Origin of the sequence: Algoriphagus sp., assembly GCF_024305035.1 — a bacterium.
Lineage (GTDB): Bacteria > Bacteroidota > Bacteroidia > Cytophagales > Cyclobacteriaceae > Algoriphagus.
Genome location: NZ_JAMWZB010000021.1, coordinates 1 through 95,142, shown reverse-complemented (window position 1 = coordinate 95,142; position 95,142 = coordinate 1). Strand labels below are relative to the sequence as shown.

The 95,142-nt window shown below is 42.2% G+C and carries 78 protein-coding genes, 1 tRNA gene and 2 pseudogenes; 46 read left to right on the top strand and 35 right to left on the bottom strand.

What is annotated here, in order from left to right; genetic code table 11:
• Positions 1-369 precede the first annotated feature (369 nt).
• From Q0L00_RS13245 to Q0L00_RS13205, 9 genes are all read left to right on the top strand, one after another.
• Positions 370-888, top strand: a complete 519-nt coding sequence (locus Q0L00_RS13245) for a hypothetical protein (RefSeq protein WP_297337360.1) — start codon at positions 370-372, stop codon at positions 886-888.
• A complete protein-coding gene (locus Q0L00_RS13240) occupies positions 809-1,615 on the top strand; it encodes a hypothetical protein (protein ID WP_297337359.1) in 807 nt (268 codons plus the stop codon). Before Q0L00_RS13245 ends, Q0L00_RS13240 begins: the two co-directional genes overlap by 80 nt.
• A 535-nt stretch (positions 1,616-2,150) precedes the next feature.
• Positions 2,151-2,366 carry a helix-turn-helix domain-containing protein gene (locus Q0L00_RS13235; protein WP_297337358.1) on the top strand — a complete coding sequence of 72 codons (216 nt, stop codon included), beginning with the start codon at positions 2,151-2,153 and terminating at the stop codon, positions 2,364-2,366.
• Positions 2,356-4,116: a restriction endonuclease subunit S gene (locus Q0L00_RS13230; RefSeq protein ID WP_297337357.1), complete on the top strand. Its 1,761-nt coding sequence runs from the start codon at positions 2,356-2,358 to the stop codon at positions 4,114-4,116. Before Q0L00_RS13235 ends, Q0L00_RS13230 begins: the two co-directional genes overlap by 11 nt.
• Positions 4,113-5,699, top strand: coding sequence for an ATP-binding protein (locus Q0L00_RS13225; RefSeq protein WP_297337356.1), 1,587 nt, complete (start codon positions 4,113-4,115; stop codon positions 5,697-5,699). Before Q0L00_RS13230 ends, Q0L00_RS13225 begins: the two co-directional genes overlap by 4 nt.
• Entirely contained in the window at positions 5,696-6,577 is an 882-nt protein-coding gene (locus Q0L00_RS13220; protein ID WP_297337355.1) for a hypothetical protein, read from the top strand. The genes Q0L00_RS13225 and Q0L00_RS13220 overlap by 4 nt, the downstream gene beginning before the upstream one ends.
• 4 nt (positions 6,578-6,581) lie before the next feature.
• The gene (locus Q0L00_RS13215) at positions 6,582-8,033 is read left to right on the top strand and encodes a class I SAM-dependent DNA methyltransferase (RefSeq protein WP_297337354.1); all 1,452 of its coding nucleotides are present in this window, start codon (positions 6,582-6,584) and stop codon (positions 8,031-8,033) included.
• Positions 8,034-8,677: 644 nt separating this feature from the next.
• Positions 8,678-9,766: a protein kinase gene (locus Q0L00_RS13210; protein WP_297337353.1), complete on the top strand. Its 1,089-nt coding sequence runs from the start codon at positions 8,678-8,680 to the stop codon at positions 9,764-9,766.
• Between the two features lie 5 nt (positions 9,767-9,771).
• Positions 9,772-11,334, top strand: a complete 1,563-nt coding sequence (locus Q0L00_RS13205) for a hypothetical protein (protein WP_297337352.1) — start codon at positions 9,772-9,774, stop codon at positions 11,332-11,334.
• A 472-nt stretch (positions 11,335-11,806) separates the two neighbouring features.
• On the opposite strand, the gene Q0L00_RS13200 is transcribed toward Q0L00_RS13205, so the two are convergent.
• The gene (locus tag Q0L00_RS13200) at positions 11,807-11,968 is read right to left on the bottom strand and encodes a hypothetical protein (protein ID WP_297337351.1); all 162 of its coding nucleotides are present in this window, start codon (positions 11,966-11,968) and stop codon (positions 11,807-11,809) included.
• A 193-nt stretch (positions 11,969-12,161) separates the two neighbouring features.
• On the opposite strand from Q0L00_RS13200, the gene Q0L00_RS13195 reads away from it, so the two are divergent.
• Positions 12,162-13,046, top strand: coding sequence for a HEPN domain-containing protein (locus tag Q0L00_RS13195; RefSeq protein WP_297337350.1), 885 nt, complete (start codon positions 12,162-12,164; stop codon positions 13,044-13,046).
• Here Q0L00_RS13195 and Q0L00_RS13190 read toward each other — a convergent pair.
• Both Q0L00_RS13190 and Q0L00_RS13185 read right to left on the bottom strand, forming a co-directional pair.
• Positions 13,029-13,250 carry a helix-turn-helix transcriptional regulator gene (locus tag Q0L00_RS13190; RefSeq protein ID WP_297337349.1) on the bottom strand — a complete coding sequence of 74 codons (222 nt, stop codon included), beginning with the start codon at positions 13,248-13,250 and terminating at the stop codon, positions 13,029-13,031. The two genes, Q0L00_RS13195 and Q0L00_RS13190, sit on opposite strands and share 18 nt — an antisense overlap.
• Before the next feature lie 636 nt (positions 13,251-13,886).
• A complete protein-coding gene (locus tag Q0L00_RS13185; RefSeq protein WP_297337348.1) occupies positions 13,887-14,096 on the bottom strand; it encodes a hypothetical protein in 210 nt (69 codons plus the stop codon).
• Between the two features lie 499 nt (positions 14,097-14,595).
• On the opposite strand from Q0L00_RS13185, the gene Q0L00_RS13180 reads away from it, so the two are divergent.
• From Q0L00_RS13180 to Q0L00_RS13170, 3 genes are all read left to right on the top strand, one after another.
• Positions 14,596-16,203: a hypothetical protein gene (locus tag Q0L00_RS13180; protein ID WP_297337347.1), complete on the top strand. Its 1,608-nt coding sequence runs from the start codon at positions 14,596-14,598 to the stop codon at positions 16,201-16,203.
• Positions 16,200-19,394, top strand: coding sequence for a SusC/RagA family TonB-linked outer membrane protein (locus Q0L00_RS13175; RefSeq protein WP_297337346.1), 3,195 nt, complete (start codon positions 16,200-16,202; stop codon positions 19,392-19,394). The genes Q0L00_RS13180 and Q0L00_RS13175 overlap by 4 nt, the downstream gene beginning before the upstream one ends.
• Before the next feature lie 122 nt (positions 19,395-19,516).
• Positions 19,517-20,845, top strand: a complete 1,329-nt coding sequence (locus Q0L00_RS13170) for a RagB/SusD family nutrient uptake outer membrane protein (protein WP_297337345.1) — start codon at positions 19,517-19,519, stop codon at positions 20,843-20,845.
• 47 nt (positions 20,846-20,892) lie between these two features.
• Here the strand turns inward: Q0L00_RS13170 and Q0L00_RS13165 are convergent, their stop codons facing one another.
• A complete protein-coding gene (locus tag Q0L00_RS13165; protein WP_297337344.1) occupies positions 20,893-21,174 on the bottom strand; it encodes a hypothetical protein in 282 nt (93 codons plus the stop codon).
• A 472-nt stretch (positions 21,175-21,646) separates the two neighbouring features.
• Here Q0L00_RS13165 and Q0L00_RS13160 point away from each other — a divergent pair, with 472 nt between their 5' ends.
• The gene (locus Q0L00_RS13160; RefSeq protein WP_297337343.1) at positions 21,647-22,252 is read left to right on the top strand and encodes a hypothetical protein; all 606 of its coding nucleotides are present in this window, start codon (positions 21,647-21,649) and stop codon (positions 22,250-22,252) included.
• A gap of 1,047 nt (positions 22,253-23,299) precedes the next feature.
• Here the strand turns inward: Q0L00_RS13160 and Q0L00_RS13155 are convergent.
• Positions 23,300-24,517, bottom strand: coding sequence for a voltage-gated chloride channel family protein (locus Q0L00_RS13155; protein WP_297337342.1), 1,218 nt, complete (start codon positions 24,515-24,517; stop codon positions 23,300-23,302).
• A 128-nt stretch (positions 24,518-24,645) separates the two neighbouring features.
• Between Q0L00_RS13155 and Q0L00_RS13150 the strand changes: the two genes are divergently transcribed.
• Positions 24,646-25,536 (top strand): TIGR01777 family oxidoreductase, encoded by an 891-nt coding sequence (locus Q0L00_RS13150; protein ID WP_297337341.1) that lies wholly within the window; start codon positions 24,646-24,648, stop codon positions 25,534-25,536.
• Between the two features lie 176 nt (positions 25,537-25,712).
• On the opposite strand, the gene Q0L00_RS13145 is transcribed toward Q0L00_RS13150, so the two are convergent.
• Genes Q0L00_RS13145 through Q0L00_RS13135 form a run of 3 tightly spaced genes read right to left on the bottom strand, consistent with a single transcriptional unit; the run spans position 25,713 to position 26,369 of the window.
• On the bottom strand, positions 25,713-25,886 hold the full coding sequence (locus Q0L00_RS13145; protein WP_297337340.1) for a PLDc N-terminal domain-containing protein: 174 nt from the start codon (positions 25,884-25,886) through the stop codon (positions 25,713-25,715).
• A 1-nt stretch (position 25,887) separates the two neighbouring features.
• The gene (locus tag Q0L00_RS13140; RefSeq protein ID WP_297337339.1) at positions 25,888-26,106 is read right to left on the bottom strand and encodes a PLD nuclease N-terminal domain-containing protein; all 219 of its coding nucleotides are present in this window, start codon (positions 26,104-26,106) and stop codon (positions 25,888-25,890) included.
• Positions 26,107-26,111: 5 nt separating this feature from the next.
• A complete protein-coding gene (locus Q0L00_RS13135) occupies positions 26,112-26,369 on the bottom strand; it encodes a PLDc N-terminal domain-containing protein (protein ID WP_297337338.1) in 258 nt (85 codons plus the stop codon).
• Positions 26,370-26,464: 95 nt separating this feature from the next.
• Here Q0L00_RS13135 and Q0L00_RS13130 point away from each other — a divergent pair, with 95 nt between their 5' ends.
• The 7 genes from Q0L00_RS13130 (at position 26,465) to Q0L00_RS13100 (ending at position 36,291) form a co-directional block, all read left to right on the top strand.
• A complete protein-coding gene (locus tag Q0L00_RS13130; RefSeq protein ID WP_297337337.1) occupies positions 26,465-29,020 on the top strand; it encodes a M14 family metallopeptidase in 2,556 nt (851 codons plus the stop codon).
• A gap of 76 nt (positions 29,021-29,096) precedes the next feature.
• Positions 29,097-30,218: an amidohydrolase family protein gene (locus tag Q0L00_RS13125; RefSeq protein WP_297337336.1), complete on the top strand. Its 1,122-nt coding sequence runs from the start codon at positions 29,097-29,099 to the stop codon at positions 30,216-30,218.
• Positions 30,219-30,335: 117 nt separating this feature from the next.
• Positions 30,336-32,495 (top strand): carboxypeptidase-like regulatory domain-containing protein, encoded by a 2,160-nt coding sequence (locus Q0L00_RS13120; RefSeq protein WP_297337335.1) that lies wholly within the window; start codon positions 30,336-30,338, stop codon positions 32,493-32,495.
• An 11-nt stretch (positions 32,496-32,506) separates the two neighbouring features.
• On the top strand, positions 32,507-33,151 hold the full coding sequence (locus Q0L00_RS13115; protein WP_297337334.1) for a hypothetical protein: 645 nt from the start codon (positions 32,507-32,509) through the stop codon (positions 33,149-33,151).
• Between the two features lie 107 nt (positions 33,152-33,258).
• Positions 33,259-34,329, top strand: coding sequence for a sensor histidine kinase (locus Q0L00_RS13110; protein ID WP_297337333.1), 1,071 nt, complete (start codon positions 33,259-33,261; stop codon positions 34,327-34,329).
• A complete protein-coding gene (locus Q0L00_RS13105) occupies positions 34,326-35,087 on the top strand; it encodes a LytTR family DNA-binding domain-containing protein (RefSeq protein ID WP_363318548.1) in 762 nt (253 codons plus the stop codon). Before Q0L00_RS13110 ends, Q0L00_RS13105 begins: the two co-directional genes overlap by 4 nt.
• A 94-nt stretch (positions 35,088-35,181) precedes the next feature.
• A complete protein-coding gene (locus tag Q0L00_RS13100) occupies positions 35,182-36,291 on the top strand; it encodes a DUF4221 family protein (RefSeq protein WP_297337332.1) in 1,110 nt (369 codons plus the stop codon).
• 12 nt (positions 36,292-36,303) lie between these two features.
• Here the strand turns inward: Q0L00_RS13100 and Q0L00_RS13095 are convergent, their stop codons facing one another.
• The 3 genes from Q0L00_RS13095 to Q0L00_RS13085 all read right to left on the bottom strand — a co-directional run bounded on the left by Q0L00_RS13095 (position 36,304) and on the right by Q0L00_RS13085 (position 39,201).
• Positions 36,304-37,875, bottom strand: a complete 1,572-nt coding sequence (locus tag Q0L00_RS13095) for an Rne/Rng family ribonuclease (RefSeq protein ID WP_297337331.1) — start codon at positions 37,873-37,875, stop codon at positions 36,304-36,306.
• A gap of 183 nt (positions 37,876-38,058) precedes the next feature.
• Positions 38,059-38,874 carry a tetratricopeptide repeat protein gene (locus tag Q0L00_RS13090; protein ID WP_297337330.1) on the bottom strand — a complete coding sequence of 272 codons (816 nt, stop codon included), beginning with the start codon at positions 38,872-38,874 and terminating at the stop codon, positions 38,059-38,061.
• Between the two features lie 18 nt (positions 38,875-38,892).
• Positions 38,893-39,201, bottom strand: a complete 309-nt coding sequence (locus Q0L00_RS13085) for an HU family DNA-binding protein (RefSeq protein WP_092788917.1) — start codon at positions 39,199-39,201, stop codon at positions 38,893-38,895.
• A 145-nt stretch (positions 39,202-39,346) separates the two neighbouring features.
• On the opposite strand from Q0L00_RS13085, the gene mutY reads away from it, so the two are divergent.
• The 6 genes from mutY (at position 39,347) to Q0L00_RS13055 (ending at position 49,405) form a co-directional block, all read left to right on the top strand.
• A complete protein-coding gene (mutY, locus tag Q0L00_RS13080; protein WP_297337329.1) occupies positions 39,347-40,417 on the top strand; it encodes an A/G-specific adenine glycosylase in 1,071 nt (356 codons plus the stop codon).
• A gap of 44 nt (positions 40,418-40,461) precedes the next feature.
• The gene (locus tag Q0L00_RS13075) at positions 40,462-40,929 is read left to right on the top strand and encodes a single-stranded DNA-binding protein (RefSeq protein ID WP_297337328.1); all 468 of its coding nucleotides are present in this window, start codon (positions 40,462-40,464) and stop codon (positions 40,927-40,929) included.
• 67 nt (positions 40,930-40,996) lie between these two features.
• On the top strand, positions 40,997-42,346 hold the full coding sequence (gldE, locus tag Q0L00_RS13070) for a gliding motility-associated protein GldE (RefSeq protein WP_297337327.1): 1,350 nt from the start codon (positions 40,997-40,999) through the stop codon (positions 42,344-42,346).
• 391 nt (positions 42,347-42,737) lie between these two features.
• The gene (gene gltB / locus Q0L00_RS13065) at positions 42,738-47,228 is read left to right on the top strand and encodes a glutamate synthase large subunit (protein WP_297337326.1); all 4,491 of its coding nucleotides are present in this window, start codon (positions 42,738-42,740) and stop codon (positions 47,226-47,228) included.
• Position 47,229: 1 nt separating this feature from the next.
• On the top strand, positions 47,230-48,708 hold the full coding sequence (locus Q0L00_RS13060) for a glutamate synthase subunit beta (RefSeq protein WP_297337325.1): 1,479 nt from the start codon (positions 47,230-47,232) through the stop codon (positions 48,706-48,708).
• A gap of 130 nt (positions 48,709-48,838) precedes the next feature.
• Positions 48,839-49,405 (top strand): sugar O-acetyltransferase, encoded by a 567-nt coding sequence (locus tag Q0L00_RS13055; protein WP_297337324.1) that lies wholly within the window; start codon positions 48,839-48,841, stop codon positions 49,403-49,405.
• Between the two features lie 42 nt (positions 49,406-49,447).
• Here the strand turns inward: Q0L00_RS13055 and Q0L00_RS13050 are convergent, their stop codons facing one another.
• The gene (locus Q0L00_RS13050) at positions 49,448-49,771 is read right to left on the bottom strand and encodes a hypothetical protein (protein ID WP_297337323.1); all 324 of its coding nucleotides are present in this window, start codon (positions 49,769-49,771) and stop codon (positions 49,448-49,450) included.
• Positions 49,772-49,855: 84 nt separating this feature from the next.
• Between Q0L00_RS13050 and Q0L00_RS13045 the strand changes: the two genes are divergently transcribed.
• The 5 genes and pseudogenes from Q0L00_RS13045 to Q0L00_RS13025 all read left to right on the top strand — a co-directional run bounded on the left by Q0L00_RS13045 (position 49,856) and on the right by Q0L00_RS13025 (position 53,907).
• Positions 49,856-50,026: a hypothetical protein gene (locus tag Q0L00_RS13045; RefSeq protein WP_297337322.1), complete on the top strand. Its 171-nt coding sequence runs from the start codon at positions 49,856-49,858 to the stop codon at positions 50,024-50,026.
• Positions 50,027-50,784: 758 nt separating this feature from the next.
• A pseudogene (locus tag Q0L00_RS13040) lies at positions 50,785-50,970 on the top strand (transposase); the annotation flags it as partial.
• 176 nt (positions 50,971-51,146) lie between these two features.
• On the top strand, positions 51,147-51,347 hold the full coding sequence (locus tag Q0L00_RS13035; protein WP_297337321.1) for a hypothetical protein: 201 nt from the start codon (positions 51,147-51,149) through the stop codon (positions 51,345-51,347).
• Between the two features lie 49 nt (positions 51,348-51,396).
• Positions 51,397-52,584 (top strand): 6-bladed beta-propeller, encoded by a 1,188-nt coding sequence (locus Q0L00_RS13030; protein ID WP_363318547.1) that lies wholly within the window; start codon positions 51,397-51,399, stop codon positions 52,582-52,584.
• A gap of 111 nt (positions 52,585-52,695) precedes the next feature.
• The gene (locus Q0L00_RS13025) at positions 52,696-53,907 is read left to right on the top strand and encodes an ISL3 family transposase (RefSeq protein WP_297337319.1); all 1,212 of its coding nucleotides are present in this window, start codon (positions 52,696-52,698) and stop codon (positions 53,905-53,907) included.
• A gap of 118 nt (positions 53,908-54,025) precedes the next feature.
• Here the strand turns inward: Q0L00_RS13025 and Q0L00_RS13020 are convergent, their stop codons facing one another.
• Both Q0L00_RS13020 and Q0L00_RS13015 read right to left on the bottom strand, forming a co-directional pair.
• Positions 54,026-54,436, bottom strand: a complete 411-nt coding sequence (locus Q0L00_RS13020; protein ID WP_297337318.1) for a DUF4890 domain-containing protein — start codon at positions 54,434-54,436, stop codon at positions 54,026-54,028.
• A gap of 93 nt (positions 54,437-54,529) precedes the next feature.
• The gene (locus tag Q0L00_RS13015; protein WP_297337317.1) at positions 54,530-55,861 is read right to left on the bottom strand and encodes an NAD(P)/FAD-dependent oxidoreductase; all 1,332 of its coding nucleotides are present in this window, start codon (positions 55,859-55,861) and stop codon (positions 54,530-54,532) included.
• A 144-nt stretch (positions 55,862-56,005) separates the two neighbouring features.
• Between Q0L00_RS13015 and Q0L00_RS13010 the strand changes: the two genes are divergently transcribed.
• Together Q0L00_RS13010 and yjjX are read left to right on the top strand one after the other, a co-directional pair.
• Complete coding sequence (locus Q0L00_RS13010) at positions 56,006-56,716, top strand: YebC/PmpR family DNA-binding transcriptional regulator (RefSeq protein ID WP_297337316.1); 711 nt, start codon at positions 56,006-56,008, stop codon at positions 56,714-56,716.
• A gap of 21 nt (positions 56,717-56,737) precedes the next feature.
• Positions 56,738-57,304, top strand: a complete 567-nt coding sequence (yjjX, locus tag Q0L00_RS13005; protein WP_297337315.1) for an inosine/xanthosine triphosphatase — start codon at positions 56,738-56,740, stop codon at positions 57,302-57,304.
• Between the two features lie 200 nt (positions 57,305-57,504).
• Here the strand turns inward: yjjX and Q0L00_RS13000 are convergent, their stop codons facing one another.
• Positions 57,505-58,491, bottom strand: coding sequence for an NTPase (locus Q0L00_RS13000; protein ID WP_297337314.1), 987 nt, complete (start codon positions 58,489-58,491; stop codon positions 57,505-57,507).
• Positions 58,492-58,561: 70 nt separating this feature from the next.
• Here Q0L00_RS13000 and Q0L00_RS12995 point away from each other — a divergent pair, with 70 nt between their 5' ends.
• Positions 58,562-59,491 (top strand): M28 family peptidase, encoded by a 930-nt coding sequence (locus Q0L00_RS12995; protein WP_297337313.1) that lies wholly within the window; start codon positions 58,562-58,564, stop codon positions 59,489-59,491.
• A gap of 116 nt (positions 59,492-59,607) precedes the next feature.
• On the top strand, positions 59,608-61,335 hold the full coding sequence (locus Q0L00_RS12990) for a chloride channel protein (protein ID WP_297337312.1): 1,728 nt from the start codon (positions 59,608-59,610) through the stop codon (positions 61,333-61,335).
• Positions 61,336-61,763: 428 nt separating this feature from the next.
• On the opposite strand, the gene mtgA is transcribed toward Q0L00_RS12990, so the two are convergent.
• From mtgA to Q0L00_RS12970, 4 genes are all read right to left on the bottom strand, one after another.
• Complete coding sequence (mtgA, locus tag Q0L00_RS12985) at positions 61,764-62,459, bottom strand: monofunctional biosynthetic peptidoglycan transglycosylase (protein ID WP_297337311.1); 696 nt, start codon at positions 62,457-62,459, stop codon at positions 61,764-61,766.
• 2 nt (positions 62,460-62,461) lie between these two features.
• Positions 62,462-63,259 (bottom strand): class I SAM-dependent methyltransferase, encoded by a 798-nt coding sequence (locus Q0L00_RS12980; protein ID WP_297337310.1) that lies wholly within the window; start codon positions 63,257-63,259, stop codon positions 62,462-62,464.
• Between the two features lie 97 nt (positions 63,260-63,356).
• Positions 63,357-65,285, bottom strand: coding sequence for a DUF3857 domain-containing protein (locus tag Q0L00_RS12975; protein ID WP_297337309.1), 1,929 nt, complete (start codon positions 65,283-65,285; stop codon positions 63,357-63,359).
• Between the two features lie 4 nt (positions 65,286-65,289).
• Entirely contained in the window at positions 65,290-67,143 is a 1,854-nt protein-coding gene (locus Q0L00_RS12970; protein ID WP_297337308.1) for a DUF3857 domain-containing protein, read from the bottom strand.
• 196 nt (positions 67,144-67,339) lie between these two features.
• Here Q0L00_RS12970 and Q0L00_RS12965 point away from each other — a divergent pair, with 196 nt between their 5' ends.
• The gene (locus Q0L00_RS12965; RefSeq protein WP_297337307.1) at positions 67,340-67,822 is read left to right on the top strand and encodes a MaoC family dehydratase; all 483 of its coding nucleotides are present in this window, start codon (positions 67,340-67,342) and stop codon (positions 67,820-67,822) included.
• On the opposite strand, the gene Q0L00_RS12960 is transcribed toward Q0L00_RS12965, so the two are convergent.
• Positions 67,811-68,536 (bottom strand): tRNA threonylcarbamoyladenosine dehydratase, encoded by a 726-nt coding sequence (locus Q0L00_RS12960; protein ID WP_297337306.1) that lies wholly within the window; start codon positions 68,534-68,536, stop codon positions 67,811-67,813. The genes Q0L00_RS12965 and Q0L00_RS12960 overlap by 12 nt on opposite strands.
• The gene (locus Q0L00_RS12955; protein ID WP_297337305.1) at positions 68,533-69,183 is read right to left on the bottom strand and encodes a TatD family hydrolase; all 651 of its coding nucleotides are present in this window, start codon (positions 69,181-69,183) and stop codon (positions 68,533-68,535) included. Before Q0L00_RS12955 ends, Q0L00_RS12960 begins: the two co-directional genes overlap by 4 nt.
• A gap of 49 nt (positions 69,184-69,232) precedes the next feature.
• Here Q0L00_RS12955 and Q0L00_RS12950 point away from each other — a divergent pair, with 49 nt between their 5' ends.
• Entirely contained in the window at positions 69,233-70,405 is a 1,173-nt protein-coding gene (locus tag Q0L00_RS12950) for a hypothetical protein (RefSeq protein WP_297337304.1), read from the top strand.
• Between the two features lie 14 nt (positions 70,406-70,419).
• Here the strand turns inward: Q0L00_RS12950 and Q0L00_RS12945 are convergent, their stop codons facing one another.
• The 4 genes from Q0L00_RS12945 to Q0L00_RS12930 all read right to left on the bottom strand — a co-directional run bounded on the left by Q0L00_RS12945 (position 70,420) and on the right by Q0L00_RS12930 (position 78,974).
• Positions 70,420-71,745, bottom strand: a complete 1,326-nt coding sequence (locus Q0L00_RS12945; RefSeq protein ID WP_297337303.1) for a serine hydrolase domain-containing protein — start codon at positions 71,743-71,745, stop codon at positions 70,420-70,422.
• Positions 71,746-71,805: 60 nt separating this feature from the next.
• Entirely contained in the window at positions 71,806-74,238 is a 2,433-nt protein-coding gene (locus Q0L00_RS12940; protein WP_297337302.1) for an outer membrane beta-barrel protein, read from the bottom strand.
• Positions 74,239-74,466: 228 nt separating this feature from the next.
• Positions 74,467-76,116: a carboxylesterase family protein gene (locus tag Q0L00_RS12935; protein ID WP_297337301.1), complete on the bottom strand. Its 1,650-nt coding sequence runs from the start codon at positions 76,114-76,116 to the stop codon at positions 74,467-74,469.
• A gap of 326 nt (positions 76,117-76,442) precedes the next feature.
• Positions 76,443-78,974 carry a M14 family metallopeptidase gene (locus Q0L00_RS12930; RefSeq protein ID WP_297337300.1) on the bottom strand — a complete coding sequence of 844 codons (2,532 nt, stop codon included), beginning with the start codon at positions 78,972-78,974 and terminating at the stop codon, positions 76,443-76,445.
• Positions 78,975-79,344: 370 nt separating this feature from the next.
• Here Q0L00_RS12930 and Q0L00_RS12925 point away from each other — a divergent pair, with 370 nt between their 5' ends.
• Complete coding sequence (locus Q0L00_RS12925; RefSeq protein WP_297337299.1) at positions 79,345-80,487, top strand: ATP-binding protein; 1,143 nt, start codon at positions 79,345-79,347, stop codon at positions 80,485-80,487.
• A 78-nt stretch (positions 80,488-80,565) separates the two neighbouring features.
• Here the strand turns inward: Q0L00_RS12925 and Q0L00_RS12920 are convergent, their stop codons facing one another.
• From Q0L00_RS12920 to Q0L00_RS12885, 8 genes and pseudogenes are all read right to left on the bottom strand, one after another.
• Complete coding sequence (locus tag Q0L00_RS12920; RefSeq protein ID WP_297337298.1) at positions 80,566-81,345, bottom strand: hypothetical protein; 780 nt, start codon at positions 81,343-81,345, stop codon at positions 80,566-80,568.
• Between the two features lie 208 nt (positions 81,346-81,553).
• A tRNA-Val gene (locus tag Q0L00_RS12915) sits at positions 81,554-81,628 on the bottom strand.
• 323 nt (positions 81,629-81,951) lie between these two features.
• Entirely contained in the window at positions 81,952-82,092 is a 141-nt protein-coding gene (locus tag Q0L00_RS12910; protein WP_297337297.1) for a nucleotidyltransferase domain-containing protein, read from the bottom strand.
• Positions 82,082-82,453, bottom strand: a pseudogene (locus tag Q0L00_RS12905) (HI0074 family nucleotidyltransferase substrate-binding subunit); the annotation flags it as partial. The gene Q0L00_RS12910 and the pseudogene Q0L00_RS12905, both read right to left, overlap by 11 nt.
• A 143-nt stretch (positions 82,454-82,596) precedes the next feature.
• On the bottom strand, positions 82,597-84,042 hold the full coding sequence (locus tag Q0L00_RS12900) for a hypothetical protein (RefSeq protein ID WP_297337296.1): 1,446 nt from the start codon (positions 84,040-84,042) through the stop codon (positions 82,597-82,599).
• A complete protein-coding gene (locus Q0L00_RS12895; protein WP_297337295.1) occupies positions 84,039-85,235 on the bottom strand; it encodes a hypothetical protein in 1,197 nt (398 codons plus the stop codon). Before Q0L00_RS12895 ends, Q0L00_RS12900 begins: the two co-directional genes overlap by 4 nt.
• Before the next feature lie 194 nt (positions 85,236-85,429).
• Positions 85,430-88,246 carry an excinuclease ABC subunit UvrA gene (gene uvrA, locus Q0L00_RS12890; RefSeq protein ID WP_297337294.1) on the bottom strand — a complete coding sequence of 939 codons (2,817 nt, stop codon included), beginning with the start codon at positions 88,244-88,246 and terminating at the stop codon, positions 85,430-85,432.
• Between the two features lie 80 nt (positions 88,247-88,326).
• A complete protein-coding gene (locus Q0L00_RS12885; RefSeq protein ID WP_297337293.1) occupies positions 88,327-88,776 on the bottom strand; it encodes a hypothetical protein in 450 nt (149 codons plus the stop codon).
• Between the two features lie 413 nt (positions 88,777-89,189).
• On the opposite strand from Q0L00_RS12885, the gene pnuC reads away from it, so the two are divergent.
• Together pnuC and Q0L00_RS12875 are read left to right on the top strand one after the other, a co-directional pair.
• Positions 89,190-89,807, top strand: coding sequence for a nicotinamide riboside transporter PnuC (gene pnuC / locus Q0L00_RS12880; RefSeq protein WP_297337292.1), 618 nt, complete (start codon positions 89,190-89,192; stop codon positions 89,805-89,807).
• Positions 89,794-90,321: an ATP-binding protein gene (locus Q0L00_RS12875; RefSeq protein ID WP_297337291.1), complete on the top strand. Its 528-nt coding sequence runs from the start codon at positions 89,794-89,796 to the stop codon at positions 90,319-90,321. Before pnuC ends, Q0L00_RS12875 begins: the two co-directional genes overlap by 14 nt.
• A gap of 15 nt (positions 90,322-90,336) precedes the next feature.
• Here Q0L00_RS12875 and Q0L00_RS12870 read toward each other — a convergent pair whose 3' ends face one another.
• Both Q0L00_RS12870 and Q0L00_RS12865 read right to left on the bottom strand, forming a co-directional pair.
• Positions 90,337-91,416, bottom strand: a complete 1,080-nt coding sequence (locus Q0L00_RS12870) for a serine hydrolase domain-containing protein (protein WP_297337290.1) — start codon at positions 91,414-91,416, stop codon at positions 90,337-90,339.
• A 346-nt stretch (positions 91,417-91,762) separates the two neighbouring features.
• The gene (locus Q0L00_RS12865) at positions 91,763-92,590 is read right to left on the bottom strand and encodes a DUF5602 domain-containing protein (RefSeq protein ID WP_297337289.1); all 828 of its coding nucleotides are present in this window, start codon (positions 92,588-92,590) and stop codon (positions 91,763-91,765) included.
• A gap of 283 nt (positions 92,591-92,873) precedes the next feature.
• Here Q0L00_RS12865 and Q0L00_RS12860 point away from each other — a divergent pair, with 283 nt between their 5' ends.
• Genes Q0L00_RS12860 through Q0L00_RS12845 form a run of 4 tightly spaced genes read left to right on the top strand, consistent with a single transcriptional unit; the run spans position 92,874 to position 95,116 of the window.
• Complete coding sequence (locus Q0L00_RS12860; protein WP_297337288.1) at positions 92,874-93,482, top strand: c-type cytochrome; 609 nt, start codon at positions 92,874-92,876, stop codon at positions 93,480-93,482.
• 20 nt (positions 93,483-93,502) lie between these two features.
• On the top strand, positions 93,503-94,198 hold the full coding sequence (locus Q0L00_RS12855) for a hypothetical protein (protein WP_297337287.1): 696 nt from the start codon (positions 93,503-93,505) through the stop codon (positions 94,196-94,198).
• Between the two features lie 7 nt (positions 94,199-94,205).
• Positions 94,206-94,640: a DUF4345 domain-containing protein gene (locus Q0L00_RS12850; protein ID WP_297337286.1), complete on the top strand. Its 435-nt coding sequence runs from the start codon at positions 94,206-94,208 to the stop codon at positions 94,638-94,640.
• Between the two features lie 44 nt (positions 94,641-94,684).
• Complete coding sequence (locus Q0L00_RS12845; RefSeq protein WP_297337285.1) at positions 94,685-95,116, top strand: hypothetical protein; 432 nt, start codon at positions 94,685-94,687, stop codon at positions 95,114-95,116.
• The last annotated feature ends 26 nt before the right edge of the window (positions 95,117-95,142 follow it).

The window sequence follows — 95,142 nt, the reverse complement described above, 5'->3', positions numbered from 1 at the left end:
CAAACCTAGCGGGGCAAAATAATTCAAAAAATATGGGGTTGCTCGGGGGGATACACTTTTCTTGCATGTAGTAAAAACTAGTTCAAAACCATAAGACAAAATTTAATGCTGTTTTAGCGGTGCAACATTCCAAGGATAAAAGCATAGAAACAGCTTTCTGGGTCAAAAGATCCAGATTTACCAGACAGAAGCATTGTAGGGCTTGATTCGGAGCTGGCAATGTAAAATTTGATAGATTTTAGCAAAAGATAGAAAATAATTAGAAGGAACCTTTATTATGTTTATCCCTCCAAATCAGGAGGATGAACGACATAAACTTACGTTAAAAAGTAAGTTAGCTGCAACTAAAAAAAGACGATTAGACATAAAATGAGTAACGAAACTCCAATGATAAACATTCTGACTTACCAACTTCCTTACAAGTTGACAAATCAGATATATAATGAATATCAAAGTCGACTCAAAGAAGCTACCTATCTAATCGAGAATTACAAAACTTACAGCGCTTTAAGTCAGCATATTGAAACTGTCGAGCTATTTCTTTCTCTATCAATTTTCCATAAAAGAGTAATAACTAACCTAGATGGAGCAGTTAAATTTTATGGGACAGTGACTAAAAAGGGACAAACGGACACAATTCAGATTGGTGGATATAAAATGACAGGAGATGAAAAGAATAAAATTCTAGCAGTTGTAATGAACTACAATCAACTACTTGAGAAATTTTCAATACCGCCAGTAGTTATGGAATATTTCGAAACACGAGAGTTCTTGAAAAAATTGATTGTATATAAATCTGAAATTGAAAATGACAACAACAACCAAAAACCAAAAAGGGAAAAAGGCAACCAAGACAACCAAGAAGATGACTTCGACATCCCCTTTTAAAAGTCATACACAGTTTGAGAAGGAAATTAGAGAATTTGCAAATAAGTATAAAACTATTGTTGTCAATCAAGCAAAAAGAACAAGTGACTATTTCGAAATGACCTGCTACAATTATATCATAAGATTTTACGAAAGCAACGGATATGACGTGTCAGTTGAAAATCTACAATCAGGTAAGTACAGGTATAAATGCTCTCCTTCAGGAATACAATCAAATTTTTCTCATTTTCTAGTTAGTAAAAAGGTAAAGAACAGAAGAAAGAATTTTGAAATACAACATAACGTTGCTATTCAAAGCTCACAAGATGATAAAATATTTACTACTCCTGACATAGCAATTATCAAAAAAGGGAAAGTAAAATATACTAAAGACTATTACGATACCAAAACAACATTCTCATATGTTGAAAACAAGAACCTAATTTCATTCTGTGAAGTAAAGCAGTTTAATCCATTCCCTGAATTATTGTTCAATTTTATTGGAGTAGTAAATGAGCTAAAAAAGGAATATATGACTGACGAAGGTAAAGTTGAATCACCGCCTCATATTGCTCCAAGCTTGATGATATCAGGAAAGCCAAATAAACAAACTAAAAGAATTAGAGAATCACTCGAAAACAGGTACTGTATCAATATATTTTATGATTTGTTTTATAGTGCAACTTATACCTTTTCAAAGGGAAATATAAGTCAAATACGAAACACAGGAAAAAAACCCAGCAGCTAACAATGTAAAAAATAGGCGAAATAGTGCTGAATTCAAGAGTTTAGGTACGTGTCAAACTTTTTGCTTAACCGAAATTGTAGTGTTTCGTAATCGCCTACTTTTCATATACTAAACGTTGTATTTAATAGTTGTCTGGACATAGTAGTGCTTCTATCCGGGTGACGGAAGAATTAAGAAATAAAAAGAAGAAAGTGATGAACTTCGTTGACAAGATCGGTGCTGACAGAAACGGAAAGGATTCTTTGAAAATTTCGGTGGACTGAAAAAATTGCCGACCCGCAAGAGGTTTTTATTAGATTTTCTGCCAACGTACAGCAAGCACATTTGCAAAGCCCCACATCTCCGACAGAAACAATTCGCTCCAAATCTGCTTTGGTGTATCTTCTCATTATTCGTTTTAATTGATTGATTAAATGCTTACAGAAAATCAATACACATTTACAGAATTGATTTCAAATTACCAATTTTTTTTTCTGAAAGTATGTACAGTTTTTAATTTTATCCGATATTGCTTACAGAAAATCTTTAAAACACGATGACAGAGTTAGGAGAATATTTAACTAAAAGATCCATTAATAAATCGGAGGTTTCACGAAAAACGGGCATTAGTAAACCACGGTTGAGCGAACTCACATTGAAAGAATCAGCACATTTAAGAGCAAAGGAACTCTATCTTATTTCATTGGCTATTGGAGCTGACCCTTGTGAAGTATTGAAAGAAATTTATTCAAAGGTCAAACTTGAAAGCTAATTCTGTGAATAAAGCATGTTCAAAATACACTATGCCTAGTGGCTGGGAATTCGCAGATTTGGGTTCTTTAGCACTTTTCGTTAATGGAAAAGCTTTTAAGTCTTCTGATTGGAAAGGTTCAGGAATTCCAATCATCAGAATTCAGAACCTTAATAATAAGGATGCTAAATTTAACTACATTCCAGAAGGTCATACGGTTGAAGATAAATATATTGTAGAACCTGGCGACTTATTATTCACTTGGTCTGGTTCTTTTGGCGCATATATTTGGAACAGGCAGCAAGCTTATCTCAATCAGCATATCTACAAAGTAATCTGCTTTTCAGGAATGACTAATAAGTTTCTTTTCTACCTTTTAAATCAGCAGATACAGAAGTTTACCGAAAAATCAAGAGGAACAGGTCTTATTCATATTACAAAGAGAGAGTTACAATCCACTAAATGCCTTATCCCTCCTTTAAAGGAACAATATAGAATTGTAGATAAGTTAGAGGAATTACTGAGTGAATTAGATCATAGCAGATCAACTTTAATTCATGCTCAAAAGCAACTAGAAGTCTATTATCAAGCATTGCTTAAAAATGCATTTGATGGAACACTAACTTTTGATTGGCGAGAGTTGAACAAACCGATTGGAACAAGTGAGACTCTAAACGAAATAAAAAAGGATCGAGAGGACTGGATTGCCAAGCAGTTGCAAGAATGGGAAAAACAGTTGGGTGAGTGGAATGAAAAAGGTAAGCATGGAAAACGGCCTATAAAACCTAGAATTCGAGAAAAGGTTTCTCAATTGAACGAAACGACCTTATCTAACCTCCCGGACTTACCGAATGGGTGGTCATGGATTACATTAGATTCTTTTGCTGTTATCGTTTCAGGAGTTACAAAAGGGAAAAAATACTATAATCAAGATACCGTTCAGCTTCCCTTCCTAAGAGTAGCTAATGTACAAGATGGGTTTCTTGACCTTAATGAGGTTAAGTCTATAAATGTTCCCCCTGATGAATTCGATAAATACAGATTGGAATATGGAGATGTGCTTTATACTGAAGGTGGGGATAAGGATAAAGTTGGAAGAGGTGCAATGTGGCGAAATGAAATTCCCAATTGTATTCATCAAAACCATGTATTCAGGGCTCGAATAATATCGGACAAAGTAAATTCAGTTTACTGCTCTATGTTTTCCAGAACTCGAATTGCTAAAAACTATTTCTTTAAAAATTCGAAGCAAACTACAAACCTTGCTTCGATTAATTTGGGAGTACTCTCTGGCATGCCTTTTCCCTTGCCTTCGATAGAAGAACAAGAAGCTATTGTTGAGCTTTTGGAATCAAAATTTTCAATTATCGAAAATCTTGAAAAGTCAGTTTTAGAAAGCTTGGCACAAACAGAGGTCCTCAAACAAAGTATATTGAAGAAAGCTTTTGAGGGCAAACTGGTAGAACAAAACTCGAAGGATGAACCAGCGTCCGAATTATTGAAGCGTATTAACGCAGAGAAAAGGGAATATTTAAATAATCAACAGGAACTGAGACAGAAGCAACCAAAAAGAACGAAAAAGATGAGCAAGACCCGAAACATTAAAGAAGTGCTTCAATCCTCTGATGAGCCAATTTTGGCCAAGGATGTTTGGCAACAAAGTGAGCATAATGGCGATATTGAAAAATTCTATTCGGAGCTCAAAAAGATTAAGGCCAGTATAAAACAGGTTAAGGAAGGTACGCAATCATTATTGTCGCTCAGATCATGAGGATTGACAAGGTACATATTAAGTCTCCATTCAAAAACTTAAGTGATTTTGTCATAGACATTGATGAGAATGCCTGGGAAACCGTATTGCTAGGGCTCAATGCCACTGGAAAATCTAATTTTCTGGAAGCACTGGTAGTCATTTTCAGAGATCTTGATTTGGTCTATAATCATAAACGGAAGGTTAAGAAGCATGAGTTTGACTATTACGTCAAATATGAGTGTAGAGGTAATAACATTGAAATTGATTTGAATAGCGGCAAATACTCTTTTAAGGTAAATGGCAAGTCTGAAACAACCAAAGTGACTCAGAACATTGAGTACTACCTACCGAAGCATGTATTCATTTATTATTCAGGCATTAGCGACCGATTAGCAGACTTATACATCCCCCATCAGAAGCTCTATTACGATGAGATAATTAAGTCGGAAGCCAGGATTACTCAGTTCGATACTATTCGCAGAATTTTTCTTGCTCAGAATATCCATGCCAGCTTTGCCTTGATCGCTTTTTATATGTTCCAGGAAGATCATAGCGATGAAACATTGGAATTCCTTCGCGAAGAGTTAAAAATCAATGATTTTGGTTCTGCTCTGTTTATGCTAAAACAGCCGAAGTGGGTAAGAGCTAAAAACAAAAAGGCTGTATTGTGGGGTTCTGAAGGTTTGGTTAGGAACTTTCTGGATGACTTGTTGGAGTACTCTTTTGCTCCAATACAGCATAAAGCAAGAGTTGAAGTATCTTACAAAAGAGCAGAAACACAAGATAGGTTGTACCTCTTCATTCCCGATGGAGAAACCTTTTCTCGGTTAGTCGAATCAAAGTATACCAATAAGATATCCCTATTTAATGCCTTAGAGAGTATCCATATATCGGACATGCTTCATGATGTAAAGATTAAGGTACAAAAGGAAGGTGTGGAGGGTGAATTGGCAATGACTGAGTTAAGCGAGGGAGAAAAGCAGCTCCTGACCGTGCTTGGCTTGTTGAAATTTACTAAAGATGAAGAATCCCTGATCTTATTAGACGAGCCTGACACCCACTTGAATCCAATGTGGAAATGGAAATTTCTGGATTACTTGGATAGGGTTGTCAAGCGAAAAGAAAACACTCAAATCATCTTTTGCTCTCATGATCCTTTGGTGATTGGAAACTTAAAAAAGAACCAGGTTCAGATCTTCAAGAAGAACGAAGAAGGTAAAACGGAAGCTTTCAACCCATACATGAGCCCACGAGAGATGAGTGTTTCAAAAATCCTTACTAGCGAGCTTTTTGGAATTCCTTCGCTGATGAGTAAAAAACTGGAAGACTTGCTCAATCAAAAGCGGTTTTTACAAGCTAAATTGATACAAGGTGAACTGGATGAAACTGAGCAGAAGGAGTTTGAAAGACTAAAGACCTACTTCGATAGAATAGGATTCAACGATGAAACGTCAGACAGCCGATATAATCAATTTTTGAGGCTAACAAGCGAAAAAGAGGCATTCACGAAAAGGAAATATACCAAAGAGGAGGCGGAAGAGCTAGACCGAATAGCCAGAGAGGTTTTGAATGAGATCTTAAAGGAAGAAAAGAAGAAATGAGGTATATCGACCTTAATAGAATTCAGGATGAGGTTGAACAACTAGGATGGGAAGCCACCAAACAAGCTCATGCAGTTGCTATGCAAGGGCTGGATTTTGCTGCTAGAAAACAGTATATAACAAATAATCCGGACTGGAATCAGCTTCAGCCTGCTATGTTAAGAGTTTCTCATAATAAGTGCTGGTATTCGGAAGCTCCTATTGGGAACGGTGATTTTGAAGTAGACCATTTTCGCCCAAAGAACAAATCAAGACAGAAAGTTGATTATAGCGATCCAAAAAGTAAATCGGTTACTCATAAACAGAATGGATATTGGTGGCTGGCTTATGAGTGGACAAACTACCGATTAACAGGTGCCCTGGCAAATAAACGCAGGCGTGATAGATTAGGAGAAACGGACGAGGTAAAAGGCAAAGGGGACTATTTCCCTTTAAACCTGGTAGATGGTCGAGTGGCTAATGATGAAGAAGATACGGCCTGCGAAATGCCTATTCTTTTGGATCCGATTGACCCGGCTGATGTTTGTCTTTTAACCTTCGATAAAGGTGTGCCCATACCGGCAACCAATGATGACGAAGAAATTGATAGGGTAAAGCAATCTATCTTTTACTATCACTTAGACCTGGATCAGTTAAATAGAGATAGGAAAATCGTTTGGGACGACTGTGTGGAGCAATTAAAGGATGCTAAGAAATGTATTGATAACTCCAACACTCGTGCAGAGAAAAAAGTAATGATGGCAAAATGCTTTCGGGAGATAAGAAAACTTGTGGATTCAGAACGGAGGCCATATACCAGCACTGCCAAGGCGTGCCTGATGGTATACTCAGAACTGAGTGAGTTTTCATGGTTAAAGGATTTAGTAAGAACACTTTGAGGATATGTCAACCAATAATCTAGTACAAAAAATATGGTCATTCTGTGATACTCTAAGAGATGATGGACTTGGGTATAATGACTATTTAGAACAGCTTACTTATTTGCTATTTCTAAAAATGGCAGATGAAAATCAAAGCAAGTATAACCTACCCGATATATGTCAATGGAAAGGTCTAAAGGCCGTATCGGGAGGAGAACTTCAAGATAAGTATGAGCGTGTTTTGAAAACCTTGGCTGATTCCGGTGGAATGCTTGAAAAGATTTTTTCAGGAGCTCAAAATAAAATCCATGATTCAGCTAAGCTCAAGAAGTTGATTAACCTCATTGATGACGAAGACTGGACTTCTACAGAAGCTGATATTAAAGGTGAAATCTACGAATCTCTATTACAGAAAAACGCAGAAAACAGTGGAGCCGGGCAGTACTTTACTCCACGGCCTGTAATTAGAGCTATGGTGGAATGCATCCATCCGAAACCAAATGAAACTATTGCTGATCCCTCATGTGGTACGGGTGGATTCTTTTTAGGAGCACTGGAATACCTTGAGAAATCGCCCAAACTTTCAGAGAAACAGAGAGAGCATATTAAGTTTAAAATGTTTCATGGATGGGAGATTGAAAAAGCAACTGCCCGACTGTGCTTGATGAATCTCTACTTACATGGAATAGGGGATTTGGAAGAAACGCCAGACATACACGTTACAGATAGTTTGAAAACCAAGCCAGATCAAGTTGACATAGTACTAGCCAATCCGCCTTTTGGTAAGAGCAGCAGCGATATTCCAACAACGGGTAAAGAACAAGCCCAAAAGGAAGGGTATTTTCTGCGAGATGATTTTTGGGTAACTACAAGTAACAAGCAGCTTTCTTTTTTGCAGCACATAGTTACTATGTTGAACGAAAAAGGGCGAGCTGCTGTAGTACTTCCCGATAATGTTTTGTTTGAAGGAGGAGCCGGAGAAGTGGTTAGAAAGGAGCTATTGAAAGTGGTAAATGTGCATACCATACTCAGATTACCAACAGGTATTTTTTATGCCCAGGGAGTTAAGTCAAATGTTCTGTTCTTTGAGAAAAAGGATAGCTCAGAAGAAACTGTAACCAAGGAGGTTTGGTTTTATGACTACCGGACTAACGTGCATCACACACCTAAAAAAAACCCATTAACCTTTGAGCATCTTCGGGATTTCATTGATTGCTATAAGGTGGGCAACTTAAGCAAGCGCGTAGAAACTTGGAGTGAATCTAATCCTGAAGGGCGATGGAGGAAATACAACTACGCTGATATTGTTGCGAGGGATAAAACCAATATGGATATATTCTGGCTCAGAGATGCCAGCCTTATTGATTTGGATAATCTTCCTGAACCTGATGTAATTGCAAATGACATCATTGAAAATTTAAGGGCTGGATTGGAAAGTTTCGAGAATGTAGCAAATATGTTAAAAGATGAATGATACAACGCTGTTTGCACATTGCCATCCTCATTCCTGAGGTGGCAAAGAGCAAAAGGCCAACGCACAGTACCTGCTAACAAGAAAATGACGAAAGAAAATCAAATGCGCAGCATTCACGACCACCTTTGAAAATCAATAATAAAGTGAGTAAATAAAAACCTCACCTTCCCTGACAAAAAAGAAGGACAAAGTGCTTCCAAGAAACATTTGGGGAATGGGGGCTACAGTAGCTAACAACTAAGCTATCTTTGTGTGCAGAGCACAGCCCGTCACGATGAATATCGGGAAATATTGAAATCGCTTTGTGTGCCTTGAATGTGGAGCTCATTCAGTTGGCCGTTACGGGTGAAAGTCCCCAGGCGCGGAGGTAACGCTCCGAATCCAAGCAAGTGATAGGCTTAGATTTCGATAGCAATCTTTTGCATTTCCAGTACATGCTTTTAAGAGCATTGGAAATTGGTCCAATCTTAAGTACTTTTAGTACTAAGCGATTTATAAACATGAAGAGCCTCCGATAGGAATCGGGGCAGGCTCTGTTAGGTGAGAGTCTTACGTACGTCCTGTCCCGGATTTCGGGAGTTCTGTAGGAAGGTAAGGTTGAAATTCCCGTTCCTGACCCGATTAGTCAATATAAAAAAAAGAATATGAGTACAAATCAGGATAACGCTGCACATTCATTAGTTGGAAAAGAACTAAAAAACGGTTGGACGGTTTTAAAAAAAATTGAACCTAAAGAAGGATCAACAGGAGGTTTCTTTAGTGTTTGCTATGTAGTTACTCGTGGTGAGGAAGAAGCATTTCTTAAAGCTCTAAATTTTCAGGCATTCTTTCAAATGTTTAGAGGTCGACCAATTGTAGAGATAATAAATGAGCAAACCAATGCCTACCAATTTGAAAGGGATTTACTTCTGAGATGTAAAAACAATAAGCTATCTAAAGTTTCCATGATTGTTGATGAAGGAGAAGAAGTTCTAGAGGGATTTACAATACCAAATGTTCCTTACCTCGTTTTTGAGATGTCGGATGGCGATGTTAGATCACATATGAATTTTAGTAAGGATGTAGAAATTGCTTGGAAATTGCAATCGCTTCATAATGTAGCTGTTGGTCTAAAACAACTGCATAGTATTGAAATTGGGCATCAGGATTTGAAGCCATCAAATGTTCTTCTTTATCAAGATGGTATCGTTTCAAAAGTCGGTGACTTGGGCAGGTCACTTTGTGCTGAAATAGAAGCTCCACATGAAAATGGAGGAGATTTCCCAGGTGATTTAAATTATGCACCAACAGAGTTTCTTTATAGATATATCGACCCTGATTGGAACTTTAGAGTACGATCTACCGACATGTATTTATTTGGAAGCCTTATAGTCTTCTATTTCTCAGGAGCTAATATGACTGCTTTAATTGGTAAAAATCTCGATCCACAATTCAAATGGACACATTGGCGAGGGAAATTCGAAGGAGTCCATGATTATTTAGTTGATGCATTTTACAAAGCAATTAAAGAATTCAAATCATCAATAAGCGACAAAGAACTTGGTGACGAGCTTTCTAAAATCATAGAATATTGTTGTTTTCCTATACCTGAAAGAAGAGGTCATCCAAAAGCAATTACACTATCATTAAATAGGGATGGGAGCAGGAACCTAAACTCAAATCAATTTGATTTTCACCGAATTGTCTCAAAGTTTGATATTTTATATAGAATGGCTAATTACAAGTTCAAATAAATTATATGGCAGTTATCTATGAAATAAAAGAAAGGAGAGTTATTCCAAATTGGAGAGACTTCAAACGAACTCTTCAATTAGGTGAATTAAGCCAGTCAAATAAATCGGCTGAGCCAATAATTTTGAACATTGATCGCTCAATTGAAGATTGGAAACAGGGTAAAAATATTGGAACTGCTGCAGATTTAATCAATTCAGCTTTTGTTTCAGGCATCCAAAGTTCCGAGGTAAAACAAGCCATTGAATTCATAAAATCTGATCAACAAAAAGCTTCATCTAGTCTTTTGGATTTAATTAAACTTATTGAATTAGACTCGCCAACGCCTCCTGTTATATCCAACAACTCACTTTTAGAAATTGATGTTGACACTGTAAATGAATTTCAATCATTTATTAATAACAAGTCATTTCATAAAGTAATAAATAAGACTAAAAATCGCACAAAAAATGAACTTAGAAACCCTATAATTTGGGTTGAATTAGCAAGGCTATATACAATGAGAGGGCACGAACATAAAGCTGAAAACGCCATTCTTACTGCTCTTCATATCGCTCCTAATAATAGGTTCGTTCTTAGGTCAGCTACAAGATTTTTTATTCATAAAGAAAAATTTGATAAAGCCCTTTTTTATCTTAGAAAAGCTGAAGGATTAAAAGATGACCCTTGGCTAATTTCTGCACACATTGCAACTTCCTCTATAATGGGAAGGTTTTCTCCATTAATTAAAGAAGGTAAAAGATTGCTTGATTCTAACAATTTCTCAGATTACGAGCTTACCGAACTTTCAAGTTCGCTTGGCACACTAGAGTTTAAAGATGGTTCATTCAAAAAGGCAAAAGGTTTTTTTGAGAAATCTATGAAAATGCCGAATGATAATAGCTTAGCTCAACTCGAATGGGTTTCAAAAGATGAGCAAAGATTCCAAATTAATCCTTTTCAGTTTGATAAGGTGATCAACCCCTTCGAAGCTAGGGCTCTCGAATTATATGAAAGAGGTAATTGGAAAGATGCATTTTACAATTCTATAAAATGGTTTTTGGATATGCCTTTTTCCAAACGCCCAGCCTTACTTGGCTCATACATAGCAGGTTCCCTACTAAACGATAAAAAAGCGGCAATTATTTTGTGTCAAGTTGGACTACAAGCAAATCCTTATGATCCGACATTGCTTAATAACTTAGTATATAATCTAGCTACTTCTGACAATCAACAGATGCTAGATGCGTATGTACCTCAAATGATGGAAATTGATATTAATGGCCTTCCAAATGAGAGCAAAGTAACTTTCCAAGCAACTTTGGGTCTTGTTTCTCTAAAAAGAGGAGACACTGAGTTAGGAATGAAAATGTATAAAGTTGCCATTCAAAACGCAACGAATATTAGAAATGATTACTTAAAGAATTTGGCGATAGCAAACTTTGCAATGGAGCTTATTAATCTGAATTCTCCAGAACAAATGATATATATAGACTTGGTAAGAAATATGAAAATTCCAGAAAAACATAAAGACTTGCAACAACTTCAAAGTGAAATTTTAAAAAAAATAAATACGCAGGCCAAAAACTAGGTTTTGGTGCGGCTTGCAAAGCCAAGCATGAAAGCGCAGTTGCACTGCCTACCCCATCCCGATTTATCGGGATCGTGGGAATCGGTGAGGTGCTTATGGGAATTGATTCGCAATTTTAGTTGAATTTATGGGGACAGGTAATTCAAAAAATCTTTTCAAGGTCGCTACCCAACACTCATTCCCATTTCTACCCTGATAATCTTCCTTTATAGATCTCATTGATTTTTATCAACTCGTTTTCCACTTAAGATTTGCCACCATTCTGTTGGCCAATTCAAGTTTCTCTGGAAAAAAGAACCGTTTTCGAAGTGGCGTTTAGAGAAGAGTTCTTTCGGATGGTAACTACCACCTTACCTGCATCTTTTAATTTTTTATTTGGTTTCATAGGTCTAAAATTAAGGGTTTTGTCGTTTTTTAAACTGTTCGAATTATGGGGAAGATTACATTTCCCAAGCCCACTTAAAATTTGCCATTAAACCACATAAGTGCTAAATGCAAGTGCTACACACATTAGTAGGATAAATACCAGGATCACTATTTTAACCCAAAACGGACTATCAGATTCCGTTTTGTATTTCCCTTCCTCATCTCTGGGAAAAATCAGGTAGTAAAATTCTTCTATTAGCTCTTTCATAGGAAACTAATTCATTCATAAATGAAATAGACGGAAAAGCGCAGTCTTTCCAATAAAGACCTTTTCATAATTGAGTGGAGATCCATGAATTGGAAAATCCTGTACAAACACTTCCATCGTTTTTGTACAGGGAATTTAGTGAATATCCCTAAAATTTAAAACAGGGTTTTGTTATTTTCAGTAACTTGGAACCATGAATTTGAGTGAGAAATTATCCCGTTTGCCAAAGCCTAAGCAAGAAGAAATTGCCAAAGCAATGGAAATAATCATTGAAGTTGCCAATCCGGAGAAGGTGATCTTATTTGGTAGCTTTGCCAAAGGCAAATGGGTGGATGATATTACGGTCGAGGATGGAGTAACTTATCATTACCAAAGTGATTTTGATTTTTTGGTGGTCACTAATGACAATTCAATCAAAGAATATGAGTTGAAAAGCAAAATTGAAAATAGGGCTGCCAATTCCTTACGGGGAATTGTAAATCCCTTAGTCCATAGTATCGATTACATTAATGAGGGTCTTTCCATTGGGCAGTACTTTTTCAAGGAGATTATTGAAGAAGGAATCCTGCTTTATGACACAGGGAATACTAGTTTTGTTCCACCTGCTGAGCTTTCACCTGTTCAGATGCTGGTAAGAGCTCAGGCATATTTTGAGATTTGGTACCAAATGGGTAAAGATTTTTTAATTGATGGAAACAATTGCATAAAAAGAGGAAGTTTAAGAAAGGCTATGTTTGAGTTTCATCAAGCTGTTGAGCATTTTTATGCTTCAATCCTTTTAGTTTTGAAAGGCTACAAACCAAAGTCGCATAATGTCGAAGGTTTGAGAATTTATTCAAAACATCTTAGTGATGATTTATTTTTATTACTTGATTTTTCAAGTAAAAACCCAACTGAAAGACATCATTTGGATGCTTTAAAAAGAGGATATATTGATGCTAGATATAGTAAAGACTATAAAGTCTCCATGGAAGATTGTGTTTTCGTTGAAAAAAAGGTTAGAAAAATGCAAAAAATTGTAAAAGAGGCATGTCTATCTGAAATGGAAAGGCTCGAGAAATTAATCAAACAAGAATAGCTCTTCAATTTTTACTTCAAGGGCATTTGCAATTTGGAAAACCAAATATGCGGAAGGATTAACCAATCCTCTTTCAAGTCTGCTAATTGCTTGATAATCTTTTTCAATAAGGTCACCAAGTTGTTCTTGAGTTAGTTTTCTCCTCTCTCTTAATGCCTTAATTTTCAGTCCTAAATTTATCTTAAAATCCTCTAATCCTTCCATTGAAAGGAAATTTGGGCACTATATGAAAAAATGTACTAAACATATTTGTTTTATTAGGTGAGATTATTTATGTTTGATTACTAATCATCCTCATTGCCGGTCTGAGAAGCCAAAAACTGTGGATGATGAACAAATTGTTTTTAGACATTGGAAGTGCGGCCTCCTATTTTAAGTTTCGAGGCACGGGCATCTTCTCAGGCCCCAGCAATGGGACAGGGAGGCTGTCACTTCCAAGCCATTATATCTCGGTTTGGAGTCAGGTGTCAGATGGTTCATTCGATCTGATGTTCCCTCTAAAACCCAAAAATCCGATTTGACCGGATTTAAAACTTAACGTACCCTTTTTTCTCGCTGACAGCTCCGGCATCACGGACATACCACTCAGAGTCAGCGGGCGACGATTTCTCAAAAACCTATTGCTAGCATTGCTGCCCTTTCGGGCATGGTGGAAATTCTATTTCTATGCGCAGATAGATAAGATCTGTATCACAAGTACTTTGATCGGAGACCCTTCGGCTTGGCCGCCGTGGTGGCTCTCCCGTCTTCCAACTTAAACCATCGCCATGGAAGCATCATTTCAATCTCACAAACCTGCCTGGGTAAACCTTACACCCAAACAGCTCTTCAAAAACCTGATCAAGAACCCGACTTGAACCTATTTTTATTCTCCCGGATTACCCCCGCACCTGCGGGACTACCGCTACTGATCTGGGAGTGACGTAAATCCGTCATCGGGATGGAAATAATGTTGAAATACTTTTGAAATACAGTTGAAATATAGCCAGCAAGCTGGCTGAAATAGAAGGTTCTGCTATGGTCTGTATTTCGCGCGACGAAGGAGCGCATATTTCGCTCCGAGATACGAGGAGCCTATTTCGGCAAAGCCGTATTTCTTCAGATGTTGCGACCCTATTTCAGGCCGAAAGGCCTTTGTTTCCAAGTGTTTCAGACGCTAAAAGCGGCCCTATTTCATTCCATTTGACAAAAATGATAAGCCTTCCGCTGCAGAGGATTTCAGCTTATCCATTCAATTATTTCTTAATCTAAGACCGACTGGTTCCATCCCGTCCCGATATATCGGGATTCGGGATCAGGAGGACTATGTCTAAAAGTTCGGGGGGCTTCGACTTCGCTCAGCCTGACAAGCTTACTAGGCTGCTCAGCCTGACAATGGCTTCGGTTTCGAGATTCTCGTCTCTCAAGTGCTCAACCTGACAACCTGGGTAGGCTTCGACTCTCCCGATATTTAATCGGGACAGGCTTCGATTTCGAGACTCTCGTCTCTCAAGTGCTCAGCCTGACACCTCTCCCGTCTCCGGTCGCTTGTCTTCCAACTTTAATACGCATGAAAAAACGTCTATTCACATGCTTCCTGGCATGGCTATGCCTAATCGGAAGCACACCAACTCTGAGTCAGGTTGCTGATTCACCCCAGCCTCCCGGGAGTACCGAGCAGGCTCCCGCGGAGCAGGAGGGGAAATGGTACCTCGAGATAGCGGCCGAAAATCCGCCGGACACCCTCTACCTTACCTTTTGGGAGCACCTGCTTCAGGATTCCCAGGAAGTGACACCCGGTACCCAGATCACCCTCATCGGGGAAAAAGGGACCTTCTTTGAAGGTAGCCAGGGAACCCGATTGTTTTCCTGGACTATTCCGCCCAATCTGTCTGACGGCTATGCAAGCCTTAGCTTAAATCAAAAGACCATCTATCATCAATGGACTTTTAATCAAAAGGACAGAGTCAGGATGCGAATTGATCTGTCCACAGGACAAACCCTATTTGGAGGACCCAAGGCAGATTTCTACCGCGTACAATACCTCGTTGATCAAGCCTTCGCAGAGGAGAAATTCAACTCGGATCCCCTGCTGATTTCCAGCAGAAGCCATGGCCTTTTTTCAGATCCTGTTTCCCAAGCCGCCTATCAGAAGGCCCATAGCCAAGCCGGGGATCTTCACGTCCGAATGCAGGTTTTGGTACCGGAAGAAAACGGTTGGGATTACCTCCGCCAATACCAGTCAAAATCAGCCGACCAGCACCCTGCCTGGGCCATACTGAAAAATCAAAAAGACAGGCTGACCGAGAAAGAGTTCGGGCAACTTCAATCCAGAATCCTTGGGGAGATCCTGCTCAATGCCACAAAGAAAGCCGAGCGAATCAGCACCCAACTCACCCGGAGTCCCGAAAAAGGATCAAAATTTCTCGCTTGGTTTTCCGGCATGGACAGCCTGATAGGGGGAGCCTCGCATCCCAAACTTATTCAGGGTATCTCCAGACTGGAGATTCTCAGCTCCAAGATCAACAGGGATAATATACTCGACCGCCTTGGTACATACCCCAATCCGCTGGGAGATGAATTGCTCGCATTTTTCATCCTTTCCAATTTCAACAGATTGGAAGAAAACCTGGATTCCTACCTGTCAACTGCCATGAATCAGGTTTCTACCCCCTGGATCAAGGAACGACTGGACTATTTAAAAGAAGTCCAGCTCGGCCCCTTTAAATCGGATGGGCTGTATGATGAAGAGGGCAAACCCGCTGACCTGGGTAAACTGAAAGGCAAAACCCTTCTGGTCCATTACTGGATTTCCGGCTGCAAGTTTTGCCGGGATGATTTCCAAAGATCCTTGGACCCCCTGTTGCAGGAACTGGAAGCGGATTCGGATATCCTGCTGGTAAGCGTCAATGCCGACGGTCGGACCGATACCTGGAAAGCGAGCTTGAAATCCGGAATGTACACCGCGCCGGAAATGCTGAACCTGCGGGCCGAAAAGGGAGTGGGTGTTCTGGAACGCTACAAAATCCATTCTTTCCCCCAAAAAATGATCATTGGACCGGATTCCAAAATCCGCATGCAGACCCTGGATAAAATGGGCCCCGCCCAACTGGAGCATGTACTAAACCGGATTCACAATGACTCAATTCCAAACCACCAAAATCCACCGACAAAATGAAAATAGCTACTTACTTTATGATGGCTTTCATGCTCGTATCGATGCATGCTAAGGCCTTTCAAAATGGGGACCATCGTCTCAACGGAACGGTCCAAGACTCAGAAAAAACGGCACTTCCCGGAGCCTTGGTGTACCTGAACGGAACGGACTACAGGACCATCACTGATGAAGAAGGCGCCTTCACGTTGGATGTTCCGGAAGGCAATTATATCCTGATGGTATCCTACATCGGGATGAAGCCCTATCGTGGGGAAATTACCGTCCCGCTTTCCAATCCCCTGACCATTACCCTTCAAAGCGAAGATCGGGAGTTGGGGATGGTTGAGGTGGTTTCCACCGGATATCAGGAACTGCCCAAAGAGCGGGCCACGGGTTCCTTTGCCCACCTGGACAGCCAGCTTGTCCAGCGTAGGGTATCCCCCAACCTGATTGACCGATTGGAGGATGTCACCCCGGGATTGGTATTCAACAGGGGGATTTACGCCACCAACGAACCCCTCACCATCCGGGGAAGGAGTACCATCAACTCGGACACTTCACCCCTGATCATCGTGGACAATTTTCCCTATGACGGTCCCTTGGAGAACATCAACCCCAACGATGTGGCATCCATCACCGTGCTTAAAGATGCTGCGGCAGCCTCAATCTGGGGTGCCAGAGCAGGTAATGGGGTAATAGTCATCACCACGGTCAAAGGAAAAACCAACCAGGCGCTCAGGGTGAGTCTCAATTCCAACTTTACCTTTAGGGAGCACCGTGACCTGAACTATGTTCCCCGAATGAACAATTCAGACTTTATTGCAATCGAGAAGCAACTTTTTGAAGATGGCTTTTACAACTCCTCTGAAGACAATCCCAGCCGGTCCAAATTATCCCCGGCAGTGGAAACCCTGATTGCCTTGAGGGAGGGTCAAATCTCCCAACAGGAAGCTGATGCAATTTTGGAGCGGTATGGAAATACCGACTTGAGGAGACAAATCAGTGACTATTATCTCCAACCGTCCCTTCACCAACAGTACTCCCTTTCCATTACCGGAGGCAGTAATTCCCATGCCTATCAGGTTTCCCTGGGTTTTGATCAGAGCAGGCCTGACGTCATCGGGAACTCTTCCAATCGCTGGACCCTGGGAATCGGAGATCAGTGGAAGGGACTGGATGATCGCCTGGACGTTGGGCTTTCCTTTAATCTGGCCAACCAGAACGCAATTACCCGAACCCAATTGCCCAACGGATTTGTTTATGACCGCATTGCCGATGACGGGGGAAATCCCCTTCCCATTGCCGGAAATTACAGTACTCGCTATGTGAATTCAGTGGCTGGTCTGGACCTGCAAAACTGGGAATACATCCCGCTAAGCGAAATTGGCCAACTCGATTATCAAAACCGATCCTATGATCTGAGAATCAATCCTTCCCTTCAGTTTGCGATTACGCCAGAGCTTAAAGCAGGGCTGTTCTACCAATATTGGAGAAATATCAACAACTCCAGAAACCGGGATCCGCTGGCAATTTATTCCACAAGGGATCTGATCAACCGGTTCACCCAAGTAGGAGAAGACGGCAGTCTTTCCAACCCTGTGCCTGTCGGGGATATCCTTGATATTGCCCAATCCGACAGTTATTCACATACCTTTCGCCCACAACTCACCTACCAGAAAGAATGGGCCTCCGATCATTCCCTAACTGTTCTGGGAGGAATGGAGATCCGGGATTTGCAGGGGCTCAGTTGGACCCAACGATACTATGGCTATCAGGATAATATGGCGATCAGTACCCCTGTGGATTTTGCGGGCAGTTTTCCCCTTTTCCACAATCCGGGATTGCGTTCATCGATTCCGTCCAATATCTCCCATGGAGGCCGGGTGGATCGCTTCCTGTCGTATTATGGAAATTTGGGCTATGGGTACAAGAAAAGGTATTTCTTCAATGCAAGCGCACGAAAAGACCAATCCAATATTTTCGGTGTGGAAGCCAACCTGAGAGGTGTGCCCCTCTGGTCGGTGGGAGGAGGGTGGATTCTCTCGGACGAGAATTTTGTCAGAGGATCCAGAATGCCCTTTTTGAAGCTTCGGGCCACGTATGGGTATTCCGGAAACGTGGATAAAAACCTATCCTCCCAATTGACCGCCAGATACCTGAACAGTTCTCCAAGTGATCTTTTACCCCAATTGAGAGCTGCGGCCATTATCAATCCGCCGAATTCCATGCTTCGCTGGGAAAAGGTCAGAACGACCAACTTTGGAATGGATTTCGAGACACAAAACGGTTTTCTTTCAGGGACATTGGAATATTACCTGAAGGATGCCAGAGATCTCATCGGGGAATTTTCGCTTCCTGCAGCCACGGGCCAAACCAGTCTCAGGGGGAATTTTGCTTCCAGCCAAGTTCGGGGTGCGGATATCAATCTGAGTGCAAACTGGCTTAGGGCAGACGTTCAATGGACCTCGCATCTGATCTACAGCGCTGTCAGGGAAAAAGTAACGGATTTTGAACAAATCCCCACCGTATCCAACCTGCTCAGCATTGCTTCTACCTCCATGCCCTATCCCTATGTGGGAAGGCCGCTGTTTGGTATTTATTCCTATGACTGGGCCGGATTGGACCCAGCCACAGGGGATCCCATGGGATTTTTGGACGGAGAGGCAAGTTCAAACTACCTTGAAATGGCAAGAGCCGCCACCATAGAAAACCTCCGCTATCACGGATCTGCCAGACCCACTTCCTTTGGGGCTATACGAAATGAACTGGCGTATAGAGGATTCCGGCTGTCAGTGAATATCTCCTATCGCTTTGGATATTATTACCGAAGAAATTCCATCGATTATTTCAGTCTGCTCCGGGGACTGCCTGGGCATGGGGACTTTTCAGACCGATGGATGCAGCCGGGGGATGAACAGGAGACTTTCGTTCCCTCCCTTCCGGATAGGGCCGATCAGCGAAGAAACAATTTTTATACTAATTCCGCGGTATTGGTGGAAAAAGGGGATCACATCAGATTGAATGACGTCCGGTTTTCTTACACGCTGTCAAAAAGATCAATGCCCACATTACCTGTCCAATCCGCGGAGTTTTATACCTATGCCAATAACCTGGGGATTCTCTGGAAAGCCTCAGATGATCCGTTGGACCCGGATTTTCAAACCTCCCGGCCATTGACCTCCATCTCATTCGGCCTTCGGGTCGATTTCTAACAAAATAAAAGGGTAAAAGGGAACCGGTTTTCCTCATCTGGTCAGTTGATCACTCCTCCCCGGTTTCCCGGTCATAAATTCATCTTGACCACCCTTTTTTACCCACCTAAACCCCTTTAAAAATGAAAACTACAATAATTAAAATAGCCCTCTTCGGAAGCCTGTTCACTCTTCTTTCCTGTGAAGGCTTTTTGGATGAAAAACCGCAAAAATCCCTGTTGGTTCCTGAATCCGTGCAGGAGGTCAGAGCCTTGTTGGATGGGTACAATTACCTTTCCTTGACGCCGCTGACCAGTTTTATCATGTCCGATGAGTGGAAGACGACTTCACAGGACTGGCAGTCCTTTGACCCTTGGCAGCAGAATGCCTATTTATGGAAAAGGAATGTATTTGAACCCCAGGAACGATCCTCGGATTATCAGACGCTGCATGGACAGTTGTTTATTGCCAATACGGCATTGGATATCTTGAATAGAAACCCAGAAGCTCAAGCCAGTTCAGAGGTGAATGAGCTTAGGGGAGAGGCCTTGACCATTAGAGCAAGGGCTTGTTTTGATCTGGCTTTATTGTTTTTGCCCGGACCACAAAGCAACAGGGCGGATCAAATTACCATCCCAATCAATCTCACCCCGGATATCAACGCACCCTTGGAAATGCTGGGGATTCCGGAGCTGTTGGAATGGATTGAAGAAGACTTGGAAACCGCAGTTGAATACCTCCCGACGGAATCCGAATTTAAAACCAGACCGGACAAATTAACGGCCATGGCATTGCTTTCCAGAGTTCATTTGTACCAACAAAATTGGGACGAAGCCAGGGATGCTGCGGCCTACGTGATTCAGAACGGACAGCGTTTGCTCGATTATTCCGAATTGAACCCGGCGATGTTGTATCCTTTTGAGCCATTCAATCAAGAGACCGTCTTTTTTCAGCAAATGCAGACTTCAGTGATCCCGCTGAGGCCTTCCACAAATGTAGTCGAAGAGCTGTATGAACTCTATGATGAAAATGATTTGAGGAAAACGCTTTTTTTTAGGATCAGCCCCACCACCTCAGGCCCTATATTTAAAGGCTCCTATACGGGTGGTTTCCGGCTGTTTAGTGGGATTACGCTTTCGGAAATGTACCTCACCGCAGCCGAATCTGCCATTCGGACCGGACAAATCCAAGAAGGATTGGAATGGTTGAATCAGTTGGGAGAAAACCGCTATTCGAATTTCCAACCCTGGCAAAATTTATCCCAGGAAGAAGCTTTGGAAGAAGCATTAAAGGAAAGAAGGAGGGAAATGGTGTATAGGAATATGCGGTGGATGGATATGAAAAGAACCAAATATCTGGATCCCTCCTTTCAGGCAGAACGGGAAATCGACGGGACGGTTTATACACTGAATGAAGAAGAACAGTTTGTGATGGAGATTCCTCCCTATGAGGTAGAGTTGGGGATGAACTGAATAAAAAGAGAACCCGGGATCTTTGATTCCGGGTTCTCCAACCTTACTTAGTCTCTGGGATCCTCAATGGGATCCAGCGTGATATTGACAAATTTCCGGTCGATAGTCGGATCCACCGGATTTCCCTCAACGGCATCATAAAGACAACCGGGTTGGGTATCACTGTCACAGAGGTAATCTACGCCCTGTTCTCCCTCAATGAGATACCAGTCGGTACCGTCAAAGCCGTACATTTCGGTCAACTCCTCACTGGGAGAAGTAAAGGCAACAGCTGCAAATGCTGCCAGCACAAAGGCCAGCAATGGTAATCTTTTGGTTATTGATTCCATGATTAAATGAATTTGTGAGAGTATTGCTCTCGGGTTTGAAATTGATTTAAACTCTACCCCAGATTCCCTCACTCGGGCTCTGGATAAATTGAAGCCGATTACAGGAAGGCATTCCGGGGTAAGTTGGACCGTATAGGCATCTGCCTATGGAGATCATTGATCCATTGATGGGATATCCTACCCAGTTTAAGCCGGTGTCTCCACTACCCGCCTCGGAGACAGGTAAGGACATCCTCAGTCTTGGCTATTGAAGTCTAGACATTTTATAGCCTTGACTGAATCTCTAGACTAACCTAATTGGCTAAAAGTAAAAATCCAAAAGCCTGTTTTAGATCGGGTTATCTAAACATTGTTTATATAATCTACTTTGTATAAATTAAATTTAGAATTTTAATTTAAGCAAAAAGTTAATGGTGTAAATGAAGACTTGCCCGGGTCATGTCCGGGAAAGGGAGGTGAAAAATTAAGTGAAATGGTAAGTGATTTTGTACAATATTTTGATATCGTCGAGTATGCAAAATTTAACAAGGTCTATTATCCGAGTATTTTTACGGAGATATACCAAATGGCCAGAAAGGAAAAGTTTCGACGTGAGGATAAAATCAACAAGAGCGATCTTTGGAATAACCGTTTGGCCTTTATTCATACTGGAGCCGTAATGGGTAGGATTCGCCTAAGCAATTCTCAGTGGGAGCGTCACCTTTTGATGGATCAGGAAATTTTTTATTGTGGTAAGTTGCCCATCGCTAACTTCAAACGGGTAGAAGAGGAGTGGATTGCCTTGAAGCCTACTGAAATAACCAGTATTTCCCTTTCTTATTTGATTGAAACCCTTTCTGATCAAGACCCTGGCGGACAAAAAATAATGCAGTTAATTGGTGAAAAATTTGAAAAGGCAAGCACTTTCTATCATCGCTTGGCCCAAACTAGGAATTTGGAAGAAAAAATCACATACATGCTTAATTATAATCCCCGCTACAGGTGGATTATGAAAAAATACTTGGCAGAACTCATGGGAGTCAATCCTTATTCGTTAAGCAGGGCCATGTCGAAATGGGCTGATACCTACCTGCAATGAGGAACGGGTTCCTTCAAAACTTTGAAAAATAAACGGATTTTTAGCTTGGCCTTAGGGTGTTTTTATGATTTGATTTTCTCCTTTTTCTTTTCTTCAGGCTCTTCCCTAAGTGTATACTTCCGCAGTAAGGACATCGATACGTATGGAGCATGCTTACATCACTATGTGTACTATTGCCCCAAATGTCCTGAAATTTATCCCAAACCAACCAAGCAGTTTCCTCTGAAGGGAATCGAATTTTTCCCATGCAGGTTATCCTTTCCCGGATCAAAAAAGAAGAAGAGTAAACGAAGGGGTTCATGTTAAACTAATTAATCGCACATTTCTGCCTCAGTTACCAGAAAGAAAATTTAACGGCCTCAACCAAGTGTGGAAGTTCAAATCAAGCAAACCTTGGTCGATCAAACTGGAGCAATTTGGATTCTGATACAGGAGACAATCTGAATTTGCTTTCTTAATATACGAAAAGCAGGTGCTGGGCCGGTTAAATTGTTATCCAAATTTGATTTAAATAACGCCATTTGGCTTAATTGAGGAGGGGTTACTCGTTCATGGCATTTTATGGTGATTAGAAACTATTTGAAAGAATAAAAATTTAGGTATTTTTTGTAGCCAGACCCTCCCTACTATAGGACTGTTGGGGTCAGTAGACAGTCCATGGCCCCCAAATTTCTGTGTGAGCCTATAAAAACGCGCCTTCAGTGCTTTGATTGGTCAGATTACTGATGCCCAGGGCGGAGCCTTCACAACCTATTTGCAGGTAGGACCGGATTGGAATTCAGGAAATGTCCTCCGAAAATCCTTTTTTTTAATAATTCATTGATCTGTCCAATCCTTTGCAAAAAACATCAAATTACACCACCCCCTCAGTTCATCAGGTACTCGGTTTCCCCACCTTTCACGTAAATCCCTTTGCCACTTCGGTGTTTTTACTGGCTACTGAAAACTGGCCACGCCTACTGTCTGTTGGTCACCATCGACATTCCACATTTTTTATTGGATATTCATTAGTATTGGGTATTCCTTATTTTTCCAAACACTGGAGGGTCAATAAAGCCAGCTCTTTTTCCAACCCAAATTCTGAGAGGAATAAATACTTCCTTTCCCGCTGAAAACGTAGGCAATTCCGCAGGATAAGGCCAGAAACACTCCTGCCTCGTAGCCAAAAAGCTCCATCCCCATCACTGTGCAGGCTAGGGGAGTATTGGTGGCGCCAGAAAACACGCCGACAAAACCCATCCCGGCCAATAAAGCCAGCGGAAGAGGAATCCAAGCCGAAAGAGCATTGCCCAAGGTGGCCCCTGTGAAAAACAAAGGAGTCACTTCTCCTCCTTTAAATCCCGCTCCTAAAGTAAATCCGGTCAATCCGGTTTTGGCAATCCAATCGTACCAAGGCAAGGGAGTTTCAAAAGCTTCCACTATTCTTGGTACCCCTAACCCGATGTAGGTGGTACTGTCCGAAATCCAGACAAAAATTGCGATCAGCAGTCCGCCTATGAGCGGTCTCAAGGGTGGCCAAGAGAGGTGTCGGGAAAATAGGTTGGAAAAAAAATGGGTACACTCGCCAAATAACCTTCCTGAAAAACCGAAGGCTATTCCGGCCGGAATAATCCAGGCCAAATTGATCCAAGTGTGGGCTGGAATATGAGGAATTTCATAATGGGTGTGGGCCACTCCCCAGAGAATGGCGCATATCCAATGTGCGATCCAAGCTGTCCAAAATGCGGGAAATAGGGATTTCCATCGAAATTTTCCCTGATGCATCCATTCCAAAGCGAAAATTGCACCGGCTAAGGGAGTTCCGAAAACTGAGGCAAAACCTCCTGCAACGCCCCCAATTAGCAGAATTCTTCTCTCCGCCTGGCTGATGGGAATGTATTTGCTGAGTTGATCGGCAAGGGATCCGCCCATCTGCACAGCCGTGCCTTCCCGCCCGGCTGAACCCCCAAAGAAATGAGTGAAAATCGTCCCAAATAGCACCAGGGGCGTCATTCTTAGCGGAATCGGATGCTGCCTCTGATAGAGCTCATCCAAAAGGAGATTATTGCCTTTGACGGAGTTTTGCCCTAGTTTATAGTAGGTCCAACCAATCACAAATCCCCCCAGCGGTAGCAGAGCAATGATCCATCCGTTGGCTTCTCGGAAATTAGTTGCCCAATCCAACGCAACAAGAAAAAAAGCAGAGGCCGAACCTGCGAGCAGACCGATCAACATGCCCAGAAGGATCCATCGGGAAAGGTAAGAAAGGAACGATCGGAAGCTCAAAATAGGTTAACTTAAGGAATCGTGCCAAAATAGGTATAGATATTGAATTTTAGAATGAAGGGGATCGGAAGATTGAGGTAATTTCAACCTTTTATTCTTCCCGGTGTTACCTTACTAACTCAACACACATGGAAAATATACTTATCACGGGTGGTTCCGGTTTGATCGGTACTAAAATTACTCAACTTTTAGAGACCAAAGGTTATGCAGTCGCTTGGTTGAGTCGGACACCCCAAAAACAGCAATCATTTATTTGGGATATCAATAAGCAGCAGATTGACCCTGAAGCTATGGAGTGGGCCGATGCAGTGATCCATCTTGCCGGAGCGGGGGTAGCCGATAAGCGCTGGACTCTCGAACGAAAGCAAGCAATTTTACACTCTCGTACGCAAAGTACGTCCTTGCTTCATCAGGCCATCGAAAAGGCGGAAAAGAAACCCTTGACTTTTATTTCAGCCTCAGCAGTGGGTTTTTATGGATTTAATACCGGAACTAAACTGCTTGATGAATCGGCCCCTGCAGGAAGTGATTTTTTGGCGCAGGTGGTAACTGCATGGGAAAATGAGGTCAAAAATATGGAGACCTTGGGTTTGCGTACCGTGATGCTCCGAATAGGAATTGTACTTGATGCTGAAGGAGGAGCTTTGGGTGAAATGCTGAAACCACCGGTCGCTGCACCCTTGGGTTCGGGTGATCAATGGATGTCTTGGATCCATATTTCAGACCTGGCACGGATGTTTGTGTTTGCCTTGGAAAAGACCACCCTTCAGGGAATTTATAATGCGGTAGGACCCAATCCAGCCACCAATCAGCAACTGACCAAAGAAGCGGCGAAAGCGAAAGGCAAACCGTACCTGGGGATTGGTGTGCCGGGGTTTTTGCTCCGCTTGATTTTGGGTGAAATGGCTGCTATGGTACTGGGAGGCAATCGGGTTTCGAGTCAAAAAATCCAAAAAGCAGGATTTGAGTATGAGTTTGAAAGCTTACCCGAAGCATTGAGGGATCTTTTTCGAATCTAATTACACCTAGCTTTTAGCCTTAAATTTCGAAGAAGTAGATGCAGGTCTCCCTTAATTTGCCCACGGGGTGAGCCTAAAATGAAGGGGTTGAATTAAGCGTTGAGCGCTTTCGAAATAGGAATAAGATCTCCTTATTTTGGGGTCTTTAACGATCTGTTTACCATTCTGCTCGTGAATTAAATCCGTTTCCCCCTACCAATCAAAAACCATAAAATCGTTCCCAAAAACGGAACTAATATCACAATCAAAATCCAAATGATTTTGTCTGAATCATTAGCGAAATTACTGATGACTACATCGTAAATCGTATAAGCGTAAATGGCAAGTCCTATAATACCAAGTCCAAACATTTTAGTAGGCGTTTATTTTTGAGTTTTTCCCAATAATTAAATAAGCAATCGGTCCCAAAACTTGGGCAAAAAGAATAATTAAAATCCAGATGAGTTTCATCGTTGGGTCTTTAAAATCCGAACGGAGAATGTCGATCAGGCAATAAAGCCACAGAACCACGTAAAGAAGGCCAAAAATTACAATGGTTCCTCCTCCCATATTCAGTAGAAATGACAGCATAATATTTAAGTGTGTTTTGAGTTAAAGTCTGGGTTAAATTTCCTTCGTTTCCTTGCCCTTCTCCCCATGGATAAATACAAAAAGGTACCGATAATGGGTGCAAATAAGATAATCAGAATCCACATCAGCCGTTCATGTGCTCCCCTGAATTCATTTCGCAATACCTCGAGCAGGGCATAGACCCAAAATCCAAGGTACACCAGCATGGCTAATTGCCAAATCAAAAGTCCTGTCGAAAAGCTACTTGGTGAAATTAATTCCATATCGTTTCTTCAATTATTTTTACCACTGCTCTAAAATAGCTTTTTTTGAAAAAAATTAGTAAGAATTTAGTCGAAAGTTACCATTACTTATGAATATGAAAAGAAGTCTAATCCTACTTTGCCTTGTTTTGCTGTATGGCGCCAGCTTTGCCCAGGTGGATATGAGTTACTATTTGCCGGAGGGCTATACCTACAATCCGGACATTCCCACGCCCAAAGAAGTTTTGGGTTATGAGGTAGGGGAATGGCATGTGACCCACGATCAGCTGGTGATGTATATGAAGGCCGTGGCGGAAGCTTCGGACCGGGTGGTTTTTGAGGAAACGGGGAGAAGTTACGAAAAGCGTCCTCAGACCCTTTTAACCATTACTTCTCCTGCCAACTTGAGCAAACTGGATCAGATCAAAGCAGATCGGAAAAAGCTCCGCGATCCTAATGCCGCCGTGGACATTGAAGCCATGCCGGTAGTGATGTTTATGGGCTATTCGGTTCATGGAAATGAGGCGAGTGGAGCCAATGCTTCCTTACTCGCTGCGTATCACTTTGCAGCAGCCAATGAGATCGAATCAGAATTGGAAAATATAGTTTTGCTCTTAGACCCAGCCATCAACCCTGACGGACTGAATCGATTTGCCTCTTGGGTCAATTCCCACAAGGCTTACCATCTCAATGGGGATCCCAACGGTCGGGAGTACAATGAAGCTTGGCCTCGCGGCAGAACCAATCATTATTGGTTTGATTTGAATCGGGATTGGTTGCCCGTTCAGCATCCGGAATCCAGAAACCGGGTAAAAGTGTACCAAAGCTGGTTGCCTAATATTCACCTGGACTTCCACGAAATGGGTACCAATAGTACCTTCTTTTTCCAGCCTGGAGAGCCGTCCAGAACCCACCCCTTGACTCCGGAACGGAATTTTGAACTGACAGAAAAAATCGGTCGATACCATGCCAAAGCCTTGGATAAAATCGGTTCACTGTACTATAATCAGGAAAATTACGATGACTTCTACTACGGGAAAGGCTCGACCTATCCGGATGTACAGGGTTCGATCGGAATTCTTTTTGAGCAGGCGAGCTCCAGAGGTCACTTGCAGGAGTCAGCCAACGGCATGTTGAGCTTCCCCTTTACCATTCGGAATCAGTTCACGGCAAATCTTTCTTCCTACCAGGCGGCTAAAGAAATGCGGGTCGAACTCAATCAATTTATGAAAGATTTTTACACCCAAATCAAAGCTGAAACTGATGCGGATGTCAACAAAGCTTACATTTTTGGTAGTGCACAGGATGATGCGAGAAGTTTCCATTTGGCAGATTTGATTCTCCAGCATGACATTAAAGTATTTAGCCTGAAGGAAGATATTTCTGTGAATGGAAGGGAATTTAAAAGTGAAAATTCTTACATCGTTCCTGCTGATCAGCCTCAATACCGATTGATCAAGGCCATGTTTGAAACGCGTACTGAATTTCAGGATTCCTTATTCTACGATATCTCAGCTTGGACTTATCCGATGGCTTTCAATTTGGATTACATGGCTTTGAATAGCCGCATTTTGAATTTGGCCAGTGTGGAAGAGATCAGCACAACTGACTTTTCCTTGGCTCCAGGTCAAGTAGTTGGGCAGGCAGGTGCTTATCAATATGCGATGGAATGGACGGATTATTATGCCCCCAAAGCTACCTATAAATTGCTGGATGAAGGATTCCGAGTCAGAGTAGCCAATGCTCCTTTTTCCACTCCAGAAGGCAAGGAATTTTCTCGGGGTACCATTTTGATTGACAAAGGAGAAACCGGACAATCTGATCAGGAATTTTTCCAAAAACTCCAAGAAATAGCCAGTCAATCCACGGTGGATATTCATGCGATTTCTACCGGATATACCGCTGGAATCAATATGGGGTCTACCTTTATCTCAGTGCTGGATAAGCCTGAAGTAGCCCTTTTGGTAGATGGAGGAGTGGATAGCTATGAGGCGGGAGAGATTTGGCATTTGCTGGATCAGCGCTATGAGATGCCGGTCACTCTGCTTCCCATGGACCGAGTGAGTAGCTCGGTGATTGATCGATACAATGTGATTTTAATGCCGGATGGCCGCTACAATGGACTGGGTAAATCCGGTGCTGAAGCAATCAAAAATTGGGTAAGTAATGGAAATACCTTACTGGCAAAAGGTGGGGCCTTACGTTGGCTGGCGCAAAGTGAAATCGCCGATATCAAATTCCGGTCTGTGGACAACGAGGAAAAAGGTCTTCAAAAGCCTTATGAAATTTATCGGGATGCCACTGGAGCTAAGGTAACCGGTGGGGCTATCTTTAATGCCAGGCTGGATTTAACCCATCCGATTGGCTACGGATATACCGACTCTACCGTTCATACCTTCAGGAATGACAACTTATTTGTGGAGCCTTCAACTAATCCCTATGCAAATCCGCTAGTTTACACCAATGAACCTTTGGCCTCCGGTTATTTGCACCCCAGCAATTTACCGGGATTGCAAAACGGTTCGGTGATCCAAGTGGCCGGAGTAGGTAGAGGCCGGGTAGTTGCTTTTGCAGATAATATGAACTTCCGGGCTTTCTGGTTTGGCACCAACAAACTTTACATGAACGCGATCTTCTTCGGTCAGGTAATCAACGGCGGAACAACCCGCTAATTCCCATGAATCCCGATTTCAGTGTAGAGATCGGGATTTTTTTAACCCTTTGCTAAAAAAACCTGTTTAATCCCTCATGAATAAACTGTCCCAAGTTCTTCTTGCTACCCTCCTGATTGGGGGGATTTACTCTTTCGGATTTTCCCAGGAAATGAGTTTTGAGGAATATAATCCACCCTCTTCGCTCAAAGTACCCGAAACGATGGTCACCCGATCCAAATTTCCCTTTGTGGATATCCATAGTCATCAGGGTGGAATCAATCAAGAAAAGATCGCCCAGTTGGTATCCGAGATGGACGAATTAAACATGGGAGTGTTGGTGAACCTCAGCGGTAGGGGATTTGGTCGAGGGGATAGTAATTCTCAACAGGAGTACATCAGATCCATGATGAAGGAGTTTGAAACGCATGCGCCGGGACGGTTTTTGGTGTTCACCAATTTAAATTTTGCTGGCTTTGGAGATGAAAACTGGAGCCGAATAGCTGTTCAGGAGTTAGAGGAGGATGTGCAAGCTGGAGCTGTAGGTTTGAAGATTTACAAAAGCTTAGGTCTGAATGTAAAAGACATCCATGGAAATCGGGTGCCCGTGGATCATCCCGATTTGGATCCAGTTTGGGAAAAAGCCGGCCAATTGGGGATTCCTGTGATTATTCACTCAGCGGATCCTGCACAATTTTGGCAACCGATGGATGCCAATAATGAGCGTTGGCTGGAGTTAAAAACACATCCGGGCAGACAGCGGTCAGCCACAAATCCTGCTCCCTTTGAGCAAATTATCGCTGAGCAGCATCATGTCTTTGAAAAGCACCCGAATACTACCTTTATCAATGCTCATATGGGTTGGATGGCCAATGATTTGGACAAAGCCGGAGCCCATCTGGATCGCTATCCCAATGTGAATTTTGGGATAGGGGCGGTGATTGCTGAATTTGGAAGACAGCCGAGACGAGCCTACGAATTTTTTATCAACTATCAGGATCGGCTTCTTTTTGGAAAGGACGCGTATAATCCTGAGGAATTTCATACCTACTTCCGTGTTCTGGAGACCGAGGATGAATATTTCCCTTATTACAAAAAGTACCATGCCTTTTGGCGAATGTATGGCTTAGGCTTGCCCGATGAAGTGCTCAAAAAGGTCTATTATAAAAATGCCCTTAGGATCGTGCCCAAAATGGACGCCTCTTTATTTCCCGAATAGCAGCGAATAGATCCAGTATTCATTTTTTACAGTTCAGTGGCGAATCCTGACGGTTCAGTCAGGTTGGTTTTTTCCTGATCTTCGAATGCCCCTATTTCGGTTCAAATACGAATCGAAATGGACAGACGAATTATTCTTTACCTCTTCTTTTTTATCAGCCCACTCCTGGCTTATGGCCAGACCCAAATCAGCGGTCGGGTTATTGATGAGCAGGGAGAGCCGCTTCCCGGGGTAAATGTTTTCATCAAAAACAGTTACGATGGAGCCACTTCTTCAGGGGATGGGAGTTTTGAATTTTTGACCTCAGTGGAGGGAGATCAGGTTCTGATTTTCCAGTTGATGGGCTTTCACCAAGTTGAGCTGAACATCCAACTTGAAGGCAAAGCATTGAAGACTCCTGATCAAATCATCCGTGAGGCCATTACGGATATGAATGCGGTGACGATTTCAGCCGGAGCGATGGAAGCTTCGGATGAGAAGAAGTCGGTAATTCTTCGCCCTTTGGATATTGTCACCACCCCCAGTGCGATGGGGGATATTGTCGGGGCTTTTCAGACCCTGCCGGGTACAAGTACCCTGGGGAATGACGGTCGGCTTTTTGTCCGGGGTGGGGATGCAAGCGAGGTTGGGATTTACATCGATGGGCTTCGGGTAGGAAATGCATACGGTACCACAGCCGGAAATGTGCCCACACGGACGCGCTTCAATCCCAATTTGTTTAAGGGGACATTTTTTTCCACAGGAGGCTATTCGGCTGAATACGGACAGGCACTTTCCTCTACGCTGGCCTTGAATACCAAAGACCTCTCCTTGCGAAGTCAGGGAGATTTGAGCCTCATGTCTGTTGGCGGAGGATACTCCCATACCCTGGCCAATGAAAAACAAAGCCTGACTGCATCGGTAAACTACTTTGATCTAAAGCCCTATCAGAGTTTGATCAAACAGGATTTTGACTTTGAGCGGGCTCCTTGGGGTAGGGATGCGGAACTAGCTTTGCAAAAGAAGTTTTCAAATGGAGGGATCTGGAAAGTGCTGGCAAGAACTGAAGCCGGGGGGATGAAGCTTCGTGAACAGCCTCCTGGCGAGCAGAATTCGGATCAAACCCTTGATTTAAAGAATACCTATAGTTTTATCCAAACCAACTGGCGGAGAAGCTTCGAAAGTGGCTGGACGATTTTTACAGGTGCGGCCCTGTCCGATAATTCAGATCAGGTGAACTTGGACTCGGTGAATTTGAATCGGAAGAATTTTCTTTTCCACTCCAAATTCTCAGCCATTCATGATTTTTCGGATCGCCTTTCGGTCAATTCGGGAATGGAATATTTTGTCCGTCGCTATCGGGAAAGCCGCTCACCCCATAATCCAATGCAGAGCTTTGACGATGGGCAGCTTTTCGCTTTCACGGAGTGGGATTATTACCTCAGCAAAAACTGGGTCCTCCGCTCCGGTCTCCGCTGGGGAAGTAGCAGCTTAAATCAGGAAACTTGGCTTGATCCTCGAGTATCCCTTGCCTTCCGTCTTTCCGAGCAGTCGCAGGTCTCGCTAGCCGGAGGAAGCTTTTCCCAATTGCCTGTGGATAACTTGCGGGTGTTGAACTCCCAACTCAAGAATTCGGAGTCCAATCATTTGATTTTAAATTATTTACTCCAAACCGAAGGATTGACCTTTCGGGCGGAGACGTTTTACAAAAGCTATGAAGAGTTGATTCTTTTTGAAGGTTATCCACAGTTTCCTTTGAACCCAAGAAATGGAGGAAAAGGCTTTGCCCAAGGTGTGGATATCTTTTTTCGGGATCGCAAAAGTCTGAAAAACACGGACTACTGGGTTACTTACAGCTTTGTGGACAGCAAACGTCAGTTTGATCAGTTTCAGACGCAGGTTCAGCCGGGTTTTGCTCCCAAACATAATTTTTCGGTCGTGGTCAAGCATTTCGTGACCGATCTCAAATCTCAAATTGGGGCGAGTTTTTCCTGGAATGATGGTTTTCCCTACACCGACCCCAATCTATCGGGGGAGATGAACCGAAAAACCAAGTCCTTTCAGAATTTGAGTGTGAGTTGGAGCTATTTGCCCAGACAAAATCTAATCATCCACGGGGCCATTTCCAATGTGTTGGGCGCCGAAAACGTCTTTGGTTTTGAATACGCCCGCCAACCCAATACCGAGGGCCGCTTTGAATCCCGGGCCATCGGACAAACTGCTCCCCGCTTCCTATTCCTGGGAATATTCCTGACCCTTTCAAAAGACAAATCAGCAAATCAATTAAACAATCTCTAAATTAATTTACCATGAAAAATCTATTGACCAGTTTATCGCTTTACCTGTTGGTCCTTACCTTGGCCTATGCTCAGCCGAATGCCTATCAAGAGGCAATGAAAAGTCAATTGGCCGCGATGCAACAAATCGACAGCCCCGAAAAAGGAGCTACGGTCAAAAATGCCTTTCTTCGAATCTCAGAAATGAATTCTACCGAATGGTTGCCTTTGTATTATGCAGCTTTGGTCGAAATAGAGACTGCTTTTCGTTTTGATGGGAATAAAGATGCAGCTTTTGACCAGGCAATAGCAACCATTAAGCGGGCAGAAAAGCTATCTCCCAGCAATTCGGAGCTTACCGCCCTTCATGGCTATGCCCTGATGGGTAAATTAAGTTTGGATCCAGCAAGCCGGGGGCAGGAATTGAGCCCTCAGGTGATGCAGCTTTTTGGGAAAGCCATCGATCAGGATCGGGAAAATCCCCGTGCGGTAATTCTCATGGCACAGATGGAGCAGGGCATGGCACAGTTTTTTGGAAATGGTCCCGAAAAAGCTTGTGGTATGGCTAGGCTCTCCCAAGAGCTTTTTGACAAAGAAAAAGAGAAAATAGATGAGCATTATATTCTTCCCACGTGGGGAGAAGCTGCCGCAAAAGAGTTGTATTCAACTTGTAATTAATTTAATTGAATACAATTGGAATGGGGCTCAAAAAATAAATTGAGCTCCTATTCAATTCTTTTAGTAATATGTAGTTTCATAGAATCTTTATTTATATCAAACCAGTGGTGGATCAATTCAATCAACAGCAAGTCAAGCCCTATAAAAGTCCTCTGAAGAGTATAGGTTCATTTGTGGCGATTAATTTGGGTATTGCCACCTTACTGATGCTGATCTTTTGCCCCAGTTGTTTTCTTTCTTGGAGGGGGATTCAGGATTTGCTTCCCCAATTCTTTTTCTCCTTTATGATTTCGATGATATTGAGCTTTGGAGGAGGGCAAGTCGAGGATTTTTATGAAAAGAGAATCAGTTGGATTCACAAGCCGGTCAAGCGACTTATTTTGACGGTTTCCACCTACATGGCCTATTCTTTTGTGGCTTCTTTTCTTTTTGTGTTTGTTTATACTTACTTGGACGGACAGTTTGAATTGTCGGCTATTCCCTGGAAAGATATTGCGAACTTCACCACTTCGCCCATGTGGATTGCTTTGGTTTTTATGGCCATTTTCACCACGGCCTCCTGGTTGAGGGAATGGCGAAAATCAGCCATCGAAGCCGAGCAACTCAAGTCTGAGCGCTTGGCTTTTCAATACCAAAGCCTAAAAGATCAATTGAACCCACACTTTCTTTTCAACTCGTTAAACGTTCTTTCCGGGCTAGTGTATGAGGATGCGGATCGATCTGCTGCGTTTATTCAAAAGCTTTCCAAAATCTATCGCTATGTTTTGGATGTGCAGCAGGAAGATTTAGTTTCTTTAAAAAGGGAGTTGGACTTTGCAAAAAATTATCTCGAGCTCCAAAAGATCCGATTTGAAAATAACCTTCAGTTTTTTATCCCGGAATCATCAGAAGATACTTTTTGGATTCCACCGCTTTCCTTACAGCTTCTTTTGGAAAATGCAGTCAAACATAATGTAGCCAGTGAGGAAAGCCCCTTAGTTATCCACATCGAAAAAAAGGAGGATGAACTGTGGATAAGGAATAGCTTCCAACCTAAATCCTCCTATTCGGAAGGCTCTGCAGGAGTAGGTTTGGCAAATATTGTTCAGCGATACGAATTACTTCACCATCGGCTGCCAATTGTGCATCGAAGGGAAAAAGAGTTTATTGTTCAACTTCCATTAGTAAAAATGGTATGATCTCAATTTTAATCATAGAAGATGAAAAACGGGCTGCTAATCGTTTGATACAGCTCATCAAACCACTTTTTGAAAATTGTCATTTTCTTAATCCCTTAGACAGTATTCAATCTGCTGTGGGGTTTTTTCAGACTTATCCACATCCGGATTTGATCTTTTGTGACATCCAATTAGCAGATGGACTCAGCTTTGAAATCTTCCAAAAAGTAAAGTTATCCACACCGGTGATTTTTACCACGGCTTACGATCAATATGCGATTGAGGCTTTTCGGGTCAATGCAGTCGACTACCTTTTGAAACCCATCGATCCCGAGGAATTAAAACGGGCTGTGGATAAGTTTAAAAATCAACAATTGCCCAGTTCAATCAACGCCACTTTGCTCCAGCAATTGCTTCAATCCTCCGGATCAAAAACTGAATTCAAGCAACGCTTTCTCATTCGGTTTGGCGAAAAGATCCAAAGTATTTTGAGTGAGGATATTTTCTATTTCTGTTCGGAAGAGCGGGTGACATTTTTGATCAATAGAAAGGGCAAGCGCTATGTGCTGGACCAAACTCTGGAACACACCGAGATGCAGGTCGATCCCCGAATTTTTTTCCGACTCAATCGTAAGTATTTGGTGGCTTTTGACTCGATTGAGGAGGTGGGTATTTATTCGAATAGCCGATTGAAAGTCAGACTGAAATTCTGTGAGGATAGAGATATTTTGGTGAGTAGGGAGCGGGTATCAGCATTTAAAGCTTGGCTCGATCAATAGCTGTTGGCTGGGGTAGAGAAAATTGTCCCACTGTGATGTTAAGTTGAAAATTTCTACCTTGGAAAATGAGTAGTTTAGATTTAAAACCAAGGAAATGAACCGACTTAGAATTCTTGCCCCGGTACTCGCTTTTTTCTTTCTTTCCTGCGAAAGCTCGGAGGAAAAATCCCCCTCCAATCTGAGTTTTGATGACTTGATCGTCGATACGCTTGTTTTGGAAAAGGACGAAACCCTCGCTCAAATCTCTTCGACTCTGACCTTTATGGAAACGGATTCTGGGAAGTTTTTATTTGATTTTCAAAAGCTGCAATTAGTAGGGTTTAGTTATCCGGAAGGGAAAAAGGTCTTTGAGCAGTTTTATATGAGAGAAGGGCCTGATGGAATTGGCGACAGCCCATTTAAGCATGCGATCACCGAAGAGGGGATATTCGTGATTGCAGCAAATACCAAATTGATTCAGGCGGATTTTAAAGGGAATGTGTTAGCTCGATGGGAACTGCCTGGAGTTCCAGCGGAGCGGCTTTATGTCAATTATTCCGTAGTGCCTTTTAATCCGATTACTAGAATTGGCAAGGAGCTAATTATCGCTGATGTTCCCTTTATTCTAAAAGAAGAAATGATGAATTATGAAAATTGGATCCTGCGATATAACCTAGAGGATCAAACCAGCTCCCACATTCAATTTTCCTTTCCTGAGGCATCCAAAGAGCATTACGATGATCCTAATTTAGGTCCTTATAGTCATTATTTTAATCCTGCTACAGAGGAGGCTTTGATTTCCTTTCCTATTTCGGATAGTTTGCTTTTGATTTCGGATGACGAAAAAAAGTGGATAGCTGCCTCTACGGATGAGAGGCTGGAATTTCTCAAAGGGCGAACGGATCAGCAGGGAGAGTACACCGTTTTTTTACCCGATACTAATTCACCGAGGTACACCTGGATTAAATACGATCCGGTAAATAAGGTATATCTCCGTCAAGTGATTACCGGGACAAGGCCTGAGGCAGAGCGAGAAGAAAAAGGCCCCTATAAGGTGAGACTGATTGTGCTGGATGAGAATTTTGAAAAGTTGGGAGAGCTGGATATGCCTAGAAATGGGAATGGCTTTTCGACTCCTGAAGGGTTTTATTATGCGATTGGATTTTTGGGAGGGGAAGAGGAAGTTGGGTTTGTTCGCTTGGATTTTTCAAAAATGAGAAAATAAAAAAAGCGAGACTTACTCAGTCTCGCTTTTTACTTTAAGTTCTATTTCCTCTCCAGATTCATCTAAGAATCTGTATTCCGTCACCGGTAGGGAAGAATCTTTGATCAGTTTAATCCATTTGTAATACTTGAAAAACCACTTTACTCGTCGGCTAATTACGCCTGTAGTAAAGTATGCGTGCAGGTAGGGATGCAGCCCGATCTGGATTTTGTCCACGTTTTGGATGGTGGCCATATGGTCCAAATCTTTTTCTAGTTTGTCGGCTACCAGGATAGATGCCTGGATTTTGCCAGTGCCATTGCATGCCGGGCAGGTTTCCTTCGTCACGATATTGACCTCCGGTCGGACACGCTGTCGGGTGATCTGCATGAGTCCAAATTTACTCAATGGCAAAACGGTATGCTTCGAGCGGTCCTGCTTCAGTTCCTCTTTCATCGCTTCGTAGATGACTCTCTTATTTTCGGCACGTTTCATGTCGATGAAGTCCACCACGATGATGCCTCCCATATCCCGGAGGCGGAGCTGTCTGGCGATTTCTTTAGCAGCAACCAAGTTGGTTTTTAATGCTGTAGATTCTTGGTCACTTTCCTGATTGGATTTATTTCCGCTGTTCACATCAATGACGTGAAGGGCTTCGGTATGCTCGATAATCACATACCCCCCTTGCGGCAGACTGACGGTCTGTCCAAACAAGCTTTTGATCTGCTTTTCTATTCCAAAACTTTCAAAGAGCTTTGCTTTACCGTTGTAAAGCTTGACAATTTTTTCTTTTTCAGGAGCTATGGTCCTGATGTAGGATCTGATCTGATCGTAAGTGGATTCTTCTTCTACGGTGATTGCATCGAAGGATTCATTGAGGAGGTCTCTCACCAGTGAGGAGGCCATACTCATCTCTCCAATTACCTTGTCGCGGCTCTTTGCTTTGAGCAACTTGGCCATGCCTTCTTCCCAATTAGTGAGAAGATTTCGGAGATCCTTATCCAAGTCGGATACAGATTGTCCTTCAGCTACTGTCCGGATGATTACTCCGAAGTTGGCAGGCTTGATCGAATTGATCAGTCGCAAGAGTCTTTTTCGCTCGTCACTGCTGCGGATTTTTTTGGAGACATTGACTGAATCCGAAAACGGCACCAATACGAGGTAGCGACCAGGAAGAGAGAGCTCACAGGATAGCCGAGGCCCTTTGGTAGATATGGGCTCCTTGACGACCTGAACCAGTATTTGCTGGTTTTTCGACAGGATATTGGAAATTTTCCCAATCTTGTCTATCTCAGGTTCGTTGCTGAAGCCCTTCAAGTTGTAATTCGCAAAGTTGTTGTTGCGCACCATTTTGGTGAACTTAGTCAGGCTGTTGAAATTTGGTCCAAGGTCTTGGTAATGCAAAAAAGCATCTTTCTCATAGCCCACATCGATAAATGCGGCGTTGAGTCCGTTGACTATTTTGCGAACTGTACCCAGGTAAATGTCACCCACCTTAAACTGATTGTCCATTCCCTCGGAATGCAGTTCAACTAGGCTTTTGTCTTGAAGTAGGGCTATTCGACTCCCGTTTTGAGCAGAATCAATTAACAATTCCGTACTCAAAATCTCGTCTTATATAATGTAAATGAACGTGTTTTGTCTAAAAACAGGAATAAGAAGAAGTGTATTACTTCTTCTTATGTCTATTTTTTCTCAGTCTTTTTTTACGCTTGTGCGTAGCGATCTTATGTCTTTTTCTTTTTTTACCGCAAGGCATAGTCTTGTTTATTTATAGTGATACAATAATTATAACCGGTCGAGATAACCCTGAATGGTTTCCAAAATCATGGGATCTTGGGTCATTTTCTGAGTTTTCTCAAACTGGGATTTTGCTTTGTTTTTTTGATTGGCTTCGAAATAACTTACGCCCAGGTAAAATTGCCCTTGGAGATTTTCTGGATGATAGTTAATCAACTCTTCAAATCGCTCAGTAGCTCTTTTGTACTGCCCTGATTGCATCGATAAAATCCCCATGTTAAACAGTGCATCTTCGTTTTGTGGATCCTGATCCAGGATTTCCCGTAGCATGGCGATTCCCTGCATGGGATTGGAAGATGACACGTAGGTCATGGCGATTTTAGATTTCAAATCCGTTCGGCTTGGATCGTTTTCCAAGACTCGGTTTAAATAGTTCCGCGTTTGATCTGCAAGATAGGCTACTTTTTCCGGATCTAAGGCAAAGGTGAACGCTTCATAGTAAGCATTTCCTGTATCCTCGATTAAGCTTTGATCTTCAGTAGTCGCAGCTACCTGGTCTAAATAAAAGGCGGCACTATCGTAAAGTGATTTTTCCTGATAAAGAGAAGCTAGGGCCCGTGCATTTTCAGCTGTGGGCTCAGCATTAAAACTGATTTGAAGCGCAGTTAGTTCTGCTTCTTTTTCAGGAGACAACTCAGCCTCATGCATGGCAGCCGGATCGGTAGCTTGTTGAGTAGTTTCCGAAACTTGACCTTCCGAAATATTGGCCTGATCTTCATTGTCCACAACTATTTTGGGTAGTGAAGCCAGCGCTACCACAGCCAAAATGCCAATGCCAATGAGAATGAGTTGCTTTTTTTTCATTTCAAATTTGCCCAGAAATTAATCCTGAGGAGCAAGTTCCTTGATTTTCTTGCTGGTCTTGATTTTCTCTATAAACACTTTGGAAGGCTTAAAAGCCGGGATGTAGTGCTCATCGATCACGATAGCTGTATTTTTGGAAATATTCCGAGCAATCTTTTTTGCTCTTTTCTTGTTGATAAAGCTGCCAAATCCTCTGACATAAATGTTTTCTCCATCAGCCATGGATTCTTTGACTACCTTGAAAAAGGCTTCAACGGTCTGGGTTACATCATCCTTCTGGATTCCGGTTTTTTCCGAAATCTTGGTGATTACTTCTGCTTTTGTCACTGTGATTTTTATTTAGAAATTTTGAAATAAGCTTAACAACCTATTAACCAAGTGTTTTTGGGACTGCAAATGTACAAGAACCAAACCAATTAAAAAACAATTCCACAAAAATTCCCCAGATTTACTGAAAAGTTTTTTCTGCCTTATGAATACTAAACGTTTTGATTATCAGTTGTTTTCCAGTCAAATTATCCAGTGGTATCAGGCAAACCCACGAGATCTTCCTTGGCGGGGAACCCAAGATCCTTATCAAATTTGGTTGTCTGAAATCATTCTGCAACAGACTCGGGTTGCCCAGGGATTACCTTATTATTACAAATTTGTTACTGCTTTTCCGAGCGTTGGTGACCTAGCTTTGGCTTCTGAGGAAGAGGTCCTCCGTCTTTGGCAGGGATTGGGGTATTACAGCCGCGCTCGGAATCTCCATTTTTGTGCCAAGTACATCTGGCATGAACTGGATGGGAAATTTCCCGACACCTATGATCAACTCCTAGAATTAAAAGGAGTGGGCTCCTATACCGCTGCGGCAATTGCGAGTTTTGCTTTTGGGGAAGTGCGGGCCGTGGTGGACGGAAATGTTTTTCGGGTGTTGGCCAGGTATTTTGGGATCGACATGGATATTGCTACGGGGAAGGCCAAAAAGGAATTTGAGGCGCTCGCCAATCAACTCATCCCAAAGGAGCAACCGGCCGAGTTTAATCAGGCGATGATGGATTTCGGATCTAGGCTTTGCTCCCCCAAAAATCCCGATTGTCCTTCCTGTCCTCTTCAGCAGTCATGCTTTGCTTTCCAACAGGATATGGTCAAAGATCTTCCCGTAAAAATAAATAAAACGAAAATCCGAGAGCGGTCCATTCATTATTATGTGATCCGGTGTGGAAAAATGTGGATTTGGAATCGCCGTTCCAAAGGGGATATCTGGGAAGGATTGTATGATTTTCCCCAAGCAGAAGAAAACTCTAAACTAGAGGAAGCAAAAGGGTCCTCTTTACATTTATTGGATCGGGCAAAAAAGATTCCGAAGAGTTACCGACACCTCTTGTCCCATCAGCGGTTAAATGCGGTTTTTTCTGAAGTCGAAGTTCCTGAACAACATATGCAAATTCTGAAAGATTGGGCAGATGAGAAGGGGTACCACCTCGTCGAGGAGGAGCAAATAGACTATTTGGCCAAGCCAAAGTTGATTGTTAATTTTTTGAGGGATCAAGGCTTTTGATTAACTTCATCATTTAATTCCTTTTCAAAAAAAACTATCACTACATGGCAGGAGTAAATAAAGTAATCCTATTGGGAAATCTTGGTGCTGACCCAGAGGTTAAATACCTCGAAGGAGATAATGTGGTGGCGAATCTTCGGTTGGCCACTACTGAATCCTACAAAGATCGAAACGGAAATAAAGTTGAACAAACCGAATGGCATGATCTGGAGCTATGGGGCGGACAGGCAAAAATCGCTGAACAATACCTCAAAAAAGGATCTCAAATTTACGTAGAAGGAAAAATCAAATCCGATACTTGGCAAGATGATCAAGGCCAAAACCGCAAAAGAATTAAGATCAGGGTGTTGAGTTTCACCATGCTGGGCGGTAGATCAGAGGCCATGGGAAGTGACGGAAACTCTGCTCCTCAGCAATCCCAGCCCGCATCCAGGCCTGCTGCGTCCAATGCCACCGCTTCTTCTGCTCCGGACATGAGTCCAGCCGGAGATGATGATGATTTGCCGTTCTAATCGAATTCCCCTGATTTTGAATTCAGGGGAATTATGTATTTTTGCATTAACTATCGTGAATTAATTCATGGACGACCCTTACCCGAGTTTGTACCTACTCGCGCAGATCAATGAGCCTTCAATAGGCTATCTGCTGATAAACGGACTGATATTTATTTTACTTTTGATTGGTTCGGCACTGGTTTCAGGTTCTGAGGTTGCCTATTTTTCGTTGACCAATGATGATCTTTTGGTGCTTGAAGAGGATGATTCTTCTCAAAGTGATTTAGTCATTGCGCTTCTCGAATCTCCCAAGCGACTGCTCAGTACCATTCTGATCCTCAATAATCTGATCAATATCGCAATTGTTACCCTAACTACCTTTGTGACTTGGAGTATTTTTGGGATGAATACGACCGGGATACTTGTCATTTTGGTGCAGACCGTGGGAGTGACCTTTGCGATCGTGTTTTTCGGTGAGATCGTGCCAAAAGTCTATGCCAACCAAGCCAGAATCAAATTCAGTATGATTATGGCTCCATCCATGACATTTTTTGCTGCGCTTCTCAAACCCATCTCTTTTTTGCTCATGGCTATTTCTAATGTGATTGAGCGGAGAATCGAGCGAAAAGGGTATTCACTTTCCGTTGACGAACTGCACAAAGCATTGGAAATTACAACCGAAGACACTTCGATTGAAGAGAAGGATATCCTTCGCGGAATTGTGAATTTTGGGACTTTGACCGTCAAACAAGTCATGCGGAGTAGGATGGAAATTACCGCCTTGGATACCGAAATGGATTTTCATGAACTGATGGACCGGATCAATAAAAGCGGTTATTCCCGGATTCCTGTTTACGAAGAAACCATCGATAATATTCAGGGTATTCTATACATCAAAGATTTGCTGCCCTTCATCGATCGGGATGAAAATTTTGCCTGGAAAGAACTCATCCGCAAAAGTTTTTTTGTTCCTGAAAATAAAAAGGTGGATCGTCTGCTCAAAGATTTCCAGCAAAAACGGGTACACATGGCCATCGTAGTGGATGAATATGGCGGAACCTCGGGCCTGGTGACTTTAGAGGATTTGATCGAGGAAATTATCGGCGAGATCAATGATGAATTTGACGACCGGGAGGAATTTTTCTACCAAGAAATTGATCCGGACACCTACATATTTGAAGGGAAAGTCTCTCTTAATGATTTTTGTAAAAAGTTGGAATTAGACACCAGTATTTTTGACGAAGTCAAAGGAGAAAGTGAGTCCTTAGGCGGCTTGCTTTTGGAGATAAACAGCAAGCTTCCCAAAAATGGGACTAAAATAAAATTCGAGAATTTTGAGTTTACTGTTTTGGCCGTGGATGCACGGAAAATCAAAAAAGTCAAAGTCCATATCCGATCAGAAGAAAAGGACGGAACAAATCCATTTACGGATTAGGAATGAATCATCATTTTTAGTTTAAGTTTAAATTCAAAATTTTATTCTGCGCTCGAAATCGATTGCAATTAGGACGGGTATTTTGATAGATTTTTTCAATGAATTAATTTCAAATTTGTGGGGAAGTTTTTTTAATTAACCTAAAAAATCAAAAACCGTGTAAAGTTTTCAAATTAGAGTTTGAAAAGTTATCCACTTTTCTGATTTTGATTGTTTTTTTAGGAATAGTGCTAAAAAAATTAAGCCATTTTTATTTTACATTAAAATCAAAAAATACTCACTTTTTCAAAAATTAATTACTGAAACAGCTTGTTTGTTGCCTTTATTTTAATGATCGAAATATTTTTTGTACTTTTTGAAAAAATTTGAACCTATTAAATACGTAAAATATATGCAAGAAGGCTTGTATCATTCGGAGTTTGAGCATGACTCCTGTGGCATTGGTTCGGTAGTGGATTTGACGGCTTCACCTTCGCATGAAACGATCAGCGATGCCTTATATATGCTCAGTAACATGGAGCATCGAGGAGGTAGAGGATCCGATCCGAAAACTGGAGATGGAGCGGGAATTCTCATTCAAGTTCCACATGAATTTTTAAAAGATATTACCGCAAGAACGGATATTTCCTTGCCTGAAAAAGGGACCTATGGCGTTGGAATGACTTTTTTCCCTAAAAACAAACAGCTTTTCAAAAAATCAAAAGCCCTCCTGAACCAATTGATCGAGGAATTGGGATTTGAGTTGATCGGATACCGGCCAGTTCCTGTGGATGAAACCGTTCCGGGTTCGGGAGCCCTGGAAGTGATGCCCATCATTGAGCAGCTTTTTGTGAAACATAAAAAGGGGCTTACCGGAGTGGAGTTGGAGCGGAAGCTGTATGTATTAAGAAATTATGCCACTTCAGTGATCAATACCGAAGTCGCCGGAGTGAATCACTCGTTTTATTTTGCTTCATTTTCAAGCCGAACCTTGATTTATAAGGGACAACTGCGAACCGATCAGGTTCTGCCTTTTTATAAAGACCTTCAAAACAGTAAGATCGAATCTGCCTTTGCCATCGTCCATTCCCGGTTTTCGACCAATACTTTCCCAAATTGGCGATTGGCTCAGCCGTTTAGATTTCTTTCCCACAATGGGGAAATCAATACGATCCGAGGAAATCTCAACAAAATGAAGTCCAAGGAAAACCTCATGAAATCCAAGTTTTTTTCGGAGGATGAATTGGAGAAGCTCATGCCTATTACCAATAAGCAAAATTCCGACTCAGCCAATCTCGATGCGATGGTGGAGTTGCTTTCGCTAAGTGGCAGAAGCCTTCCTCATGCCATGATGATGCTCGTGCCTGAAGCTTGGCAAGACAATGAAGTGATGGATCGCGACCGGAAGGCATTTTATAAATTCCATGCTTCCTTAGTGGAGCCCTGGGATGGTCCGGCTGCTTTACTGTTTACCGATGGAGAGTCGGTGGGTGCGACTTTGGACCGAAACGGCTTACGCCCTTTACGCTATTTTATTACCAAAGATCAGCGGTTAATTTTATCTTCAGAGGCCGGAGCCTTACCCATTCGGGAGGCGACAATCGTGGAGAAAGGAAGGATTAGCCCGGGGAGAATGCTTTGGGCAGATTTGAAAAAGGGTCGCGTGCTCTTTGATGAAGAGGTGAAGGGGGAAATCTGTAGAAAACAGCCTTATGAGCAATGGGTCAGTGAGCAGCGGATTAAATTGCGTCTGGAGCCAGATCCGGAAGTGTTGACTCATCCGTATTCAACAGAAAATATCAAGAAATGCCAAACGGTGTTTGGCTATACTTCGGAGGAACTCAAAGTCGTCCTTAGTCCAATGGGCGATATGGGACAGGAGGCCATTGGATCCATGGGTGCCGATACGCCGTTGGCAGTTTTATCCAAGCAGAGTCAGCATATTTCCAATTATTTCAAGCAGCTTTTTGCCCAGGTTAGTAATCCACCAATTGATCCGATCCGGGAGCGGATGGTCATGTCTCTTTTTACCCGAATAGGTGAAGGGCATAATATATTGGAGGAAAGTCCGCAACATACTCGGCAGATTCATATTTCTCAGCCAGTCTTGCTTAATGAATCCCTGGAGAAAATCCAGAATATGGAAGCTCAGGGCTATCGCAGTAAAAAGCTATTTGCGCACTTTGTAGCCGATCACAAGCCGGGAAGATTATTGGAGGCGCTGGACAAACTTTGCAAAGAAGCCGAAGATGCAATTGCAGAGAAAAAGAATATTCTGATCATCTCTGATCGGGGAAGCAATGAGGAGTTGGCACCGATCCCTTCGCTTTTGGCGATTGGAGCAGTTCATCATCATCTGGTGAAGAAAAAAATCCGAACCAAAGCTGGTTTGGTATTGGAGTCCGGAGATATTCGCGAAACCCATCATTTTGCCACAGCCATTGGCTATGGAGCTTCGGCTATAAATCCATACCTGGCGCTGGAATCGCTTTTGGATTATTTTAATCGGGGAATGTTGCCTCAGGTAAAAGACCAAAAGACACTTTTTTCCAACTATCAAAAAGCCATTGGAAAAGGCCTGCTGAAGGTTCTTTCAAAAATGGGAATCTCTACCCTTCAGTCCTATCAAGGCGCTCAGATTTTTGAGGCGATTGGACTCGGGCCTGAGGTAATTGATCGTTGTTTCAAAGGGACCATTTCACGAATAAGTGGGGTGTCTTTTGATGAGCTGGCAGAAGAAGTATTGATACGCCATCGGGCGGCTTATCAGACGAGCAGTCCGACCTTGGAAGCTGGCGGAGTCTATCAGTGGAAAAGACGGGGAGAAAAACACCTGTTTAATCCTGAAACTATTCATTTGCTCCAAAAATCCACTCGATTGAATGATTTTGGCCTGTATAAAAAATTTGCGCAGCGGATCAATGAACAAAGTAAAGATGCGCTGACTTTACGGGGCCTTTTTGAATTCAAAAAGCGGATTTCTGTTCCACTCGATGAAGTAGAGCCTGCGGAAAAAATCATGCGGCGATTTGCTACTGGGGCGATGTCCTTCGGCTCGATTTCTCACGAAGCTCACACGACACTGGCCATTGCGATGAATAGAATTGGGGCAAAAAGTAATTCTGGAGAAGGTGGAGAAGATGAGATCCGTTTTCAGCGAAAAGAGAACGGGGATTGGGAAAGGTCAGCCATCAAGCAGGTGGCTTCGGGCAGGTTTGGCGTGACGAGCAATTACCTCACCAATGCGGCGGAATTGCAGATCAAAATGGCTCAGGGTGCAAAGCCTGGAGAAGGCGGTCAGCTGCCCGGGCACAAGGTGGATGATTGGATCGGAAGAGTGAGGCACTCCACGCCTGGGGTGGGTTTGATTTCCCCTCCTCCCCATCACGATATTTATTCGATTGAGGATTTGGCTCAGCTCATTTATGATTTGAAAAATGCCAACAGAAAAGCCCGGATCAATGTGAAATTGGTTTCACAAGCGGGCGTAGGCACGGTGGCTGCCGGGGTAGCCAAAGCCATGGCTGATGTCATTTTGATTTCTGGAGCAGATGGTGGGACAGGAGCTTCCCCGCTTTCCTCCATCCGTCATGCAGGATTGCCTTGGGAGTTGGGACTTTCTGAAGCTCATCAGACTTTGGTCAAGAATAATTTGAGAAGCCGAGTGGTGCTTCAAACTGACGGCCAACTTCGGACCGGAAGGGATTTGGCGATAGCCACCTTGCTTGGTGCCGAGGAATGGGGGATTTCAACTGCGGCCCTGGTCGTAGAAGGCTGTATCATGATGCGAAAGTGTCACCTGAATACCTGTCCGGTGGGGATCGCAACTCAGAATCCTGAGTTGCGAAAATTATTCACCGGAGATCCGGAGCATGTGGTCAATTATTTCAAATTTTTGGTCGAAGATCTTCGAGAAATCATGGCCTCGCTGGGCTTCCGTACCGTGGATGAAATGGTGGGACAAAGCAATGTCCTGCAATCCACCGGTCATCTCAATCACTGGAAATGGGATAAAGTGGATCTTTCACCGATTTTCCATAAAGTGGAAGTACCGGATCATGTCGGAATCCATCATCAAATCGATCAAGAATGGGAATTGAAGGAGGTCTTGGATCGTCAACTCATTCAGGCTGCACTACCGGCCTTGGAGCAGGCCATCGAGGTTAGTGGGCATTTCCAAATCAAAAATACCGACCGGGCTGTTGGGGCCATGCTTTCGAATGAGATTTCAAAAATCTATGGAAGTGTCGGGTTGCCTGAGGATACGATTCGATTCAAATTTACCGGTTCGGCGGGACAGACTTTCGGCGGATTTTTGACCAAAGGGGTCAGTTTTGAGCTAGAAGGTGAAGCCAATGACTATTTTGGAAAGGGACTTTCGGGAGGTAGGCTGACCGTTTACCCTAGCCGAAATGCGAAGTTTAAACCCGAGGAAAATATTATCATCGGAAACGTGGCTTTCTATGGGGCTACTTCTGGTGAAGCTTATATCAACGGAAAAGGCGGAGAACGATTTTGCGTCAGGAATTCAGGGGTGAATGCCGTCATCGAAGGCATCGGGGACCACGGCTGTGAGTACATGACAGGTGGATTAGTGATCAATCTAGGAGAGATCGGAAGAAACTTCGCCGCAGGTATGAGTGGGGGAATCGCCTATATCCTCCATGATTTTATCACTGAGATCAATCCCGAATTGGTAGACGTGGATCCCTTGGTGGAGGATGATTTTACGCTGATCAAAAGTTATCTCAAGCGGCACATCAAGTTAACAGGGAGTGCCTTGGGTCAACAGTTTTTGAATGACTGGGATCGAGCTAGTCAAAAATTTATTAAGGTGATTCCTAGGGATTACAAGGCAGTATTGGAAAAAAGAGCACAAGAACAAACAAAATCATTAGCCTGAGATGGGAGCCAAAGAAGGATTTATACAATTTAAAAGAGAAACTCCAATTAGCAGGGATCCTCAAGAGCGGGTGGGAGATTATAAAGAAATCTATCAACCCTTTTCTGAGGAGAAGCTGAATCATCAATCAGCTCGTTGCATGGATTGCGGGATACCATTTTGTCATCAGGGTTGCCCCTTAGGCAATGTGATTCCGGATTTTAATGATGCGGTTTACCAGAAAGATTGGGCCGAAGCGATCCGGATTTTAAAAAGCACCAATAATTTCCCGGAATTTACCGGAAGAATTTGTCCGGCACCTTGTGAGGCCTCTTGCGTACTCGGAATCAATAAGGATCCGGTAACCATAGAACTCATAGAGAAATCCATTGCAGAAAAAGCCTATGAACTGGGTTTGATTCAAGCAAACCCTCCCCAAACCCGGACCCATAAGCATGTGGCCGTTATTGGATCTGGACCTGCAGGGCTTGCGGCCGCCGACCAACTGAATCAGGCGGGTCATGAAGTTACTGTCTTTGAAAAGGATGCCAAACCCGGAGGTTTGCTACGCTACGGTATCCCGGATTTTAAATTGGAAAAGTGGGTAATTGACCGTAGAATCGAGCTGATGAAACAGGAAGGAGTGATTTTTACCTGTGGTACAGATGTAGGCTATAATATCAAGGCAGAAAATATTTTACGAAATTTTGATGCGGTGGTACTTGCTACAGGAGCCCAGAATCCTAGGTCATTGACCATCAAAGGTTCAGAACTGAAGGGGGTCCATTTTGCGATGGATTTTTTAGGAAAACAAAATCAGGTAGTGGGTGGTGAAATCCAAGAAAATCCGATTTCAGCCAAGGGGAAGCACGTGATCGTCATCGGTGGTGGTGATACGGGAAGCGATTGCATTGGTACTTCCAATCGTCATGGAGCGGCTTCAGTTACTCAATTGGAGCTATTGCCTAAACCTCCAAAACAACGAACCCATTTAAACCCATGGCCGGAGTGGCCCATGACCCTAAAAACCTCGAGTTCCCATGAAGAAGGAGCAGAGCGTTTTTTCTCCATTTTAACCAAGGAATTTGTTGGAACGGATCAAGGAGAAGTCACGGGATTGAAACTGGTGGATATCGAATGGATGGATAAAGACGGCCGGATGACTTTTGAAGAAGTTGCGGGTACTGAGCGAATAGTGCCTTGCGATTTGGCTTTTATCGCTATTGGTTATACGGGACCGGCGCAAAATGGCTTGCTGGATGCTTTTGGTGTCGAGACGCTCGAAAACACGCTGCCCAAATCCAAAAATTACCAAAGTACTCATCCTAAGGTTTTCCTAGCCGGGGATATGCGGAGAGGACAATCCTTAGTGGTATGGGCGATATCCGAAGGCCGAGAGGCTGCCGTCAAAGTGGACGAATATCTGATGGGAACCTCCGCTTTGCCTCAAAAGGATGAGTCCTATTTCCAAGTGGAAGACGAAATTCCAAGAGTCGATTGATCTTTTAAGCCAAAAGGTCGATTCCAATCCATAGTTTTAAGAAAGCCGTCCGGAGGGGCGGCTTTTTTTTGCTTTAGTTTAAAAATTCGGTTTAATTTAGATTCATCCAAAATCAAAGATTCCTTATGCTATGAGTATCCTAGAAATACAAAGAAGGTTCGCATCGAATACGCTTATTGCTAAAGATGATCCCATCTTTGATCACGTTTTCCAAGAAGTTGAAAAGTCCCTCAAACTTATCGCAAAATTGAATGCCTCAGGAGATTTTCAGGAGTGTAGGCCAATTTTTAAAGCACTTTTTGGCGAGGCATTGGATGAAGGAACCGTAATTTTTACTCCTTTTACTACCAATTTTGGGAAATTCACCAAAATCGGAAAGAATGTATTTATCAATCACGGCTGTTCTTTTTTAGACCTGGGTGGAATTACTATCGAAGACGATGTGCAAATAGCACCACAAGTAAAATTGGTGACTGAAAACCATCCGCTTAATCCTAAAACGAGAAAGGGATTGATTCTTTCTCCAATATTGATCAAGAAAAATGCTTGGATAGGAGCTGGAGCTATGATTCTACCGGGTGTAACTATTGGAGAAAACAGTGTGGTGGCCGCAGGAGCAGTGGTATCCAAGGATGTGCCTGACCATACGGTGGTGGGAGGTGTGCCTGCAAAAATCATTAAATCCATTGAAAATTAAAGAGGCCTCCTTTCTATCGAAGGCCTCTTTGGAGGAGTTTTTTTAAGAAATTTTCACCGGTAACTCATACACTCGACTTCCAATTAATTTATAAACTGCATTGCAAAATGCGGGAATAAATGGGGGAACAGGGGGTTCGCCCACGCCCGTTGGTTTTTCTTGACTATCAATAATATGTACGTGGATTTTTTTGGGAGATTGAGGCATTCGGATGATTTGGTAGCTATCAAAATTATCCTGTTTGACCCGTCCATTTTCAAACGCAATTTTCGAAGTAAGCGCCAAGCTAGTGGCAAATTGTGCGCCTCCTTCGAATTGAGAACGGATTCTGTCCTTATTTCCTGTTTTGTGCGATGAGGCACCCAAGCTAGCTTTTTTGGATGGCTTCGATTAATTTCATCTGCTTGGGAGTTGGTTTAAGGGGTATTGTAGGCTTTTGAGTCAGGAAGTATGACTTTTGACGAGACCTTTATCGTCCTTTACCAGCCCGAGCAGGGAAAACACATCTGGGTGGAAAAGACGTTCAGACGGTCGGAGGGGCTGGCAGGAGTTGACCCTGCGGAAGCCAACAGGGACTATCCTTGGCATGTCTATTTTGCCTTTAGCCAATATAACATCTAGAAGAAATCATACATCCTTAGCAATTCGGAATATTTGGGGAAGATTGAATTTTAGAGTAGAATAAAGAGGGGAAACCGGAGACAGAAGCAAATGAAACTGACATCAATCAGATTCTCCCTGTTCGTGAAGACACGAACAGGGGCAGAATAATTCAAATAAAATTAGTGGCGTTTCGAGAGGCAAAGATCAAGAGATAAGAAATGAGAAGGGAAGACCGGAGAAAGGAGACGGAAGGAAATGAAACTTGGTTTTTAGGCGATTTCAACGAAAACCGTTCAATCATAGCCTAATTAAAGATTAGTCACGGAGTGAGGTGCGATTTTTTTTCCAGCCGTTTTAACGGCTGGAAAAATGGCTCAAGTCTAGCCTGGGAGTCCTGTAGGGAAGGTACATTTTTTATTTACTTTGCATTAAGACAAGAAAATAATTCGTGAATTTGTGGCTTCTTTTTTAGCCACGAATTCACTATTTGGATTTTTTGAATAAGGATGGTGCTTTAGCCCATTCTACAAGAAAACCTGGAGTTGTTTATGGGCTTTAGCCAAAACTCTTCTTTTCCCTGCCTTTAAAATAGTTTGTCGCATAAATGGTGCGACAGAACTCGCAATAAAACTCATTCCTGTTCGCGCAGGTACGAACAGAGGCGATGCGAAAAGTCATGGAGTGACGTACGATTCTCTTGCCAGCCGTTTTAACGGCAGGAAAAAATGGTAGAGGAGCACGTCAAAGTGAAATCCTCCAAGGATTCAGCGAATGGAACGCTCAATTGAGTACATACAGCGATCAGCAACCTGAAGAAAAATCTCCTGGGGATTTGTCACATGGTTTTAGAAAAATACCTGCAAAACTATCTGGATGAATTTGCTTACAAGCTCAACAGAAGAAACTTTTGAGAAAACTTGTTTAACAGACTCGTTATTGCGGCTGTCTATCCATACGTGTAACATTACGAATAGTCATATTAGAAATAGACGGAAGAGTGGAATTAAAAAGATTGGTTTAAAATTTTGGATAATAATAATAATAATAATAATATGTTGTGAAAAGTTAGTCGGATGACTAACCGCTCGCCATGAGCAAATTTAATCTAACAATTAGTTTTATGTTTAATCGTAGTAGAATGAAGCGATCCCTTTCGCTTTTTGCACTTACCCTTGGGGTATTTGGGTTTTCATCCATAGGGATGGCTGATGCTATTTACAAGTATCAACCAGTAAATTGTAAAAACGGTGGCCAAGTTTATCGTTGCCTATTTGACGGCATCAATGAATGTGATGTATCAGGACAAAAATTTTGTGACGAAGCTGGAGGCATAGGCTAAATTCTAAAAAAATGCTGTCTTTTTGTCAAGGCAGCATTTTTTAAAATAAATGAAAGAATTCATGAACAAAAAATTATGGCTTATCCCAACTTTACTTCTATGGATATTTTTTTCATGTCAGTTCCAAACGAGTAACCCAAAAACCCAAATCCCCTTAAATCTTGATTTAAGCGGAAATAAAAACTTATCAACCTTCACAAAATCAATCCATTATTTACTCTTGGATGACTTTGATTCTATCCCTTTAGCTGATTCCTATAAATTCATTTTTAGCAAGAAAAATATTTTTGTCCAAGATATTCTTACAAATAGCCTTCACAAGTTTGATCGAAGAGGAAAGGCCCTTTTTGTTTTCAAACCCAGCGGCGAAGGGCCAGGTGAATTTATTCAAATGGAGGATTTTCAAGTATTTCAAGATACCTTAAAAATCCTAGATAGGAGTCTAAGAAAAATCTTGACTTTTGCTCCCAATAATAAATTTCTAGAAGAAGAAAAAATTCCGATAAATTCCTCCGCATTCCTTTCAGTTAAAAACAAGGAATTGTATTTCATGGATAATGTAAAAGATAATTCGGAATCAAATTTTATACTTTACAGTGGGGGGCAATTGATAGAGGAATCAGTAAAGATTAAAAAAGGATTTGAAAATCTTCACTTTGGAAAGCACAATACATTTACCTCAAACTTTGACGATGGTTTTGTATTTTCCATTCCTTATACTACAGATGTAGTATTCTTCAATAAAGAACTAGACTTTGAAAAATTAATCTCTTTTGATTTCGGAAGGTATAATTATACCGACCAAGAATTTCTAGAAAAAATAAATATCTCTAGGGAACTAACCCACCTCTATGCCCTCGAAAATAATCTTGTCAAAGACCTATCTCTCTTTGCTAAACTAGGCGATTTTTATATCCTTACGGTGATACAATCAGGCAAAGGGATACATTATTTTTTCCTTGATCAAGACTTTAACTTAATCTCACAATTTAACTCGATCAACAATGACCTTGATCAGATGAGAATAAGAAATATCCCATGGACAATAGATCAACGAAAATTAGTTTTTGCCATCAGTTCGATTGAGTTTTACAACGATTACATTGAGAAATTTTCAGGCAAGAAAGTAGAAATAAAGCCAGGAAACATTCATGATTTTTTCCAAAAAAATCAGCAAAAACTACGAGAAGATAAGACAGTAATGGTTTCCTTGGAAATTAAAGAGGAAATTAAATAACTTAAGATAATTTAATCGAAAATAGTAGGTCACAATAGAATGCCGAGGCTGTTCAATTAAAAATTAGGTTCTACCCTGAATTTAATGGAATGATTACTTTTGAGCAAAAAGATGTTTACAGAGGGACTTTTCACCAAGTTGCTACAACTGGAGGATGGTTGGTTTGTTGAATCGGTAGAAACTGATTTTAAACAAGAAGAGATCTATATTCAAATTGCGTGCATTTTGGATCAATTAGAAGATGCTGAAACTGGAGAGCTTTGCAAGGTTTACGAACATGCACCGGTTCGAGAATGGCGTCATTTAGACACCATGCAATATAGAACCTTTCTCAGGTGTAAACTTCCTCGGATTATTACACCCAGTGGTAAGGTAAAGACTGTTCAGCCTAATTGGGCCTCCGATTATGGCCGGACTACGTTCTTGTTTGAAACTGCGGTCATAGACCTACTGAAAGCCAGTAAAAACCAGACCAAAACCGCTAAGTTTATGCGTTGCGGCTTTAATGTGGTCAACTCTATCATGCACCGTAGTGTCAAAAGAGGAATGGATCGTAGATCGTATGATCAGATCGTTTTTGACCACTTGAGCATTGATGAGAAGTCCTTCAAGAAAGGTCATAACTATGTCACCGTATTGAGTCATCCTGACTCAGGTTGCGTTATAGACGTGGAAGAAGACCGGACAAAAGAAACTTGTAAGAAGTTACTCAATAAGTCTTTGACTGAAAAACAGCTTGAAGGAGTGTCTGCGATATCGATGGACATGTGGCAAGCATACATGCAGACAGCTCAGGAGATTCTACCTAACGCCGCTATTGTCCACGACCGATTCCATCTGGTCAAGTACCTCAATGAGGCCATCGACAAAGTGCGTAGAAGCGAAGTTAAAAACCACCAAGACTTGAAAAACAGCCGCTATGTCCTACTTAAGAACCCCGAGAATCTTACCGAGAAACAGCGTTTCCACTTTGAAGCCATTGCCGATGCCAATTACGAAGTGAGTAAAGCTTGGCAAGTTCGAGAGAACTTTAAAGACCTCTTTGGATCTTCCTCTTTGTTTGCAACTTCGTCCTTGCTCAAATGGATGACCAATGCCTACAGCAGAAAGATCGCTGAAATAGACAAAGTGGTAAATATGTTTAAAAGCCATCTAAATGGAGTTATAAATGCTTTGACAGAACGAATCTCAAATGCAATGGCTGAACGCCTAAATGGTAAAATTCAAGAACTTAAAACAGTGGGTAGAGGATACCGTACTTTTACAAACTTTAGGAGTGCTATACTATTCTTTAACGGTGGTTTAAACTTATATCCTCACTAACTTAAGGGTAGAACCACAAAAAGACTTTAAAAATATTCAAAATCTTTTTAATTAAAAAATTAAGTTGGGATTTTCAATTTATAAAAAACCACCAGTCTCCAGGTGGTTTAATGTTGGTTTAGTTGATTCCTCCGCCTCTGCGTTTCCGGAATTCTTCCCGGTCATGGATCATTCCACCTCGGGGACTTCGATTTTTTCGGGTTTCTTTAAGTTCAATCCATTTCTGTCTTTGCTCCTCGGTCAGGACCTCCATGATTTGTTTTTCCTGATCCTGCATTTGTGTTCTTCTGGCTTCTCTTTCAGCTTTTTGCTCGGCCATCTTAGCCTCCCTTTTTTGAGCATTTTCGAGGTTGATGGCTAGAATTTTCGCCTTTTGCTCCTCATTGAGTCCGAGCTGCTCGACCATTCGTTCGGTCATCATTTTGGCTCTGGTTTCGGGGTCAGGTCTTTCCTGCCTGTTTCTTTGCTGTGCCATGCTACTGATGCTGATTAGGAGTAGTAATCCAGTGGCAATCATCCAATTTTTCATGTTGTTTTTGATTAAGTTCTGATACTTAGACCCTAAAAATCAGATCGCGTTTAATCCTCATTTCTTAATAAGTCTTAATTCTTGGAAGAGATGTTATTTTTCCTCAATCAGTTCCTTTCGTTCCGATTCTTTGACATACTTGGGCTTGATCAGCAGCCGTAAACTGGGATCAAAGCTGAGGTAGTTCCAGGACCAATCCAGAAAGATCAACAACTTATTTTTCACCCCCAGAATGGCCATCAGGTGGACAAAAAGCCAGGTAATCCAGGCTAGGATTCCCTGAAATTTCACAAAAGGCAAATCCACTACGGCGAGTTTCCGCCCTACGGTAGCCATGGATCCGAGGTCCTTGTATTTGAATTTGACGGGTGTTTTATTTGCTTGGATTAGCGGTAGATTATTTCCTAAATTTTTGGCTTGTTGTAAAGCGACTTGCGCTACTTGAGGATGGCCGAGCGGATAATCTTCAGTTTGCATCAAACTAAGATCTCCAAGGGCGAAAATAGTTTCGGTTCCTTTGATTTTCGAAAATTCATCAACGATAATTCTTCCATTTTTAGCATAGCTCTTCTCCTCCAGCCCTTCGATTCGGTTGGGTTTGATGCCAGCTGCCCAGAGTAAAGTCTGCGTTTCGATCGGAGCCTGACCTTTGAGGTAGACCCGATGTCCATCGTAATCCTCCACCATGGTTTTGAGCAAAACTTCCACCCCGAGTTGTTGGAGGTATTTCAGGGCGTGATTTTTCGCCTCTTCGGACATGGCTCCCAACAGACTGGGTCCAGCTTCAATGAGTACCACCTTCATGTTTTTAAAACTCAACTCTGGATAATCTTTAGGAAGGACATTGTTGCGTAGCTCAGCCATTGCTCCGGCGAGCTCCACCCCAGTAGGACCACCTCCGACGATGACCACATTCATCAGGGATCTTCGGTCTTCCAGTTTTTGGATGTTGATCGCCTTTTCGTAATTGGAAATGATTTTATTTCGGATATAAAGGGCTTCGGAGACCGTTTTCATCGGGGAGGAAAAATTTGCGATACTCCTCGAACCAAAATAATTGGTATCTGCACCCATTGCCAAAACCAAATAATTGTATTCCACATATCCAGCGTCGGTAAAAACGCGATTGACTGAGCGATCAATGGATTTGACTTCACACATTCGGAAAATGACATTTTTGGAATGGTGCAAAATCTTTCTGAGTGGAAAACTGATCGCACTAGGCTCCAAACCTGCCGTGGCTACTTGATAAAAAAGCGGCTGAAATTGATGGTAATTGTTTTTATCCAAGAGGATAACCTGAAAAGGCTTTTTATTGAGCATTCTGGCCAGCTTGAGTCCGGCAAAACCTGCTCCGATAATCACCACTTTGGGAAACTGGGATGGAGGGATATTGGGAAGCGGGGTAGTGGAAAAAGCATTCATAGGAAAGGGTTTGCCTACGTTTACGATTTTAAGAGGCCTTTGGACAAAGAATGAGGTGAATTCTTTGCCTTGAAGGTGAAAAAAATCGAAAGCTTTCATTCCCAAAAGATTTCTTATTTTTACCAGCCAAAATCAAAGAATTTCATGGGAAGAGCATTTGAATTCAGAAAAGAACGAAAATTCAAAAGGTGGGACAAAATGTCCAAGGTCTTTACCAAACTCGGTAAAGAAATCGTGATGGCTGTAAAAGCAGGTGGACCGGATCCAACTTCCAATCCAAGGCTGAGAACACTCATTCAGAACGCTAAAGGGGCTCAAATGCCCAAGGATCGGATAGAGGCAGCAATCAAGCGTGCCTCAAATAAGGACGAGAAAGACTACGAGGAAATTGTATACGAAGGTTATGGCCCATTCGGTATCGCGGTATTGGTGGAAACTTCTACCGATAATATTAATCGTACTGTGGCAAATGTGCGGTCTTACTTTACCAAGGCTGGGGGTTCGCTAGGGACATCGGGTTCGGTCAGTTTTATGTTTGATCATAAGGCGGTTTTCCGTTTTACTAAATTGGAGTCTCATGATTTGGAAGAGTTGGAGCTGGAATTAATTGATTTTGGACTAACCGATATTGATGAGAATGAGGGAGAAATCTACATCTATACTGAGTTTGAAGACTTTGGGATGATGCAGAAGGCCCTTGAAGAAAAAGGGATAGAAGTGATTTCAGCGGATTTTCAACGATTTCCTACCACCCTTACCGAAATCACCGAGGAGCAGGAGGAGGTTATCCATAAGATGATCGAGAAAATGGAAGAAGATGATGATGTAAATAATGTGTACACTAATATGGCCTAGGCACTGCTTAGGCTTTTTTTTATGAATTTACCAAAAAGACAAAATTTTCAACCGACAGAAAAACCACTGGTCATTGTCGGTAGTAAAAATCCAGTAAAAATCTACAGTGCCGAAGATGCGTTCACGCTGGCCTTCAACAAGGGTTTTCATATCAATGGGGTGAGTTCTTATTCGGATGTTTCGGCACAGCCCAAGGGCGATGAGGAGACGCGGTTAGGGGCAAAAAACCGTGCCCTCAGTGCTCAGCGGATTTTCCCAGAGGGAGACTTTTGGGTGGGAATCGAAGGAGGAGTTGCAACTGATGAGCTAGGGATGAATGCTTTTGCCTGGATCTATATTATCAATTCGGAAGGTAAATCTAGTCAGGCTAAAACCGCCATCTTCTACCTTCCTAAAGCAATTGCTGAATTGATTGATTCGGGAATGGAGCTTGGGCATGCGGATGATCAGTTTTTTGATCAGGAAAACTCCAAGCAAAGAGGAGGCTCGGTAGGAATTTTGACCAAGGGAGCCTTGGATCGCAGATCCTATTATGCACAGGCGATTGTATTGGCTTTGATTCCATTTTTGAATAAAAATCTTTTTTAAGCCAATTGTTTTGGCAAAAAATCTTGAAAAAGTACCGATTTTAATAAAAAAAAATGCAACTAGTTGGATTTTTGAAAATAAATCCGCTCTTTAGTTAAAGAATTTTAGATACAGATAATTGTACTATATAGACAGTAAAAGTTGCTATAATCACCCTAAGTTTAATTAGCGACTAAACCTCCCTTCTGTAGGGAGGTTTATCATTTTTGGAGGTTCTGCAAAAAATTTCTCAATGCCACTCGCCAATCGGGATCTGCATCCCAGACCGGACCAATATACAGCTCATCTCTAACAATGAGTTTGATGTAATACTTGACTACGGTTTGGGTTTGGGTTTCTGGATTAGATTCCAGTCCCATGCTTTTTTTAAGGTCTGACTCCCTTCCTTCCACTCTCACTAATAAAAATTGAGTTCGGTCTCTGACCAGTTCTTCATCAGATTTTGCTTCCGTGAGCCAGGCAACCTGGTAGGGGTACTCTTGATCGAGAATTCCCTGAATCTGGGTTTTTTGGGCTTCTTGTTGTGCAAGGATAGCCTCTTGAGACCTTCCGAAAAGATCATACCTGAAATAGCTCAGAAGACCAGTTTGGGCGCTTGACCCTTCTATTGGGATTCCTAGTTTAAAAACATCAAGATTTAATGGATTTCTAGCCAAAAAACCCGAAGCTTCCTCAGGTGCAGTTCCGGACTCGGATTCTACACCCGGGAATTCGGGTACATCTATGACCAAGAGGTTCTTACTTCTTTGGTTTTGGCCAAGAGCTGCAAAAGAATCCTTAGCCTCTTGGAGGTTAGCACCGCTCACTCCAAAAAGTGAGGTAGAATTAATGATTTTTCCATCACCGCTAAACTCCCCTACATGAATACTAGATTGGTTTTTTTGCCGGGTAACCAATAGGATGTTTTTGATCATTCGTTGCTCAAACCCTTTGGCATAAGCGCTTTGGACTTCTTCAGAAAGAGCGACTTGCTCGATTTCATAATAGGCTACCGGGTCTCCTCCTGCAGCTACCAATGCCTGATGAACAGAGTCCGCTACTACTTTCCAGTCCATGACGGGTCTGGCACTTGGGTCTGTGGAAATCAGGACTACTGATTTTCCCTCAAAAAATGAAATGGGAAGATTGCCCTGCGCAAGTGTAGGAATTCCGACTAGAATAAAACTGATCCAAAGGAAATATTTCATCAATAAAGCAATACGTTGAATCTTAAGGTTGTATTTTCACAGCGTTAAATAACGTAATTTTCGTCTCTTCATGCACATCTATCGTAAAGTTCTGCTCCTCAGTGTCTGTTTATTTTTAGTCAGTCAGTCCAATGCTCAACTGCTCAACGAGCGCAGTTTGATCAAAAGTATGGTTTTTTTGTCTTCGGATGATTTAGCTGGAAGAAGAACGGGAGAGGCTGGGAATCAGCAGGCTCGAGAGTTTATCGCAAAGCGGTTTGGGGAGTTAAACCTCGATACCCATTATTCGGATTTCCTGCAGTCTTTTTCTTTCCAAGGTCGGGGCAATGGACAAAAAAAATATGAAGGAGTAAATGTGGTCGCTTTTATTCCGGGGACTGAAAGTAAAAAGGTAATTGTGGTTACCGCACATTTTGATCATGTGGGGATTGGGCGTAAAAATTCTCAAGGAGACTCGATTTACAATGGGGCCGATGACAATGCATCTGGGACTGCCGCACTTTTGGAGTTTGCTGATTATTTCTCCAAAAATCCCCCTAAGCATGGGATGATATTTGCCGCCCTTGATGCGGAGGAATTGGGTTTGCAGGGAGCAAGGGCATTGGTTCGAGACTTCCCCTTTTCACTGGATCAGGTGGTGTTGAACCTCAATATGGATATGATTTCCAGAAATGAAAAAGGGGAGCTGTATGTTTCAGGAACTCATTATTACCCCGAATTGAAAACAATTTTGGAACCTTTGGCAAAAAATTCCACACCTAAGTTGCTCTTTGGACATGATGTCCCCGGTACGGGGGCAGACGACTGGACGCGGTCTTCTGATCACGCAGCATTTTTTGAAGAAAAAATTCCTCACCTCTACTTTGGAGTAGAGGACCACCCCGATTATCATCAGCCGAGTGATGAGTATAAAAACATTGATCCGGAGTTCTTTGTCTCAGCATCTTCCTTGGTTCTGGGTTGTTTGCTGACCTTAGATGAAGAATTGTTAAAAGAATAAGTGTTTCTTTTCCTTTCCGCAATAGGTTTTTTTACTTTGTATTCTCGCATTTATTTTCAGGACTTTTGGCTAAAACGGACTTTATTACTAAGCTATTGATTTGGCGTCTCCGTCACATGAGCAATCAAAGCTTTATTTTGATTCTCAGCGGGATAATTGGTGTGCTTTCTGGTTTAGCAGCAGTGATCTTAAAGGAAGTAGTCCACTTCATTCAGCAGCTGTTGACCGAAGGGTTTTACGTAGAATATGCCAATTTCATGTATATCATTTATCCCATTGTAGGGATTACGGCGGCATTTCTATTGAGTAAATATGTTTTTAAAGACCTGGGAGGGCATGGCATTCCAGACGTATTATTTACCATTTCTAAAAAGCAAAGCATCATCCCCAGAGTGAAAACCTATAGCCGGGTTTTCACTTCCGCCTTAACTGTGGGCTTTGGTGGATCTGTGGGATTGGAAGCCCCCATGCTGGTAACCGGCTCGGCTATCGGTTCCAATATGGGGCTACTCGTTCACCTCAATGCTAAAAAAAGAACCTTACTTATTGGATGTGGAGCTGCAGGTGCAATTTCGGCAATTTTTGGTGCTCCCATTGGTGCTGTAATTTTTGCGATCGAAGTAATTCTGTTGGAAATCAGTACAGGAAGTTTCATTCCGCTATTGATTGCCTCGGTGATGGGATCTTTGACCTCCATGCTGCTTATCGGTGGAGAGGAAACGTTTAACTTCAATCTGCAGGATCAGTTTGTAGCGGCTCATATGCCCTATTATTTACTCTTGGGGATGGTTTGTGGGGTGGTTTCACTCTACTTCAGTAGAGCAGTCCTGCGGACTGAAAAAGTAATGGAAGGCTTGGAAAGCCAAGGGATACGAATTCTTTATGGAGGGGCGTTTTTGGGCTTTTTGCTGTTCTTCTTTCCTCCTATTTATGGGGAGGGCTACGATACATTGAACCTGCTTATTGAAGGAAATGCCAATCAAATATTGGAGAAAAGTCCATTTTTCTCCGCCATCGAAAACCCGTATTTAATTTTAATATTTTTGGCTTTGATCATATTGCTCAAGCCGATTGCGTCGGCTCTTACCTTAGCCGCTGGTGGGTCGGGTGGAATTTTTGCTCCTTCGCTTTACGTGGGAGGAATTGTTGGGTTTTTATTTGCTTACAGTAAAAACCTCTTTGGTTTTCATATTCCCCTTCCTCTAGCTCATTTTACCCTGGTTGCCATGTGTGGGGTAATGGCAGGAGTTCAACACGCACCCTTATCTGCGATATTTTTGATCGCCGAAATTACCGGGGGATATGAGCTTTTTGTCCCCTTGATGTTTGTATCGGCGATTTCATACATCACCACGACGTATTACCAAAAGGACAGCATCTATGTCCAGCAACTAAAGGAAAAGGGCCGTCAACTGCCCGAAAGTAAAGATCAGGAATTACTGGAAATGATTGATATTTCACATGTGATCGAACGGGATCTATTACCGATTCATCCGGAGGCTTACCTGCGCGATTTGATCGATTTGGTGAAAATTTCAAAGCGTAATATTTTTCCTGTGGTTGATGAGAATAAAAGGCTTCGGGGAATTCTTACCCTAGATGATATTCGAGAAATTATGTTTGATGCCGATAAACAGGATACCCTACAGGTTAAAACGCTAATGCATAGTCCTCCAGAAATTCTATTTTCTAATGAAAATATGCAATTAGCGATGGATAAGTTTGAAAAGTCTGGTGCGTGGAATCTCCCTGTGGTAGAGGATGGGGTCTATTTAGGCTTTGTTTCCAAGTCTAGAATTTTTAATTCATACCGCAAGCGTTTGATCCGACAAAAGCAGGATTAAGTTTACTTTAGAATAAAATTTGGAATTTGGAATTATCCACTGTTTCGAATCGGTTTTTTCCATAGAAAATTCAGTTAGCCCGTATTATCCACAAAATCAGTAAAATATTTTGGTGCTCAAAGTATTAAAAATCAAGTATTTATGTCCTACTTCTTAGGGAATGTGGATAAATTATTGAAAATGTGGATAAAAAAATCTTGCTTTTTTTATTCCTCAAATCCGTTAAAAAATAAGCGATTTTTATCCCAAGGTTATGGCGGGTTAACGCTTAGGTAATATTGATTTTGAAGCTTGAATTTGCCTCAAAAGCAAATAAAATTTTGAGTTTGACGAGTGGGCAGGAAATAATGAATCTACTATTTGAAAATTGTTTCAGATTTCTCCTACTTTTTTCAGAAAAGTGCAAATGGCCTTTGAAAAGTTTAATTTTAAGTTCCAAACCCAAGTGGGTGAAGGTTATTCATTTGACGAAGAATCCAGGCTTGTCGTCCGATGATGTAAGGGGTGGGGCGGTTTGGATTCCAACGTCTGGGATTGGGTAAAACCGCCGAAATCATCGCTGACTCATGACGATTGAGCTTGCTGGCTGGTTTTTGATAGTAATGCTGGGCAGCAGCTTCGATTCCATAAATGCCTTCTCCCATTTCGATAACATTCAGATACACTTCCATAATTCGTTCTTTACTCCAAATGAGTTCGACCAAAACAGTAAAATAAGCTTCCAAACCCTTTCGGATGTAACTGCGATTAGGCCAGAGAAATACATTTTTGACCGTCTGTTGGGTAATGGTGCTCGCTCCTTTGATGTTTTTTCCTTGCTTGTTGCCTTCCCAAGCTTTCTTCATGGCTTCAAGGTCAAATCCATGATGTTCCAAAAATTTTTGATCCTCAGCGGCATAGACTGCCTGTGGAGCATTTTTTGAAATATTATCCAGCGAAACCCAATCTTTTTGAAGCTTGATTTCTTTCTCTTGATCAAAACTTTGTTCAGCTAATCGAATCACCATCAGCGGAGTAATAGGAACCGGCACAAAGCGGTAAATAAGTACTAAACCTATTGAGACGACAAAAAACCAAAGGGTTAATTTAAGGATGAATTTTCCTATTCGTCGAAACCATTTCATAGCTATCGGATTGCTTTTGCCTGTACAAATTGGTAAAAAAATACCGCATTTTTTTCTGTTTTGAGTTGGTCGAGGTCTTTTTCCATCTGAGTTATCCCCGATTCCGAAATTAGGCCACTTTTGATCATTCCTTCGGCTGCACTTTTCATAAGTGACTTCCAATAGTCACATAGATTCGCCAGGGACTCCGGCTGTGACTGGTCGAGATGAAAGCCCCCGTGATGTAGCGTTATTTCTTTGAATCCCGATTGCTGAAGAAGGTTACCTAGCTGTAATCCTACATCGGGATTTCCACCATTCTTTGTTTGATAGTCATTGTATGCCTCATAATAATCCGCCAATCCTTGGAGTCTTGGCAAAAAGTGAAAACTCGAGTTGAAAACTTCAGTCAAATAAATGATTCCTCCTGGATCCAAGTGAGCAAAAGCCCGATTTAACACCTCAAGTGGCTTTGACACGTGTTCTAAAACCCAACAGATAAAAATCGAATCAAAGGATTTATCCAGCTTAAGCTGCTGGCCGTCTTGGAGAACAAAGTCGATTTTCCGATTCGAAAACCCAGCTAAGTTTGCTTGAGCTTTTTGGATTTGGCTTGCTTCCAATTCGACACAGGTCAGTTCAATTTGTGGATAAAGCTCCAGTAAAATTTTACTCTGTGCGCCTACCCCAGATCCGATTTCGAGCAGTTTTTTAGCGGGTGTAAAATCGATCCAGGGATAGATCAAGGATGCCAAGGTTCCGGCTTGATTCAGCAATCGCTCCTGCTCTTCGGAGAGGTAGCCGTGAATGTAGTGGGGCATAGAATTTTTTCTGTAAACCTATCAAATGATAAATAGATAAGCAGATCCTCTTTCTTTTTCTATCGGATTTGTTTTACAATTGCTAGTCTCATTAGCGTTAGGGTTTAGCGGTTTTCTTAAAAATCACTGGGGCACTAAGTTTTGAGGCTACAGACTCCATAAAATATTTAAGATCAGGGTAGTAATTGGGGTGGATAAGCGGATTTTTGATTTGAAACTTTGCCACTACCATCAGACTGTTTCCGACGACTTGAGGACTATAGGAAAAAATCACCGGATTGCCCGCAATAGAAATTCGTTCTTCCAGTGGGTAATCATCAAGTTCATAGCCCACAGGGATTTCAATTTTGGCAGAGTACGTTTCAGAGTACGCAAATTCAAAATCTATCGGAAAAACTCTAAAATCTTGAGTGAATGGATTTTGGGCGTAATTTGAAAAACTAAAGGGTTTAAATGCAAGGTATTCTTCGTTGGGATTGATATCCAGGACAGTTTTAAATTTGGTGGTAATTAAATTTTTATCTTGAAGCTCATCAATGATTTCTACTTCAGAAAAAGTCAATCCATCCTGTTTTTTGAATAAGTTTTCAAGAGGTTCTTTTTTGTCTTGTAAGTTTTTGGCGATATGAGCAATTTTTAAGCCTTCATAGTAGTGGGCTCTGAGTAAATTCTCCATTACCAGGTTTTGGCTGGTATCCAGTTTGATTTCGGAATAGAAAATGGTGTTGGAATTATGCTTGATATTGACAGGAACTAGTTCACTTTGATTTTTGACCAAAAGTAAACCGCCCGTCACATGTTTTTCTAAATCTACATAGCCGAAGGGTGCCAAAGGATCGCTTAAATCTAAAAAATGGATTTCTCCGTCAAGTTCTGCCTGAATCAAAATTTCATCAAATTGATTGAGAAAGGGAAAAGGTACCAAATAACTGCGGCCGTTTCCTTTGGAACCGATTAATATGGGATGGGAAGTAATTCCTAAGGACCTGAGAACGCCCATATACGCTAAATTTAGCTCTTCGGCCGTTCCGGTTTTGGATTTGAGTAGTTGTGAAAGAGACTGGTCTGGCGTAAATCCAGTTTCTTTTTGTAGGGTGAAATTATCCCGAAGCCAATAGTAGGCTTGTTGGGCTTTTTCAAGTTCGGTAACCCCTTCAAAATCCTCATTGATTAGTTCTTTTTCGATTGGATTGGATCGGAAATAGCCCTTTTCTTGGTAGAGATCGAGGACATCGTTGCCCAGTTCTACCCAATCACTGAGGACATTTGTCCATTCCGGTCCTGAAGTAGTCGCAGCATGTTGATATCGGGCAAGCTGGAATTCAACTTTTTCTCGATAATCTCCATAATTCTTCATAAAAGGCTCCGCTTTCAGAGAATAAAGGTCCCTTAAAGTCCAGCTGTAAATTCCGTTGGCTTGGACTTTTTCTGTCGTCGTATTATATTTTTCCCCTTGGCCGATCATTCGGTATTCCAATTGAGGGATCATCGTAATTTGGTAGCTACTCGCAAGCGTGGGGATGTCATTTTGAAAGGCCCACCCATCTAGAAAGGTGATGTTTTTATCGGTCTTTTTATAGGAGTATTCTAGAATTGATCCGACTTGAACATCAGGAAAACTAATCCTGTATTCGTGCCAGCCATTCCCAAGGTCGACTTTAAAAATATTTTCCTTTTTTAATTTTGTTTCTTGTTTGATTCCATTTTCAAAGTTGGTGATTTGAGCTTTAATGGAGTTGACCTCTTCTATGCCATTTTCTCCATGGAAAAAAGGGATTCTGATATCGCCTCTATCTTTGGCTCCATCGGAAAGAATTTTTAAGCGGAAATAATAGCTTGTGACCAGCAAGTCTGAAAAAAAGCGGGAATCTCCTTCCTCCCACAATACGACTGCTTTGGCATCTTTTTCATAAGCCACTTCCTTCAACTCGATTTCTTCTTGGGAAAAATCTCCCATTTTCATTTTTTGTCCTTTGACCGCCCCGAGAAAAGAGAACAAAAGGAAAAGTAAGGTAATTTTTTTCATGCCTTTAATGGATACTAGTGGTAGGTTTGGTGAAATAAAAGCTGTTATGGCCGAATTGGTTTACTTTTTTTAGCATGGACTCTAGTTGTTCCTTTTCAACATTATCTGGGAAAGAAATCTTTACAGTCCGGGTGACTTGGAGGAGTCGATCAGAAAGCTGGTAAGAAAGGTTTACCTCAAATTGGTCTTCTTGGAGATAAATATTTTCTAGGGTTCCTTCAAAGGAAAGATCGCTGGGTAGAGTAATGGAATAGGATTCTTCCAGGTCTAAATTTCGATGGATCAACATATCCTCGGTAATATTTCCAAGAAACGGCCTAAGGATCATCCGTTTGGCCGTAGATTGGGCAAATCGCTGCACATAGCCATGGTAAGTTAATTGAGCGATGGGAAGAGAATCTATTTTTGTAATTGAAAGCTCGTAATCTGACACAATCAATCCCGATACCGGTGAGTTTCGATGGAAGTAATCCCGTTGTTCTCGATGATCGAGGTATTTTTTTACCTCCATTACTTCTTGGGCAAAATTCCCGTTCAGTTTTCGGTTAGAAGATATTTTGGCGTTACCCTGCTCATCGAGCTCAAGCTTGGTAATACTTTTTATTTGATTCCATTGATCTGCACTGTAATCAGGCGTTTTAGTCAGATATCCTCCTCCCTCTTGGGTGACCAGGACATGGCGATTGCTGGTAAAGGATCCTAAATACCCTGCTGGAAGTTGATTGGAAGTACATTCCAACCAAATCGGATCTTGATCAGTAGGGACTTGAAGTATCACATGATTAAACTGGATAGATGGTAGATCTATTTCGATGTCATCAGCATCTTTTCCGGCAAAAACTAAGGTGTAATTGGAAGGGATACCTGCTATCTGAAGCATGGACTTCATCAAATTGGTCAGACCCTTACAATCCCCATAAGCATGCTTAATTGTTTCGGATGCGCTCATGGTTTGCCAACCTCCGATTCCTAACTGGATGCTTACATAGCGGAAATTTTGCTGTAAATAATCGTATAGTACAGACACTTGCTGATAAGTATCATCCATGCCTTCAATCATGGAGAGTACTTTTTTCTCAAATTCTTTTGGGAGCTTATCTCGGTTTCGGTTCAGTTCATGTTGCCATGCTGCTAGGCCTGACCAATCTTCCATGGTTCCCTGGATTCCAGCCACCGAAAAACGGGATGGGGCCATCAGAATTTTATGATCCTCCTCGGATTTGAAATCAGTTCCTTGAACAGGAAGATTTTTTTCGATCCAGTGAAGCCTTATCTTTCCTTCAGGAAGTTTTTCCTCTTTCTTTTCCCCTGTCAGATTTATTTCTTTAAATCGAAACCCCAAGGTTTGAGGATAAATTACCTCAAGTTCTGATTTTTCCACTTTTTGGAAATATCGATGAACCGGTATCCAGTCGCGAAAGTAAAAATTAGTGTTCATCCGGGTTTCGTACCTGATTTGAACTTCAATCGGAAACTTTCCTGAGTATATCCGGTAGTATTTATGACGATTGTCGTCAAAAATATTCGTGGTCGAATAAATCGCCGCATCAGTCATGTCTTTTAACTTAGCTTTTTCCAACACTTTCTTTGTGCTTGGATCCCGCACCTCCAGGTAAAAATCGACGATTTCGCTAAGATTGTCGTATTGGAGCGAAGTGAATGCATGGCTGAGCCCCTCTTCGCTCAGTACCTGAATTTCCTTTTCTACTTTTTCAGTATAGCTAAAGTCTTCTTCCAAAATAATGGTTTTCTTTTCTTTGATTTTGGAATGAAAAGCAGGGACGGTATCAGTTGATAGGGTATCGGAAAGATCGGGTAAGATCAAAAAAATCAAGCCCAAAATCGATGAAGAAATCATAATTAACAGGAAATATTTTGTGAAAAAAAAGATTTTCAGTTTATAAAAACTACTAATTTTTCAAATATTTTTTACGCATATTTTGGAATACACTTATCTGTAATTTGATTAAAAAAAGAAGTTAGTCCTCAAGAACCTTAGATTTGTAAATCCAAAAAAAACTTAGGTTCTTGTGGCTCAAATCACTTCTGTTTGAATGAAACCCATCATAATTAAGAGCTTTGAAGATTTTGAAAAGTACAACGGAAAAGAATTAGGTACTTCCGATTATTTTAAAATCACCCAAGATCAAATTAATCTTTTTGCTGATGCCACCCATGACCACCAATGGATTCATACCGATCCAGAGCGGGCCAAATCTGAAGGTGCTTTTGGAAATACCATTGCCCATGGCTATCTCACACTGAGTATTGTTCCTTTTTTATGGGAGCAGATTGTGAGTGTAGAAAACCTCAAAATGATGATCAATTATGGGATTGAGTCTTTTCGATTTGCGCAAGCGGTGACGGTAGAAAGCGAGGTCAGGCTGGTAGCCAAACTTAAAAATGTGGCGAATCTCCGCGGAACGGTCAAAGCTGAAGTGGAAGTGAAGCTAGAGATCAAAGATCAGCGAAAGCCGGCATTTACCGGAGTATTGATTTTTCTTTACCATTTCTTACCTGCCGAATCAGGAAGCTAATAAATCATTAATGACTGTAGCTGCACAGGAACATCCAAATGCCGCCGGCAAAAAGGACATGGTGCCGTAGGCAGATTTTTTGAAATTTGATCCATCGGTCATCATCAAGCTTTCTTTAATGACTGGTTCGGTGGAGAATACCGCTTTAAAACCCGTATAGATTTTTCGGCTCTTCAATCTTTTGCGGAGCATTCTCGCCAACTTGCATTCGTAGGTTTCAGAAATATCTACCACTTGGATTTTGGTGGGATCCACTTTGCCTCCGGCGCCCATAGAACTGACCAAAGGAAAGCCCCTTTTGTAAGCTCCTTCAATCAGGTGTAGTTTGGGCGAGAAGCTATCAATGCAATCTACTACGTAGTCGAATACATTTTCTTCCAAAAGCTTCGACATTACCCCTGGGTCCAAAAACTCCTCAATAGTGGTGAGTCTCAGCGATGGGTTGATCGCCAAAAGGCGCTCCTCCATCCACTCAGCCTTGGATTGCCCTACATTTTTTTGGGTGGCGGGAAGTTGTCGATTGACATTGCTGATGTCTACGGTATCTCCATCAATGATGGTCATTTGACCCACTCCGGATCGGCAGATGAATTCTGCAGCAAATGAACCCACACCCCCGAGTCCGACGACCAACACGTGTTTTTGGGAAAGTTTTTCCAATCCGGCCCTTCCGGTAATGAGTTCGGTTCGGCTCAGCCAGGCAAATTCACTCATGGCAATTTTCTACTTGATATTCGGTTCCAGTTTTCCTTGGTAAGCTGCGCAAGCTGCTCACAAGGAAGCTGCAAAATTAAGGAAGCGGATTTATAAATTTCAGCGATGGCTAGATTAGAATCATCGGTTTCCAAAAAAATTCGTTTCCCAGGACAGCGGGTCAACCATTTTGCAGCATTGGACTCAGGGAGGAGTAGCTGTTTTCCAAAGGAAAAAGAAACCGGAAAGTCGAGTAATTCTTCCGCTAGATGAGGTTTCAGGTTCCATCCATGCCAAATGATCTGAGGAGGGTTTTTCGTCTTTTTTAAATAGGCTAATAGTAAATCATGCCCTCTGACACAGTGAAGAATGAGGGGTATGTTCAGTTTTTGAGCGAGTTGGCATTGGGATTCAAAAGCAGGCTGCTGTAGCTCTAAATCAGCGCCTTTGATTCGGTCAAACCCTGCCTCCCCAATCGCTAGACAATTGGGGTTTTCGGATAATTTTTTCAACTTTTCCCATTTTTCCCGCCAGTTATCACTCAAGGCCCAGGGATGCAATCCAATCGAAAAATACTCAATAGACGCCTCATCTCCTTCAAATCCTTCCCGATTGAGGATAACCGTGGATGCGGAAAGCTGATGGGTGTGAAAATCGATAGCGCTCATTTGTGAATCAATACTTTATCAAATAAATTAGGTGAAAACTCTCAAAACTATGAAATCTAATTTCTTTTGGTCTTTACTTTTTTTCGCCTGGTTCGTTGCCTGCCAAAATGAGAAGTCCAGCGATCTTTCCAAAGCTAAAAATTTACAATTGGAGATTGTGGATTCTATTCGGGTAGATTACATTGGAAATTTATCCTTTATGGATGTAAAGCCGAGTCTTCAGCGGGCATTGTTTTTTGATATCCAAAAGCGGGCATTTTTGGTGACTGATTTTCAAGGGAATAAGTTGGGAGAATTTGTAAAAGAGCAGGATTCTCCCGATGGCTTTGGTTCTTTTCCCATGGGAGCCGGACGGCTTATGGAAAGAGATCGGGTTCAGGTAGTGTCCATGTTTGGGGTGTTTGAGTATGATTTTGAAGGAAATCTCCTTCAAAGTGCCAAAACTCCTGATGATGAGATTAAGAGTTTTTCTGGGCGAATTGACGCACAGAGGGAAATTTATCCGGTAAACGATAAGCTGCTGATGACCGGATTAATCGCAAGAGGAGAATACAACAAAACGCAGCCGGAATTTTACGATGAGTTCGAACAGCTCGTTTGGATTGATCCAAGAACGGGAAGCATGGAGCAATTTCTTTCGTTAGATTCAGCGAGCCTTTTCCAAAATGGGCAATCCCATGAGCCAGGCATGCTATCGGCCACCTTTGAAGTGATCGATGATCAATTGGTTGTGATTAATGGCGGAGAGCCGGTATTAAGAATGTATGAACTTGCAGCTCCTTACCAAATCATCAAGCGAGTTCCGCTTAATCTGACCGATTTTCAGGTGAATGAAGGGGAAGATCCCCTAAAGGCGGATCCTAGAGCGATTTCTTTTGACCCGAGTTACGGAATCATTTCAAAGCTGGTACGGGTGGGTGATTTTTTGGTGATCAGTTATACGACGGGGTATGATGAGTTGGATCGAGCCGAATATCAGGCTGTCAATTCACAACAGGCTTACAGGGATTTTAATGAGCGAATTGCCGGGAAATACAAAAACCGAATTCAGATCATGAATCTAGACGGGGAGAAGATGGCGGATTTTGAGTTTCCTGAAAAATTAGGAAATACGATGGTGAGCAGGGATGGGGCCTTATGGTTCAATGCCTTGCCGAATTCTGAAGTGGAAGAAGATTTTTTCCAACTGTATCGTGTGGAAATCAAAGAAAGCCAGGAGTAAGCCTGGCTTTCCATTTATTTTCTTTCGTAGTTGAATGTGCCTCCTCCTTGCTTAAAGGTCATTTTCCCTGTTAAAGGATCAAAGATGAAAACTGCTCCCACGCTTGTAAATTCAAACTGATGTTTAGCAGTTGCTTCCAGCTTGGTGTCTGGTTGGCCACTGGGTTTGGCGATTAATGTATTGCCTTCTTTGATAAAGGTAAAAGAGATCGGAATCTGCTTGGATACGTATTCCCCAAGGTACTGGTCTAGATCTTCGCTACTTAACTCATAGGTTTGGAAAGAAGGAAGGGTAACTTCCCTGCCAAAGTGACCATTGAGTGTTGCCAGAAGAAGGTCATTGTTATTCCAGTTGAGCCCATTGGAAAGGGTAACAATAGCGACCTTTTCTTCAGGAAAATAACCGAGCATGGAACGGAATCCGTCAATTCCACCGGTATGGCCAAAAGATTTTTTCTCATAGTAGGGAAAGCTAAACATCCCACGTCCAAAGCCTTCTTGGATTTCCATCATTTGGGAGAGACTTTGGTCAGAAATCAATTTCCCGCCAAAAATTCCCTCTGCAAAAAGCATGAGATCCTCTGCAGTGGATTGAATCGCACCTGCTCCCATAGGAATCGTCGGGTGAGTTTCCTTTTCCACTACCCAGCCTCCATTGTAAGTATAGGACTTGGCTTCTTTTTGCTCCGGGTTGATCGCATTAAATATCCCCGTATTTTTCAATTTTAGGGGTTTCACGATTCCTTTTTCCAAAATCTCAGCAAAAGATTTTTGATAAATGTCCTCCAAAATATAGGACAAAAGGACATAGTTGGAATTGCTGTATTCCGCTTTGGAGCCCGGTTCAAAATCACTACCGCCCTTTTCAATCAATTGAAGCATTTCATCCCTGGTTTTGGATTCGGTGTGATAGGTGAGGTAATCTTCATTGCTGGTAAAGCTGTGAATTCCACTGCGGTGTTTGAGGAGATGATCCAAGGTGATTTGAGCTGCGTTGGGGATGCTTGGGAAAAAATCAGAAAGTGGTGTTTCCAAACTTAATTTCTTGTCTTCAATGGCTTGAAAGATTAATACCGAAGTAAACATTTTGGAAATGGAGCCGATCCGATAGCGGGTTTCAATTACATTTTTAAGGTCGTTTTCGGTATCTGCAAACCCTATGGCCTTGGCAAATTTGATTTGACCGCTTTCGGCCAAAAGAACTGTACCCATAAATTTTTCGTGCTTTTCCAAAGAGTCCAATAATTGGCTGGTTTTAGAAAAGTCGGGTTGCTGCGCAAAGGTCATTTGGCAAATGACCAGCAGCAGTGAAAAGGCGAGAACTGTGCTTAGTTTTTTCATAGTTGTTTTGGATAAAAAATTCCCCTTTACTAAGATAAGTAAAGGGGAATCAAGTGAAAATTAATCGAGTCGATTTCGTTCTTCAGTACTGCCGGAGTTGGATTTTACGCGGAAGCTTTCGCCCTGAGCAAATCTCCATCTCAGCGTAAATCGTACGCCTTGATTGCTTCGGTATTGCCGGAAATTGGTGTCAATATTGGCAAAATTCACATCTGCTTTAATCACTTGGGTACGGAAGATATCGGTACCGTTTACAGAAATAGAAAGTTTGTCTTTCATTACGGATTTGGTCACCCCGGCTTCAACCCATCCAAAACCTTCGATGCTGCCCTGTCCCCAAATCTGAGGACCGAGGTACATTCCGACCAGCTCCAGTTTGAATCCAGCCGGCAAATTAAGGTTGTGCTGAGTTCTCATCATGAAGGAAGTCTGTGCGTTATCTAACAGGTCGTCTCCGATCTGGGATTTGAATCGGTTGTGGTTTACCTGGACCATGTTTGAGGTTCCCCACCACTTAGTAATGTCAACGGGTACGATAGCTCTGAAATTGATGTTTTTGGTCTTGTCAAAATTATCGGTGAAAGTGGTCGTGGTTCTGGCTTCCTGATCTTGCATAAATACCTGCATGAAGGCATCCACCGTTTCGCTGTAGCCGATGTTAAACTGATAAGCCCCTTTGACCACGTGATTCATTTCAAAGTTATTGGAATATTGAGGTTTCAATCCTGGATTTCCCTGTTCGGAAGTCAAGGCATCGATGTAGTAAATAAATGGATTGAGCAACCGGTAATTAGGTCGGGTAATCCTCCGATTGGCATTGTATACGATCTGGTAGTTTTCACTGACTTTGTGCTGAATGAAGGCGCTGGGGAAAAGATTGAAATACTCCTGTGTATTCACTTCTTCCAAAGTCACCGAATTGCCACGGATATCTGAATATTCTCCTCTTAAGCCAGCTTGGAAGGATACTTTATCGGAAAATTTCCCTTTGTAAGTCGCGTAGGCCGCCAAGACATTTTCATTGTAAATGAAGCGGTTGCTGTTGGGGTCGGGATTAAATGGACCATCTTGTTCTGCTCGCTGCAAGTCCAAGTCATTATCTGATTTTACCCAAGAACCTTTCAGCCCCGTTTCTACTGTACTTCCATTTTTCAAAGGCTTCACAAAGTCCACTTTTGCGGTGAAGATGTTGTAATACATCTCATTTAGATTCAAGATTCGGTTTTCAAATCCGGCATTTTGGTTTTGCCCTGTCCAAAAGGAATTGGTCAAAAGTGATTCGCTGGAAGCGTTCATCCTCGTGAAATCCACATCTGAGCTGATTTTGGTGCCCAAGGTGTCCAATTTTCCATCGTAGTGCAGATTGGCAAAAAAGCGCTCTCGGTCACCGCTTGCCTCGTTTAAGCTTTCCATGAAATCCAAGTCTGCTTCACCTGGGTTGGTGATTTGGGTTAGAGAACTTGAATTATTGGAGTCATCCGAGGTAGAAGCTTGGACGTTTAAGCCCAAATTGTGCTTTTCGTTGAGTTCATAGTTGGTTGAGCCGCTGAAGAATAGTGTTCTGGGGCGCTGTGTGATTCGTGACTCCTGATTGAAATTAGAAATTCCGTTTTCCAGAGTGAAATTCCGGTTGATGTCTAAATCATTGAAGTGGGCATATTCGTTGTAATTTAAATTGGCGTTTGAGGTCCATTTTCCTTTCTTGACGTTGATTGCCACTCCGGTATTTGGGGACCAAAGACCATTGTATTGTCCTCCGAGTTGTACATTTCCAAATACACCGTCCACGGTATTTTTCTTTAACTGAATATTGATGACTCCAGCCGCACCTTCGGCATCAAATCGGGCAGAGGGATTGTTGATTACCTCGATGCTTTTGATGTTATCCGCGGGCATGGAACGGAGAAATGCCGCCAAATCAGTCGCTGACATGTAAGTGGGGCGATCATTGATCATGACCACTACGCCGCTTCTTCCATTGAGGTTGATCGTACCTTCCTGATCGATAAATACACCGGGAGATCTTCCAATCACATCAAGTGCATTGGAACCTTCGGCCATGACGGTACCTTCAACATTGATGACGGTTTTGTCAGGCTCGATGGTGATTTCCGGGCGGGTGGATTGCACGGTCACCTCTTCCAATCCGGTCATTTCATCCTCGATTTTAATTGCTCCAAAATCTTTTTCCATTCCAGGGTTCAAGTCAAAAGCTTCCGAACTGAATGATTTGAATCCGATGGAGGACACCACCAATTGAACTTTTGCGGATTTGGCCGACTCGATGAGGAAATCCCCCTTCTCATCAGAAACAGCTCCATCGATTAGTCCATTTCCTTCGGCATCGATGAGCGCTACGTTGGCATAGGGAACAGGCTCCCCGTTTTGGTCGGTGACTGTTCCGGTGATTTTACTGACTTCCTTTGCGGCGAGACTGCTCAAACCCAAAAAGAAAACCAATAAGGTCAAAAATAGATAGTTGGTCGTTTTCATAAATTAATCGCTACTGAGTGTGTGATGACTCTCTTTATGAAAACAAGGTGCCAATCCCCAAAAAGTGCCGTTAAGGCTCTCAATTGATGTTTTTTGGGAAAAATGTAAAAAATGACTGTATCAAAACCGTACAGTATTTTATTCGGTTTTCGGACAAAAATTTTTAGCTAGGCAATAAAAAAAGTCCGAAACCTAGGGAATCGGACCTTGGAATCGGATCAGCTTCTTTTAGGCAGGCAAGGCTGCCAACCCATTGCCATCCGGTTTGTTTTTGACCTGACAGGTATCGTTAAGAATAAGGGTTTCTGCATTGGCTGTGGAAAACTCTGGCCATGCCGGTAGGTTGGGCACATTGGGATTTCCGGTTCGCATAAAGGCCAAAAGTGAGGCGCTCATTTTATCGGCGAGGGCTCTGGGTCGGGCTCCTCCACCGGTATGGGTGTACATGCGGTCGGTATTTTTGAACCAAAAACAAATATCAATGCAATGAAATGCCTTCATCCTGCCATCGTAAAGGTTGGGCTCCCATCCAAACCAGGCTAAATACACCGGAGCGGATTGCTTGGATTTGGCAGTGGAGGTGTTGATTGCTCCCTGGCGATTGGATAAAATCATCGCCCATAGATCAGCCGGCGAAGCATTGGGGAAATCTTTTTGGTACCCAGAATAGATTTCCTCTGATTTTTCTCCAAATCGTTCTTTCAATTGTGTAATGACGCCAGACCGGTCAATTTTTTCCAATTCGGCAGTGGTTCGTGTTGGGTTCCATTCGTGGAAAGTGGTACAGACCATCAAAGGCATCTCAGCCGCATGAGTCGAAGTTTCGCTGAAAAACTCCCCTTTTGGGATATGAATTCCATCAGCGATCGGCCCAAACCCACCTCGGAATCCCGGCTGAGGAAATTCCTTTCGCATTCGATCCAGAGCTTTATTGGCAATATCCAGGTATTCCCTCCAGGAGATTTCCTGAAGTTTATCCAGGCTTTCGGGATTCAGCTTGGCTTCTTCCATGACATACCTGCCCAAGGTTTGAGCATATTCCTTATCATTGGCAGTGAGCATACTACCACTCAGAGCTACACCTTTATGGACGATCCCTTTGGATGCCGGCATGGCCATCGCACAGGTGACTTTTGCTCCTCCGCCAGATTGACCCATGATGGTGACATTACCCGGATCTCCTCCAAAATGGGCGATATTGTCCCGAACCCATTCGAGTGCAGCGATGATATCGAGCATCCCCACATTTCCGGAATCTCGGTATTTTTCTCCCCCCACTCCTGAAAGATCGGTAAAGCCTATGGGGCCTAGGCGGTGATTGATGGAGACAAAGACCACGTCTCCCTGCTGGGCAAAATTTTCGCCATGATAACCGTCTTGTTCGATCGCGTTTCCATTGGTGAAGCCACCTCCGTGTAGCCAGACCAGGACCGGTCTCCGCTTACTGTCCAGGCTGGGTGTCCAGACATTGAGTTTGAGGCAGTCTTCGCTGACATCGTCATAGTTCCAGTGGTCAGCAAAGGAATAATGCACGCTGGCATAGCGGTTATCCATGATTTGCGGGGCGGTATTTCCCCACCAGATGGTGGGTTTGACTTCCGTCCATGGTGCTGGCTTTTGGGGAGGCATAAATCGGTTTTTTCCAGCGGTATCTGCCCCGTATGGAATACCCAAATAGGTGTAGGTGCTGTTGAGAATGTAGCCGCGGACTTTACCATGGGTGGTTTCGGCAATGGCGATGTGATCTCCGATTTGGAGGAATTGATCCTCTGAATTTGGAGGACTTTGCGCAGCAAAAGCTTGGGAAGAAAAAGGAACGGAGGCAGCTAGGGTGCCAACCCCGACCTTTTTGAAGAAGTCTCTTCTGTTTGATTTCATGGGACTGGGTTTAAAGGGTTATTGTTTCAGTGTGACAAAATAGAAAAAGAAATTGATAATCAGGGTAGAATAAAAAAAAATTAGTGCCTGAGCATCACGTTCTATTTCCGAATGGAATGTTCAAAAAACAAATTCATCCTTTATTCAGTAAAGAAAAAGTATTCCTGTAGGCATAGCTCATGGTGCACATTGAGGGAAAAATGCACAAAAGAATGTGCAAAAAATAGATTTTATCAATCTTGATTCTTTTTTCTAGGTTGTTTTTCAAAGAAAAAAGCCGACTCTCATCCGAGCCGGCTTTTCAGCTTTTAGATTTCCCACTTTCCTTATTGTCCTACCAGAAAAATGGCATTGCTCAATACCAATTTTCCGGATTCCCAGAAACCTCTAAAAATCGGATTATCCACAAAGTATACGATCTCTCCTCGACCTTTTCGCTCGCTTCCGATGGCTAAAGATTCGCCCATACTGGACTTGATCTTATAGCCAATGTAGCCCGTACGATAGGAGTCATTCGAGCTGATTTTTCCAGCATTGACTCCATTATCCATAAAGGAGAAAATGCTGGAGTTGTTCTTTAGGGTATAATATTTTCCTCCCGTACCATAGCCTAAGGGATGGGTTTCATCCATGTCTACTTGATAAATTGCTCCGGCTGCCCCTCCGGAAATGGCGAGTCGTTCACCCTCCAAATACGGCTCCAATCGCTCCGCTTTGGCCAAGGAATCGGCAGCTTTCTGGGCTGCTTTTTTCTCCTCCTCAGTATCAAATGTTTTGAGTGCAAATCCTTCCTTATTGGCAAATAAGTTAACCGCCCCGTCGATGGCGATGACTTTTCCACCTGCCGAAGTCCATTCCATCAATTTATCCTGAGCAGCCTTGTTCAATCCACCACCCCACATCGATGGAAGAATGATCACATCGTATTTGCTTAGGTCATAGCGAGCCATATTCTCCAGTTCCAGCGTGGAGAGTGGATAATCTAATTCCTTTTCGAAGAAATGCCATACCTCGCCAAAATTGAGTGAGGACGTGCCTTGACCCCCGACCAAAGCCACGTTTGGGGCTTGTATGATTCGGATATTGGGTGAGCCAAAATCTTTGCCTTCTTCCATATATCCGGTCATGGTAGTTTCGAGGTGGATCCCAAATCGATTGGCTGTTTCGGTCACTTTTTTGTCAAAATCCCTTACATATTCATTGCCTCCTTTGGTGATCAGCAGGGTCCCTGCCGGAAAGCTTTTTCCTTCGGTTTGGAAAGCATATTCTGGGTATTTGACGCGGATTCCTGCTTTCAGCAAAGCTGCTAAAAATGCGGCATCACGAGTCCCTTCCCAGCGGGCCATATAGGCCACAGGGGTTTTCCCGGGAGTGTTCTCAGAAAAAGCGGGTTTTTCAAATTCCGCCTCAGGATCCAATCTGCTTTCTAATGCATAGGCTTTTAAATTATAGGCATAAGGTAAGGCCCATGAAGTGATATCGTACGTAATACTGTCATTGAGCTGAGGGTTGGGCTCGAAAAAAACTTGGGTCAATACCGACTTTGGCTGATAAGCCGAAATCACAATGTCCTCTTCTGAGGTGCTGAAGGAAGCATTTTTTCCGCTTTGGTAGTCAAAGCCTCTCAATCCTGACTTGCTAGCTGCTTTTCCGTAGCGGATTCCGTTTTTGTCCAAGAGCTCCAGTAATTTGGCGGTTTGGGCAGGATTGCTTTCCCCTTTGATCACAAAGCTTTTGTATTTACTCTTAGGGTTGCTGGAGTTTTCAGAGAAGTAGTTCGAAAATTCAGTGAGTAATCGCTCTGCATTAGCACTCGTCATTTCAGCTGCAGAAAGGGCAGCAGTATAGTGTCCTTCGATCCGATAGCTCAGGGTCACCGTGTCGCCTACTGCATTGAATCCACCTCGGCCAGCTTGTCCTCCGCCACCCTGCTCGATGGTCATCCCGATGGCTCCATTGTACATGGGATAAGTGTCGCCATAAGAGGGGTAAAGAAGGTCAAATCGCTCTTTGGTAAAATAGAAGCGGCCCATTTCATCGAAGTATTTTGCGGTATTTTTCCCAAAAATATCCTGGAATTCATGCTGCCATTCGGTGAGTTGCTCATGAAGCGGCTCGGCAGCTGGCGCCATGTAAAAAGGATTGTTGATTCCCTGTTCGTGAAAGTCTAGGTGTAGCTGGGGCATCCACTGCTGATATATTTTAAGTCGCTGCTGAGACTCTACTTGTACCTGCCAGGCCCAGTCGCGGTTAAGATCAAAAAGGTAATGGTTTGCTCGACCTCCTGGCCAAGGCTCATTGTGCTCCATGGACTGCAGATCCGGCTGAAGGGTGGTATTCATTTTCTGGTTGTACCACATGGCATAGCGATCTCGCCCATCAGGGTTGATGGCCGGATCGATGATGATGATTTGGTTTTTCAGCCATTCTTGAGTTTTGGTATTGCTCGGATCTGCTAAGGAGTGAAAAGCAGAAATCGCCGCTTCCATTCCCACAGATTCATTTCCGTGTACATTAAAAGACATCCAGTTGATCGGGATGGAGGTGCTGGGCGTGCCTTCAAGCAGACCCGCTCGGCGCAGGTTATCCTCTCGGATTTGCTCCAGATTGGCCATGTTTTCCGGACTGGAGAAAATGGCCAAGATCAGCGGGCGCTTTTCGTTGGTTTCGCCGTATTGGACGAGCTGTACATTGGGAAGAGCTTCGGCGACATGCTCAAAATAATCCACCATTCGGTGATGCGGGGTGAATCGGTCGCCAGGCTTATAGCCGAGAAACTGCTCGGGGGTCTGGATTTGAGCTTGCGCAAAGCTGAGCAACATGCTCAACATTAAGCTTAAGAGTAGGGGTTTTTTCATGCGTTTATCAGTTCTTTTTATGCGGGTCGATTTCGAAGTCGATGATTTCCTTCGAAGCCGAATTTAAGGGGAAAAGACGTGTTGAGGAAATCGCTGATGGAAAAGACTAAAAATAAAGAAAGTGGGATTCCCTTAGTACTAAACCTATCGATTTGAGTTTATTTTCTCTGGCAGTATACATGATTGGGTTTTCTTGTAGGAGAAATGCTGAGGGCGATGACACCAACAGCGGCAAAATAGGATCCTATGAAAATCTATTTACCATGAAAAACGTAAATTATACTTTCGATTTTCATGGTAAAATTGTAGTATTCTTGATTAAATATTTCTACTTTTACCATGAAATACGTAAATTATATATTTGATTTTCATGGTAAAAGACCGTCATATTACCCCCCTTTTGGAGGAATATCTTTCGATATTTCCTGCTGTAGGCATATTGGGTCCACGACAGGTGGGAAAGACGACCTTGGTCAAAAACCTAAAACTCGAAAGGGAAAGCCTTTACCTAGACTTAGAAAAAGCCTCTGATCGCGCCAAATTGGTCGATCCCGAGCTTTTCTTGAAAGCACATGCCGACAAAACCGTCATTCTCGATGAGATCCAATTGATGCCTAAGCTTTTTGCAGAGCTTCGAAGTTTGATTGATGAGCAGCGGGAGCCGGGACGATTTATCTTGTTGGGTTCGGCCTCGCCGGACTTGATCCGAGAAAGCGCGGATTCCTTGGCCGGTCGAATTGGGTACCTAGAACTGACACCATTTTACCTTGGAGAGATTGGAAATGACGAATTTGAAAAGCTCTGGATTCGGGGCGGATTTCCTTTGTCGTTTTTAGCCAAAAGCGAACGAGAGTCTCAGCTTTGGAGGCAAAACTTCATTAAGACCTATCTCGAGCGGGACTTGGCACAAATCGGGTTAAGCACCGATCCCCGATTGGTGGAGCGCTTTTGGATGATGCTGGCTAATGCACAGGGAGGCATTTGGAATGCAGAGGGTTTTGCCAAAGCACTTGGCATCACCCGCCCGACAGTCAACCGATACCTGGAGTTTCTCGAAGGTTCCTTTATGGTGCGGGTCTTGGCGCCTTTTCATCACAATATCAAAAAGCGTCTGGTCAAATCGCCAAAGGTTTTCATTCGCGATACGGGCTTGTTACATTCCCTGACGGGAGTGGATAGTATGGATTCCCTGATCAATCAACTGTTGGTTGGGCCGAGTTGGGAGGGATTTGTGATTGAGCAGCTCATCTCCACGCTGAAGGAAGAATATGAGTACTACTTCTACCGAACCCATCAGGGGGCAGAATGTGACCTGCTTTTGGTGAAAAATGGGGTGGTCAAAATGGCTATCGAAATCAAGAATACCCTTTCGCCCAAGCTCAGCAAAGGCATGCAGATCAGCATGGAGGACACAGGTGCTGAAAGCGGTGTAATTATTTGTCGGATTTCGGATAGCTTTCCTCTTTCTGAAAAAGTGATGGCGATGGGGTTGAGGGAGTTTTTGAAGGTTTAATTCAAAAACAGTTTAAGTCTTAGAGAAAAATTTTAAACCCCTGTCTTTAAATTGATATGATAAAAACCTAAGTAGACTTTATTTATAGTGGAATCCATAATAGAAGAGGAGGAATGCGTAGTGTGAGAAATACTCTTCAATATACACATCTCCTAATCTTTCTCGAAGATTTGAGACTTCCTTATTTTCCTTATAATTACCAATCGGAGCAGGGATTTTATTTTTCCTAAAGTTTTCAACAATTAGTCCATAATTTTTAAATGAATAAATTAAACGAAATTCTACTTGTTCTTTAAAGTAGTCATATAAAACAAACTCAGTAAATCTCTCTTCTATTTTTTCTGAATCATCAAGTTTCAGGTCACCCTTTTTAAATATTTTGGTAATTTCTTCATTGAATATTTTTAAATCAGACGAGAACAACGAATTTGAAATGTCAATCAATAAGAGGTAGGTTTTTTTATCAATTTTTTTTCGAGCAAAAGCTATTGATAGATTCGATAAAATGTTGCATTTATATTCATCATTCATTTGTGAAATTAAGTAGATCAGCTTTTCAGATAAATTTGGTCCATTTTCTGAGCTTAACATGTAAGAAAATTCTACTCGCTCATGCTCCTTTAGATTTTCAAATTTATTAAAAAAGCGGGCTAGCATTTTGAGTTCTCTGTATTCTTTAAAGCTCAAAAAAGAATGTTTAATAGGTTTTAGAATTAAGGAATAAATAGGTATTTGAAAAATTACAGAAGAAATTAAATCGACAGAATTTCCAACTAGATCCTCTTCTATTTTAATTATTTCAGAAGTTGCATTTGAAAGGTTTTTATTGGTTATCGATAGACTTAGAATATCTTCCACTTGGTTTTTTCTATTTCAAAAAACTTTGAATAATGACTTTGATTTCTTTAAATATACAGAATCTTCTGAAAATTTGTCTCTTTACTGCGTTCAGAGCGGGTAATGAGTTTAGAACTCACATCCTTCAGTTTGGGAAGCTGTTTCTCTAATCTAATTGATCTAAGGATAAAAAAAGCACAAAATCTTTTCGACTTTGTGCCTAAGGGTGTGGGATCTAAGGGATTCGAACCCATGACCTCTGCTCTGTCAAAGCAGCGCTCTAAACCAACTGAGCTAAGATCCCAAATAACTTGTGCTCACTCCCATCACTGTCTCGGATGAGCTAAAATCCCATTGATGGTTGCGAAGATAGTCATCCGATTTAGGCTTCACAATAGTAGATAATCATTCTGACCATATTTTTTTGGTTTAAGCATTATTGAGTTCCATTTCCTTTTTTCTATGGAAAAAGGATATGCCTACCCGGTCCATAGGCTTGGTCAATTCTGGCTCTTGAATCTGATGATAATTGACTAGGTCAAAAGGATGAGGCATGTTGGTCTCTTCATTAAGGAAATAACTTTTGTGACTGACTTTTTCAAAGATTAGACTTTCTCCATTCAAGGCCTAATCCACATCACTTCCAGTACGGAAATTTCCCTTAGCTCTGCTTCCAAATAGAATGACCTCTTCAACTAGGTCTTGATTTTCGATGATTTCTAATAGGGAAGCCATATCCGATTCCAAAAGTCCAAATTTATTCTTCATGTCCTTTTCTTTGGAAGGTAAGGCGCAGTGCGTTTACTAAAGGGAAATATTTTTCTTGTAGATGTTTTTCCATTTCTGTAGCCTTTTGCTCATCATCGATATGAGCTGTGAGGTTTCTATCTTGTAGCAAATCCATCCAATCATGGCCATTTTCCAAAAGATTGATTTCAAAAGCCTTTTTTAGAGCTGCTCTTGGTGATCGAATATCCACAAAGCCTTGCACTTCTAGGTAATCTTTGACCCGGTTCCATGCCAATTCAAAACTCATTTCAAAAAAATGGTTGATTCCAGCTTTCTGAACCCTATCTGGCTCTGGAATTTGAAGGGCGTTTTCTAAATGCCCCATTACTTTGCTAAAGTTTGAAAAGCGTTGTTTTCAACGAACATCTTCATTTTTCATGCTTCAATCCCTGAATTTCTATTCACAAAATACAGCCTTAATTCTGTTTTTCCTTTTTTGACCATTTGAACTAGGTGGTGAATCTTCAAGGTTGAAGGAGTTTTTTAGTTTTTTGATATTTCTTTTGCTATCGATTTTAATTGAGGAATAAGCTTCGAAAGATAATCTTTGAAGAAAGCCAAATCTTTCTCTTCGGGAATCAATCGTTTTTCAGAATTTGCTTTAAATTGATCGTTAAGACTGGTTTTTGATCCTAGGTCCCTTTTAATTCGATTGAATAAATCAGGACTCACTAAAGCATGGGAGCTCCAATAGGCTGGATCAAAAGCAACCATGGTTTCTAATCCCACAAAACCGAATCCTTTTTCCAGTGATTCTAAATCTTGTTTGGACTGGACAAAGTGAAAATCTTCGAAAAGAATTTTCTCCACGATCGTGGCTTCACTTCCTTTTCGATAAGGTCTTGGATTTCCGATATTGATGGGGCCGAAGAGTTTAGCTGTTAATTCTACCTCGCTTACAAAGACTTTGTTATTCGAATTTTTAAAAATGACGGAAAGACTTCCGCCCATTTGCCGTTCTCGCCCATTTCGGTTTTTCGGAAAGGCAATGTAATTGTACTTGGAGAAATTGAGGATAATACGCTCGATGCTTTCTGCTGACTCACCCAAAACGATTTTTCCCTCTCCAAGGAGAAACAGGTCAGAATTTGCTTTGATGCGCTCCTCATCTTTTGATTTAAATAGGATGATTTCCTTTCCATTTTCTAAGTCGTACTGGAAATCGTAGAACTTAAGATTTGAAGAAGATAAAGGCCAAGAATATTCAAAAGCGTGTAGTATTTCACTTGCATAAAACGGTTTGATAAAATACTGATCCGCTCGTTCAGTGCTGGGTGAGGTATTCCTTGCAGGAATCGTGTCTCCATTCGTCCAGTCCCAATGATGGCTTCTCCTCAGTTCCAGGGGCACTAGAAATTGGTAAGCACTGCCACCTGCCCATCCTGCTTGGACAAATTCATAGGGCTTCCATTTTTGACTCTTGGAATGGAGAGAAATACCACTTGCTTCGAAAAAATCCACATACTTTTCCTGCTGTTGGACGGCATAATACCCCCTGAAATTAGATAGGAATGCGTCCTTGTCAAAAGCAGGCTCAAAGCTTTTGCTGAGGTGCATTAGCTGATCGATAGGGTTTTGAAAGGATCGGATTTCGATTCCTTCCAGTGCGATTTCGGCCTTTTCCAGTAAAATTACTTTTTTTGAATTTGGCTCGACGTTGAATTCCTTGTTTTGGTAAAAGTAACTTCGGATAAAAAATGTAATCCCTTCCTCCAAGATGATATTTCCAATGCTATCGGTGATTCCATAAACGGTCCCATCCTCAGAAAATATTGGTAAAAACGGAATGGGGCTTCTTGTTTCATTCTTTTCTAGTATGGAATACTGATGCTTCTTTTGTTCAGCTTCTTGACCGTGCAACGATTTTGGACCAAAAAATAAAGCTGCAAAAGTTGCATAAGCTGACATAAGTAGGATTGCCTTTCTCATTCTAATAACTTTAATCGATAAACGACAATTTTTTCTTCCCGTTCAACCTGTCTGTTGTAGGATCCGTAGAGGTAGGGTTCCTTGTATCCAAAATAGTTAAACCCTTTGGGTACAGCTTGATCAAGCAGCAAGGTGTCATTTCTATAAAGCTGAATTCCATCTGCCAGTGGACTGTTTTTAGTATAACCACGTACCAGAAGGTTTTGCTTCTCCATAAAATCTAAAGTTGTATAAAAGTTGACTTTTGGGCGAAGGTCTTCTCGGCCTTGATCAAACTCACTCACATCCAAAGCGCTCAGATCAGGGTACTCGGTCATCATGTCTTTGCCAGCATGTCCAAATGCATGCTGAATCAGGCCTTCAGCAGAAAACTTGTACAGTAGACTGTCTGCCTCAAAACCTTGAACGTAAAAATTGTTTTTAACTGGAGTGATTGCTGTACCCATTACGTAGGGGATAAAACTATGGCCTGAATATATTGGAGGGTATCCTCCAGAAATTTGTATTTTACCATTGCTCAGATCTAGTATCCCCAGGTTTTTGGCTTCCTCAAAGTAATTTTTATTCAAGATGTAATTAAACTCGGGATGAGTCGAGGATAGCTGAATCATCACTTTCCCTTCTCCAAACCAGGTCGGTTTCTGAAATTCATAATGGAGTTCGTAAATGCCCGCGTATTCCGGCTTTGGATTCTTCAATAGTTCATCATGGGTCGTATTTTCATGGTAAAAGTCCAAAGTGCCTGTTTGGGAAATAGTCCAATTCTTATCAACGACATAATAGTCATAACTCCCACCCAAAAGAAATAGCCCCTGATCTCCGGAAGCCATAGCGACAAGCCCCCCATTCAATTGGTTTGGGCCCTGACCGATTCCTAATTGCGTTTCTTTTAAGCTTAGATCATCATTAAAAACATAAATTATTCCGGTTCTTTGATCTGCGAGAATAATTTGATCATTAAAAATCTTCCAAGTTCCACTTCCAGAAAAAATGACCTCTTTGTTCTCAAGAGAATCAATATCAAGGGAAATATTGCTGATATCAGCTCCTCGATGATAATCGATCTCTTCTCGGTCAAACTTCACTTTTTCGGCGGAAGTACAGGAAAAGAAAAATGTGGAAATAAATGCCCAGATGGGAAACTGCTTGAAAAGTGTTAGGCTTTTAAAGTAATGAAAACCATGGTATTTCATGGAAATAGAATCAAAAATTAATTAAACTAATATTTGATTATTACGGAAATAAAAAGATCCAGTTTGTAAAAATCTAAAATTTTTTCTTTTGTTTCTCAGGTAATTATCTTGCTATTGCCTCGAAGCAATTTTACCAAGCCCATGTGTGATGTTTTTAGTTTTGCTCGAATTCATAGCTATAATCAAGCCTGAGCTTACATGAATCCCTCCCTTAAATACTTCGCCGTATAATTTCCTTCTTCTTTCGCCAAATCTTCAGGCGTACCCGCAAAAGTGAGGTGTCCTCCTTTGTTTCCTCCCTCGGGACCCAAGTCAATCACCCAATCAGCGGATCGGATCACTTCGGTATTGTGCTCAATAATGATCACCGAGTGACCCTGATCGATTAGGGCATTGATGCTATGCAAGAGCTTACGAATGTCGTGGAAATGAAGTCCAGTCGTGGGTTCATCAAAAATAAAGAGTACCTGATCCCCAGATTTAGTGCCACCTTTACCCAAAAAGGAAGCCAATTTTACCCGCTGAGCTTCTCCACCGGATAGCGTATTCGAACTTTGACCCATGCCGATATAGCCCAAACCGACCTCTTGTAAAGGTTGGAGTCGATTGATGATTTGCGTTTTTCCCTTGAAGAACTCCATGGCCTCGTCTATAGTCATGTCAAGTACCTCGGAGATATCTTTATCCTTGTATTTGACATCGAGAATTTCATTCTTAAATCGCTTCCCTTTGCAGGACTCACAGGTCAGGTGGATATCGGCCATAAATTGCATCTCCACCGTAGTGGTACCTTCTCCGGCGCAGGCTTCACATCGACCTCCATCGACATTGAAAGAGAAAAAAGCAGGCTTGTATCCGCGTTGTTTGGATACCTGCTGATCTGCGAAGAGCGTTCGGATCGCATCGTAGGCTTTGACGTAGGTGACTGGATTGGAGCGGGAAGATTTACCGATTGGATTTTGATCGACAAACTCTACCTGAGTGATCCGCTTATAATCGCCCTCAATCTTATCGTATTTTCCAGATTCATCGATGACAGTTCCCAGCATTTTCCCCAAGGCTGGATACAATACTTTTTTGATCAGAGTAGATTTCCCCGAACCGGAGACCCCCGTGACTACGGTTAGCGTATTGAGAGGAAACTTTACGGTCAAATTCTTTAGGTTATTTTCACGTGCTCCTTTGACAAGGATGGAGTCCTTCCACTTTCGGTTCCCATTTTTTTTGAAAATCTGTTCCTCACCACGCAGGTATCGGGCCGTATGGGTTTGAGCCGAAGCAAGGAGCTCTTCGATCGAACCCTGAAAGAGCAACTCCCCGCCATGCACTCCAGCATCTGGTCCGATATCGATAATCTGATCGGCAGCTTTCATGACTTTGTCTTCATGCTCCACCACGATGACGGTATTTCCCATATCGCGTAGAGACTTGAGTACTCCCACCAAGCGATCGGTATCCCTTGGATGCAAACCAATACTGGGTTCATCCAAAATATACATAGAACCGACCAGGGCCGAACCCAAAGAAGTGGCCAGTTTGATCCGCTGATATTCGCCTCCCGAAAGGGTAGAAGTCAGCCGATTTAAAGTCAAATAACCCAAACCTACCTGATCCATAAATTCCAGGCGGCTGACAATTTCTTTCAGTAATCGATTGGCAACTTTGGCTTCATGCGGAGCGAGTTCCAATTCATTGAAAAATACCAAGGCTTCATCAATCGGCATCAGCACCAGGTCTGTGATCGATTTATCTTTGATTTTGACATAGCTGGCGTCCTTGCGTAGTCGGGTTCCCCGGCACTCGGGACAGGTGGTCCTACCTCTAAACCGGGAGAGCATCACCCGGTATTGGATTTTGTGGGTTTTGGTTTCCAAATCTTTAAAAAATGCATCCAAGCCTTTGAAATACTTATTTCCCGTCCAGATAAGTTCCTGCTCTTTTTCACTCAAATCCTCAAATGCCCGGTGAATGGGAAAATCAAATTCAATCCCTTTTTTCAATAGGGGTTCGAGCCAAGTTCTCGAAGATTCTCCCCGCCAAGGGGCAATGGCCCCTTCATAGACGGAAAGTGATTTGTCAGGAATGACCAGGTCAGGATCGATTCCAAGGACATTTCCAAAACCTTCGCATCTTCGGCAGGCTCCGTAGGGATTGTTGAAGGAGAAAAAGTTGACCGATGGCAGTTCGAAGGTCATTCCGTCAAGTTCGAATCGGTCCGAGAATTCCCGTGTTTCCTTTTCAGGAATTGTAATTTTGCAATCTCCATGCCCTTCGAAAAGGGCCGTTTGTACCGAATCGGCGATACGGAATTGATTGTCTTCATCCTCTTTTCGGACAGAAGCCCGATCGATCAGGATCTCATAGCTTCCTTTTTGAATTTTCTTTTCCTGAAGTAAATCTTCTACAAAATAAGCTTCTCCGTCAATCAAAATTCGGGTATACCCTTTTTGCAAAAGCAATTCCAATTCCTGCTCAATTTTTCTGCCTCGTGCTACTTGAAGGGGACAGGAAATCATGACTTTGTCTCCTTCTTCGAAGCTGAGAATATAATCCACAATATCCGTGACCGTATGATGTTTGACCTCTTTGCCTGAGATCGGAGAATAGGTTTTTCCCACCCGGGCAAAAAGCAATTTGAGGTAATCGTAGATTTCGGTGGTGGTGCCGACGGTGGAACGGGGGTTTTTGGTACTGACTTTTTGCTGAATCGCGATGGCCGGAGCGACACCCCGGATGTATTCAACTTCTGGCTTTTCCATCCGGCCGAGAAACTGTCGGGCATAGGAACTCAAACTTTCCACATACATGCGTTGACCTTCGGCAAAAAGAGTGTCAAAAGCCAAGGAGGATTTACCCGAACCTGAGAGTCCGGTGATGACCACAAATTTATTTCGGGGAATGGCAACGCTCAGGCTTTTCAGATTATTGACCCGGGCGTTTTTGATGATGATGTAATCTTTTGGATCGAGTGAATCAAGGTCGGTCTTCTCAGTCAAGGTGCTTAAAGTCATAGCTTGCAAAGTTAATCAGTCAACATCGGAAAAGGAGAAATGGTTGTGGTTTTTGTATCGCTAAGCTATCAGCTTCTGGTCTAGTGGGTACCTGCTACTCCAACTAAGTATGGATAATAGTAGTGAAGACCATAGCGACGGTATTTTATTCCATTCGAGAAAAATTGAAAAAAGGATAAGAAAATCTGCCAGCGGTATAAAAATAAAGAATAGTCTTTGGGGTATAAGGTTTTGAGTTTAGGAAAATCTAATTTTTCGAAGACTTGAGAATGCCTATCAAAGGTTACCATCGCATCACAGGAAGATGAAATTACTAAATCTGCAAATTTGTTGTCGGCTGGATCTTTCGGGAGTATACCCCATCTAAAAAATGGCTCAGTAAAAATCACATGAGTAGCTGTGCAAAGGATGTCAGAAACGGGATTCGCAGTGGAGTAGGGGAGTAAATTTGACTCAGGGTTTCCGTCTATTTCGATAAAATTGGTTTCTTTTTTTCTTTCCTTCTGCTCATCTATTCCCCAATAGATCATAATCTTTAGCAGTGATTTTCTTTTCTGACCCCACCTCCTGAATCTCGGATTTAAGTTTTTCTGAATAGTGTTTAGTCAAAAGATCTCGAATTTCTTACGATTCCTCTTGAGTCATTTGGCGATGAAACATCCGCAAAAGACTTTTTTGTACCTCATGTAGACCAGGAGTATCTTTTTCTTTTATTGAATATTTTAGGTCATTTTTCAGTTAAGGATAAACCAATTATTCCAAAATCCTTTTAAGATCACAGAACATGGGGCTATCTTACTTTTTACAAAAGGATTACAATGGCTTAATCCCTTGAGTTTCTTAGTGACTAAGAAAGAAAATCCCATGATCACAAATTACACCAAAAACGCTTTGTGCCTTTGGTGTCCTTTGTGGTTAAACAAACTATTCCTTACTTCGCAGCATGGATTTTCAGTTTTTGATTGATGGATTGGCCGAGGGGCTTCAGGCTATGACTTGGTTGGAAGCGATTGCGGTATTTTTTGGGATCGCTTCGGTATTTTATTCCATGCGAGAGCACATCTGGGTTTATCCCACAGGGATAGTCTCTACCCTGATTTACGTGTGGATTTGTTTGGAATACAAGCTTTACGCGGATATGGGGATCAATGCATATTATTTTAGTATGTCGATCTATGGTTGGTATGTCTGGACTCATCCAAAAGCCAATCAAACCCTTCTCCCAGTTACTTGGCTTAAACCGAAAGGATGGTTTATTGCTGTGGTGATATTCATTGCCTCTTATGGATTATTGTCATTTGTTTTAAAAAATTTCACTGATTCCGACGTGCCTTATTGGGATTCGTTTACGACTTCCTCGGCATTTGTGGGGATGTGGCTAATGGCCAAAAAGAAGGTCGAAAACTGGATCATGTGGATCATCACAGACTTGGTTTCGGTACCCCTTTACTTTTACAAAGGATTGATTTTAACTTCTTTTCAGTTTTTGTTTTTTACAGTTTTGGCAATTTTAGGTTTAATTGCTTGGGTTAAATCCGCAAGAAATTATGCACAAGCCTAAGCGTATTCTTATTCTGGGCCCGGAATCTACCGGCAAAAGCACCTTGGCTTCGGATTTGGCAGTGCATTTTGATGAACCTTGGGTTCCGGAGTTTGCGCGGGAATATTTGGAAATTCTAGGCAGACCCTATGAATATGATGATCTTTTGAAAATTGCCAAAGGACAGATGGCCTTAGAAGATGAAAAGGCTAATGTCGCCAAGAAATACCTGTTTTGCGACACAGATCTTCGAGTGATTCAGGTTTGGTCGGCGCACAAGTTTGGGAAAGTTCATGATTGGGTAATCAAGGAACTCGATCAGCGGGTTTATGACCTGATTTTATTGACAGATATTGATTTGCCTTGGGAGCCAGATCCTTTAAGAGAGCATCCCGACCCAGAGATGCGACAGTATTTTTTTGATCAATACCAAGAAATCGCTGAATCTAGCGGATTTCCATATTTAACCGTCTCTGGAGATCAAAGGCAACGACTCCAAAGCGCCATAAATGTGCTGAAAAAACTCACTAAGTAGTGTCGAAATAGTTTGCTATTTTTTACTCAATGCTTCCTTGGCGGCTTCCACCAATGCATCGTGTTCAGGGTGATAGTTGTTGTTGAGGAGAATAATGGTTTTATTTTCCTCGATAAAGCGCACAATTATCGTTTGATATCCTGGGTTATCCCCGGTATGACTCACTAGTTTGCCATAGGGACTATTTGGATCCAAATCCCAGCCAAATCCATAAGTGCTTTTTGCTCCATCCGTTAATTGGAAAGGAGAAAATGCCTCCTCCAAGGTCTCTTTGCTGACCAGTTTTTCACTGTAAAGCGCCTGATCCCACAGTAATAAATCTTGTGCGGTGCTGCTCACTCGTCCGGGACCTTTTCGATTGCCCAGCCAAAGGGTATAATCTGACGATCGAAATCGGTTGGCATTGACATAATTTCCCTGTTCGTCTTGGAGGTGGCCAGCGGCAAAATTGGAGACTTGAGCTTTTTCTTCCAAGCTTCGGATTGCAGTATGATTCATGCCAACTGGGTCAAAAATCCATTCTTTCGAAAGCTCCACAAAGTCTTTTCCTGTCACTTCTTCCACAATACTGGCCAAAATCACATAACCGGTATTGCTGTATTCGTAGTTGTAACCGGGTTCGAAGCGCTTCGCAGGGGCATAGCGACGGAGGTATTCCAAAATTTCTGGATTGCCAGCGGCTTTACTTTTGTCCCAATGCTCATCCATGATGGCTTGATAATCTGGGAGTCCCGAGGTATGGGTGAGCAGATGCCGAATGCTGATATTTGGATAGGGAACTCGGATGTATTTTTCGATGGGATCGTCAAAATCGAGCAAACCCTTTTCTTTACACATCATCACCATCATCGCGGTAAACTGCTTGGAGACAGAAGCCATTTCAAAAAGATCGGTGGTTTCAAGCGGTATTTTTTCCTCAAAACTTCGTAAACCCACGGCTTTTTCAAAGATAATTTCTCCCTTGTCTGCTACAAGCATGACGCCTGAGTAGCCTTTTGATTCAGCTTCCCCTAAAGCAGATTCTAGTTGGGATACTTGCGCTTGTAGTCCAAAAGAGCCAATAAAAATAAGAAGAACTGATGCCAGTGATTTCATAGTTAAGGGGGATTTGCCAAGACCTCACACAATTTAGTCAACCTATTCTCCTTTACAAAAATTGGAAAGTTATCCTTTGGGAGATTTTAACTCATTTCTAGAAAATTACTCCAAAAAAGTCGGTCTCTTGGTGGTTCGCTAAAAGCGGGGGGAAGTGAATAGCTGTCAAATCTACTTTGCTAGTCAGCTGGAAAGGCTGATTAAAAGAGTTAGTTTAAACTGGACTTTCACGCTGCTTTTAGACTGGTCAATGACCTTTACTGGTGAAAAAATGAAAAACTAGATTTCTAAAAAAAAGTCCCTAGAACGCTCTGGGGACTTTTAATTATCATATTGAAACTAAATTTTATTGATCAGCCATTTTAAAATTAAAATCGCTCAGTAGAATCAGATATTCTTTTCGGACTGGATTATATTTTACTTCGTATTTGGAAGGATAAAAGCCATTTATCTGGAAGTGGGAGGGAAGAGGGATCTCATCGACATTGCTTGGTTTGCTTTTGATATAGTCCAGAGTGATCATGGGCTCCATGAAGATGACTTTTTCTTTGAAAGTTCCGTAGATGAATGTCCTTGTAAAGGTTTCACCTCCCAGTTCTGGGCTAGTAGGATCTGCCCAATGGACTCCCATATTGGGGACACGACCCGGAAGCTGAATGTAGGGTGTTGGGATGTATTTTGCCTGTGGGATTTCAGGATCCATGCCTTCCAAAGGAGTAATTGTCAATCTTTCTTCATTGTCAATCATATAGAAATGGAAATCAAAATGTGGCAAATCGTAGATCCCCTCAGGCTCATGACCTTCCGGTACCCAATCGATGGCCATGAATTTATAGGGTGTGATCTCCGCTTGCTTGGGAAATTGTAAAACAGTCTCAAATGAAGGGGGATGGCCTTCTCTATGGTGGGAGCCTCCATTTTCAGAAGGTAAATTTTCCAAGGCTTTTTCATTTAATGCGACCCCCATCGCAGTGGGTCTTCCACCCCTGTTGATCGTAATAAAGGTTTGAGCTTTGCCATTGCCCATGGCTACAGCAGGTCCATAATAGGTGGTCTCCTCATTATTTTTGTTTTTGACAATGGAGGGGTTATCCTCTCGAATAAGTTCGCATGAACTTGCGACCAAAAGGATAATCAATGACTTTAGCGTCATTTTAATTAGTGTAGTCTTCATGGTAGAAATACTAGTTGAGTTTAAATTTTTTTAACGACCACATGATGGGAAACTTCAATGGTGGGTTGCATGAGGGGAAAATAATTTTAAAAAATAGCGTGATCAGCCAGCCTTACCGGGGAATTATCCCCCCTTGTGGGTCAGCAGGACCCTTTAAAGGGTGGGGTCAAATTGGCTTTGAATCTTTTTGATCTCATCAAAAAATAATTATCCCGACAGCCATACTTAATGCAACCCATTGTCTCTTTTTTCCATCAATTGGGAAAATCAACTCCCAATACATATGAAAAATCAAATTCTTTCTTTTACAAGTGCGGCATTGTTGGTGGTGAACCTTTTTGGTTGCCAATCCAATGAATCCAAAAAGCTGAACACAGCGCAAGCGGAACCAGACACTCAAGTTGACTTGGATGCAAAGGTTGCCTTAGGCAAGCACTTAGTGGTGATTGCCGGATGTCATGATTGTCATACGCCTCGAAAAATGGGGCCGATGGGTCCCGAAATGGACATGTCCCGAGCGCTTTCTGGACATCCAGCCCAGGTCCCTATTCCAGAAATAGATCGAAATGAACTGGAATCAAAAGGTATAGCAGCCACCCAAAGCTTAACGGCATGGATGGGTCCTTGGGGGGTGTCTTTTTCCTCCAACCTCACTTCAGATGAGACCGGTATAGGCAATTGGACAGAGGAGCAATTTTTTATTGCCCTTCGTGATGGCAAGTCTAAGGGGATCCCTACAAATCGGCAGATTCTCCCTCCCATGCCTTATGAAATGATTGGTCAAATGACAGATGAAGAAATCAGTGCTGTCTTTGCCTATCTGAAAAGTACCACCCCGATTGATAATGTGGTTCCTCAGCCTATTCCGCCTTTGAATGCAATGAAACCGTGAATTTGAAAATTAAACCAACTATGAAAACTTCACTTTCAATAATTCTCTTCCTTTTGGGGCTGATTGGAAATTTAAATGCCCAGCAACTTCAGCAGCCGCTGGTTGATTTCCCCCTTTCCAATAAGGGTTATGCCTTGCTCAAGTCCGGAGATGTGGTCGAGGGTAAAATCATCAACTATGTCAGTACTCGCGGAATCACTAGAGTAAGCCTAGAGGATCAAACCGGAAATACGTTTAAAATCAACGCAGAGGATATCTATGAATTTGCGATCGCTATGAATGGAGCGGTTAGATTTCAATTTGCTATGGAGCGCGGCTCTTCGGTCAAAAAACTGTTGTCAAGAGATCAGCCCACGGCCAAACCTAAAGATTTTATTATTTACCGAAATACCAGTATAAATGGTGAAAAGGAATTCTTGCTTCAGCTCCTTAACCCTGATTTTGATGAGGTTTTTGAGGTGTTTTTTGATCCGTTGGCTAGGAAGACTACCGCTTTGCAGAGCCAACACATCACATGGACGGGAGACAAGCACCGGGTCTATTTTATTTCAAAGAATGGTTCTCCATTAATAAAAGTGAAAAAAGGGAATTACAAGAAAATCTTCGCCACTCTATTTGGAGATTGCTCATCCTTGCTCACAGACGTTAAAAAGCCTAAGCTGGCGGATTTGGGGAACCATATTTTATGGTATCAAAACAAGTGCTCCTTTGATTGATGTAGCCATGAAGAAGTCTAATAAATGGATGATTTTCACGCGCATTTACCTTGGAGCTTCCATCCTGTCGCTCCTTTTGGTCAGTATGATGGCTCTTTTTAACCCACAAGCAGTCATGGATATGGTAAGTGTAGAGCTAGATAATACGGATGCACTCAGTTCGATACGAGGGGTGTATGGAGGGGTAGGAATCACGATATGTATGAGTATCCTCTACCTCATGGTCAAAAACCCCGAGAAAGGGTTAGCCTTTCTGAGTATTTTTTGGGGTTCTTATGCCTTTTCTCGCCTGATTACGATGATTTCTGATGGCCCTTTAGGAAATTTTGGAAGTAAGTGGTTGCTTATTGAATCGATCATGGCACTTGCTGGATTAGGACTTTGGCTGGCTTTTAATTCCTACAAGGGAAAACAGAAATTATTACTTAGATCCACATTTTAAAGGGATAAGAGGTCCCCAAAAACAAGTATTCAATCCTTAACAAAATGAAAAATTTAACCTTGATAAGTAGTTGCTGCCTTTTATTTCTGATGCAGCCTATAGTTGCTCAGAATATAGAAAATGAGCAAAAAGCTGAGGTTCTGAAGAATCTAATCTCAGAACTGAAGAATTCTTACATTGATGAGTCCAAGGCAGTTGAGATGGCAGATCACCTAAATGAAAATATCTGGAACGGAAACTATGACAGTATTCAAAGTGCAACTGAATTTGCTTTTATCCTTACTCAGAATATCCGATCGATAAGCAATGATTTGCATTTAGAGGTGCTCTACTCAGATTCACCTGTACAAGCCGAATCCAATGAAGGAAACGATGAAGCTTGGTTGATAGACCTGCTTGAGAATAACGGATACGGAGTCAAGAAGAAAAAAATACTGGATGGAAACATCAGGGAAATCGCTTTTGAAGTTTTTTAAAATCGGGCAATTTTTGATAATTTTAG

What these genes read in the sequence shown, in the direction of transcription:
- Q0L00_RS13245 (WP_297337360.1), top strand. Translation starts at nt 370, where the DNA reads ATGAGTAACGAAACTCCAATGATAAACATTCTGACTTACCAACTTCCT.
- Q0L00_RS13240 (WP_297337359.1), top strand. Translation starts at nt 809, where the DNA reads ATGACAACAACAACCAAAAACCAAAAAGGGAAAAAGGCAACCAAGACA.
- Q0L00_RS13235 (WP_297337358.1), top strand. Translation starts at nt 2,151, where the DNA reads ATGACAGAGTTAGGAGAATATTTAACTAAAAGATCCATTAATAAATCG.
- Q0L00_RS13225 (WP_297337356.1), top strand. Translation starts at nt 4,113, where the DNA reads ATGAGGATTGACAAGGTACATATTAAGTCTCCATTCAAAAACTTAAGT.
- Q0L00_RS13220 (WP_297337355.1), top strand. Translation starts at nt 5,696, where the DNA reads ATGAGGTATATCGACCTTAATAGAATTCAGGATGAGGTTGAACAACTA.
- Q0L00_RS13215 (WP_297337354.1), top strand. Translation starts at nt 6,582, where the DNA reads ATGTCAACCAATAATCTAGTACAAAAAATATGGTCATTCTGTGATACT.
- Q0L00_RS13210 (WP_297337353.1), top strand. Translation starts at nt 8,678, where the DNA reads ATGAGTACAAATCAGGATAACGCTGCACATTCATTAGTTGGAAAAGAA.
- Q0L00_RS13205 (WP_297337352.1), top strand. Translation starts at nt 9,772, where the DNA reads ATGGCAGTTATCTATGAAATAAAAGAAAGGAGAGTTATTCCAAATTGG.
- Q0L00_RS13200 (WP_297337351.1), bottom strand. Translation starts at nt 11,968, where the DNA reads ATGAAAGAGCTAATAGAAGAATTTTACTACCTGATTTTTCCCAGAGAT.
- Q0L00_RS13195 (WP_297337350.1), top strand. Translation starts at nt 12,162, where the DNA reads ATGAATTTGAGTGAGAAATTATCCCGTTTGCCAAAGCCTAAGCAAGAA.
- Q0L00_RS13190 (WP_297337349.1), bottom strand. Translation starts at nt 13,250, where the DNA reads ATGGAAGGATTAGAGGATTTTAAGATAAATTTAGGACTGAAAATTAAG.
- Q0L00_RS13185 (WP_297337348.1), bottom strand. Translation starts at nt 14,096, where the DNA reads ATGCGCTCCTTCGTCGCGCGAAATACAGACCATAGCAGAACCTTCTAT.
- Q0L00_RS13180 (WP_297337347.1), top strand. Translation starts at nt 14,596, where the DNA reads ATGAAAAAACGTCTATTCACATGCTTCCTGGCATGGCTATGCCTAATC.
- Q0L00_RS13175 (WP_297337346.1), top strand. Translation starts at nt 16,200, where the DNA reads ATGAAAATAGCTACTTACTTTATGATGGCTTTCATGCTCGTATCGATG.
- Q0L00_RS13170 (WP_297337345.1), top strand. Translation starts at nt 19,517, where the DNA reads ATGAAAACTACAATAATTAAAATAGCCCTCTTCGGAAGCCTGTTCACT.
- Q0L00_RS13165 (WP_297337344.1), bottom strand. Translation starts at nt 21,174, where the DNA reads ATGGAATCAATAACCAAAAGATTACCATTGCTGGCCTTTGTGCTGGCA.
- Q0L00_RS13160 (WP_297337343.1), top strand. Translation starts at nt 21,647, where the DNA reads ATGGTAAGTGATTTTGTACAATATTTTGATATCGTCGAGTATGCAAAA.
- Q0L00_RS13150 (WP_297337341.1), top strand. Translation starts at nt 24,646, where the DNA reads ATGGAAAATATACTTATCACGGGTGGTTCCGGTTTGATCGGTACTAAA.
- Q0L00_RS13145 (WP_297337340.1), bottom strand. Translation starts at nt 25,886, where the DNA reads ATGTTTGGACTTGGTATTATAGGACTTGCCATTTACGCTTATACGATT.
- Q0L00_RS13140 (WP_297337339.1), bottom strand. Translation starts at nt 26,106, where the DNA reads ATGCTGTCATTTCTACTGAATATGGGAGGAGGAACCATTGTAATTTTT.
- Q0L00_RS13135 (WP_297337338.1), bottom strand. Translation starts at nt 26,369, where the DNA reads ATGGAATTAATTTCACCAAGTAGCTTTTCGACAGGACTTTTGATTTGG.
- Q0L00_RS13130 (WP_297337337.1), top strand. Translation starts at nt 26,465, where the DNA reads ATGAAAAGAAGTCTAATCCTACTTTGCCTTGTTTTGCTGTATGGCGCC.
- Q0L00_RS13125 (WP_297337336.1), top strand. Translation starts at nt 29,097, where the DNA reads ATGAATAAACTGTCCCAAGTTCTTCTTGCTACCCTCCTGATTGGGGGG.
- Q0L00_RS13120 (WP_297337335.1), top strand. Translation starts at nt 30,336, where the DNA reads ATGGACAGACGAATTATTCTTTACCTCTTCTTTTTTATCAGCCCACTC.
- Q0L00_RS13115 (WP_297337334.1), top strand. Translation starts at nt 32,507, where the DNA reads ATGAAAAATCTATTGACCAGTTTATCGCTTTACCTGTTGGTCCTTACC.
- Q0L00_RS13105 (WP_363318548.1), top strand. Translation starts at nt 34,326, where the DNA reads ATGATCTCAATTTTAATCATAGAAGATGAAAAACGGGCTGCTAATCGT.
- Q0L00_RS13100 (WP_297337332.1), top strand. Translation starts at nt 35,182, where the DNA reads ATGAACCGACTTAGAATTCTTGCCCCGGTACTCGCTTTTTTCTTTCTT.
- Q0L00_RS13090 (WP_297337330.1), bottom strand. Translation starts at nt 38,874, where the DNA reads ATGAAAAAAAAGCAACTCATTCTCATTGGCATTGGCATTTTGGCTGTG.
- mutY (WP_297337329.1), top strand. Translation starts at nt 39,347, where the DNA reads ATGAATACTAAACGTTTTGATTATCAGTTGTTTTCCAGTCAAATTATC.
- Q0L00_RS13075 (WP_297337328.1), top strand. Translation starts at nt 40,462, where the DNA reads ATGGCAGGAGTAAATAAAGTAATCCTATTGGGAAATCTTGGTGCTGAC.
- gldE (WP_297337327.1), top strand. Translation starts at nt 40,997, where the DNA reads ATGGACGACCCTTACCCGAGTTTGTACCTACTCGCGCAGATCAATGAG.
- gltB (WP_297337326.1), top strand. Translation starts at nt 42,738, where the DNA reads ATGCAAGAAGGCTTGTATCATTCGGAGTTTGAGCATGACTCCTGTGGC.
- Q0L00_RS13060 (WP_297337325.1), top strand. Translation starts at nt 47,230, where the DNA reads ATGGGAGCCAAAGAAGGATTTATACAATTTAAAAGAGAAACTCCAATT.
- Q0L00_RS13055 (WP_297337324.1), top strand. Translation starts at nt 48,839, where the DNA reads ATGAGTATCCTAGAAATACAAAGAAGGTTCGCATCGAATACGCTTATT.
- Q0L00_RS13045 (WP_297337322.1), top strand. Translation starts at nt 49,856, where the DNA reads ATGACTTTTGACGAGACCTTTATCGTCCTTTACCAGCCCGAGCAGGGA.
- Q0L00_RS13035 (WP_297337321.1), top strand. Translation starts at nt 51,147, where the DNA reads ATGAAGCGATCCCTTTCGCTTTTTGCACTTACCCTTGGGGTATTTGGG.
- Q0L00_RS13030 (WP_363318547.1), top strand. Translation starts at nt 51,397, where the DNA reads ATGAAAGAATTCATGAACAAAAAATTATGGCTTATCCCAACTTTACTT.
- Q0L00_RS13025 (WP_297337319.1), top strand. Translation starts at nt 52,696, where the DNA reads ATGTTTACAGAGGGACTTTTCACCAAGTTGCTACAACTGGAGGATGGT.
- Q0L00_RS13020 (WP_297337318.1), bottom strand. Translation starts at nt 54,436, where the DNA reads ATGAAAAATTGGATGATTGCCACTGGATTACTACTCCTAATCAGCATC.
- Q0L00_RS13015 (WP_297337317.1), bottom strand. Translation starts at nt 55,861, where the DNA reads ATGAATGCTTTTTCCACTACCCCGCTTCCCAATATCCCTCCATCCCAG.
- Q0L00_RS13010 (WP_297337316.1), top strand. Translation starts at nt 56,006, where the DNA reads ATGGGAAGAGCATTTGAATTCAGAAAAGAACGAAAATTCAAAAGGTGG.
- yjjX (WP_297337315.1), top strand. Translation starts at nt 56,738, where the DNA reads ATGAATTTACCAAAAAGACAAAATTTTCAACCGACAGAAAAACCACTG.
- Q0L00_RS13000 (WP_297337314.1), bottom strand. Translation starts at nt 58,491, where the DNA reads ATGAAATATTTCCTTTGGATCAGTTTTATTCTAGTCGGAATTCCTACA.
- Q0L00_RS12995 (WP_297337313.1), top strand. Translation starts at nt 58,562, where the DNA reads ATGCACATCTATCGTAAAGTTCTGCTCCTCAGTGTCTGTTTATTTTTA.
- Q0L00_RS12990 (WP_297337312.1), top strand. Translation starts at nt 59,608, where the DNA reads ATGAGCAATCAAAGCTTTATTTTGATTCTCAGCGGGATAATTGGTGTG.
- mtgA (WP_297337311.1), bottom strand. Translation starts at nt 62,459, where the DNA reads ATGAAATGGTTTCGACGAATAGGAAAATTCATCCTTAAATTAACCCTT.
- Q0L00_RS12980 (WP_297337310.1), bottom strand. Translation starts at nt 63,259, where the DNA reads ATGCCCCACTACATTCACGGCTACCTCTCCGAAGAGCAGGAGCGATTG.
- Q0L00_RS12975 (WP_297337309.1), bottom strand. Translation starts at nt 65,285, where the DNA reads ATGAAAAAAATTACCTTACTTTTCCTTTTGTTCTCTTTTCTCGGGGCG.
- Q0L00_RS12970 (WP_297337308.1), bottom strand. Translation starts at nt 67,143, where the DNA reads ATGATTTCTTCATCGATTTTGGGCTTGATTTTTTTGATCTTACCCGAT.
- Q0L00_RS12965 (WP_297337307.1), top strand. Translation starts at nt 67,340, where the DNA reads ATGAAACCCATCATAATTAAGAGCTTTGAAGATTTTGAAAAGTACAAC.
- Q0L00_RS12960 (WP_297337306.1), bottom strand. Translation starts at nt 68,536, where the DNA reads ATGAGTGAATTTGCCTGGCTGAGCCGAACCGAACTCATTACCGGAAGG.
- Q0L00_RS12955 (WP_297337305.1), bottom strand. Translation starts at nt 69,183, where the DNA reads ATGAGCGCTATCGATTTTCACACCCATCAGCTTTCCGCATCCACGGTT.
- Q0L00_RS12950 (WP_297337304.1), top strand. Translation starts at nt 69,233, where the DNA reads ATGAAATCTAATTTCTTTTGGTCTTTACTTTTTTTCGCCTGGTTCGTT.
- Q0L00_RS12945 (WP_297337303.1), bottom strand. Translation starts at nt 71,745, where the DNA reads ATGAAAAAACTAAGCACAGTTCTCGCCTTTTCACTGCTGCTGGTCATT.
- Q0L00_RS12940 (WP_297337302.1), bottom strand. Translation starts at nt 74,238, where the DNA reads ATGAAAACGACCAACTATCTATTTTTGACCTTATTGGTTTTCTTTTTG.
- Q0L00_RS12935 (WP_297337301.1), bottom strand. Translation starts at nt 76,116, where the DNA reads ATGAAATCAAACAGAAGAGACTTCTTCAAAAAGGTCGGGGTTGGCACC.
- Q0L00_RS12930 (WP_297337300.1), bottom strand. Translation starts at nt 78,974, where the DNA reads ATGAAAAAACCCCTACTCTTAAGCTTAATGTTGAGCATGTTGCTCAGC.
- Q0L00_RS12925 (WP_297337299.1), top strand. Translation starts at nt 79,345, where the DNA reads ATGGTAAAAGACCGTCATATTACCCCCCTTTTGGAGGAATATCTTTCG.
- Q0L00_RS12910 (WP_297337297.1), bottom strand. Translation starts at nt 82,092, where the DNA reads ATGAAGAATAAATTTGGACTTTTGGAATCGGATATGGCTTCCCTATTA.
- Q0L00_RS12900 (WP_297337296.1), bottom strand. Translation starts at nt 84,042, where the DNA reads ATGAGAAAGGCAATCCTACTTATGTCAGCTTATGCAACTTTTGCAGCT.
- Q0L00_RS12895 (WP_297337295.1), bottom strand. Translation starts at nt 85,235, where the DNA reads ATGAAATACCATGGTTTTCATTACTTTAAAAGCCTAACACTTTTCAAG.
- uvrA (WP_297337294.1), bottom strand. Translation starts at nt 88,246, where the DNA reads ATGACTTTAAGCACCTTGACTGAGAAGACCGACCTTGATTCACTCGAT.
- Q0L00_RS12885 (WP_297337293.1), bottom strand. Translation starts at nt 88,776, where the DNA reads ATGATCTATTGGGGAATAGATGAGCAGAAGGAAAGAAAAAAAGAAACC.
- pnuC (WP_297337292.1), top strand. Translation starts at nt 89,190, where the DNA reads ATGGATTTTCAGTTTTTGATTGATGGATTGGCCGAGGGGCTTCAGGCT.
- Q0L00_RS12875 (WP_297337291.1), top strand. Translation starts at nt 89,794, where the DNA reads ATGCACAAGCCTAAGCGTATTCTTATTCTGGGCCCGGAATCTACCGGC.
- Q0L00_RS12870 (WP_297337290.1), bottom strand. Translation starts at nt 91,416, where the DNA reads ATGAAATCACTGGCATCAGTTCTTCTTATTTTTATTGGCTCTTTTGGA.
- Q0L00_RS12865 (WP_297337289.1), bottom strand. Translation starts at nt 92,590, where the DNA reads ATGAAGACTACACTAATTAAAATGACGCTAAAGTCATTGATTATCCTT.
- Q0L00_RS12860 (WP_297337288.1), top strand. Translation starts at nt 92,874, where the DNA reads ATGAAAAATCAAATTCTTTCTTTTACAAGTGCGGCATTGTTGGTGGTG.
- Q0L00_RS12855 (WP_297337287.1), top strand. Translation starts at nt 93,503, where the DNA reads ATGAAAACTTCACTTTCAATAATTCTCTTCCTTTTGGGGCTGATTGGA.
- Q0L00_RS12850 (WP_297337286.1), top strand. Translation starts at nt 94,206, where the DNA reads ATGAAGAAGTCTAATAAATGGATGATTTTCACGCGCATTTACCTTGGA.
- Q0L00_RS12845 (WP_297337285.1), top strand. Translation starts at nt 94,685, where the DNA reads ATGAAAAATTTAACCTTGATAAGTAGTTGCTGCCTTTTATTTCTGATG.